This window comes from Paenarthrobacter sp. CCNWLY172, from assembly GCF_037402035.1.
Taxonomy (GTDB): domain Bacteria; phylum Actinomycetota; class Actinomycetes; order Actinomycetales; family Micrococcaceae; genus Arthrobacter.
Map to the genome: position 1 here is coordinate 1 of NZ_JBBEGB010000007.1, position 115,343 is coordinate 115,343.

Sequence of the window (115,343 nt, forward strand, 5' to 3'; positions counted from 1 at the left end):
CCAGCCATAATTTCAACCAATCAATAAAACAATCGGTATCAACAAACTTGGCACACTATTGAGTTCTCAAACAACAGGTCACAATCCCAGAGCAGTACCACCAGCCTTCGCTGGATCGCTCCGGAGCAACTTTTCAAACTTACACGCTGCCTGCCTCCGGGTCAAATCGGCGAACTTGACTTGATTTTCCTTGCGGTTTCTTGTCAGCTTCACCGTCCTCCACTGGGGAGCAGCGCGGGTACTAACTATACCCCTACTTCCCCGTGATGGCAAAACCCGGCAACGACACGGTCGCTTAGGCTGGCAAAATCCTCGGAAACAAAGGGAAGAGGGCCCGGAATCCTGGATCCGGGCCCTCTCCGCCTGAAGAGCTACTGCCCTACGGGGTGATTACGAACGCCCGGGCTGCCCGGCCGGCGCGAACCAGGAGGCGCCGAGCGGAGGAAGAGTAACGGTCAGCGCGGCGGGCTGGCCATCGGTTCCGGGTGACGAGGCTTTCAGGGAACCTGCATTCACCACTCCGGAACCGCCGTACGTTTCCGAGTCGGTGTTCAGGACTTCGGTCCATTCCCCCGCTGCAGGCACACCCAGGATGTAGTCCTTATGCGGACCGCCGGAGAAGTTCACAGCGCAGACCAACGGTTTGCCATCCTGGTCCCAGCGAATGAAGGACAAGACGTTGTGGTCGGCATCCCCGCCGTTGATCCACTGGAACCCGCCGGCATCGTTGTCCCGCTGGTAAAGGGCGGGCGTCGAGGTGTAGAGCTCGTTGAGATCCTTGATCAGGAGTTGCAGTCCGCGGTGCGCCGGAATGTCCGCGAGGAACCAGTCCAGTCCATACTGCTCGGACCATTCGGCTTCCTGGCCGAACTCGGTGCCCATGAAGATGAGTTGCTTGCCCGGATGCGCCCACTGGTAGGCGAAGAAGGCGCGGAGGTTGGCCAGCTGCTGCCAGCGGTCACCGGGCATCTTCCGGAGCATTGAGCCCTTGCCGTGAACTACTTCGTCGTGGCTGATGGGCAGCAGGAAGTTCTCGGTGAAGGCGTAAACCAGGGAGAACGTAATGGTGCCGTGATGCCACTTGCGGTTGATGGGGTCTTCGGAGATGTACTTGAGCGAGTCATGCATCCAGCCCATGTTCCATTTAAGCCCGAAGCCCAGTCCGCCGTGGTTGGTGGGGGCCGTGACGCCGGGGAAGGCGGTGGATTCCTCGGCGATGATGATGGCCCCGGGATGGGACTTGTAGACGGTGGCGTTGACTTCCTGCATGAAGGAAATGGCTTCGAGGTTCTCGCGGCCGCCGAACTTGTTGGGCTTCCACTGCCCTTCTTCGCGGGAGTAGTCCAGGTAGATCATCGAGGCAACAGCGTCCACCCGGAGGCCATCGATGTGGAATTCTTCCAGCCAGTACAGCGCATTGGACACCAGGAAGTTGCGGACCTCGCTGCGCCCGAAATCGAAGATCAGGGTTCCCCAGTCCGGGTGTTCACCCAACGCGGGGTCGGAGTGCTCGTATAGCGGCTGACCGTCGAACTGCGCCAACGCCCAGGAGTCCTTGGGGAAGTGCGCAGGTACCCAGTCGAGGAGGACGCCGATGCCGGCCTGGTGAAGTGAATCCACCAGGAAACGGAACTCGTCCGGGTGGCCAAAGCGGGAAGTCGGCGCAAAGTAGGACGTCACCTGGTAGCCCCATGAACCACCGAAGGGGTGCTCGGCCACTGGCATGAACTCGACGTGGGAGAACCCGAGCCATTTCACATAGTCCACAAGTTCCTTGGCAAGTTCCTTGTAGCCAAGACCCAATCGCCAGGAGCCCAGGTGAACTTCGTAAACGCTCATGGGCGAGTTATGCGGATCTTTCGCGGCGCGGGCTGTCATCCACTCCGCATCCTTGAAGCGGTAGCTGGTGTCCACAACGCGCGACGCCGTCAATGGCGGGACCTCTGTACCGAACGCCAACGGGTCGGCTTTTTCTATCCAGTGGCCGGACTTGGTCAGGATCTCGTATTTGTAGCACGCCCCTGCTACAACCCCCGGAATGAAGAGTTCCCAGACTCCGGAGGAACCCAGGGAACGCATGCCATGCTGACGGCCATCCCAGCCGTTGAAGTCGCCCTTGACGCGAACTGCCTGGGCGTTCGGGGCCCACACTGCGAACGAGACACCGTCCACCTCGCTGAGCGCGGAACGGTAGTGCTGCACGTGGGCGCCGAGCACATCCCAAAGGCGCTCATGGCGGCCTTCACCGATCAAGTGCAGGTCCACTTCACCGACGGTAGGCAGGTAGTGGTACGGGTCATCGATGGTGACGGGTTCGACGTCGTACACCACTTCCAAACGGTAGTCCGGCACGTGGCCCGCCTGCAGCGGTTCCAGGACGGCGGCCCACACGCCATGGGCTTCATGCTCCATGTCGGTCCGGCCGCTTTCGGTCACCACCGCCACGGACTTTGCGAGGTGCTTCACCGTACGGACGGTGACGTGGCCGTGGTCGTCCAAGTGTGCGCCCAGGACCGAGTGCGGCGCGTGATAGGCGCCGGCTGCCACGCGTTCCAAGGTCTCGGAGTCCACGTGCAAGGGAACTCGGGGCCGTTCGGTGCGTGCAGAGCCAGTCATGTCATTACCTTCCGCTGTAGCTGCCGCATGCTTGCCGCGGCTTGTGTTGTCGAGGATTCGTCGTGATGCGTTGACCGGAATCGACAGCCAGTCGGGCCGGTTCCGCAACTCGTACACCACCTCGTATAAGGCCTTGTCCAGCCACAATGCCACAAAGAGCGGCGAGCGGCGGTCTATGGTTCCGGGGGTGACGTCGCTGTAGCCCTCAAGGAACGCTGCAGCGCAGTCATCCACCCAGGTTTCAGGCACGTTGGCATGGGAATTTTCGCGCGTAGCAGCACCCGCCGCATAGTCGAAGGAGCGCAGCATGCCCGTGACATCACGCAGGGGAAGATCCGGACTGTTGCGCTCGTCAATGGTCCGCAGGGGCTCGCCTTCGAAGTCGAGGATGGCCCACCGCCCTGGCCGTCCGTCGTCGCCGGACACCGATTCGTCTGCAGGAACCAACAGGATCTGTCCCAGGTGGAGGTCTCCGTGGACGCGCTGCAGTTGCCCCACATCGCGGGGATCCAGTGCGGCCAGCAGCTGGTCGAGGTTGCCGTCATAGGGCCCGACGGCGGATGCCGCCTCAGCCCACGACTGGCGGACGCGCCGTGCTACAGCTGCGATGATATTGGGCCCCTGTTCCTGCCCGTCCTGGGTACCGAACGTTTCCGCCAGCCTTGCGTGAACCGTGGCGGTCGCGGCCCCGAGCCCGCGGGCCTCGGCAGTGAAATCCTTACCGGCTGCGGCTGCTTCGACGGCCAACCGCCAGGCGTCCAACCCACCAAGCAGAAATTCATGTGCCACGGTCAGTTCTCCGGTAGCCGGCGCGGATCCGTTCGATGCCGGGCCCTCCCACGAGCCGGTGATCCAGCCGAGCGTCGCAGGAACTTCGGCGGTCCCGGCGGCGGTCAGGGCGGCGCCAAGCTCTACTTCGGGATTCTTTCCAGCCGCCAGCACGCGGAAGATCTTCACGATCGCGGCCGAATTGCCGTCGTCGATGATGACCGACGTGTTGGACTGCTCGCCGGACAGGACCCGTACGGAGGTGGGGTTTTCAGGGAGCGCGACGCGGCCACGGGTGAGGTGTCCCCGTGCACCTCCCACGCTGCCTTCGCTCCGCATCAGTTCCAGCCAGGCGGTGACGAAATCGGAATCGTAGACGGCGTCGTACACCAGGCGCAGGCCCGAGTCGTCCGTAAACTCCCCCAACAATGCCGCCGGGGCGTCCACCAGTGGTTGGCTCCGGTAGCTCAACGGAACCTGCACCACGTCAGTCCGGGGACCGCCGTCGGCCGTCCGGTGGGTCACCGCCAGCAGCACCACCTCAAAAGCAGTGTCGCCGTGAGTGCCAGGGAGGCTGACAGCGCCCACCTGCTCCAGCGCAAAGTCGGGGCTCTGGACCGGGAACCAGCGCTTGCCTGGCAGCCAGTGACGGAGAAGTCCTTCAATGGAGGGGTTCAAGTTTGCCTTGCTCATCTCATCCTTTGGAGGTCACCACGGGAATCGCCTGGGTAAAAGGCGACGACGGATTGGAAAAGGCCGAGCGCACCCGCAGCCAGTAGAAGCTGTGGCTGCCCAGCATCACGGTCAGATGACCGTTGTCGCCGACGGCCGGGAATGGCTGGCCGCCGAAAATATCGCGCAGGCCGCGGCCCGCGAATTCGGGGATGTCCAACGTTGCCGACACAGGGTGCTGGGAGAGGTTGAAGACGCACAGAATCGTTTCGGCGTCCTCGCCCTCGGGGTTGCCTGCCGGCAATTCCCGTACATAGGCCAACACCACTTCATGATCGGCTTCAATGTGCCGGAAGCCGCCCAGACCAAACACCGGGTGGTTCTTGCGGACGCTGAGGATCTGGCGGGTCCAGCGCAGCAGCGAACCGGAGTGCGCGGCCTGGGCCTCAACGTTGGCCATGCCGTAGTTGTAAACCAGCGACTGGATGACCGGCAGGTACAGCTTGCCCGGATCTGCTCCGGAGAAACCTGCGTTGCGGTCCGGGTTCCACTGCATCGGCGTGCGGACGGCATCACGGTCATCGAGCCAAATGTTGTCGCCCATCCCGATCTCATCCCCGTAATACAGGAAGGGACTGCCGGGCAGGGAAAGGAGCAGCGCATTGATGAGCTCAATTTCGGACCGGGAGTTGTCCAGCAGCGGCGCGAGCCGGCGGCGGATGCCGATGTTTGCCCTCATCCGGGGATCAGGGGCATACCAGCCCAGCATCGCGGCGCGTTCCTCGGCCGGCACCATCTCCAGGGTGAGCTCATCATGGTTGCGCAGGAAAGTCCCCCACTGGGCGCCCTTGGGAATGTCCGGGGTCTCCCGCAGGGTCTCGATGATGGGTGCGGCCTTCTGGTCCCGCAGTGCGTAGTAGAGCCGCGGCATGATGGGGAAGTGGAACGCCATATGGCATTCGGGTGCTTCCTCGGTGCCGAAGTATTCCACCACTTCATGCGGCGGCTGGTTGGCCTCCGCAATGATCACCCTGCCGGGATAGTTCGCGTCCACCATGCGCCGAAGGTCCTGCAGGAAGGTGTGCGTGGCCGGCAGGTTCTCGCAGTTGGTGCCATCTTCCTCAAACAGGTAGGGAATGGCGTCCGCACGGAACCCGTCAATCCCCTGGTCCAGCCAGAACCGGATCACGTCATAGAGGGCCTCGATGACTTTGGGGTTCTCAAAGTTCAGATCCGGTTGGTGGCTGAAGAAGCGGTGCCAGAAGAACTGCCGGCGGATGGGATCGAACGTCCAGTTGGATTCCTCGGTGTCAACGAAGATGATCCGGGCGTCCTGGTATTTCTCATCCGTATCGCTCCAGACGTAGAAATCGCCGTAGGGACCCGTGGGGTCCTTGCGCGACTCCTGGAACCACGGGTGCTGGTCCGAGGTGTGGTTCAACGGAAGGTCGATAATGACGCGGACGCCCCTGGCATGTGCCTCGGCAACCAACCGCTTGAAATCGCTGATGGTGCCGAACTCATCCAACACGGACGTGTAGTCCGCAATGTCGTAGCCACCATCCCGCAGCGGCGAATGGAAGAACGGTGGCAACCAGAGGCAATCAACGCCCAGCCATTGGAGGTAGTCCAGTTTCTCGATCAGCCCATGGAAATCGCCGGAGCCATCCCCGTTGGCATCCGCAAAGGCCCGCACCAGTACCTCGTAGAAGACTGCCTTGCGGTACCAGTGTGGATCATGCTGGAGACCGGGGGCGTTCAACTCGAAGGTGTTCTTCGGAGTGAAGTACTGGCTGGGGTTCTGCGGAGAAAAACTCACTAAAGCTGCCTCCGGATGCTCAGGATGTGTGCCGGTTCAACATGCGCATCCAGGCGGACGTAGTTGTGCTCGCCCCACTCCCAGCTCTCGCCGCTGATGAGGTCATCCACCCGGAACCGGCCGTCCTCGTTAAGGTCCCGTGGGTCCAGTTGCAGGGCCGCGAGGTCCAGGGAGACCGTGCTTTCGCGGGTGCTGTGCGGATCCACGTTGACCACGATGATCAAGGTGTCCTTGGTGCCATCCGGCAGCGTCTTGTGCTTGGAGTACACGATCGTGGCCTCATCCGTGCTGCTGTGCAGTGTCAGGTTCTGCAGGTCGCCCAGCGCCACGTGCTTCTTGCGGATGGTGTTGAGCCTGGTGATGTAGGGCGCCAGCGTGCGTCCGGATTCGGCGGCGCCCTCCCAGTCCCTCGCCTTGAACTCGTACTTTTCGTTGTCGATGTACTCCTCGGCACCCGGACGGGCCACGTGCTCGTAGAGCTCGAACCCTGCGTAGACACCCCAGAGCGGGCTGGCCGTTGCAGCCAGTGCAGCCCGGATGCGGAAGGCTGCCGGACCGCCATACTGCAGGTACTCGGTGAGGATGTCCGGGGTATTCACAAAGAAGTTCGGGCGGAAGTACGCCGGGCTCACATGGCTGACTTCGTGGAAGTACTCTTCCAGTTCGGTCTTGGTGTTCCGCCACGTGAAGTAGGTGTAGGACTGCTGGAAGCCAGCACGCCCCAAGGCGTGCATCATCGGCGGGCGTGTGAAGGCCTCCGCCAGGAAGACAACCTCGGGGTTCTTCTTGTTGATCTTGCCGATCAGCCATTCCCAGAACCACACAGGCTTGGTGTGCGGGTTGTCCACGCGGAAAATCTTCACGCCGTGGCTGATCCACAACTGCACGATGCGCAGGATTTCCTTGGACAGTCCCGTCGGGTCATTATCAAAGTTCAGCGGATAAATATCCTGGTACTTCTTCGGTGGGTTTTCCGCGTAGGCGATGGAACCGTCCACCCGCGTGGTGAACCACTCGGGGTTGGACGTCACCCACGGGTGGTCCGGGGCTGCCTGCAGGGCAAGGTCCAAGGCAACCTCAAGCCCCAGCTCGTTGGCGCGCGCCACAAAGGCGTCGAAGTCGTCAAAGGTGCCCAGTTCAGGGTGGATGGCGTCATGGCCGCCGTCCTTGGAACCGATGGCCCACGGCGAACCCGGGTCCTGTGGTCCCGGCGTCAAGGTGTTGTTGCGGCCCTTGCGGTGCTGGAAACCGATCGGGTGGATGGGCGGCAGGTAGATGACATCGAAGCCCATCTCCGCCACGGCGTCGAGCCTCCTGGCTGCCGTACGGAAATTACCGGAGGTCCACACACCAGTGGAGTGATCCAGGACAGCGCCCTCTGAGCGGGGGAAGAACTCGTACCAGGAACCACGACCCGCGAGGTCGCGCTCCACCTGCAGCGGGAAACGTTCGGAAACAGTCACCAGTTCACGGATCGGAACACGTCCGACGGCGGCCAGCACCTCAGGGCTGAAACCGGCGCCAAGGCGCTCCTCGGCAGTCTTGGTGGTATCGGCCAGCACGACGGAAGCGGCACGCAAGGTGCGCTTCTCAACAGCGCTGCGTCCGGCGTCGTCGGCTGCTTCCGCGAGGAGGGCAGCGCCCTCGGCGAGCATCAGCTCAACGTCGATGCCTGCGCCCACCTTGACCTCGGCGTTGTGATGCCAGGTGCCGTAACGGTCGTGCCACGCCTCAATAACGAAAGACCATGCCCCGGTGCCGGTGGGCGTGATCAGGCCCTCCCAGCGGTCCAGGCCTTTCCACTGCTCACCCTCGGCAGGGGTCAGGCGGACACGCTGACGTTCCTTGCCCCGGGGATCGAGCAGCACAGCGGACACGCCGAGCTGGTCATGGCCCTCACGGAAGACTGTGGCGCCGACGACGAGGTCCTCGCCCGGCAAGGCCTTCGCCGGGAAACGGCCACCTTCAACCACCGGCTGCACGGCAGTGATGGGGAACCGGCCGAAGCGCAGTCCCTGGGTGATGTCCGTAGTCGTCTTGGATTTCAGAGCGGTGATGGTTCGCGCGGTTTTCGTCACAACCACGACGTTAGCGACAAAAATCACAGAATGCTAAGCACACGACCTATCTACTCGACGCAAGATGACTTTTACCTAAAAGAAACCCAATCCAGTTCCGACTGCCATGTCCGTCCGTTAGTGTGGCGCTCGTGAAGGCTATTCGAAGGTTTACAGTCCGTACCGTCCTCCCCGAGCCCATCCGGCCCCTGGCCCGATTGGCGACCAATCTGCGCTGGTCCTGGCACCGGCCCACACGGGAACTTTTCGGGAGCCTCAACCCGGCTCTTTGGGAGGCGTCGCAGCACGACCCCATTGCCCTTCTGGGGTCCATCAGCCGCGAACAACTGCAGGACCTCGCCAACAACGGCGACGTGGTGGAGCGCGTTCAGGCAGCTGCCTCCGACCTGGACCGGTACCTCAGCGAACCGCGCTGGTACCAGGGCCTCGGCGAAGACGCTCCCGCCTGCATTGCGTACTTCTCCCCCGAATTCGGCATCACTGAGGTCCTTCCGCAGTACTCCGGCGGCCTCGGCATCCTGGCAGGCGACCATCTTAAAGCCGCCTCGGACCTCGGCGTGCCGCTGATCGGCGTCGGGCTCCTCTACCAGGCCGGCTACTTCAAGCAGTCCCTGTCCCGGGACGCCTGGCAGCAGGAAACCTACCCGGTGCTGGACCCCGACGGCCTGCCGCTCACGCTTCTTCGCCACCCCGGCAAGGACGGCATGCCCGGCAAGCCCGTCCACATTTCCCTTCCGTTGCCCAACGGCCGCGAACTCCACGCGCACGTCTGGCGTGCCGACGTCGGACGCGTTCCGCTGCTGCTGCTGGACTCCAACGTTCCCTCCAACGATGAAGCCGCCCGCGGCATCACCGACCGCCTGTACGGCGGCGGGGGCGACCACCGGCTTCAGCAGGAACTCCTCCTGGGTATGGGTGGCGTCAAGGCCCTCCGCGTCTATCAGGAACTCACCGGCACCCCCGCGCCGGAAGTCTTCCACACCAACGAAGGCCACGCAGGGTTCCTGGGCATCGAACGCATCCAGGAAGCCATGTCCGATCCCACCGTGCCCCTCAGCTGGGACGAGGCCCTCGCGGCCGGACGCGCGTCCACCGTCTTCACGACGCATACGCCCGTCCCCGCCGGCATCGACCGCTTCGAGACCGTCCAGATCAAGCACTTCTTCGAAGCCGGACTGGCACCTGCGGTGCCCACGGACCGCATCCTGGAACTCGGCCGTGAAAACTTCGACGGCGGAAACCCTTCCGTTTTCAACATGGCAGTCATGGGCCTGCGCCTGGCGCAGCGTGCCAACGGCGTGGCAAAGCTGCACGGCGTGGTGTCCCGCGAAATGTTCGCAGGCCTGTGGCCGGGATTCGACCACTCCGAGATCCCCATCACCTCCGTCACCAACGGCGTCCACGTCCCCACTTGGGTGGACCCCCGCATCTCCACCCTGGCCCGGAACCAGTTTGGCGCCGAGGCTGAAGCGTTGGGCCGGTGGGACCTTGCCTACAACGTCAGCGACGAAGACGTCTGGGCACTCCGCCGGGAGCTCCGCGCCCAACTCATCGAAGACGTCCGACGCCGGCTCCGGGCCTCCTGGAAGAAGCGCGGCGCCGCCGACGCCGAGCTCGGCTGGACCGACTCCGTGCTGGACCCGGACGTGCTCACCATCGGCTTTGCCCGTCGCGTGCCCACCTACAAGCGACTTACCCTCATGCTGCGCGACCCCGCACGCTTGAAGGCCCTGTTGCTCGATCCGAAACACCCCATCCAGCTGGTCATCGCCGGCAAGTCGCACCCCGCAGACGATGCCGGCAAGAAGATGATCCAGGACCTGGTGCGCTTCACCGACGATCCCGAAGTCCGGCACAGGATCGTCTTCCTGCCCAACTACGACATCGCCATGGCACGGACCCTGTTCCCGGGCTGCGACGTGTGGCTCAACAACCCGCTCCGCCCGTTGGAAGCCTGTGGCACCTCCGGCATGAAGGCAGCCATCAACGGCTCACTCAACCTGTCCGTCCTGGACGGCTGGTGGGACGAAATGTACGACGGCGAAAACGGTTGGGCGATTCCCACAGCCAACAACGGCGCCTCAGCGGATGAACGTGACGACATCGAAGCGTCCGCTCTGTACGAGCTCCTCGAAAACCAGGTAGCTCCGCGCTTCTACGGCACCACCGTTGCCCAAGGCGCTGGAGCTGCGGGACCGTCCGAGTCCAGCCGCGAGACCGTTCCCACTCACTGGGTATCCATGATCAAGCACACCTTGGCAAACCTCGGCCCCGCCGTTTCCGCGGAACGTATGCTCCACGACTACGTCAACAACCTCTACTGCCCGGCCGCTGTTTCCGGGCGCAGGGCTGTTGCCGAATCCTTCAAGGAAGCAAAGGAACTCGCCGCCTGGACCACCAAGGTCCGGAACGCGTGGCCCCAGGTAATGGTGGAGCACGTTGACTCCGTGGGGGTCTCCGAGGAACCCCAGGTAGGCGACAGCCTCCAGGTCAACGCCTACGTGGCCCTCAACAGCCTCACCCCGGATGACGTGTCCGTCGAGGTAGCTTTTGGGCGGGCCGAGGAGTCCGACGAACTCGAGGACATCGTGGTGGCTGAACTGGACTCCGTGGAAGACCTCGGCAACGGACGGCATCTGTTCAACGGCTCCGTGGTCATCAATCGGTCCGGTTCCTTCGGCTACACCGTCCGGGTGTTCCCGAAGCACTCGGCGCTGGCTTCCAAAGCTGAGCTGGGGTTGATCGCGAACGCCTAAGCCTTTGAAAGTGTATGGCCCCGCTTTTCCGTTGTTGCTCAACGACGGAAAAGCGGGCGGCCGCTGGGGGAGGGTACTGTTTTGCATCCACGAAGCTGGTTCGGGGGGAAACTCAGGTGGGATTGCTACGCGCGAATCGCAATAGCGGGATCTTGGCGACTGGCGACCCACGCGGGGTATATGGCGCTCACAATACCGGTGGTCGCACCCAGAAGGACTCCCACCAGCCATAGCTCCGGGGGCAATACGGGCGGCCAGGCCTGGATCCAGGAGACGCAAAGCGTGGTCACAGTTCCGATGATGCCGCCGAGCGAACCTGCTGTCATTCCAACGATGAAGCCCTCAAGGATGAAGGATCGGCAAATTAGCCATCGACTTGAGCCGATCGCTCGTCGAAGGGCTATCTCTGCCGATCGGTTCTGAACGGTCAGGTACATCGAGGAAGCCGCAGTGATGATCGCCAGGAGCATCAGGACCAGCGATAGCAATGCGATGAGCGACCCGAGATCATTTGAGACGTCCTGCCTGATTGACTGAATATCGGCTGTGACGTCTACTTTTGCCTTCCCCGGGTCGCTCGGCGAGTATGCAAGCGGTGCTACTCGGGCAATCGCAGCCGAGAAGCCCTTTTCGGTTCGAACTTGAACTTTTAGGTCTGATCTTGAGACGGCACGCATGATGCTGGCGTTTACGAATACGGAGTCAGCGTACTCAGGAAAGTTTGGGCCAGGTTCGAAGACACCAACAATCGGCACAAGTTGGTCATCGATCCATATGCTCACCCCTGTCGCCGGCCCGGATTTCTTGCTGAACGGTATGTCGAGCGCAATTGCCGCCTTTGTCGAGACTACTGCGAGTGGACCAGCTAGTGGGTCATCGAGGGCACTTCGGATGTTGTGGGGAATTAGCTCGATTCCGAAGTCATTGAAGTAGTTCTTCGAGGAGGAGTGGAGTGACAATGGCGTTTCGGGTTCCAGGTCGGAGGGCTTAACCCGTGTTATGTGTACGTCTGCCGGAACCGCTGAGTACACATAGGATGCGCCGACTACATGAGGAAGACGGGCAATGCGATCTACCCCGGAGCGAAGCCCATCGAAATCGTCTCGAAGCACGGCAGGTCCGTCTTCGATGGAGATGGACAGCCGATCCTGTGAGGCGATAGCCAGCCGATTGTTTATGGCATTCGACGTCGTCGAACTGATACCCAGGGCACCCGTCATCCCCCCGATGGCAATCGCAAATGCAAGAATGAGAAGCATTGTTCGCAGGGTGCGGGCCGAGAGCGCGCTCAGTGCATCGCCCCAGTCATCCATGAGGGAACACACGGTGCGAGAGACCCATGACTGCTGACTGGCTGCACCAAACGGCTCGAGGTCGACCGGAACCCTAGGTTGCGGCATTGGTTGGGACTTCGTTTCGACGTCACTCGTGATTCGACCGTCCCGGATCTCAATTCGGCGATCCGCTTGGTTCGCCACGTCCACATCATGGGTGATGACAATGACGGTGACACCTTCGGAGTTGAGTTTCCGAAGGTATTCAATGACCCGTCTGCTGTTGTTTGAATCAAGATTGCCTGTTGGCTCGTCGGCAAGAATGATCCGCGGGTGTGTCGCAATTGCCCGTGCTATTGCAAGTCGTTGCCGTTCGCCGCCTGATAGGAGCTTGGCTTGGACCTTGCGTTTATGCTCCAGACCTACGAACTCCAGCGCGTCCAAGGCAGCCGACGCCCGCTCGTCCATCGGCACGCCTTGGACCCGTAATCCGATAGCAGCATTGCTGATCACACTATCGTCACCGATGACGTTTGAGGACTGGAAAACGAACCCAATCAGGCGTAATCGCATCGTGTCGAGGCTTCGTTCTGAAGCGGCGTCGACGGCTTGCCCACGAATGGCGAGACGTCCGGAGCTTGCTCTGTCCAACAAGCCCAAGACGTTCAAAAGCGTCGATTTCCCTGAGCCTGAAGGGCCCACAATGGACACGAACTCACCGGACTCAATTGCCAGTGAGACGTCAGATAGAGCGGGGGAATCGGCACCTGGATATGTACGCGATACTCTCTCCAGGCTGATCGCCAATGCGTTATCGGAGCCTGTATATTCTGCTCTGCGCGTGAGAGGCCCCGGTCGTGAAATCGTCACGATATTTGGACCTCGTCACCTTGGCTGAGATCACCAGAGACTGCGGCGAAACCTCCCCCTGACCGAAGAATCGTGATGGCGACGCGCGTTGCGGGGACCTTTGAGTTTCTTCCGTCGCCCGAGCTTCTGAGAACGTAGGTGCCTTCGGCATCCTGTCGGATACCAGATAACGGCACAGCGAGGGCTTCTGCCGCGCTACCTTGGCCAGCCACCGTGACACTCAAATTGGGAGTCAATAAGACCAGATCCGCCTTACTCGTAGGCTCAACCGTCACGGGATGTCCCGCACGTCGGCCATCTCCCGCATCAGTGAATGGACCCAGCCCAGTTATCCGTCCTGTCATTTGCTTTTCCGCGACCCTGACAGTGACATCCTGGCCTGCCTTGAGAGACTCAGCCTGCTGGACCTCGGCGATAAACTCCACGAAGTTATCTTCGGCCTGGAACATGGCGAGAGGACTCTCGGGCGTAACTTTCTGCCCTATGTTCAGCGCGGAGACAACGGTCGCGCTGGCGACGGGGAGGGCTATCAGTTGCCTGTACGGGATCGAGAGCGTGGCGGTTTTAGCGTCGACTGGTGCCGTGGTTTTTGGTGTAGCTCCCGGTTCGACTTGTTGACTTTGCTCGGTAGGCATTCTCCCGCTGCTCAAGGCGAAACCCTCGCTGGCAAAGAAAGAGGATGCAGCATCCATGGTTGCGCTGTCCATGTGACCAGATTCGGAGGAAGGGTACCCCAACTGCAGAAGTGCCCGTTGCAGCGCCAAAACGTCATCTCCCGCATCTCCTCGGGAAAGATTGCGATACAAAGGGAGCGGACCAGGCAGGACGAAATAGGGCTTGCCTGAAACCACACCTGCAAGGTCGCCCCACTTCAACGTGTCCCCCGCCTGAAGCGTCTGGCGCACGACAATCGGTTCCTGACCCTCTAAGTCAATGTGGATAGGCACCGCCGGTCCGGCCTTAACAACTCCTGAGTAGGTAAGACGGTCGTCGACGACACGGTTTTCAACCATGGCATAGACAGGAATCTCAGCCATGGAGTCCTCTGGCCGGATGATCTCTGATTGATCAAAGACGATTCCAGCGAGCAACCCCACCCCCGCGGACATAACTGCGGTGACTGCCAACAGGACGATTAGCCACCGTCGCGAGAGTCGACTCAATCCGACAGCTTCCGCAGCTCTCTGCCGGGGATGCTCATCGATCACTGCGTCTCTTTCAGTAACTTCTCAGCGGCATCTACATAGTTCTGGCTCTTCTTCTTGAGCTCGGTAAGAACTGCCTCATTCTGCTTGATAAGCGGCAGCTGGTAGCTTGCCTGAATATCACCGAGCGTTTGGGTGAGTCGGACTTCCTGGTTGCATTCGGCCTCAATCGTGGCGATTCGGACGCCCTCGGCTGTGTCCGACTTCGACGGGTTTTGCTGATCTGTCCTCGCCTGCAGGTCAAAGGACTGCTGGCTCGACCACTTGGCGTTGGCGGCGTCCCGCCCGGGTGTCAGGCCAGCCGCTGAGATGCATTTGTCCCAGTCGCCCTTGGCATTCTTCCAAGCGTCAGTTTCTGATGCCATACCGAGACTTTTCACAGCGATCTCCGCTGCAGCACCACCATTCATCAGGTCATCAGGTGGAGTGACCTCATCGATCTTGCTCTTTTCACTGGCAACACACTTGTACCTGGCATCCCCCCACGTACCTGCCTCGTCGTGCTTCTGGTTCGATTGAGCGTCTTCTCCAATAAGCCGAAAGCCGTGCTGTCTCACGCGATCAACGTTCCACACGCCGAAGTTCCGGTTCTCTGCCTTCGGATAAGCAGCATTCGGATCATCGATGAAGCCAAATTTCTTCATGCACGTGGTCATGATGACTTCCCTCGCCAGGAGAATCTGAGAGCGATCACGGGCCGAAATCCTATACGCGTCCACTGGGAATACGATCAGAGAGTTCTCGTAATCCAGATTCACTTTTCCCGATGAGTCCGGCGTGATTGAACTGTCCACACCCTCCGAACACGACGAAATAGCCAACGCTACGCCTATGGCAAGCGAGGCCACAAAATACCTTTTCCAGCATGCCCGTCGCTTAAGAGTTCTCCTCGGCACCATCCCGCATCCAATCTCGTTTCTTACGCCTCGACTTAGTAGTAGCCGAGCCTCTTCACAGACAGGAACTTTGACCTGCCGATTCTTTGCTCAGCAGGTCAAAGCATGGTGCTATTCACATTTCGTTATGCGAACGGCCGTGTAGGTTTAGCCCCTGTGGAAGCTGCTGATGTTGTCATTCCACGTACCCAGGAAGGGTACATACCAACCCATGGCGCTATAGTCGTTAGCGCTGCCAAAGCCGGCACCGCCATAGTTGATGTCCTGCCACCAAGTGACGTAGTAGCCGAAGTTCTTTACCGAACTTGCCTTGTTATCAAACGACCCCATCCAGGTCGAGTTGTCGGCTCCGTATGTAGCACCGCCGTAGTTATTGTCTGCATAGAATACTGGCATTCGCCGACTGACTGGCGGCAAAGAGCACCGAGGTAGATAGTGCGATGACAGCAGCTATCCGTGCAAGCTTCTTCATATCGTGATCCTCATTTCAGCTGGTGCGGAATGAGGTCAGCAATTAATCCTGCGCGTTCCCCAATACGCATTGACGTAGACCCTAAAGGCCCCTCAAAATGTATCGCTCGACACATTTAACGTCAAACTATGGTAATAACCGGAGAAAGCACAGAAATGTTTAAAATCTTGCGTCACGATTGGGTGGCACGCACCACTTAAGCGTCTCGGCGGGCATCACGAACGCAGGGAATCAATGCTGAGCCACATCTCAGCTCTCCGTCAGAGCACGCAAGCCGCTGTTTGTGCAGTGGCCAGCAACCTTGGCGCGACTAATTCTCGAAAACGGCGATGACTGCGAGGTCGCGGCCAGCGTAGCGCTCGGCGTCCTGGAGGACTTCGCAGACCACACCGAAGGATCGGTCTGTGCGGTAGGCGGCCGGGACCTGCCAGATCATGGTGACGGGGCCGCCGTCGTCCTCTGAGAGGGCGTCGGCGTAGTCGTGCAGGGAGTCGTTCAGGGCGTCCAGGTTCACGCCGTAGTACTCAGGGAAGTCCAGGACCTGGGCGAAGACTTCCAGGACCGCCTGCTTGGTGGTTGCCGGGGGGACCATCACGGTCCTGCGGCCGGCGTCGGAAATCTGTTCCTGCAGTTCTTCCAGGGTCCAGGTGTCTGCGGAATATATCTTCATGGGCTCCTACTTGCCTTCGACGATGAACTTGAACGACTTGTAATGGTCCGGGGTGTAGTACTTGGCTGAGTCCTTGCCCACGACGATTCTGCGGGCGCCCCGGTCCGATTCTCCTGGCGTGGTCACCGTGTATTCCTTGTAGAAGCCGCTGGTCTTCTTGGGGAGGAGGCCTTCAAAGTTACCGAAGCTGACACCGTCGCGGTCGTAGGGATAAGGGCCGCCCTTGGCGATCAGCGCCAGCGTTTGACGGGCTTCCTTGGGCAACTGGGAGGCATTGATGGCGGGCAGCGTTGAGGGGTTTGCCACCGCTGCGGCCGACGTCGACACGGAGCCAGGTTCCGGCGTCGTGCTTGGCGCTGTGGGTGTGGCCGTGAGCGAGCCACCGCCCACCATGGCGACCACCAACACGACGACGGCGATCACCAACCCCGCGAACGCCACCAGTTTGCTGCGGCTGCGGTTCATGCGAAGAGCTCCTGAAGGGTGAGTGCCTACGTGCGGTAGATGTTGATGGTGTTGGCTTGCAGGATATCCCGCTCGCCTGAGGCCACCAACGCGCCCTTCCGCCGTTCATGCAGCACCGACGTTGTGAAGCGGAGCTCAAACATGCGCTTGCCGATGCCCGTTTCACTCAGGATCTCCGGCAGCACCATCTTCACATCCTGGTTGCTTCCGTTCACTACGATCAAGCCACGGATTTCGCTGTCCTCGTGCCCCATCAGGAGCTGGACGGAGCGCACATTGGGATCGTTCCAACGTGCGGGAGTCATCCGCTGACCTTTGTCGTCGAACCATTGCAGGCTGGAATTGTTCGCGTTGCCGGGGAAACTCTCAGGCTGGTGGCGCAGGAACCAGCGGCGGAGCCGGACAAGCTCACGCGTAGTCCGGAACATGGCGTTGGCTTCCTGGGTGCGGCTCCAATCCAGCCATGCCGTGGGGTTGTCCTGGCAGTAGGCGTTGTTGTTGCCCTGCTGGGTCCGGCCGATTTCGTCGCCTGCCGTGATCATGGGGACGCCGAAGGACAACAGCAGGGTTGCCATCAGGTTGCGGACGGACAGGGCGCGGGCGGCCACAATGGCCTCGTTCTCGCTCCGGCCCTCAACACCGTGGTTGTAGCTGCGGTTATCGCCGTGGCCGTCGCGGTTCTGCTCACCGTTGGCCTCGTTGTGCTTCCGGTCGTAGCTCACCAGGTCCTTCAACGTGAAGCCGTCGTGGGCCGTGATGAAGTTGACCGATGCAAGCCGCGTGCGTCCGGAAGATGCGAAGAGGTTCGCGGAACCGGCCATGAGTTCAGCCAACGATGCCACGGAACCGCCCTGGCCGCCTGCTTCGATGGCGGCACGGTCGGACAGCCAGAAGCTGCGGACGCCGTCACGGAAATGGTCGTTCCAATCCGACCAACCGTGGGGGAAACGGCCTGTTTGCCAGCCGCCGTAACCGACGTCCCACGGCTCGGCAATGAGCTTGACCTCGGACAGTACCGGGTCCTCCGCGATGGCCTGCAGGAAGGGATGCTGGGGGTCGAAGGTGTTGCCCGCGTCCCGGCACAAGGTCACGGCAAGGTCAAAGCGGAAGCCGTCCACGTGGAAGTCGTTCACCCAATACCGCAGGGAATCCAGGGCCAGGTCCACCACCACGGGATCGCTGAAGTCCAAGGTGTTTCCACAGCCGGTGGTGTCCAGGTAGCGCCCATGGGCATCGTGCCGGTAGTAGCGCTTCTCTGCCAGTCCACGGAAGCTCAGGGGCGGTCCATCCGGACCAGCTTCGGCGGTGTGGTTGTACACCACGTCCAGGATGACCTCGATGCCCGCCGCATGCAGCAACTTGATCATGCCCTTGAGCTCGTCCTGTACCGCGTGGGGACCGGCCTTGCGCGCCGCCTCTGTGGCATAGTCCGAATGCGGTGCAAAGAAGGCGGCCGTGTTGTAGCCCCAGTAGTTGGTCATGCCCAGGTCCTGGAGGTGGGACTCATCCAGATGGAAGTGGATGGGCAGGAGCTGGACGGCCGTGATGCCGAGCTCGGTAAGGTGCTGGATCATCACCGGATGTGCCATCCCGGCGTAGGTACCTCTTAGGTGTTCCGGTATCTCCGGGTGCAGCATCGTCTGTCCACGGACATGCGCTTCGTAGATGACGGAGGTTCGCAAAGGAATGCGGGGCGGACGGTCCTCGCCCCAGTCAAAACCTGTTTCCACGTGCACACTGGTGAGGAACTCGCCCCGCTGGTCCACAGCGCGGCCGTAGGGGTCAAGCAACAGGCGATGTTCGCCGTCGTCGTCCAGGTCCACAGCCGGCAGGGACAAGGGGAAGCCGCGCTCGGAAGGGGCCTCGCGGAAACCGTAACGGGTGCCCGGAGGCATCCCACTGACCAGCCCGAAATGCACTCCATCCTCAAGGTTGGGAAGGATGTGGGCGCGCCACGGCTCTCCGGGAGCCTGGAAGGCGATCTCCACCTGTTTCAGGTCGGGCGCGAAAACTGCCACGTTCACCTGGTGGTCCTGCGTCATTTCGGCATCGTCAAGGCCGGGCTGGGGCGTGCTCAGTCCGAGGGGCCGTGGCCGCGAGGCGTCGACGGCGGCTGCTGTGTCAAAAATAGGCATAACCATTGCTTGCAAGTTTAGTTCCACGCCAAGTATGTGCCGCGCCGGCCGCGCATGTGACGACGTTCCACGTCGCGATTTGATTACTTGCCTGCTGATGGCCGGATTACTTGGGCCGCTCACGTGCTGGAACGCTGTTCCGACGCCACCTGCGCGGCGGGGAGACGACGCGAATAAGTCGCATGGACCAGCTGTTGTCCCACCCGCTTGGCATACTGGGACGGAGACAACAGGAGGTTCTATCGTGCGCGTGGCACTCGCCCAAGTCATCACCGGCCGGGATCTGGCCGACAATCTGCGGCTCCTGGAGGAGTACGCCCGTCTGGCGAAAGGCGGCGGCGCCGAACTTGTGGTCTTCCCCGAAGCCATGATGCGCGCGTTCGGGAATTCTCTGCTGGATGTCGCTGAACCCCTGGATGGGCCGTGGGCCGGGCGGGTGCGCGCCCTCGCCGACGAACTGCAGATAGTGATCGTGGCCGGCATGTTCACCCCCGGCACTCCTTCGGATTCAGGAGCGCGTCGCGTGCGGAACACGCTGCTGGCCACCGGGCCTGGCGTCGAGGCTAGCTACGACAAGATCCATCTCTTTGACGCGTTCGGCTTCGCCGAGTCGGACACCGTTGAGGCAGGTACAGACCCCGTAACGTTCGACGCCGGCGGCCTCACCTTTGGTTTAGCCACCTGCTACGACATCCGGTTCCCTGCCTTGTTCACGGCCAACGCTGATCGTGGCGCGGTGGTGAACATCGTCTCGGCGTCCTGGGGAGCCGGGCCGGGCAAAGCCGAGCAGTGGCAACTTCTTGCCCGCGCCCGCGCCGTGGACACCACCACGTTCGTGCTCGCGTGCGGCCAAGGAGATCCCGCCACGCAGGGCGTTGAGCCCAAAGGTGCCGCGCCCACGGGGGTGGGGTACTCCGCCGTCGTATCCCCGTTCGGCCAGGTCCTGGAATCCCTCGACGGCGAACCCGGCCTGATCTTCCACGACCTGGATCCCGCCGTGGTGCAGGAAGCCCGCCAAAAACTCCCGGTGCTGGCCAACCGCCGCGACTTCTGACTCCCCCACCGATCCTCTCTCACATCCCGAGCCCTTCCGGCCGATCCTCTCTCACATCCCTAGCCCTTCCGCCCGATCCTCTCTCACATCCCTAGGGCTCGGAGTGAAGGAAAGCACGCTGGGGTACTGGGACCAGCACCGACAGTAAGTGGCCCGAAGAGTTCAGAGCGTTCGACTCAAGCCCGAGGGACGTGAGAGAGCGTGCCGCTCAAGCCCGAGGGACGTGAGAGAACGTGCCGCTCAAGCCCGAGGGACGTGAGAGAGGGTTGTAGCCGCCTACGGCACTCCAGGCACACAAAAGGCGCCGCAGGGGCCATCCGGAAGCATGCGTCCAAGCGGGGAACGATCGAGCATGCGGAGGATGGCGCTTGCGGCGCCTCAGCGAGGACTACTTAGCTGCGCGCTGCCTCGACACTTCGTACAGCGAGATGCCTACGGCCATGGAAGCGTTGAGCGACTCCATGGCGGAGTCGATCGGGATGGAGACGATCTGGTCGCAGTTTTCGCGGACGAGCCGGCTGAGGCCCTTGCCTTCGGAGCCGACCACGATGCAGACGGGCTCGGTGGCAACGGTGAGGTCAGGCAGGGAGACATCGCCATCGCCGTCCAGGCCCAGGACGTAGATGCCCATGTTCTTGAACTGCTTGAGCGCATTGTTGAGGTTCGACGCGCGGGCCACAGGTACGCGGACAGCGGCACCGGCGCTGGTCTTCCACGCGGACGCGGTGACGCCTACGGAGCGACGCTCGGGAACGATCACGCCGTGGCCGCTGAACGCGGACACGGAGCGGATGATTGCACCGAGGTTACGGGGGTCGGTGATGCCGTCCAGGGCAACGAAGATGGGGGCGTTGGAGATGTGCCCCTTCTTCCACTTGGCCAGGGTTGTCTCTGCGAGGTCATAGGCGTCCTCGTACTCGTACGGCGGGATCTGCAGGACGAGGCCCTGGTGGACAGCGTCCTCGGTCATGCGGTCCAGCTCAACCTTGCCGGTTTCGAGCAAGGGGATGCCACGCTCAGCTGCGAGTTTGAGGGATTCCTTGACGCGGTCGTCCATCTCGATGCGGATGGCGACGTGCAGTGCCTTGGCCGGGATGCCGGCGCGGAGGGCTTCGACCACCGAGTTACGGCCGGTGACCAGCTCTTCGGTTGCACGTCCCTTAGGGCCGGAGCGTGCACCGGCGCCACCGGGACGGGTGCCGGATCCGCGCTTGGCAGCTGAGCGTTCAGCCAGCTGCTTGTTCTTGTATGCCTTGTGGTAGGTGCGTTCCTCCGCCTTGGGCGTGGGACCCTTGCCCTCCAGGGCCTTGCGGCCGTGGCCACCGGTTCCGGTGGTGGGGCCCTTCTTCTGCTTGACCGACCGGCGACCATTGTTGGCCATGAGATTCCATCCTTGATTTTGTGAGTAAGTCTGGAATCAAGTCTACTGACCCGATGCAATTCGGCCGCCGCGCGGGTTCTTCAGTCGCGTTTAAGGCTCCAGGTGGCCCCGTCCGCACCATCTTCGACGACGACGCCGGCGGCGGCCAGGGTGTCGCGGATCGCGTCGGATGCGGCCCAGTCCTTGCTGGCCCTGGCGGTGGCCCGGGCTGCGAGTTGAGCGTCGATCAGCACTTCCAATGCGGCGTGCTCGCGCCCCTGCACGGCTTCCGGACGCTTGACCGCATCCAAGCCAAGAACTTCGGTCATGGAGAGCACGCTGTAGAGGGCAGTCTTGGCGGCATCGAGGTCGCCGGACGCCAACGCGGTATTGCCCGCGCGGACGGTCTCGTGGAGCACACCCAGCGCCTGCGGAACATTCAGGTCGTCGTCCATGGCAGCAATAAAGGCCGCCGGCATGTTGGCCTGCGGTGCCACCTCAGCGGCGGAGCCGCCGCTGAGCCTGGCCGACGCTTTGGCAATGAAACCGTCAATACGCTCGACGGCGGCAGCTGCCTCCTGCAGCGAGGTGGGCCGGTAATCCAGGATGGAGCGATAGTGCGCCTGGCCCAGGTAGTAACGGACCACGCGGGCCGATGCGAGCTCCAGCATTTCGGCCGGGCTCACCGTGTTGCCGATGGACTTGGACATCTTTTCGCCCTCGAAGGTGACCATGCCGTTGTGCATCCAGAAGTTGGCGAATTCATCGCCGGCAGCCTGGGACTGGGCCATCTCGTTCTCGTGGTGCGGGAAACGGAGATCCAGTCCCCCACCGTGGATGTCGAACCGCGGGCCAAGGTATTTGGTGACCATGGCAGAGCATTCGAGGTGCCAGCCGGGACGTCCGGCACCCCACGGGGAGTCCCACTTGGCGGTAACGGGCTCGCCGTCCTTGAAACCCTTCCACAGCGCGAAGTCCCGCGGGTCACGCTTGCCGCGAGGGTCGGCGTCGGGGGCTCCCTGCATGTCATCGATATTCTGCCGCGTCAGCGAGCCGTACTTGCTCCAGGAGCGGACATCGAAGTAGACATCGCCGGAATCGTCCAAGGCAGGGTAGGCATGGCCGCGGTCGATGAGGCGCTGGATGAGCGCGTGCATTTCCGGGATGTGGCCGGTGGCGCGGGGCTCGTAGGTTGGCCGCTGGACTCCCAGGGAGTCGTAGGCGTCCTCGAACTCCTGCTCGTAGCGGTAGGCCAACGCCCACCATTCTTCAGCTTGGCGCGCGCTGGGTTCGGCGTCCCAGTCCGGCCCAAAGGACTGGGCGGACTTGGCAAGGATTTTGTCGTCGATGTCGGTGACGTTCCGCACCACTGTGACGCGGAGGCCACGGAATTCGAGCCAGCGGGTCAGCTGGTCGAAGGCAATGGCCGACCTGACGTGGCCCACGTGCGGCATTCCCTGGACAGTGGCCCCGCAGTAGTAGACGCTGGCCTTGCCGTCTTCGAGGGGAACGAAGTCGCGGACTTCGGCGGAGGCGGTGTCATAGAAGCGCAGGGTCACCGCTCCAGATTAGCCGATGACACGGCATGACCTGCCTACTTGCAGTATTCGCCGATCTTGTTGAACTGGACGGTGAGCTTCTCCTGTTGGTCCTTGGTGGCCGCGCCGAGCGATGAAGCGGCGGCTTCGTCCATGATCGCCGCCATGTCCTTGATCGGGTTGCCGATCTCCGGAGCCAGTTTGTCCGCGATCCCGTGATAGTGCGCAGCGATCTGCTTGGACTGCTGCTGCTGGTTGCCCTCGGGCTTGAAGGTGTCGTTGTTCAGGAACTCGCAGCTGGCCGCCACGTCCATCTTCGGTGTCCCGGCACAACCGCCCAGCAGGAGGACCGCGGCAAGGCCTGCGGACAGCGCCACTGCGGAACGCATGACGTCGGCAGGCAGCTTACGCATGCGGCGCACCTTTCGCGGGACCCGGCTCCGCCGGCGCCACCTCGTGGGCGCTGACCGGGTAAACGAGGGCCGTGGCGACAGCGGAGATTCCCTCGCCGCGGCCGGTGAAGCCCAGGCCATCGCTGGTGGTGGCCGTAACGCTGACGGGAGCACCCGCGGCCTCGCTCAAAACCTGCTGGGATTCTTCCCGTCGGGGGCCGAACTTGGGTCGGTTGGCAACGAACTGCACGGCGACGTTCCCGATCTCGAACCCTGCTGCACGGACGATGCGGGCTGCCTCGCTGAGCAGCGTCACCCCGGAGGCTCCTGCATATTCGGGTCGGTCCGTACCGAAGTGCGTGCCGAGGTCCCCGATCCCGCAAGCGGAGAAGAGCGCATCGGCTGCCGCGTGGGCCACACAATCGCCGTCCGAATGCCCCGAGAGTCCTTGCTCGCCTTCCCAGAAGAGCCCGCCCAACCAGAGCGGTTGGGGATCATCATCGGGGGCGAACGCGTGTACGTCCACACCAATGCCGGTACGGGGCAGGATCATGTCCCGGCTCGACGTCATCAGCCCTCCACCCATCGAATCCCCAGCGGACCTTCCAGGAGGCCTTCAGCGATGATGAGGTCCAGCGGAGTGGTGATCTTAAGGGACTGGCTGGCCCCGCGGACGGAGTGGACCGGAACACCCAGCAGCTCCACCAGCATGGCGTCGTCCGTCACGGTGGCGGCTTGTTTGTCGTCAAAGAGTCCAGCAGCCTCGTGGGCGCGGCGCAGGGTGGCCAGTTCGAAGCCTTGCGGCGTCTGCACGGCCCTGAGGTGTTCGCGCGGCGCCGTTCCCGTGACTACCTCCGGCGCAATGGACGAGTCCGTGCCCGTGGTCTCGGCGACGGTCTTAATGGTGTCCACCACCGGCATGGCCGGAATGACAGCTTTCGCACCGGAGGCCAGGGCATCGGCTACGCGCTCGAAGACGCGCTCCGGGGCCAAGGCGCGGGCTGCATCGTGCACAAGGACGAATTCCGTGCCGTCTTCCAAAGCAGCCAAAGCGGCCCGGACGGAATCAGCACGGGATGATCCGCCGTCGACCACTGAGATTTCCGGGCCACCATCCACCAGGTCAATGGTGAAGTCGGCGATCAACTCGCGGAGTTCGGTGTCGCCCTTGGGCACTGCAATGCAGATCTGGCGCGCGACGTCCGCTGCGACCACCCCACGGAGGGCATGCATCAGGATGGCTTCGCCGCCCAGCGGAACCCGGGCTTTGGGCATGCCGTAGCCGAGGCGCTCACCGGAACCGGCGGCAACCACGATCACGGCCGTAACGGCGCGCTTGGAAGGATTACTCATGGTCACCAGAGTACTTTGTGGCAAAAAGAAACCCGGCGGCGCTTTCGCACCACCGGGGCTCAATTCTTAGGAAGCCAAGACCTCGTCAAGAACGCTTGCAGCCTTCTCTTCGTCTGTCTTCTCAGCCAGGGCCAGTTCTGAAATCAGAATCTGCCGCGCCTTGGCCAGCATCCGCTTCTCGCCTGCGGAAAGGCCGCGATCGTGATCACGACGCCAAAGATCGCGAACGACCTCCGCCACCTTGATGACATCGCCTGAAGCAAGCTTCTCCAGGTTCGCCTTGTAACGACGTGACCAGTTGGTAGGCTCTTCAGTGAACTCGGCGCGGAGAACGTCAAAAACGTGCTCCAAGCCTTCTTTGCCCACTACGTCCCGGACCCCAACAAGGTCAACGTTCTCTGCTGGAACTTCAATGGTCAGATCACCCTGAGCCACCTTGAGCTTGAGATACATCTTCTCTTCGCCCTTGATGGTGCGCATCTTGATTTCCTCAATTTTTGCTGCACCGTGGTGAGGGTAAACTACTGTCTCGCCGACCTCAAAAACCATGTGGACTTTCCCCTTTCCCGCAGATTAGTCTATCACGATTAAGGCATACGACTGGCACCCAGCAGGCCGTTCTACCGCGCCAATACAGGGAAAAAGGCCTTAAACGACTTCCTCCAAGGTCTTGACGTAATCCGGGAAAGATGCTTCGAGCAAGCAACGTGCGACCAAGATCTCCTCCGATGCCCGCGCCATAATGGCCTCCCGAATCCTTATTTTGGCGGGTTTGCCGATAGGCTATGGCTGAAAAGTGTTCCAATGACTCTTGAGGAGTAGGTGTCGTGCGCAATACTGCGATGAACCCTGTCCAGCGCGGCAAGCTGGCAATTGCGGCGGCTGCAATCGGCGTCGGTCTTCTGTCCGTCACCGGCTGCGGATTCGTCAACGCCCAGCAGACTACCCACCAGTACTCGGCATCGGACGGGATCAAAGCTGATCTCGGTCAGTTGCAGTTGCGCAACATCCTGATTGTTGCCTCCGGTGAGAACGAGCCCGGCCGTGTGATCGGCGCCGTCTTCAACCAGTCCAGCACTGATGCGACGCTCACGATCAGCGGCGCGAACGGCGCCCAGACGGAGATCCCGGTCAAGGCCAACTCGGAAACGTTGTTGAACGACACCACGGACGCCGCCATCCTGAGCACCGCAGGCGTGATCCCGGGTGGACTGACTCCGGTCACCATCCGCAGCGGGTCGGATTCCGCCACGATCAACGTTCCGGTGGTGGACGGCACGCTGGCTGAGTACACCAAGTACCTGCCCACCACGCCTACTCCCACGGCAACGCCGACGTCGACGTCGACGTCCACTGAATCCGCAGCAGCCGGCCACTAGCAGGCAGCGCGCTGCAAGACATACAACACAAGGAAGGGTCCCGCCGAGGCGGGACCCTTCCTTTTGTCATTACCGCAGCTATTGCAGCGAAATCTTTACGGCTCGAACTTGTAGCCGAGTCCACGCACCGTCACCAGGTAGCGGGGCGCAGAGGGATCTGGCTCGATCTTGCCGCGGAGGCGTTTCACGTGAACGTCCAGCGTCTTGGTGTCGCCAACATAATCCGAACCCCACACACGATCAATCAACTGGCCGCGCGTCAGCACCCTGCCCGAGTTGCGGAGCAGCATCTCCAACAGTTCGAACTCCTTCAACGGCAGTGATACCTGTTCGCCGTTGACGCTGACCACGTGCCGTTCAATGTCCATGCGGACAGGACCGGCCTGCACGGTGGATGTGATGAGCTCCTCGGGCTCGCCCTGACGGCGCAGGACGGCACGGACACGAGCCACCAGCTCACGGGAGGAGTAGGGCTTGGTGACGTAGTCGTCGGCGCCGAGTTCCAGGCCAACCACCTTGTCGATCTCCGAGTCCTTGGCCGTGAGCATAATGACGGGCACGCTGGAACGCTGGCGCAACTGTCGGCACACCTCCGTTCCCGGAGTTCCTGGCAGTTGCAGGTCCAGGAGGACCAGGTCCGCGCCGTTCCGGTCGAACTCCACCAAGGCATCGCTGCCGTTGTCCACTACCTCGACGTCAAAGCCCTCTTTGCCCAGGAGATAGGACAGAGGGTCGCTGAAGGACTCTTCGTCCTCCACAATCAAAATCCGGCTCAAGCGCTGGCTCCTTGCTCTTGGGCGCCGCTGGCGCCCCCTTGTTGACCCGCGATATGGGGCTGTTGCCCCGCGACAGGGGTTTGTTGAATCGCAGTGTTGGCTTGGTTAACCGCCCGGTGGGGCTCGACGGCGGCAGCAGGCGCCTTAGGTTCCCCGGACGCGTCCGCTGTGCCAGCGGGAGCCGGGAGGGCGCCGTCGTCCTCCTGGCCTTCCATCTCCGGCAGGCGGATAGTGAACGTGGACCCTTGGCCGGGCTGGGACCAGACGGTCACCTCGCCACCGTGGTTGGAGACCACATGCTTGACGATGCTCAGGCCAAGACCGGTGCCGCCTGTATGCCGCGAACGTGCGGCGTCAACGCGGTAGAAGCGTTCAAAAACGCGTTCCTGGTCCTCGGGTGTCAAACCCTCGCCCTGGTCCGTCACTGAGATGGCGACGACGCCTTCCCGGGTTCGGATGCCCACTCCCACCCGGGTGTTTTCGGGTGAGTAGCGGATGGCGTTGTCTATCAGGTTGCGCAGCGCAGTCACCAGCAGGTCGCGGTCGCCGAAGACCAGTGAGTCTGAATGGCCGCCCACGACAATCTGGATGTTCTTGCTCTCCGCCGGCAGCTGCGAGCGGTCCACTGCCTCGGTGATCACGGTGTTGATGTCCACCGCATGCCCTTGCTGGGCGACGTTGGCACCCTGCAGGCGGGAAAGTTCAATGATGTCCTGTACCAGGGCCGCGAGCCGGCCGGACTCCTTGTGCATGCGCTTGGCGAAGCGGCGTACGGCTTCCTCGTCATCCGGCGAGGCTTCCAGAGCTTCAGCCAGGAGGGAGATGGCGCCGACGGGAGTCTTGAGCTCGTGGGACACGTTGGCCACGAAGTCGTTGCGGATCTCTTCGGTGCGGGTGATTTCCGTGCGGTCGTCCGCGAGGAGCACGATGTATTCCTGGCCCAGCATGGCCGCCCGCACCTGCACCACGATGGTTCCCTTGCCCAAAGGACCACGGGGAAGCTCGTACTGCTCCTCCAGGATCACGCCGTCGCGGCGGACTTTCGCAGTCATGTCCAGGAGCTGCTTGTGCACCACTGTGTGCCCGCGGACCAGGCCGTAGGCATACGCAGCGGGACTCGCACGCACCACGCCGTCGATCACGTCCACCACAACAAACGCGCGCCCGACGACGGCTAGCACTTCCGCAGCTCCGTCAGGAAGGCGGGGCTCAGCAACGTCCAGGTCCACAATGCTCCGCTGCCGCTCACTGATCCTGAACGCGAGCATGCCAAAGACGCCCAACGACAGGCCAACGAGGCCGGCGACGACACCTATGAGCAATGGATCCACGGCTCCAGCTTATGCTGTGGAAAGACGGACAAGCATTGATCCGGCGCCAAACGCGGACGGTTCAACTAACGTTCATCTAAAGGTGCCGAACAGTTCACTGGCTCCTGACACAGTTACTGGTTGGACTGCCAATGGTTTTGAAGTCCGGCCCGCATCCAGGGAACCGGATTTCCAAAGAAAGGACGCCTTAGTGCGCAAGGTTTTTCAGGAGGAGCTCACCCAGGTAGGTGACGACCTCATCGAGATCTCCAAGCTGGTTCACGAAGCAATCACGAAGGCCACAACGTCCTTCGAAGGCGCCGACGTGGATCTTGCCCAGGACGTCATCGCGGCGGATGCACGGATCGATTTCCTGCAGAACAGCCTCGACGAGCGTGCCATCGACATCCTTGCCTTGCAGGGCCCTGTGGCCAGCGACCTCCGCATGATCGTGGGTTCGCTGCGCATGAGTGCGTCGCTGGAACGCATGGGTGACCTGGCCCGACACGTAGCCCAGCTGGCGCGTCTCCGCTACCCGGCCACCGTGATCCCTGCTCCGCTGACCCAGACCTTCAAGGCCATGGCGCAGCACGACATCGAGATCACCTCCAAGGTCATCGAGCTCCTTGAAACCCGCGACCTTGAGGTCGCCCGCGACATCCTCAAGATCAACATCGCCGTGGACGACCTCCACCTCAGCGTCTTCAAGGCCATCGCCGCCCCTGAATGGAGCGAGAGCCCGTCCACCACCGTGGACGTTGCCTTGGCCAGCCGCTACTTCGAGCGCTTCGCTGATCACGGTGTATCCGTAGCCCGCAAGGTCACCTACCTGGTGACGGGTGAATGGCAGCCTGAAGGCTTCTAGCCCTTCCTATACCGCAGAAAACAAGGACGGCGGCCGGTCACCTCAGGTGACCGGCCGCCGTCGTGTGGTGCTCAGGCGCTACTTTTTGCCCTGGTTGGCTACCGCGAGGATGGCCTGGGCTGCGGCGTCGGGATCCAGGTAGGTTCCGCCGGGGTTGATGGGCTGGAAGTCCTCATCCAGTTCATAGACCAGCGGGATGCCCGTGGGGATGTTCAGCCCGGCGATGGCGTCGTCGCTGATGCCATCCAGGTGCTTCACGAGGGCACGCAGGGAGTTGCCGTGCGCGGTGACCAGGACGGTCTTGCCGGCTTTGAGGTCTTCCTTGATGTCCGATTCCCAGTAAGGGAGCAGGCGTACCAGGACGTCCTTGAGGCACTCGGTGCGCGGCAATGCGTCACCAAGATCCTTGTAGCGGACGTCGTGTGCCTGGGAGAATTCGCTGTCGTCGGACAGGGGCGGCGGCGGAGTGTCGTAGCTGCGGCGCCATTCCATGAACTGCTCTTCACCGAACTCGGCCAGGGTCTGGGCCTTGTCCTTGCCCTGCAACGCGCCGTAGTGGCGTTCGTTCAGGCGCCAGTCGCGCTTGACCGGGATCCAGCCGCGGTTGGCTTTGTCCAGTGCCATGTTGGCGGTGTTGATGGCACGCTTCAAGAGCGAGGTGTAGAGGACGTCCGGCAGGATGTTGTTCTCCACGAGGAGCTCTCCACCGCGGACTGCTTCTTCGCGGCCTTGATCGTTCAGGTCTACGTCCACCCAGCCGGTGAACAGGTTCTTGGCGTTCCAGTCGCTGTGGCCATGGCGCAGCAGAATCAGCTTGTAAGTCATGGTTTTCATCCTAGCCGAGCGGCTCCATTGCCTGCCCGGCATTACGTCCGCGCGAGATAAAGTGGGGGCCGTGGTGCAAAAAGCGGAACGGGTGGGTTCTCCCCGCAGTCGGGGCGGCAACCTGTCAGGCAAACCGATCGGCAACATCACCCGCGGCACCACGAATCCCAACCGCATGCGCCGCCTGGACCGTTGGCTTGCCGGGCCTCAGGCGTGGCGGCTTCGCGCCGCCGTCGAGCCCCTGGTGGTGGACCTGGGGTATGGCGCTTCGCCGACCACCGCCGTCGAGCTTTTTGAACGCCTGCAGTCCGTACGGCCTGATGTCCGCGTCTGCGGGATCGAGATTGAACCGGAACGCGTCAGGACCGCCAAAGCATTGGAGCGGCCCGGGCTGAGCTTCCACGTTGGGGGCTTCGAGGTTCCCGTACCCGGAAATCCGGTGCTGGTCCGCGCCTTCAATGTGCTGCGCCAATACGAGGAGGCCGACGTTGCCCGAATTTGGCGGCTGGTGCAGTCGCGGCTGGCGCCGGGAGGCCTGTTCATTGACGGCACATGTGATGAGATCGGCCGCCGGGTGACATGGGTGGCCCTGGATTCCGAGCGCCCGTTGAGCCTCAGTTTTTCAGTACGTTTCGGCAGTTTCGAACTGCCGTCCGAAATCGCTGAGCGGCTGCCAAAAGCCCTTATTCACAGGAACGTTCCCGGCGAACCGGTTCACGCGTTCCTGCAGGCGATGGACAAGGCGTGGCTGGAGGCGGCACCTCTGGCGTCGTTCGGAAACCGGCAGCGGTGGACAGGCATGTGCCGTTCACTGCGCGACGCCGGATGGCCGCTTCAGGACGGGCCGGCTAGGTGGCGCCTCGGTGAAGTGACCGTGGCGTGGGACGCTGTGGCGCCCCAGTAGCGCTTTCCGGAAGTGCTTACCAGGGACCGTAAGGGCCAACGTTGCGGTTGCCGCCGCTGCCGGCCTCGCGCAGGGCGGGGCGGACATCGGCAAGGTACACGCAGGCCGCGGTGACTGCAGCGATGCCGAAGAGGCCCAAGCCGCTTCCGCCGGTGAAGACCGTCAGTGCCCCGATGGCGAAAGCAATGCCGGTTAGCGCAGTCCAGAACGTCTTGGTCCGCTTGGAAGCGGCCACGAAGAGCGTCGGGCGGTGGCGCAGGCAGTCAGCGAAGGCCCACACTTCCAAGGCAAGGGCTACCAGGCCAAGGATGAAGTACACCGCATTGGTGACAATCGCGATCAAGAATTTTCCGTCCACGCCCTTTAGCCTAGCCGTCCAGCGACTTCAGCGCTTGCTCAAGGTCGGACCAGAGGTCCTCCGCGTTCTCGATTCCAACGCTCAACCGGACCAGGTTCTCCGGAACGCTCAGCGGCTCAGCGGTGTGCCGGCGCCGGCGCTCAATCAGTGACTCGACGCCACCCAGCGACGTTGCGGGCAGCCAGAGCTGCAGCGCCCGGACCAGTTCGTCCGCAGCGTCAGCACCGCTGCGCTGTTCGTCTCCGGCAATCTGGATGCACAGGATGGAGCCGAAGCCCTTCATCTGCACCTTGGCGCGCTCGTGTCCGGGATCTGTGGGAAGGCCCGGATAGCGGATCGCTTCAACCCGCGGGTGGCTGCTGAGGCGTTCGGCGAGGGTTGCAGCCGTTGCCTGCGAGCGTTCAATCCGCAGGGCGAGGGTGCGGAGGCCGCGCAGAGCCAGCCAGGCTTCGAACGGCCCGGCGATGCCACCATGGATGATGCGGTGGTGCAGAAGCGTGGCGCGCAGCTCCGGATTGGATGTCACCAGGGCGCCAAGGACCACATCAGAATGTCCGGCCAGGTACTTGGTCACCGAGTGAAGCACGACGTCGGATCCCAGGCTGAGCGGTTGCTGCACCAACGGCGTCGAGAAAGTGTTGTCCGTGACCACGATTGCGCCCACTGCGTGCGCGGCATCGGCCAGTGCACGGATATCGGCGATGCCTAGCATGGGGTTGGTGGGGCTCTCCAGCCAGAGGAGATCGGCTTTCTTGCCGTTCTCCGGGCTGATGAGGGCCTTCACGGCATCCGTGTCCGTGATGTCCACAGTGCGCAGCTCCAGGAAACCCTTCTCTGCCAGCTCCGTGGCCATCACCAAGGACCCCGCGTAGCTGTGGGACGGCATGACAACCACGCCGCCTGCAGGTACCAGCGATAGTGCGGAACTGACGGCCGCGAGGCCGGAGGCGTACAGCAGGCCCGGGAGGGTGGCACCTTCCAACTTGGCGAGTGCATCCTCGAACGGGTCCCACGTGGGGTTGGCATACCGTCCGTAGCCGCGGTCCCCGTCGCTTAATGAACCTGTGCCGAAATAGGTGGAGGACAGGACGATAGGCGGATTCACCGGCTCATCGTGGGCCCGTTCGGGGCGGCCTGCAGCAACGACAACGGTTTCCGGAGACAAATCGGCGGCATGCTGATCGGAAAGGCTCATGGTTTCAGCGTAGCCGCGGGCGAGGCTGCGGATGAAAGGCGTTACGCGTCTTGATGTCAGTGAAGCTCGGTAGGCTAGACGCGTGAGTATTCAGAGCCCAGGTCTTTTTATCGCCTTCGAAGGCGGGGATGGAGCGGGCAAGTCCACGCAGGCCGCCCGGCTCTCTGACGCCCTTCAGTCGCGGGGATTTTCCGTGCTGCACACACGGGAACCCGGCGGCACCCCCATTGGCGAGAAATTGCGTTCCCTGGTCCTGGACCATGGGCACGGAACCATCGATGCCCGTACGGAAGCGCTCATGTTTGCTGCGGCCCGCGCCGCCCATGCGAGCCAGGTGATCCGCCCTGCATTGGCTGAGGGAACGGTAGTCATCACTGACCGCTACATCGACTCGTCAGTGGCCTATCAGGGTGCTGGACGCGGTTTGGGTGCCGAGGGAGTCTTGACGCTCAACCAGTGGGCCACTGATGGCTTGCGCCCGGACCTGACCGTACTGCTCGACGTCGACCCCTCCGATGGCCGCCGGCGGCGGACTGCCGGGGACGCCGCGGAGGACAGGCTGGAGTCCGAGCCTGATGCCTTCCACGCCGCCATCCGCCATGCTTTCCTGGAACTCGCCGAGGCCACACCGTCGGGCTACTTGGTCCTGCCGGCCAATTCCGACATTGACACCCTCGCCGCCCAGATCCTTGAACGGGTGGAATCTTTGCTGGGTGACCGCGTTCCGGGCGACCGTCCGTGAGTGTTTGGGACGACCTCCAAGGGCAGGCACCCGTCGTAGCGCAATTGAAGCAGGCGGCGCAGGGTGAAACCGGCCTCACCCATGCGTGGCTGTTCACCGGTCCGCCGGGATCCGGACGTTCCAATGCAGCCAAGGCCTTCGCGGCAGCGCTGAATTGCGAGCAGGACGACGTCGCCCTTCGCGGTTGCGGTGAATGCGCGGCCTGTCACACGATTCTCGGCGAGACACACTCTGATGTGACATTTGTGCGGACCGAGAAAGTCACCATCACCATTGACGAGGCCCGTGCACTGGTATCCAAAGCGGGTGACAGGCCGGCGACTGGCCGGTGGCGGATCATCGTGGTGGAGGACGCAGACCGCATGGCCGAGCGGACCACCAACGTGCTGTTGAAGGCCATCGAGGAACCCACGCCCCGCACCATCTGGATGTTGTGTGCCCCCTCCCCCGCCGACGTCCTGGTCACCATCCGTTCCCGGTGCCGTCCGGTAAGCCTTCGACTTCCGCCGGCATCCGACGTCGCCGATCTCCTGGTAAGGCGCGACGGCGTCGAACGGCAACTCGCTGACCGCGCCGCACGCGCTGCGCAAAGCCATATCGGTATTGCCCGGCGGCTGGCACGCGACGCCGATGCCAGGCAACGCCGCTTGGATACGGTAAAGATTCCCCTTGGCCTTCGCGGCGTCACTGCTGCGGTGATGATGGCCGAGAAGCTGGTGAAAATCGCCACCGAAGAGGCCAACAGCTCCAATGACGAGCGCGATGCGGCGGAGAAAATCGCCCTGTTGGCAAGCCTCGGCGCCCCAGAGTCCGGCACGTTGCCGCCCTCCATGCGCAGCCAGGTCAGACAACTTGAGGACGACCAGAAAAGGCGGGCCAAGCGGTCCATCACCGACTCCCTGGACCGTACCCTGACAGATCTGCTGTCCTTCTACAGGGACGTGTTGATCATCCAGTTGGGGAACGCTGTGGAACTGGTCAACGTTGAGCTCAAGAGCGAACTGGAAGACTACGCCGGCAGTTCAACCCCGGAAACCACCCTGGCCCGGATGGACGCCATCAACAAAGCCCGTGTCCGAATCACCACCACCAACGTGGCTCCCCTGTTGGCGGTCGAGTCCATGGCCACGAGCCTCATCCAGCAATAGGAGAACCCATGACGTCCGCACCCCACCGGCCCGCCGGTGCCCCTTCAAGGGACCGGTCCGCCCAGCGTGGGGCCCGTCGCGGCTTCGTGGCTGTTGGTGTTGCCGTAGCTGCCGCACTGGTGCTGAGCGCCTGCACTGTGCCGTTCCTGCCGGCACCCACGGCCAAGCCGTCCACCAGCACCGTGGATCCCTCAATAGCGGCCTCGGCCCCCAAGGGCCTGGAGAAGTTCTACTCGCAGCCGGTGGAGTGGAGTTCCTGCGAAAATGGCTTCCAGTGCGGCGAAGTCCAGGTGCCCAAGGACTACGCAAACCCAGGGGCCGGCGACATCACGCTCTCCGTCATCAAGTTGCCCAGCACCGGCAACAAGCAGGGATCAATCCTGGTCAACCCCGGTGGCCCCGGCGGCTCCGGGGTGGATTACATCAAGGATGCAGGCAACACCAACTTCACCGAAAAACTGAAGAACAACTTCGATCTGGTGGGCTTTGATCCCCGCGGCGTGAAACGCTCAGCTCCCGTCAAGTGCATGACCGACGCCGAACGTGATGCTGCCCGCGAAAAGGTGTTCCGGAAGAACACCGACGAAGGACTGGAAGCCGCACTGGCCTTCAACAAAGCCTTCGCTGAACAGTGCTTGGAGCAGACCGGGGATGTCCTGGGACAGATTGATACCGTCAGCGCGGCCAAGGACCTGGATGTCCTTCGCGCCGTGGTCAACGACGCCAAGCTCAACTACTTGGGCTTCTCCTACGGCACCTTCCTTGGATCCACTTATGCTGCACTTTTCCCGGACAACGTGGGCCGCCTGGTCCTGGACGGCGCCGTGGATCCGTCCATCAGCAACGAGGAACTGACCGCCGGACAAGCACGGGCCTTCGAACGGGCGATCCGCACCTACGTAGCCAGCTGCCAGGGCCAGAACCAGTGTCCCCTCAGCGGATCCGTAGATAACGGCGTCCAGGAGATCAGGGACCTCATCAACGCCGTGGACCAGAATCCCCAGACCGCCAAGGACGGCCGTTTGGTGACCAGCAATGACTTCGTCAACGGACTGATCCTGCCGCTGTACAACGACCAAAGCTGGCCCGCCCTGACCCAGGCTCTGGAGAGCGCCTTCTCCGGGGACGTGTCCCAGATGATGCGGCTTGCCGATCTTGGGGCCGACCGTGAGGCCAACGGCACCTACAGCTCCAACTCCGCCTTCGCGTTCCAGGCCATCAACTGCCTGGACTACCCCATGGTCACTGACACCGTGGGTATGCGGGCCGAGGAAGCCCGCCTGATCCAGGATTCCCCCACCTTCGGTTCCTTCTTTGCCTACGGCGGAGTCAACTGCAAGGACTGGCCGTACAAGAACACCCGCACGCCTGCACCTGTTGAATACAACGGGTCCGCTCCCATCGTGGTGGTGGGCACCACCGGCGACCCCGCCACTCCCCTGGAGTGGTCCCAGTCGCTGCGCAAGCAGTTGGAAAACGCCTCACTGGTCACTTGGGAAGGTGAGGGGCACACCGCCTACGGCCGCTCGAACTCCTGCGTCAGCACCGCCGTCGACGAGTACTTTGTTGATGGCAAGCTGCCGCAGGACGGCCTGAAGTGCTAGAGGTGCCTGGCTTCGCGTTTTTCCACCAAGAGCGGTAGTTGCTTAATGGAATCCACCACGACGGTGGCGCCGGCTGCTCGCAGCGTCGCTTCGGAGTGCGAGCCCGTCAGCACCCCGGCGATGAGGGACGCGCCCGAGCGGATGCCTGAGAGCATGTCCGAGCTCGTATCGCCGACCACCGCTACCTCGCGCACGTCGTCAAGGTCCAGGGCGAGCACGGCAGTCAGGATCATGTCCGGGTAAGGCCGGCCACGTCCGGCATCGGCAGGACACAGGCTGAGGTCGGCCAGGCCCATCCATCCCAAAGATTCCAGCACCATGTTCTGCGTGTGCCGGCCAAAGCCCGTGGCCAGGCACACCTGCATGCCGGACTCACGCATCCACAGGATGGCGTCCTCCGCGCCCGGAATGGCGCGGACGCCGCCGTCGTCGATCATTTCGTCGTACGCCTTCTCAAAGACCTTGTTGGCACTGGCAGCCACCTCTGCGTCGTCGAAAAGGTGGCTGAACACGGTCATTTTCGAAAAGCCCATGGTGTCCCGGGCATAGCCCAACATGCTCTCGAATCTGCTGCTGCCGGGTTCGATGCCGTGCTCGGCCAGCGCCCGGGACATGGCCAATTCCGTGCGGCCATCATCGGTGATGGTGGTGCCCACCATGTCCACCACCGCCAGCCTCAGCCGGTTGGATGTGTGGCTGGCGTCCCTGGTCAATGCGTCCCCGGTCATTGAGCGGCTCCTTTGGCTTGTCTGTGTGGCGGGTGTACCTCGCCACAGTTGATTCCCCAGCTTCCGGCGGCAGGGAAACGCCTGCCTGAACCCGGCCCGACGCTGGGGTGAACATCCCTGCAACGGCCGCCACCGCTCTCGTTTTGACCCGGATGCGGTGCCTCTACTACAGTTATGTCTTGCGTGATCGCCCGGGAAACCGGTGATTGGCGCGGTGCTTCCTTAGCTCAGTCGGTAGAGCGTTTCACTCGTAATGAAAAGGTCATCAGTTCGATTCTGATAGGAAGCTCAGAGAAAAACCCCGCTGGTTCGTTGAACCAGCGGGGTTTTTGTTTGTTAATTCCGGGACTGAGCCGCCCAGCTTAATGGTGGGAATATCGAACATTTCCCCAAATTCTCGAAATGTTTGAGAGCGCCGGTGCCGTCCAGGTCCTGCCGCCCGGGGAAGCCCCCGCTCGGGAAGGCGCTGCAGAGCCCATGACCGAAGAAGAGGTCATCAGCGTGGTCGAATCCCAAAGGATCTTCAATTTCCCCCATGGGCACCCTCCTAGGACGCTCCAGGCCGTTCGGATCCCTGGAGTGTCTGGAACCCGGAACGTGGGTCGCGGGAGTCAGCTGCCCAGCCGGGACATCAGCACGGCGACGGCGGCCGATACTCCCCCGGCCAGAGAACCTTCCAGCTCGGGTGCGAAGAACGGCGAATGGTTGACGGGCACTGGACCTTCAATCCCCGAGGCGGGCGTGCCACCGAACATCCAGAACACCGACGGCACTCCGATCGCGGCACCCAGGTGCCCGAAGTCCTCGCTGCCCATCATCGGCGGTGTGATGTCCACTGCCTCAACCCCCAACGCCAGCCGCAGTGCCTCGATGACGGCAGGGACGGCGTCGGGATCGTTGAAGCACTGCGGGAAGCGGTACATCTCCTCGATGTCCGGTGCAGGCGCCCCCGAGGCAGCGGCCTCGGCCTCGATGATGCGGCGAACGGCAGCGAGGACCTGGCCGCGGACGTCGTCGTCGAAGGTTCGGATGTTGAGCGTGAACTCGGCCGAGGCCGGGATGATGTTCTCCTTAAGTCCCGCGTGGAAGGTCCCCACAGTGACGACGGCGGACTTCCGCGGATCCAGCTCACGGGACACTATCCCCTGGAGCCGCGTGACCATATGGGCGGCCATGACGATGGGATCGATGGAGTCCTGCGGCTGGGAGCCATGCGACTGCTGGCCGTACACGGTGACCCGCAGCGAATCTGCCATGGCAGCCACCGGGCCGCTGGAAATCGCGACAGTGCCGACAGTCCGGGGTATGACGTGCTGCCCGAAAACCACCTCCGGCCGCGGCGCCTTGTCCCACAGTCCGTCGTCGAGCATGGCGAGCGCGCCGGCGGCAGTTTCCTCGCCAGGCTGGAAAATCAGCACCAGCGTTCCCGACCAAGCCTCCGGATTCCCTGCCAGCACCTCCGCGGCGCCAAGCAGGCTGGCTACATGCGTGTCGTGACCGCAGCCGTGCATAACGGGGACCACTGTGCCGTCCGGGAGGGTTCCGGTATCGGTGCTGGCGTAGTCCAGCCCGGTGGCTTCCTCGATCGGAAGGCCATCCGAGTCGGCACGGAACGCCACCACGGGACCCTCACCGTTCCGCAGGATTCCCACCACGCCCGTCCCGCCGCATCGGAAGTGCTCGAAACCGAGCCCGTCCAACTGTTCCTCAATCAATTCAGCAGTGGCGAACTCCTGCATGGACAGTTCCGGATGTGCGTGGAGGTGCCGGTACAGGGAGTGAAGCTTGGCGGTTTGTTGGGCGTCGAGCTGGAGGGCTGTGGCGGTGTGGGTCATGGGCCTGTCTTCCTGGTGATTGTGGGGACGGGGTGCTGGAGAGTGCTATTCGATGTGGATCGGCTTCGCTTCGGTGATGGTGGTCCTACCCCGGAAGAACCATGCGAGCAGGATGGTGCCCAGCACGGCGATAGCGGTTGACACCATGGCGAGCGACGGCGCCAGGGGCAGCACAACAAACACGACGACGGCCGAGACGACCAGCGCAAACACTGTGGTGCGGGGCTGCTTCATGGACACGATGGCCTGCACGAGCACTGCGCCAAGAACGGCGGGCAGCACGTACAGGCGGGTCACCAGCAGCACCGACGGCGGGATGACGCTGATCAGCCAGCTCCCCAGGAGTCCCACGAAGATCGCAAGCGAGATCAGGTGGACTGCCGCGGCACCGCAGATGGCGACCACGGCGGCCAGCTCGGCGCGCTTGCTGCCCGGCTTGGCACCGATATTGGTTTGCGCGATCAAAGCGGCCGGCAGGAGCTTGTTGGAGATATTGCCGATCATGAAGGCCTGGTACATCGCGGCAGGCCCGAGGATCGGGTAGTACGTGAGTGGCTCAACGATCCAGATGATGCCGAAGGTTGCGGCCACCGCAGCAAAGGCGATCCAAAGCTGTGCGGGGCCTATGTCCAGGCCACTGGCGAAGACAAGAAACAGTGGACCAGCTACCGAGACCAGCAGTCCGAAGATCATGGTGATCTGACCCCAACGGGACGTGGTGCGGCCGAACTCAGCCATGGCGGAGGTGCTGGTGGTGATGGGAGCGGAAGTAGTGGAAGACATACGGGGTGTTCCTTTCGTGCTCAAAGACAGGGGCTGGACGTGTGGATCAGGCGCCGACGGCGAGGTAGGCAGCGCCCAGTCCGATGACGATGGAGAAGCCGAGCCCCCACTCGCGCAGCCAGCTCTTGCCGAGCTTCCTGGCCAGCAGCAGACACAACCCCATGACTGCGGCGGAGATAAGGAAGGACACAACGTGAACGCCGGACTTGGGGAGTTCGGTGAAGCCCAGGCAGGAGAAGGCTCCCATCAGGGCAGCCGCTGGGACGATGGCCATGGCCGCAGGGTTCACGGAGCGGATCTTGGCATCACCTTTGCGAAGCAGCGGTGTCAGGATCAGCGTGGCGAGCATCCACATGGCACCGCCGATACTCATGGCGAAGAACGCGACGGCGAAGACACTCTGCGTGTAGCTGGCGTCGCCGAGCTTCGCGCCCATGGAGCCAGCGGCGATGCCGGCCGCAGAGACGTCGTACGCAGCAGAGCCGATCAAACCAATCCTGGAAAGCACAGCCGGGGCGCCGAAGAGGCCCAGCAGGGCGATGGCAACGAGTGATACGGTCAGGGATGGTCCGATGGCGGAGACCGCACCGGAACGGAACGAAGTCTTGATGTCCTGCGGACTCATCTCTACGGATGGCGCTGCGCGTTGGGCAGCCTTCATGAAGATGACGGACTGGATGATGATCACGCCGAAGACACCGGCCACGCAGATCCACAGGACAGGATTGTTGGCGATAGCCATGATGTCGGTCGAATCGGTGGGTGTGAACGGTTGCAGTGCCAGGGGTTGGTGCATGGGAACCTCCGGGTGTGAGCCCCCAGTCCGCGGCCGGACGACGCTGTGCGGCCCGTGGCGTTGTGGGGCAAATCCATACCCATTAACCAGATCGGCCATGGGGTTACCAACACCATTTACTATGAGCCGGATCACACACAATAGCTGACGGAATCAGCCGGAATGTTGGCTGAATCCGTCACGGCTTGCTTTCTTCGGGTTCCGGCTTCCGCGGTCAGGTGTGACCGGGCACACTTCAAGCAGTAGACATCCAGCAAAGGAGCACCATGCCTGACACCATCGGCGAGCTGTCCGCCGTCGAACTTTCCGCAGCGATCCGGGAGAAGAAGATCTCTGCGCGCGAAGCCCTTGCCGACCATCTGGAGCGCATCGCGGACGTGAACCCCGTGATCAACGCAGTGGTGACTCTCGACGCCGAAGGGGCCCAAGCCCTGGCGCACCGCGCGGACCAACTGACGGCTTCGGGGGCAGACCTTCCGCCACTGCACGGCGTGCCCATGACCCACAAAGACACGAACAATACCGCCGGGATGCGCACCACTCAGGGCTCGCTTGCCTTGCGCGACTTTGTGCCCGACGCCGATGACCTCATCATTGCCCGGCTGAAGGCGGCCGGGGTTGTCAGCACCGGGAAGTCGAACGTTCCCGAGTTTGGCGCCGGATCCCACACGTTCAACGACCTTTTCGGAACCACCACCAACCCGTACGCACCCACCCTCAGCGCCGGCGGCAGCAGCGGCGGGGTGGCCGCCGTCGTCGCTTCCCGCGTCCAGAGCATCGGCGACGGCAGCGACATGGGCGGCTCGCTCCGCATCCCGGCCTCCTTTTGCAATGTGGTGGGTTTCAGGCCATCGACGGCGGTGATCCCCATGCCGTCCGACGTCAACGCCTACGGGTGGCTGGGCCGAACCGGACCCATGGCACGCAGCGTGGAGGACATTGCCTTGTTCATGTCCGTGACGGCCGGCAAGGACCCTCGAGTGCCCCATCCGGAAGGCCTTGATCCGGAGGTTTTCCGAGCTGGGCTCAAGGCCGATATGCGCGGGGTCCGGATTGGCTGGTCACGGGACTTTGGCATTGGGGTGCCGGTGGACCCTGAAATCCTGGAGCATCTCGAACGGCAACTCGCGGTCTTCGAAGGCCTCGGCGCGATCGTGGAAGAAGCCACCCCCGATTTCAGCGAAGCCGACCTTGTGTTCGGCAACACCCGCGCCATGGACTTCGCCGCAGGACTGGGTCCCATCCTGGAGCGCTCTGGTGACGTTATCAAACCGGAAGTGCACTGGAACGTCCACAAAGGTTTCGACCTCACCGCCCGCGACCTGATCGAGACAGCCGCAGCCCGCACTCGCCTGGAACGCAGCGTCCAGTCATTTTTTGGGCGCTACGACCTCTTTGCCAGCCCCTGCGCCCAGGTCCTTCCCTTCGACGCCGCACTGCGGTACCCCCAGGACATCGCGGGTGTTCCTTCACAGACCTACCTCGACTGGATGCGCTCAGCCTGCCTGTTGTCCGCCACAGGGCTGCCCGTGCTCAGCGTCCCGGCAGGCTTCAGCTCCGCAGGGCTCCCCATCGGCTTGCAGCTCGCCGGCAACCACTACACGGACATGCAGTTGCTCCGCTACGGCCGTGCCTTCGAACAGCAGACCGGCTACGCCGCGATCGCTCCTGTTTTTTCTACGGCAGGCGAGGCCATCACTACCGTGCGCGCATAACCCGCCCACCACGCTTTCGGGCGTCCAGCAGGATGGACACGTCCACAGTGACAGCATGCTGCGCCCACTCCGAGTCCGTGATGAAGCGGTAGAGGTCTGCCATGTCCTCCACCGTGACATCGGCCATAATCTGGTAATTACCGGCGATCGCCGCCGCATAACGGACAGTAGGCAGCTCCGCCAGGCTCTTGCCAACCTGTTCAACGTGCTGCGGAGAAGCCCGGATCCAGAGCAGTGCCTCGACATACAAGCCAAAGGATGCCGGCTCAACGATGGCGCGCAAGTGAACCTGGTTATTGGCAAGCAGCCACTCAGTGCGGCGGCGTGCTGTTGCTTCAGAAACACCCACCCGGCGGCCCAACGCTTCAAAACTCATCCGGCCATCGGCACAGAGGGCAGCCACGAGCTCGTGGTCCTGCCTGCTCAAATCCTGCCGCGGCACCAGGATGCCGGAGTCCGGGGTGAGACTGGAGCGGAGCGCCTCCGCCTTGTCACTGGTGAGGATCTCCGGCCGCCACCCCCGGATGGTGCGGAAGTAACGCAACACGGGGTAGCTGGTGGAATCGCGCAGACCGATGGTGGCGGGCAACTCGTCAGAGAGGACATCGGCCATGCGTGCAGGCTCGGTGAGGATCTCTGCCACGCAGTCTCCGGTACCCGTGGTGGTGTAGACAAAGGTGGTATCCGGCCTCTGCCCCAGTGCGTGGGCCGCGGCCCGCACAGTGCCGGGCATGCATCTCATCTCCACCAACACCACGGACGGCCGGGGCCGGATGCCCACTACAGCGACAGCTCCGGACTCCACAAGCTGTGAACCCCGGCGCGCGACAGTTCGTTCTGCTTCCCCAAGGACCGCCGCCATCTTCCGCCAGGGGCACCGCGGATCCAGTTGGAGCGCGGCAACGATCTGCCGCTCCAATGCGTCAAAAACCTCCATGCAAGCTCCGTCCTCCGTCCGCTGGGGTTGCTCAATTCCACCACGGACTGAGGTGCGTTACGTCACGACGGCGAATGCCGGCGTCGTGCCTTAACGGCAGGTGCCCCGCCCCCAAGGAGGGGACGGGGCACCAGGGTCAGGCTTAGGACTTAAGCGAAGTCGGAGACTGCCGGGTCCGGTCCGATGCGGCCTTCGGCACCGCGGTCGAGGCCGTTGATGGCCTCGATGTCGGTGGCATCCAGCGTGACGTTGAGCGCCGCGAAGTTTTCTTGGATGCGGGACTCGGTGACGGACTTGGGAATGACCACATTGCCGATGGCCAGGTGCCAGGCGATGACCACCTGGGCGGGCGTGGCATCGTGCTTGGCGGCGATTTCAGCAACTGTGGCGCTTTGAAGGAGCTCGCCACCCTGGCCCAGTGGGGACCAAGCCTGGGTCAGGATGCCCTTGGAAGCGTTGAATTCGCGAAGGTCAGCCTGGTTGAAGAAGGGGTGCAGTTCCACCTGGTTGATGGCCGGAACAACGCCGGTTTCATCGATGATGTGCTGCAGGCCTTCCTTGGTGAAGTTGGATACACCGATGGACTTGACGCGGCCACGCTTCTTGAGCTCGATGAGCGCCTTCCAGGTGTCAACGTACTTTTCCTGCTTGGGCTGCTGCCAGTGAATCAGGTAGAGATCCAGGGTCTCCAGGCCGAGTCGGTCCATGGACTCCTCGAAGGCTGCGAGCGTGGAGTCGTAGCCCTGGTCTGCGTTCCACAGCTTGGTGGTGATGAAGATTTCGTCGGCGGAGAGGCCGGAGGAGGCGATGGCCCGGCCGACACCTGCCTCATTGCCGTAGATCTTGGCGGTATCGATGTGGCGGAAGCCGGCTTCAAAAGCCTGGCGCACCACCTTTTCGGCTACATCGTCTTCAACTTGCCACACCCCGTAGCCGAGCTGGGGGATGGTGTTGCCGTCGTTGAAAGTAAGTGTTGGTGACGAAGTCATGATTGCCATACTGCCAGCACGAACCTGTGAAAAGCCCGGAATGTTACGGAGATCAGCTATGCGCTTAACTTCTTGTGAAGGAGGAATAAAGGCGCACGCTTGTAGTTGCTCACGCCTTGCATCTTTCTCCCGGCCCTTCAGGCTCCGAGCTGGCGCTCTGCATCGGCAACCTGCTCAAAGACGGCTTCCGAGCGCCGCCTCACGGAGAGTGCACCCACAGGAACCGGGCCAACGGCCAACCTCAACATCGCGGCCGCCTCCGCGGTGGTGGCCAGGGAATTTCCAGCCTTGGACAACGCACGGTGCACCCCTGCCAGGGCCCCGGGAACATCCAGGCCGTCGCTTGGGGAGCGTCTTTGCGCCTCGACGCAAATGGTCCTCACGCGCGGAGACAACTCGGCAAGCTCATTGGCGATCTGCACAAGCTCGTTGTACAGCTGCTCATCATCAACGCCCTCAAGAACTTGGTGGTACCGGTCCAGGCCGCGGTGGAAACGGTCGTGGGCGCGTCGCCACAACCCCTTGCCGAGCTCCAGATCGTCCTTCCGTCCTTGGCGGACGGCCCCAAAGAAACCCACGAGCGAACTCAGAGGTACTGACCCGGACCGTGGTCGGGGTCTTCCGGCCGGCCGTGCGAAGCAGCACCGGGAGCCCCCGGCGCTGCGGCACGCTGCGGCTGGCCATTTTCGCCAATGACGATGCCCGGCGCGATGACAGTTCCCGGCGGGAGCTGGCGAAGTTGCATCTGCGCGGCGGCATGTTCCTTGGCGGCCTGCTGTGCGGCGATGGCGGCCTGGATACCGTGGAACAAGCCTTCCAACCACCCCACCAGCTGTGCCTGGGCGATGCGAAGTTCCGCATCGGAGGGCGCCTTTTCGTCGGGAAAAGGCAAGCTGATGCGTTCCAGCTCCTCGATGAGTTCAGGTGCGAGACCGTCCTCGAGTTCCTTGATGGAGCGCTCATGGATTTCGGCGAGGCGCCCACGTGCAGCGTCGTCCAGGGGCGCGGCTTTAACTTCCTCCAAAAGTTGGCGGATCATGGTGCCGATCCGCATCACCTTTGCCGGTTCGTCAACAAGTTCGTGAAGATTGCCGCCCTTGGGCTTGGCATCCTTTCCGGACTCTCCCCCGCCGGGTTGCTGTCCGTTGGGCCTGTTGTGGCCCTCTTCCAGCATGGTTCCCTCCACGGGGGTGTCGTCCGAAGCCTCATCCGTGGGCTGAATGTCGTTCAGATCGCTCATTCGTTCATACTCTCATGGGGTTCACGCGAACCCCCGTCCAGTTCCTCGATTCCGACTTCGTTCGTAGCGAAACTTGGTTCTCCGTCAGCAGCAGCGGCCCTGGGGATTGCTGTCCTGCCGGTCCATCCGGTCCCGCCAAAACTCACGCTCCGTCATGGCGGGACCGGAATGGCCGCTGGCATTGAAGTGTTCCAGGTACTTGCGGTAGGCGTCTGCACCCATGAGCGAACCCATGTAGGTGGCGAACCCGCGAAGCCCTTTGGCCACCGCATTCATCAGTGATGCCCGGCCTTCTGCGTGCGCTTCTCCGCAGGCAGGGCATTCCACTCCGCCAGCAGGGCCTTCTCCGCTGAGGTGGGGATCAGTCCGGCCGGGGCATACACCTTGGATGGCAGGGCCGGGTCCTCATGGTCTTGTCCGCCGCCTGCACGGATTGCCCTGATGGTCGCCAACAGGGCGGCGACAATCACGATGATGCTCAACGTCACGAAGATGACCGAAAGGACGCCCTGGATCATGGTGTTACGGACCACCGCTTCCATGGCTGCAACGGTCTTTGCCGTGCCGAACTCCGTCTTGCCGTCCGCCAAGGCCTTGGAGAAGGCCTGGTTGTTGGCGAAGTAGCCCACTGCCGGAACCGGCGAGAAGATCTTGTGGAAGCTGGCAGTAATTGTCACTACTGCCGCAAAGGCCAGAGGTACCGCCACGATCCACAGCCACTTGAAGACGCCCCGCTTGGCAGTGATGGCCAGGCACACCGCCAGCGCGATGGCCGCAAGGAGTTGGTTGGCGATGCCGAACAACGGGAAGAGCGTATTGATCCCACCCAGGGGGTCGGTAACACCCATCAGGAGCACTGCACCCCATGCACCCACCATGATGGCGGTGCATAGCCAAGCGCCGGGACGCCAGGAGGCTTCCTTGAACTTGGGAACAAAGTTGCCAATGGAATCCTGCAGCATGAACCGGGCAACACGCGTGCCGGCGTCAACTGCGGTCAGGATGAACAGCGCCTCAAACATGATGGCGAAGTGGTACCAGAAGGCCATCATGCCGGGTCCACCGATGAACTGCTGCATGATGTGCGCCAAGCCTACGGCCAGTGTGGGTGCCCCACCGGACCGGGAGACGATGCTCTCCTCGCCCACGTCCTTGGCCGTCTGGGCCAGCACGTCCGGGGTGATGTTCACGTTGGCCAGGCCAAGGCTGTTCACCCACTGCGCTGCGGATTCCACCGTGCCTCCGGTGAGGGCAAGGGGTGCGTTCATGGCGAAGTAGATGCCGCGGTCGATCGAAATCGCAGCTACCAGAGCCATGATGGCCACAAAGGACTCCATGAGCATGCCGCCATAGCCGATGAAGCGCGTCTGGCGTTCCTTCTCGATCAGCTTGGGAGTGGTGCCGGAGGAAATAAGGGCGTGGAATCCTGACAGGGCGCCACAGGCGATGGTGACAAAGAGGAAGGGGAACAGCGCCCCGGAGAAAACGGGTCCGTTCTCACGGCTGGCGAACTCGCTGAACGCGGGGACTGTGATTTCCGGACGAACCACAATGATGGCCAAAGCCAGCATCACGATCACGCCGATCTTCATGAAGGTGGAGAGGTAGTCGCGAGGGGCCAGGAGCAGCCACACCGGCAGGATGGCAGCAATGAAGCCGTAGATGATGATGCCCCAGGCAATGGTGACCTTGTCGAGGTGGAAGAAGGCTGCACCCCATTCGGTTCCGGCCACTGCGCCGCCGCCGATGATGGCCGCCATCAGTAAAACGAAGCCGATGATGGACACTTCCATCACCTTTCCTGGCCGGATGAAGCGCAGGTAAACGCCCATGAACAGTGCGATGGGGATGGTCATCCCCACAGAGAAGACACCCCACGGACTCTCGCCCAGGGCGTTGACCACGACGAGCGCAAGGATGGCCACAATGATGATCATGATGAGCAGGGTGGCCACGAGGGCCGCCGTGCCGCCAATGACGCCAAGTTCTTCACGTGCCATCTGGCCGAGGGAACGGCCACCGCGGCGCATGGAGAAGAACATGACCAGGTAGTCCTGCACGGCACCGGCAAGAACGACACCGATGATGATCCAGATGGTGCCTGGCAGATAGCCCATCTGGGCTGCGATGACAGGTCCCACCAGCGGCCCCGCGCCGGCAATGGCGGCGAAGTGGTGGCCGAACAGCACATTCCGGTCGGTGCGGACATAGTCCTTGCCATCAGCCTTGTACTCGGCAGGAGTGGCGCGGCGATCATCCGGCTTGAGCAAGTAGCGCTCAATAACCTTGGAATAGAACCGGTAGCCAATCAGATAGGTGCATACCGCAGCGAAAACGAACCAGATGGCGTTCACGGTTTCGCCGCGTACCAGCGCCAGCATGAACCATGCCACCGCTCCCAGCAGCGAGATCGCCACCCACAGCCCGATCTTTGCCGGGGTCCATCTACGCTCTTCTGCCTCACGGACTGAGTCATCCACGGCCGGGGAAGGCAGCGTAGGATCCAATCCTTCCGTGAGTCCGGCCTTGTCAGAAACCTTGCCCATATCTCCTCCTTGAGAACTGCTGCAGTGATGGGTGCTGCCGTTGGTGGCGATCTTCGCGGTGGGGGCCGCATCGCCGGGTGCCTTCCAGCACAGTAACAACCGTCACAGACAAGTAAAGGGGGAACGCGCCAACGTGGAACAACGCGGCGGTGAACGGTCACAGCCTTGCGGCGGATGACCATGCTCCCGCACCGGAGGAGACTAGGTGGCTCCCCCGTTGGCCTGCGCCTGCACCATGCGCGCTTCACACAGGTCCAACCAGCGCACTTCGGCTTCGGCTTGGAAAATCAGGGAATCGAGTACCAGCAGCCCCGCGGTGTCCACGGAACGTTGGTTGGCGGACACTGCCTTCCTCGCCAGCGTGTGCTCCTGCAACGCCCTGACGGACACCTCACGCTGGGATTGGATCACCGCGGAGGTATCCACACCGGGCAGCGTCACGGCAAGGGCAAGCTTGATGGCGATCTCGTTCCGCGGCGGGGCGCCACGGTCCACGGCGCCGCCAAACCACGCCTCGACTTCCTCGGCACCGGCGTCAGTGATGCTGTAGATGACGTGGCCACCGCCGTCGTCGCCGTCTTTACTGACCAGGCCATCGCGCTCAAGGCGGTCCAGGGTGGTGTAAACCTGTCCGATGTTCAACGGCCAGGCGGCACCGGTCCGGTCCTCGAATTCGACGCGCAGTTCGTAGCCGTACCGGGGCTGGTCCTGAAGCAGGGCCAGCAGACTGTGCCGGATGGACATATGGCTCCTCGCAGCGGTTGGACGGAACGATCAGAGGAGCAGCAGGACCTTGCCCACGTGCTCGCCCGAGTCGAAATACTGATGGGCTTCCCGGACATGTTCCAGTGGGAAGGATTTGGCCACGAGCGGCCTGATCCTGCCGTCGGTGAGCATCGGCCATACGGACTCGCGGACCGCGGACATGATGATGCCTTTTTCGGCCACGGACCGCGGCCGAAGCGCCGTACCAATCACGGCAGCCCGTTTGCTGAGGAGTTGGCCGAGGTTGATCTCGGCGGTGGTCCCGCCCTGCAGGCCAATGACGATCAGGCGGCCGTACTCGGCGAGCGCGTCGACGTTCTGCTGGAGGTACTTGGCACCCACGACGTCGAGGATCACGTCCGCGCCTTTGCCCCCGTTTTGCGCCTTGAGGCTTTCAGCGAAGTCCTCTTCGGTGTAGTTGATGGCGATGTCGGCGCCCAGGAAGGCCTTGGCGGTTCCCACCTTCTCGTCGGTTCCGGCAGTGGTCGCTACCGTTGCACCGCAGGCCTTGGCCAACTGGATGGCCATGGTGCCGATGCCGCCGGTGGCGCCATGGATGAGTACTGTCTCCCCGGGCTGCATCTGCGCTGTCATGATGAGGTTGGAATAGACGGTGGCAGCAACTTCAGGCAGGGCCGCGGCGGTAATGAGGTCCACACCTTCGGGAATCCGCAAAACCTGCTCCGCAGGTACGGCCACCTGCTGGGCGTAGCCTCCGCCGGAGAGCAGCGCAACAACTTTATCCCCCACGGAGAACGCCTTGGTGACGCCGGGACCAAAGGCTGCGATGCGTCCGGAGACTTCAAGCCCGGGAATGTCGGATGCGCCTGGCGGTGGCGGGTAGAAGCCGCGCCGCTGCTGGACGTCCGCACGGTTCAGTCCGGCAGCCACGACGTCGATCAGGACCTCCCCGGCGCCTGGCACCGGTGCGGGGACCTCGCGGATTTCGAGGACTTCGGGCCCGCCTGGCTCTGAGATGTAGACGGCTTTCATGACGAACTCCCGGTTTCTTGCTGGTCCTCAAACCCCCGGGGAAGGGGCTGGAGGACGTGATGTTTTGGAACAGCCAACTCCCTATGAAACACTACTAGGCGAGGAAGGTTGTCCGAGCGGCCTAAGGAGCTGGTCTTGAAAACCAGTGTGCGGTAACCCCGTACCAAGGGTTCAAATCCCTTACCTTCCGCCAATGAGATGCCCCGGGTTCCAGGACCCGGGGCATTTTTGTTTGTTTGATTGTTGTTCCGCAGGGCCGCCAAGCGCGCAACTGAGAACTGACACCCGTTAGATCATTGAAACTGTCAGACCCCCCGCATAGTGTTCTTTCTGTCTCCACACCACTGACATATGCCGTAGCTTTGGCCGCGGAATAACAACAGGAGCCTGACCCATGCCTAAGCCTGACATCACTCCCGGCGCACCCTGCTGGATTGATCTGATGACGTCCGATACTGAGAAAGCGAAGACGTTCTACAGCGCGCTTTTCGGCTGGACGTATGAGACCGGGGATGAGGAAAAGTACGGCGGCTACATCACGGCGCTGAAGGACGGCCGGATGGTGGCGGGCATCATGGCGAAGCAGGCTGACATGGGTGCCATGCCGGATGTCTGGTCCACTTACCTTCGTACCGATGACATCAAGGCAACCACCGAGGCAGCAGCCACCCATGGGGGTCAGGTGTATTTGGAACCCATGGAAGTTCCCGAGCAGGGCACCATGGCCATGTACGGTGACGCCTCAGGCGCGTCCATCGGAGCTTGGGAATTCCGGGAAATGACGGGCTACGAGCTGGCGGCTGAGGCCGGCGCTCCTGCGTGGCACGAACTCCTTTCCAAGGATTACGAGGCAGCGGTCACCTTCTACCAGGAAGTCTTTGGCTGGGACACGGACGTCATGAGCGATACTCCGGAGTTCCGGTACACCACCCTCGGCGCCGGAGACGACGCCAAGGCGGGCATCATGGATGCCTCCGGTTTCCTTCCGGAACAGGTCCCCTCCATGTGGAGCGTGTACTTCGCAGTGGAGGACACGGACGCCACAGTGGAGCAAGCAACAGCCTTGGGCGCCACCATCACACAACCTGCAGAGGACACACCGTTTGGTCGTTTGGCGACGCTGCAGGACCCCACGGGAGCTGTCTTCAAAGTAATCCAGGACCTGGGCCAAACGGCCTAGGGTTTCACTGCACCGGGTCTGCCCGGCGCCCTCCACCGAGGGCAGCCGGCCGGATCCACTCATTGCCGGCGTTGGGGGATCAGCCGGCGTGGGTCCTTGTCAGGTCCCTCACTGTCGATCGCAGGCCCCTTGCCTGCTGTCCCGCGGGGAATGAGGACCCACATGCACCACTTTTCACGACGATTGAGGACCGCTGCCGTGCTGGGCATGGCATCGATTGCGCTGGCGGGCTGTTCGTTGATCAGCAGCGGCGACGCCAAGCGGGATGAGTCAGGAAAGCCTACGGAATCGTCCAAGGCCGATGCCTTCAAGGTGAAGTTGGGCGACTGCATCGCCAATCCGGACAGCCAGGAAGTTATGGATGTCACCATCATTCCGTGCGATCAGAGCCACGACCTTGAGGCCTACGCGCTGACCAACATGGACGCGTCTGCGTTCCCCGGCGACACTGAGGTGGGCACCCAGGCTGAAGAATACTGCGGTGCCCAGTTCGCAACGTTTGTTGGCCTGCCGTTCGAGGAATCTGCGCTGGATGTGACCTTCCTCCACCCCACCAGCGACTCCTGGAAAAACGGTGACCGGGAGATCGTCTGCCTGATCGGTGGCGAGGCCGGAGCCGCCACCTCCGGCACCCTTAAGGGTGCCGCCAGGTAACGCACGAGTGCCAAGGGAACCCAGCGGCCACCCCCGGTCCACCTCCCATTCATTCCATCGTGTTCTGCTATGCCCGAGCAATAGGTTTACCCCGGAGTAACTTCCGAAACAACGCCCACTTCACAAGATTGTGGGCGTCGTCCAAAGGGCCCCACAGGGTCCCCTAATGAAAGTTAGAGCGGATGCACCAACAACAGTGGAAAGTACTGGCAGGAACGGTCTTGTCAGTGGGGTTGCTCGCCGCCCCGCTGACGGCCGCTCCGGCCATGGCGGCGGATGATCCGTCCGCCCCTGCCGGCTCATCGGCGGTAGTCATCAACGAGGCTTACCTCAGCGGTGGCAGTGCCGGCGCCGCGTTCAAGAACAAGTTCGTTGAGCTCTACAACTCCTCGGATTCCCCGGTCAGCCTGGCAGGCTGGTCGTTGCAGTACCGTTCAGGCACAGCCACCGCCGCACCCACGGGGATCACCCCCCTGACCGGCACCATCCCTGCCAAGGGCTACTTCCTGGTCCAGGGAGCCACCAACAGCGGAGCCTCCACCGCCCCGGCCCTTCCCACGGCCGATGTCCAAGCCACCGGGACGCTGAACCCCAGCGGAACCACAGGAACACTGGTCCTGGCCAAGCAGTCCACCGCTGTGTCCCCGCTCCCGGCTGGATCAGTGACCGGCAACGCCGCCATTGCCGACCTCCTGGGCTATGGCACCTCCAACACGTTCGAAACCGCCGCGGCCACTGCGCCCACCGGCAACTCGGACGTCAAGAGCCTGAACCGCACCAACGGGGCGGACACGGACTCCAACGCCACGGACTTCAGCCTGAACGCCACCATTACCCCCACGGCCTCCAACGGCGGTGGAACCCCTCCCACGGATCCGGAGCCGGAGCCCGGTGTCAAGGCCATTGCCGAGATCCAGGGAACGGGTACGGCGAGCCCCCTGGTCGGCAGCACCGTGACCACGCGCGGCAAGGTCACCGCCCTCTACGCCACCGGCGGGTTCAACGGCTACTACGTCCAGACCCCCGGAACCGGCGGCGATACTGCCGGGGCGGCCAGGACGGCGTCGGACGCTTTGTTCGTCTACTCACCCACGACCACGGGAACCGTCCAGCAGGGCGACTACCTGGAACTAACAGGCGTCGTCAGCGAATTCGCCAACCAGACCCAGCTCACGGTTGAAGCTGCAGGGTTGAAGAAGCTCGCTGAGGCGGCCCCCGAGGTCAAGTCCACGCCGTTTGCCTTGCCGGCGAATGAGGCCGCGAGGGAAAGCCTCGAAGGCATGCTCGTAGCCCCCCAGGGCGATTTCACGGTCACGGATAACTACTCCCTGAACCAGTACGGCGAAATCGGCCTCGCGGCCGGGACCTCGCCCTTGGTGCAGCCCACGGCCGTGGCCGCTTACGGCTCGCCGGAGTACGCTGCCGTGGTGGCGGACAACGCGCTGCGGGGCATCAAGCTCGACGACGGTGCGTCCACCAACTTCCTCAAGGACGCCACCACCAAGGCCCAGCAACTGCCGTACCTGACAACCTCGGATCCCGTTCGTGTGGGTTCGCCCGCACAGTTCCGGACCGACGTCATCCTTGGCTACGGCAACAACTCCTGGAAGTTCCAGCCGCTCACCGCACTCAACGCGGCCAATGCTGGTTCGGTCCAACCGGCCAGCTTCACCGCCACCCGGCCGGAAGGTCCTGCCGATGTGGGAGGCAGCCTCAAGCTCGCTTCCTTCAACGTGCTCAACTACTTCCCCACCACCGGTGACCAGCTGGCCGGCTGCGTCTTCTATACCGACCGCGAGGGCAACCCCATCACGGTCAAGGAAGGCTGCAACGCCCGCGGTGCTGCCAACGCGGAGAACTTCGAGCGCCAGCAGGCCAAGATCGTAGCGGCCATCACCAAGTCCGGCGCCGACGTCGTATCCCTCGAGGAAATCGAGAACTCCGCGCAGTTCGGCAAGGAGCGCGACTATGCGTTGTCCAAGCTGGTGGAGGCCCTCAACGTCAAAACACCTGGCGTGTGGGACTACGTGCGGACGCCCGCCAACGCTCCCCCGCTGAGCGATGAAGACATGATCCGCACCGCGTTCATCTACAAAAAGGCCGTGGCGGAGCCCGTGGGCGAGTCCATCATCCACAACGACACCGTGGCTTTCGCCAGCGCACGCAAGCCGCTGGCCCAGGTCTTCAAACCGGTTGGCGGTGCCGATGACAAGAAGTTCATCGCGATCGTGAACCACTTCAAGTCCAAGGGCTCGGCCGCTACCCCGGACGATACCGACAAGGGCCAGGGTGCCTCGAACATTGCCCGCACCAAGCAGGCTGAATCGCTGCTCGCTTTCTCGAAGGATCTTCAGGCGTCCAAGGGCACGGACAAGGTCTTCCTGATCGGTGACTTCAACGCCTATGCCAAGGAAGATCCCATCAACGTCCTCACGGGCGCCGGCTATGCCGATCTTGAGGTGGGCACCGGCAAGCACTCATACCTGTTCGGGGGCATGGTGGGTTCCCTGGACCACATCCTGGCTTCACCTGCCGCAGCCAAGGCCGTCACGGGAACCGACATCTGGAACATCAATTCCGTGGAGTCCGTCGCACTGGAGTACAGCAGGTATAACAACAATGTGACCAACTACTATGCCGCGGACGAGTTCCGGGCCAGCGACCACGATCCTGTGGTGGTGGGCCTGGACCTGACTGCGGAGGCACCCGCAAGCGTTGACCTGCAGTTCCTGGGGATCAACGACTTCCACGGCCGCATCGACACCAACACCGTGCTCTTTGCCGGAACGGTGGAGAAGCTCCGCGCGGCAGCTGCCCCCGGGGCTACGGCCTTCATCTCGGCCGGCGACAACATCGGCGCCTCCCTCTTCGCTTCTTCAGTGGCGAAGGACCAGCCCACCATCGACGTCCTGAACACCTTGGAGCTGCAGGCTTCCGCTGTGGGCAACCACGAGTTCGACGGCGGCTGGCAGGACCTGCGCGACCGCGTCGTCGCAGGAGGTACCAACGCAAAGTTCGCGTACCTCGGTGCGAACGTCTACCAAAAGGGCACCACCACGCCGGTCTTGCCGGAGTACAAGGTGCTGGATATGAACGGCATGCGGGTGGCCGTCATCGGCACTGTCACCCAGGAAGTTCCTTCACTGGTGACTCCCGCCGGAATCTCGGACCTCGAATTCGGGGATCCTGTGGAGGCCATCAACCGGGTGGCCGCGAAGATCAAGGCCGACGATCTAGCCGACCTCATCATCGTGGAAAGCCACGACGGCGCCGCGTCCGGCACTCCTGAGGGCGCCACGCTGGAGCAGGAAGTCGCCGCGGGCGGACCCTTCGCCAAGCTGGTCAACGAAACCACTCCCGACGTCGCTGCCATCTTCACCGGACATACCCACAAGGAATACGCCTGGGACGCACCGGTACTGGACGCCAACGGCCAGCCGACCGGCAAAACCCGTCCCATCGTGCAGACCGGCAACTACGGCGAGAACGTGGGCAGCGTGACGCTCACTGTGGACACCGCCAGCAAGTCCGTGACGGCGTACAAGGCCGCAATCGTGGATCGGACCACCGAGACCGCCGAAAGCCTGGTTGCTGCGTACCCGAGGGTGGCCGCAGTGAAGACCATCGTGGACAAGGCGCTGGCCCAAGCTGCTGAAATCGGCAACCAGCCCGTTGGTGCAGTGACCGCCGATATCACCACCGCCTTCACCCCGGATCCTGCCGGAGGCGCCCCCAAGCGGGACGACCGCGCGAATGAATCCACGCTGGGCAACTTGGTGGCAGACTCCCTGGTGGATACGCTCAAGGCACCCGAACTGGGTGCGGCGGAGATCGGCGTCGTGAACCCCGGAGGCCTGCGTAACGAGCTCTACTACGCCCCGGATGGCACCATCACCTACGCAGAGGCCAACGCGGTCCTGCCGTTCGTGAACAACCTGTGGACCACGTCCCTGACAGGTGCCCAGTTCAAGACGCTCCTGGAGCAGCAGTGGCAGACCAACGCTGACGGAACCGTGCCCAGCCGCCCCTACCAGCAGCTTGGCCTGTCCAAGAACATCAACTACACCTACGACGCCGCCCGTCCCGCAGGCGACCGCGTCACCGGCATCTGGGTGAACGGCGCCGTCATCGATCCCGCGAAGCAGTACAGGATCGGCACGTTCAGCTTCCTGGCCACCGGTGGTGACAACTTCCGGGTCTTCAAGGAAGGCAGCAACACCAAGGACACCGGACTGGTGGACCGGGATGCCTGGATCAAATACCTGCAGGAGCACAAGCCGGTGTCGCCGGACTTTGCCCGTCGTTCCGTCGCTGTGGTGAACTCCACCGCAGCCGGGGTCAAGGCCGGCGAACCCATCGCACTGGCTGTCTCAAAGCTGAACCTGACATCGATCGGCAGCCCCGCCAATGCCACCCTCAATGCCGTCTTTGTTGACAGCAAGGGTGCAGCGGTGACGCTCGGATCCGTACCGGTAACAGCAGGTGCAGCCACGGTGGACCTCAAGGTTCCCGCCTCGGCAGCGGCCGGCACTGGCACGTTGGTGCTCACCGCCGTCGAAAGCGGAACCGTGGTGAAGACGCTCGTGACGGTTGCTGAGAGCGGCCCGAACCCGCCGCAATGCACCGCGCCCACCAAGCCGTCCAAGTGGTACGACATTGTGGGGTGGCTGCGGTACGCGTTCGCCTGGTTGGAGTACCAGAGGTGCCTGCGGGGCTAGCAAACCCGTAACGCCATAAGGCAGGGCCCTCACGAACTTACCCTTCGTGAGGGCCCTGCCTTTGTGCTGAACGCTAAGACTTAGTGCCGAACGCTACGCCGATCCGTAGCCGTGCGTGGCTCAGCGGGCCAGAATACTGCGGGCAATCTCGTCGGCATCCCTGAGGGTCCGCTGTCCGCTGGCGTAGGCCGGTCCGGTCCGGGGCCGGGCTTCCGCAGCGATGGCCGTGCCCCACTGCACCGCGGAGAGCTGAAGACCCAAGACGTACAGGTTCCTTGTGACGGATCCATTCGCCGCCAGGGGCCTGTATGGATGCGGTTCAACGTCCAATCCCGTGGTCTGCACAGGAGCGCCTTCGCCGCCCATCATGATCTTGGTGCGCACCAGGCCATCAGCCATCAGCTGCTCCAGCAGCGGGGAGACGTTCATTCCCACCCTGTTGGCCGGCGACATCGCCTCGATCAAGGTAGGTGCTTCGGCCGGCGCATCGTGCACCCACGGCGAAACCGCCCGGAACACCTTGGCTGCCCGGTCCACGCTGAACTTCGGGTCGGGGCCCACGAAACTCACGACGCCGGCACGCGCCAAAGCGGCCAGCTGCTCCGAGCGCAGTGCAGGGGCTCCGCTGGCCAGCCCTTCGACGAAGGACTCGAACCAGCCGCGCAACCCTGAGAGCCACGATTCGTCCGTGATGCCGCCATCTGCCACAACCGATTTGAGGATGGCCCGGCCGGTGTGGAGCGCACCGATGGCCATCTTGACGGGGTCCGCCTCCCCGAGGGCCGATCGTCGCGCGTCATCATCCAGGTAGGCCGTGATGGCTGCGTCCAGCTCACGTCGAGAGGCAAAGGTGCGTCCTGCCAGTGGAGCGGCCAGTCCGCGGAGGTTCAACCGGCGGGAAGACACAACATGCTTTTCCACGAGGTCGCCCACGCTGTTTTCCCAGTGCGTGGTGGTGTGCGCGTGCGGTTGGAGCGCATCCTCAAGATCAGCCAGGAACTGCGCAGGGTCCTTGATTGCCGTCGGCTGGGAGCGGGCCAGCGTTGAGTAGTAGGCCCACAAGGCGTCGCGGTGCAGGAGTGGCCAAAGATCATGGTCAAAACCAGGTTGGATTCCCGCGGCACGGAACCGGTCCACTGCGTCTTCGGTCAGGTACCGCATGGTGATGCTGCCCGGATAGTAGGCATCCAGGCCGGCCTTGGCCCGGTACGGCGTGCCACGGCGGGAGGCGGCGATGATTTTCGGTTCGCGCCCCGATGCCCTGTACTCCAATACCCCGGCTCCCGGCGCACCGGCGTCAACAAACTTGCCCCCGCGCCCCTCCGTCAGCTGGCCCATGACGTCAAAGAAGTTCAATCCCATGCCCCGGACCAGCACGGGCTCGTTATCCGGCACGGATTGCCAGTCCACGTCGGCCGGCGGTGCGGGCGGAAAATACAGCAGGCCCTGTTCGTCAGCGGCGCGCTTGAATGAGCGCTGTTCCGGATTCAGCCGGGACTCAATGTGCCCCAGGGCGAGGACCACGGAGCCGACGGTGAGGGTGAGGCCATTGGCGAGTTCGACGTCGAACCCGTCCCCCGCGCTGTTCGCCGTGCTGTTCACAAAAGGGCGTGCCGCCACGGCGGTGGTCTCATGGAAGGTGACCTCGACGCCGTCGGGAAGCCGTTCCAGCAATCCCGCCAAGGTTTGGCGCAGGTACCTGCCGTACAGCGCGCGGCTGGGGAAATTGTTCGACTCGAGGGTGGCCAACTCGGCCTTCTCAGCATCGTTCAGTCCCGCACCATCACGACGCCGGGCCTCACGCCACTGGTCGAAGGAACCACCTGCCAGCGGCGGGGCCAGCATCGGGTCTTCGGGGATGAGTGTCGGATAGAAAGACTGGGTGTTCATCAGATACAAGCGCGACTGCTCGGGCTGCCACACGTGGCCCGATCCGGCCGGAAAAGGATCCACCACATCAAGATGCAGGGTGGTTCCCGGAGGGCTACCGGCAGCCCAATTCGCAAGCAACCGCTCAAGGACGCTGGTGCCCCGAGGGCCGGCCCCAATAAGGGCAACACGGATGGTTTGCGATTTAGCCACGCTCAAGCCTAACTTCCTGTGACTTGCTTACGGTCGAACAGTGTTGCTTGGATGGGGCGATGACCACCACAGAAGCTGATCAGACGCCACTTCCCGAGAATGACACCGCCACCACCTCCGGGCCCCGCCATGCTGCGGACGTGGCGGCTGAGCCCACGGATGAAAACGTCTGGCTCGAGGACATCCACGGCGAGGAACAGCTGGCGTGGGTCCGCGAACAAAACGCCCGCACCGAGGAATTGCTCGAGGATGCTGAATATGCAGCTGTTGAAGCCGGCATCCTTGAGGTCCTCGACTCAACAGACCGCATCGCCATGGTCTCCAAGCGGGGCGACTACTACTACAACTTCTGGAAGGACCAGGAACACCCCAAAGGCCTCTGGCGCCGCACCACCTGGGAAAGCTACCTCACCGACGAGCCCGAGTGGGACGTCCTGCTGGACGTCGATGCCCTTGCCGCCGCCGAAGGTGTGGAGTGGGTCTTCCACGGCGCCGGTTTCCTCCGGCCGGCCGATGGCGACGAGTACCGCCTGGCCATGGTCTCACTCTCCCCCGACGGAGGCGACGCGGACCGCCACCGCGAGTTCGACGTCGAATCCCGCACCTTCGTGGAGGGCGGCTTTGACATCCCCACTGCCAAGGGAAACGTCAGCTGGCTCGATGCCGACACCCTGCTGGTGTCCAGCACTGCGGAGGGACTGCCTGCGACGACGTCTTCCTATGCGAGGACCGGCGTGAAGCTGAGGCGCGGACAGACGCTGGCCCAGGCCGAGCGCCTCTTTGAGATTCCCGAGGACCACATGCTGGCCATGGTGGCCCACGATTCGACCCCGGGCTACGAGCGGACCTTCGCCGTGGACTACATCGACTTCTACAACCGGAGCACCTGGCTGCTGCGCGAGGACTCGTGGGTGGCAATCGACGTTCCCACCGACGTCAACATCAGCGCCCACCGCGACTGGCTGCTGTTCCGTCCGCAGAAAGACTGGGAGGTTGAGGGCTCCGTGTACCCGGCGGGAGCTCTGCTGGCGGCCGATTTCGACTCCTACCTGGCGGGGTCCCGTTCGCTGCTGGTCCTGTTTACGCCGGATGCCCAAACCTCGCTGCAGTCCTGGAGCTGGACCAAGGATTACCTGCTGCTGAACCTCCTGCGCGACGTCTCCTCGGAAATCCGGGTGCTGGACCCTTCCACGATTGACTCCGCGGGTGCATGGGCATCCACCCTCCTGGATGCCTGCCCGCCGCTGCACGATGTCAATGCCTATGCCGTGGACGACGAAGACCTGGGCGCAGCCGGCAACGACTTCTGGCTGGTGGCCACCGGCTTCACCACTCCCACCACTCTCACCCGGGGAGCGCTGACACGCGGCGATGACGGGCAGTCCAGCGGCGTGGTGAGCCGGCATGCCGAAGTGAAGCGGTCGCCGTCGTTCTTCAACGAAGCCGGGTACGAGGTCCAACAGTACTTTGCTGTCTCTGCCGATGGAACGAAGGTTCCCTACTTCCAGGTGGCGTCCAAGGATCTGGTACTTGATGGCCAGAACCCCACGCAGCTTTCCGGCTACGGCGGGTTCGAGATCTCGCGGACCCCGGCCTACAGCGGATCCATCGGCCGGGCATGGCTTGAGCGGCGAACTGTGGGCGTTGCCTCCGAGGACGGCACCGGCACGCACTCGCGCGGCGGCGTGTACGTTGTGGCCAACATCCGGGGCGGTGGCGAATACGGGCCCTCATGGCACCGCGCTGCCCTCCAGGAAAACCGCCACCGCGCCTACGAGGACTTCGCTGCGGTGGCCCGGGACCTGATCTCCCGCGGCGTTACCAGCCGTCCGCGTCTGGGCTGCGTCGGAGGCTCCAACGGCGGGCTTCTGGTGGGAAACATGCTGACCCAGTACCCCGAACTGTTCGGTGCCGTGTCCTGCGGCGTGCCGCTTCTGGACATGCGCCGGTACACCAAGCTCTCGGCCGGGTACTCGTGGATTGCCGAATACGGGGACCCCGATGTCCCCGCGCAGTGGGAGTTCATCCGCACCTTCTCGCCGTACCACCTCCTTCATGACGGCGTGGATTACCCCGAGACGTTCATCTGGACTGCCACTTCGGATGACCGGGTGGGACCCGTCCAAGCCCGCAAGATGGCTGCACGCATGCAGGCCATGGGCATCCCGAATGTGTGGTTCCACGAAGCCCTCGAAGGGGGCCATGCCGGTGCCTCGGACAACAGGCAGGCTGCGGCGTTGCAGGCGCGGAGCAACCACTTCTTGTGGCGTTCGCTGGCCGGAAGCAACTAGCCGCTCCGTCAGGTCCGATTCGCTGGTTCGCTGCCTGCCAGGCCGTTCGCACGGCCCGTCCCGCCGCGAACCAGCGAAATGGGCAGGAGAATGGCCGCGTTTTGCGCTCGACGGCACGTTCTGCGTATCCTTGGTGGGCTAGCAATAGCAAAGGGAGACGTGCCAGAGCGGCCGAATGGGCTTCACTGCTAATGAAGTGTGGGGCACAACTCCACCGGGGGTTCAAATCCCCCCGTCTCCGCGAACAGGTCCCGGTTTTCAAACCGGGACCTTTTGCGTTTAACCCCGCTTTGAACCGCCGCTGACTTCAGCCCCCGCATGGCGGTGGAGGGTGAGGCTGTCCACAGTGCTGATCAGCATCAGAACTGCCATGGCCACGAAGGCCCCCTTATAGGCCGCCACTTGATCCGGACCGAACACCTCGGTGGCCTCGAACAGGCGCAGGAACAAAGCACCCACGGCGATCCCGGCCGCTGCCGCCAACTGAACCAGCGTTGCCGATATGGCGTTGGCCGAGGGCAACTGCCCCGGGACGATGTCTGCGTACTGCACCGAGGCGTAGGCGGAGAAACCGATGGAACGGAAGGCGCCGCTGAACAGCAGCAGGGCGAAAATGAGCGGTTCGGGTGTTTGGGCGTCAAGGAAAGCGCATATGGCAAACGTCACGGCCGACGCGAAGGAGGCAAAAACGAGCACCGCTTTGAATCCGAAACGCCGGATCAACGGCGTTGTAGCCGGTTTGATCCCAATGTTGCCTACGAACACCGCTGCCACCATGACACCGGCCTTCAGGGGATCCCAGCCAAACCCGTCCTGGAACATCAGGGGCAGCAGGAAAGGGACCGAGCTGATGGTCAACCGGTAGATGAAACCCCCGGTGGATGTTGCCCTGAAAGTCCGGGTACCGAAGACGCTGAGGTTGAACAGGGGAACTTTCGCTTTGCTCATCCACCAGACCGCGCCGGCCAGCGACAGTACTCCGGCAAAGACAACTCCGGCGGCCAGGACATTTGATGCGTGCCCACCCAGGGTCTCCAAGCCCACCACCAACGCGCCTACACCCAGCGTGGTCAGCAACAGGCCGAACCAGTCCAGTCGGCGCTTCCCGTCGAATTGTGTCCGCGGCACCAGCCTGAGGGCCGCAATGAAGGCAGCCAGCCCCAGTGGGACGTTGATGATGAAGATCCAGTGCCATGACAGGAAGGTGGTCAGGGCGCCGCCAACCATCGGAGCCAGCACGGGAGCAAGCAGGCCAGGCCACACGAGGTAGGCGGTGGCCCGGAGAAGTTCGGATTTGGGAGTGCCCCGCAGCACCACCAGGGTCCCCACGGGAACCATCATGGCTCCGCCCATGCCCTGGGCCACCCGGCTGAGCGTGAGCATGGTCAGGTCGGTGCTGATCGCGCAGAACAGGGAGGCAAGAGTGAACACCGAGATTGCGAGACAGAAAATCCTGCGCGCGCCGAAACGCTCCGCCAGCCAACTGCTCAACGGGATGCCCATGGCGACCGTTACCAGATACGCCGTCATGGTGATGTTGATGTCGGCCGGTGCTACCCGGAAATCGGAGGCAATGCTGGGAATGGCCGTGGTGAGGATGGTCCCGTCCAGGAACTCCATGAAAAACGTCGCAGCCACCAGCAGCGCCAGGCGCGGCCGCCACGTCGTCTGGTCGGCGGCATCGACGTCGGTGTTGCTCGGGTTTGCGCTCATGGCTCCGGTCCGGGTTCTGGCGTGTGCCTGCCACGGTGAGCAGGCTGTTTGCTCGATCCTATAGATGCAGCGTGGGAGCGATCACAACATGACGTAGTTCCAGCGGAGAGGGACCGATGGGCTACCCAGCTTGGGCGGCACTACCCGGCTCTCGCCGGACTACCCAGCTTGGGCCAGCGCGAGCGGCAGCACCGCGCCCACTCCGGCTTGGCGCAACGCCCTGGCCGAGACCGTCATGGTCCATCGGCTGTCAATGAGGTCATCGACCAACAGCACGGGTTGGCCACCGAGGCCCGCCAAAGCCTGGGCGAGATCGGGACCGACCACCAGCCTGTCCCACACCCCTGCCAGCCGGTACGCACTGTTCCCTCCACGTGCGCCGGTGGGCCCGCCGTGCTGGGGTTGCAGTTGTCCGAGGTAGGGCATTTGCCCTATGCCCGCGATTCCTTGAGCCAAGGTCCCGACCAACTGCGGCTTGCTCCGTGAGGGGACACTGACCACGGCTGCCGGACGGCCGACTCCGCTCCAGGGAGTCCCACCCTCAGCACCTGACCATTCGCGCAGGACCTGGACACATGCCTGCAGCATGGCTGGATCCACCGCCCGGTCCGGCGCCCCGGCAGCGAACAGTTCGCGGAGCGACCCACCCCAGCCAAGGTCGGTGAGCCTGGCAAGAATCCGTCCCTCGGACACACTCTCATCGGGCTTGATCTTTCCCTTGACCGCAACACCGAGACGGTCCATTCCACTGGGCCATTGAAGGCGTGGTTCCACGGCTATTCCGGCCCGGCGCAGAGTCTGTCCTGCGGCATCGGCGGCGGAGGCTGCCACGTCCACGGGAAACCATCGGCCGGCGCAGTTGTCACAGCGCCCACACGCGGCCGCGGTTTCGTCGTCCAGCACCGAGGTGATGTATTCCATGCGGCACCCGGCGGTGTCCTGGTAGATCACCATGGAATCCTGCTCGTCCACGCGTGCCTCGGCAATACGTGAGTAACGATCGGCGTCGTAGTTCCACGGGACCCCGGTGGAGCGCCAGCCCCCACCGACGCGTTCCACGGCTCCATCGACCGCCAGGACTTTGAGGAGGAGTTCCAGCGGTGTTCGGCGAAGATCCACCCTGGCTTCCAGAGCCACCGTGGACAGCGCCGAACCGGCTTCGCCGAGGACAGTGAGGACAGCGTTCGCTTTCTCGGCCGACGGCATGGAGGCCGTGGCAAAGTACTGCCAGATTTCACGGTCCTCGGAGCCTGGAAGCAACAGGACATCTGCGTTGGCCGCTCCACGTCCTGCACGGCCAACTTGTTGGTAGTAAGCCACAGGCGAGGACGGCGCGCCGAGGTGGATGACAAAGCCCAGGTCCGGCTTGTCGAATCCCATTCCCAAGGCGGACGTGGCCACGAGAGCCTTTACCTGGTTGTCCTTAAGGAGTTGTTCTGCGCGCTCCCTGTCGGCAGGGTCTGTGCGTCCGGTATATGAGAGAACATTGTGTCCGGCTTCAGCCAGAAGCCTGGCAGTATCCTCAGCCGCCGAGACCGTGAGCGTATAAATGATGCCACTGCCAGGCATATCCGCCAGATGCGTCAGCAACCAGCCCAAGCGGTCCCGGGAATCGGGCAGTGTCAGGACGCCCAGGCGCAGCGATTCACGGCCCAGGGCGCCACGGATGGTCAGTACGCCATCACCGAGTTGCTCCTCGATGTCATGGACCACCCTGGAATTGGCGGTGGCCGTGGTGGCCAGGACGGGAACCGACGCCGGCAGTTGTGCAATGAGGTCCGCAATCCGGCGGTAATCCGGACGGAAGTCATGTCCCCAGTCCGAAATACAGTGAGCCTCATCAATGACCAAAAGGCCGGTACGGCGGATGAGTTCCGGGAGCTGGTTCTCCCGGAAGGAGGGGTTGGTCAGCCGTTCAGGAGAGACCAGGAGGACATCCACCTCATCAGCGGCCAATTGGGCCAGGACGGTGTCCCATTCCAGGGCATTGGCGGAGTTGATGGCCACAGCCCGGACTCCTGCCCGTGCGGCAGCGGCAACCTGGTCCCGCATGAGCGCCAGCAACGGCGAAACAATCAGAGTGGGGCCCGCACCCCGCCTGCGCAGCAGCAGCGAGGCAACGAAGTAGACAGCCGATTTTCCCCAACCGGTACGCTGAACCACCAAGGCCCGGCGTCCGGCATCAACCAACGCTTCGATGGCCTCGTACTGGCCGTCATGGAACTGGGCTTCCGGGTGCCCCACCAACTCCCGCAGACATTCCAAAGCCTGGTGCTGGGTAGGTGATTGCACGGAAACGGCAGCGTTCTGGGAGTTGTTGGCCATCACCCCAGTATTCCAGCCGACCCTGACAGCCATAACCTGCAGGTCCTGCTATGTGGACAACGATTATCCACAAGCCAGGTTCCGCATTCCAGCCCGTTTGCGTTGCCACAGTAGGATTGAGCGCGTGACTAGCGAGCAGAACAAGACATTCGACCTCTCGGCATCCTTTAAGGCGTATGACGTCCGTGGGATCGTTGGTGAGTCCATCACGGCGGAAATCGTCGAGGCCGTGGGTGCTGCCTTTATCGACGTCCTGGGCCTCGAAGGCGAGACCGTCCTGGTCGGAGGGGACATGCGTCCGTCCTCTCCGGAGTTCAGCCAGGCCTTCGCCAACGGCGCAGCAACGCGCGGAGCGAACGTCCTTCTGTTGGACCTGATCTCCACCGATGAGCTCTACTACGCTTGCGGTGCGTTGAACGCTGCCGGTGCCACGTTCACGGCCAGCCACAACCCGGCAGAATACAACGGCATCAAAATGGCCAAAGCCGGCGCCCAGCCCATCTCCTCGGAGTCCGGCCTGAAGGAAATCCAGGCCTTGGCAGAGCAGTACCTGAACTCCGGGACCATCCCGGCTGCGGGTACCCGCGGCGAGATCGGCGTGCGTGATGTGCTGAAGGACTACTCGGAATACCTGCGCCAGCTCGTGGACCTTTCCGGCTCCCGTCCGCTGAAGATCGTGGTCGACGCCGGTAATGGCATGGCGGGGCTGACCACCCCGGCAGTCCTTGGCGACAAACTGCTCCCGGCACTGCCGTTTGAGATTGTCCCGCTGTACTTTGAACTGGATGGTTCTTTCCCCAACCACCCGGCCAACCCCCTGGAGCCGGAGAACCTGCGCGACCTGCAGGCCGCCGTCGTCAAGCACGGCGCGGACATCGGTCTGGCATTCGACGGCGACGCTGACCGCTGCTTCGTGATCGACGAGAAGGGCGAGTCTGTCTCGCCGTCTGCAATCACCGGCATGGTGGCCCGGCGCGAAATCGCCCGTGCCCAGGCCGCAGGGGAAGAAACCCCTGTGATCATCCACAACCTCCTCACCTCAAAAGCCGTCCCGGAGCTCGTCGCCAAGGATGGCGGCCGTGCGGTACGGACCCGTGTGGGACACTCCTTCATCAAAGCCGTCATGGCCGAAGAAGGTGCCGTGTTCGGCGGGGAGCACTCCGCTCACTTCTACTTCCGGGACTTCTGGAACGCCGATACCGGCATGCTCGCCGCCATGCACGTCCTGGCTGCTTTGGGCGAGCAGGACGGTCCGTTGTCCGAACTCGGCCGCCAGTACGAGCCCTACGTCTCTTCCGGAGAAATCAACTCCGAGATCGAGGACAAAGCAGCCGCCGTTGAACGCGTCCGCGCCGACTTTGAAACAGAAGACATTGACATCGACCACATGGACGGCAGCACCTTTACGGCCAAGGACGGCAGCTGGTGGTTCAACTTGCGCCCCTCCAACACCGAACCCTTCCTCCGCCTGAACGCCGAAGCGAAGGATCAGCCCACCATGGAAAAGATCCGCGACCGCGTCCTCGCACTGGTCCGGGCCTAGGTTCAGGCATGAACGATCAGCACGCTGCCACAGACGTCCCGGAAGAAACCGACCAGGACCGCGAACTCCGTGAAACCTTGGGCACCGCTTTGGGCACAGCCCAGGAACACATCCAGCAGAACGGCGGATTTTTCCCTTTCGGCATCACGCTGTCCAACGACGGCGAACTGCGGATAGTGATGATTGCTCCCGGTGAGCCGGACGAAAACGGTGACGTCGACGCCGGCCAAATGCTGACCGACGTCCATGATCTGCTGCGACAGGGCCGGGACGATTACCGGGCCGTAGCAGTGGTGAGCGACGTCAGCCTGCCGGACCATGGGTCCGACGGTATCCATGGTGCAGCCGAACACCGGAACGGCGAAGTCCTGGCAGCGATCATTCCGTACACTCCCACGGCGGAGGGCTTTGCCTTCAGCACGATGGAACCCGATACACACGAGCCATCCATCTGGGTGGACTAGACCCTGCCCGTGAGCTGGACCCTACCCGGGAGCTGATGCCATGAAAATCAACGCGTTCGCAGATGTCAGCCTCCGCGCCATCATGGTGTTGGCCGCGGCCCCCGAAGGTTTGCTCCTGACCACCCAGGCAGTGGCGGATGCCGTGGGTACACCGTACAACCATGTCAGCAAGGCCATGGTCCGCCTGCGTGCCCTGGGATATATCGACGTTGAACGAGGACGGCTGGGCGGTTCCCGACTCAATGAATCAGGGCGGCGAGCCACCGTTGGGGAAGTCCTGAGGCATCTGGACAGCCGACAGGATCCAGCGGAGTGTCAGTCCCCCACCAAGAACTGCCCGCTCATCAATGAATGCGCCCTGCGCCACGCGATGAATCGGGCCAGGGAAGCGTTCTACACCGAACTGGATACCGTGGTTATCGCTTCTCTCCCCCACGCCCGCCAGATGAACCCGGTGTTCCAGTCCATCGGGCTGCGGCCGGAGTTCAGGGTACCGGCCACCCAGCCATAAGCGGCCACCCTCCCGGCACTTTGGGTGGGTTGGGCACTCAGTGGGCAATGACGGCAGACGCTGCGAACATCGACTTCCACCCGGATCCACTACGAAGTCTTCGGCCCGGACGTGCGGCCCGCCAACCAAGGCAGGAAAAACCGCCGGTGACATCTGCCGCAAGAACGACGGCGGCCCGCCACCTTTCAATCGAAAGGTGACGGGCCGTCGTCGTTCACTTAAGAACGCCGTTGTTCCTAAGAGGTCTAGCCCAGACGGGTCTTCAGACCGTCCAGCTCGGACTGGAGCGCCGCCGGGAGCGAATCGCCGAAGTTCGCGAACCATTCTTCAATGGATGCCAACTCAGTTGCCCATTCCTCAGGATCGACTCGAACAGCCGACTCAACCTCGGCCGGTGTCATGTCCAGGCCCTCCAGGTCGATGGATTCGCCGGTGGGCACGAAGCCGATCGGCGTTTCCACAGCGTCGGCCTTGCCCTCGAGACGCTCGATGGCCCATTTGAGCACACGGGCGTTGTCTCCGAAGCCAGGCCAGGCGAAGCCGCCTTCGGCCGTGCGACGGAACCAGTTGACCAGGAAGATCTTTGGCAGTCGCTCCGGATTGGCCTTGGCGGACAGGTTCACCCAGTGATTCAGGTAGTCCCCCGCGTCGTAGCCGATGAACGGCAGCATGGCCATGGGGTCGCGGCGGACGACGCCGACGGCACCGGCGGCAGCAGCGGTGGTCTCGGAGGACAGCGTGGAACCCATGAAGATGCCGTTGGACCAGTCGCGGGCCTCGGTGACCAGCGGGATGGTGGTCTTGCGTCGGCCGCCGAACAGGATTGCGGAGAGCTCCACGCCTTCCGGGCTGAAGTATTCCTCGGCCAGCATGTCGATCTGGTCGATCGGCGTGCAGAAGCGGGAGTTCGGGTGCGCTGCCGGGGCGTCGGAGTCCGGAGTCCAGGACTCGCCGCGCCAGTCGGTCAGGTGCGCCGGAGTTTCCTCCGTCATACCTTCCCACCAGACGCCACCGTCGTCGGTCAGTGCCACGTTGGTGAAGATGCTGTTGCCCTTGGCGATGGCGCGCATGGCGTTCGGGTTGGTGCCCCAGCCGGTACCGGGTGCAACGCCGAAAAGGCCGGCTTCGGGGTTGACGGCGCGGAGTTCGCCTTCCTTGCCGAAGCGCATCCACGTGATGTCGTCGCCAAGGGTCTCAACCTTCCAGCCCTTGATGGTGGGGTCGAGCAACGCAAGGTTGGTCTTGCCACAAGCGGACGGGAATGCCGCGGAAACGTAGTAGGTCTTCTGCTCCGGCGAGGTCAGCTTAAGGATGAGCATGTGCTCGGCCAGCCAGCCTTCGTCGCGTGCCATCACCGAAGCGATGCGCAGCGCGTAGCACTTCTTGCCCAGGAGGGCGTTTCCGCCGTAGCCGGAGCCGAAGGACCAGATGGAGCGCTCTTCGGGGAAGTGCACAATCCACTTGTCCGTGTTGCACGGCCAGGCAACGTCAGCCTGGCCGGCTTCCAGCGGTGCACCCAGCGAGTGGAGGGCGGGGACGAAGAAGGCGTCGGTCTGTGTGATGCGGTCCAGGACATCCGTGCCGATGCGGGCCATGATGCGCATGGAGGCAACAACGTAGGCGGAGTCGGTGATCTCGACGCCAAACTTGGGGTCCTCGGCATCCAGGTGGCCCATGACGAACGGAATGACGTACATGGTGCGGCCGCGCATGGAGCCGGCGAACAATCCGCGCAGCTTCTGCTTCATTTCGGCCGGGGCCATCCAGTTGTTGGTGAAGCCTGCGTCGCGCTCGTTCTCGGAGCAGATGAAGGTCTGCTCTTCTACACGGGCAACGTCAGCAGGGTCGGAGAATGCTGCGAAAGAGTTCGGGAACGTCTCCGGGTTCAGCCGCTTCAACGTGCCGGCCTCAACGAGTTCGTCGGTGAGCTTCTTGTTTTCTGCTTCGCTGCCATCAACCCAGTGGATGCGGTCCGGCTGAGTCAGCTCGGCAACTTCCTCAACCCAGGCCAGCAGGCGTGCATGCGTAGTAGGTGCCTTCTCAAGCAGCGGCAGTCGCGCCAGATCGCCCATTGCGGTTCCCTTCCTCGGGTTCAGTGGTGTGTCCTAAACGATAGGGGCCGCGGACCAGACCAATCCGTTGTCAGACATCGGACATCCACACAGCCCAAAAGTAAAAACCGCTAGAAATAAGGGGTTGGGTTAGCCAGGACGGAGATTTAAGTGACTAAGGTCACGTAGACCGGTCTAGTTGCGCAGATTACAGCTTTTCGATTTGGAACTTCACATGAACTTCTGTAAAGTTTATTGAGGTTCGAGGGGGTCAGAGAAACAGACCGCCGAGAATCACACGAAATGCGCCCATAGCTCAGCTGGATAGAGCGTCTGTCTACGGAACAGAAGGTCAGGGGTTCGAATCCCTTTGGGCGCACAAATCAAGACCCGCACCGGTTCGCCGGTGCGGGTCTTTTGTTGTGCCCGGGCCAGCCCCACTGACTTGCATGTGCGGTGACTTGCACGCCGAACGCAAAGGGCCGTCGTCGTACTTTTCAAAAGTACGACGACGGCCCTTTCGTTAAGTACGGGGCGTTTACTCCCCGACTGCCTCGCTGATGCGGCGGCGGATGCCATCGAAGTGTCGGTTGAGCAGCTCGGACGCCAGGACCTTGTCCCCTGCCGCCACAGCTCCGTAAATGTCTCGGTGCATCGCAGCAGTCTTCGCCAGGTCCTCGTTCCCTGGACCGATCTCCACGTGGATCTTCCGGTACACCTTCCAGAACACGCCCATGAGGTTGATCAGGAGCTCGTTGTTGAGGGGTTCGAAGAGGCGACGGTGGAATTCGGCGTCCGCGGCCACGAAGTTTTCGCCGGCAGCGGCCAGCTCTTCCATCTGCTTCACGGCTTCTTCGATGGACGCGAGCTGTTCCTTGGTCATGACATCCATGGACGAGCCGATCAGGCCGGACTCCAACGCCTGGCGCACATCCACCAGCTGCAAGGCCTCCAGCCCCTGATGTCGCAGTGAGAGCCGGCCCCTGAACGTCAGGCCGTCAGCCAGTGCGTCAAAGTTGCTCGGCGCCACGAACATGCCGAAGCCGTGACGGATTTCGATGACACCCAAGGCCTGCAGCACCTTGAGTGACTCTCGGAGCGTGTTGCGGCCCACGCCCAGGGCACCGGACAGCTCGCTCTCGGTCGGCAACGGATCGCCCGCCTCGAGCTCGCGCTCAAGAATCAATTCCATAATGTCCGACTGCAACGCACGCAGCCGGGCCTGTGCACTGAACCGCGCCTGCGGAACCACACCGGAAGTTGTCATGGCTTTCTCCTTGCCGATGCACCGGCCCGCAGACCGGCAAAGGCCGGTTCCGAGGGCAGGTGCGGTGTTAATATTGAGGCGAGCTTAGTGCCCACCCCAGAATGAGTGACTCGCAACATACAATATCGGATGTCCCACCTCCGTCATAGCTATGTACTGGGAAATCGTTGAGATTTCCCCTCAGGACCGGCCGCAGCCGGCAGGCCGCCAGGTGCGCGGCAGCAACCCAAGCGCACATTCTCACTTGACGTTCCGTTGTGACCGCCCTTACAGTTTCCATACGAGCATCGGACGTCCTACATCCGATAACCCACGAAACGCGAATGGTGAGGCACCCTATGAGCAAGACGATCCACAGCCTGCCGCTGGTCAACGACGCCAGCCGCCGGAACTTCCTGAAGCTAAGCGGCGCAGTTGGTGCAGCAGCCGCCTTCACGGCAACACTCTCTGCGTGCGGCGGCGCTGCCAGCACCACCACCGGTACCACCACCAACACTGCCGCGGTCAATAAGGACCTCACCATTGAGGCCGGCATCTCCTACGCGCTGTCCACCGGTTTCGATCCCCTCAGCTCCTCCGGAGCCACGCCGATGGCCGCCAACCTGCACATCTTCGAAGGCCTCATCGAACTGCACCCGGCCACCCGCGAGCCTTACAACGCCCTCGCCGCAGCGGACCCCAAAAAGGTCAACGACACCACCTACCAGGTGACCATTCGCGAGGGCGCGAAATTCCACGACGGCTCCCCCGTCACCACCGAGGACGTCGCTTTCTCCTTCACCCGTGTGATGGATCCGGCCAACAAGTCCTTGTTCTCCCAGTTCATTCCCTTCATCCAGGACGTCAAGCCGCTGGACGCCAAGACGGTGGAGTTCACCCTTAAGTACGCCTTCCCCGGCTTCGGACCCCGCATCTCAGTGGTCAAGATCGTTCCCAAGGCACTCGCTACCGACCTTAAGGCGTTCGACGCCAAGCCAGTCGGCTCCGGACCGTACAAACTCATCTCCGCAGTCAAGGACGACAAGATCGTCTTCGAGGCGTTCGCCGACTACAACGGCCCCAAGCCTGCGCTGGCCAAGGGCATGACCTGGCTGCTGCTCTCCGATGCCGCAGCCCGTGTCACGGCGGTCCAGTCCGGCCGTGTCCAAGCGATCGAAGACGTTCCTTACCTTGACGTCGACGGACTGAAGTCCAAGGTCAAAGTTGAATCCGTCCAATCCTTCGGCTTGCTGTTCCTCATGTTCAACTGCGCCAAGGCCCCGTTCGACAACAAGCTGGTCCGCCAGGCCCTGCACTACGGCATGGACAAAGAATCCATCATCAAGAAAGCGCTGTTCGGCAACGCCAAGGCCGCCACTTCCTACTTCCAGGAAGGCCACCCGGACTACGTCAAGGCCAAGAACGTCTACAGCTTTGATACTTCCAAAGCAGAAGACCTCCTGAAGCAGGCCGGCGTCACCAGCCTCGAATTCGAGCTCCTCACCACGGACACCGCTTGGGTCAAGGACGTTGCACCGCTGATCCTCGAGTCCTGGAACAAGATCCCGGGCGTCAAGGTCACCGTCAAGAGCCTTCAGTCCGGCGCGTTGTACAGCGACCGCGTGGGCAAGGGCGACTTCTCCGTAGTCGCGGCCCCTGGCGATCCCTCGGTCTTCGGCAATGACGCAGACCTTCTCCTGAGCTGGTTCTACTCCGGCGCAACCTGGATGGACAAGCGCGCCTTCTGGACCACCCCGGAACGCGCCAAGCTGCAGGAACTCATGAACAAGGGCTCCCAGGCATCCGGTGACGCGGCCAAGAAGATCGTGGGTGAAATCGTGGACATGGTTTCCGACGAGGTTCCGTTGTACCCGGTCTTCCATCGCCAGCTCCCCAGCGCCTGGGACGAGAAGAAGCTCAACGGCTTCCAGCCTCTGCCCACCACCGGCTTGTCATTTATCGACGTCGGACGAACCAACTAAGCACCCTCCCTGTTGTGAGGCCCGCCCTGCGGCCTGAATCTCCCTTGTAGCCCCGCGGAGCGGGCCCCACAACCAGCACCACCCAACCAACCGGAGAACACATTGGTCACGATATTGCGTTTGCTTGGCCGCAGACTTGCAGCATTGCCATTAATGATCCTGGGCATTACGTTGCTCGTCTTCCTCGTCCTGCAGGCCGCTCCCGGCGACCAGGCCAGTTCGGCCCTCGGCGACGGCGCCAGCGAAGAAGCCAAGCAGCAGTACCGCCAGGACAATGGCCTGAACGATCCCCTGGTCCTGCAGTACTTCCGATTCCTCGGCAAGCTCCTGCAGTTCGACCTCGGCGTCACCACCCCACCGGCAAAGTCGGTGGCGTCCATGATCGGCTCAGCGTTTCCCCTGACGCTGCAGCTGACCTTCCTGGGTGTCCTTATCGCGATTGTGCTCTCGCTCGCGTTCGGCATCCTCGGCGCCCTGTATCGCGACAAGTGGCAGGACCAGTTGGTCCGCGTCTTCTCCATCGCCGCGATCGCCACGCCGTCCTTCTGGCTGGGCATCCTGCTCATCCAGTGGTTCGCGCTCGGCGCCAACCCCATGTTCCCCTCGGGCGGAATCGCGACGCGGGAATCCGGCTTCGGCGGTTGGCTCAACTCCATGGCCCTCCCGGCCTTGGCGCTCGGCATCCCGGTGTCTGCGTCGCTGATCCGCGTGGTCCGTACCTCAATGGTGGAAGAACTGGACCGCGATTACGTCCGCACCGCCATCGGCAACGGGGTCCCTTACCGCGAGGTCGTCTCCAAGAACGTCCTCCGCAACGCGCTCGTCACCCCGGTGACCGTGCTGGGACTTCGCGTCGGCTACTTGCTGGGCGGCGCCGTCGTGATTGAAATGATTTTCGCCCTGCCCGGCATGGGCCAACTGATCCTCAACGGCATCACCAACCTGGACGTCAACCTGGTCCAGGGCGTGGTGCTCACCATCTCGGTCACCTTTGTCTTGGTGAACATAGTGGTGGACCTTCTCTACCTGCTCATCAACCCCCGAATCAGGACGGTATAGCTCATGCGCAGCAAGCTCGCAGAACGGCTAAGTGCCCCGGGCATTCGTTTCAAGGCCCTGCCCTGGGGCTCGCGTATCGCCCTGCTCTTCCTCATCGTGATTGTCCTGGCCGCCATTTTCGCGCCGGTCATCGCCCCGCACGATCCACTGGAGACCTTCATCCCGGCCACCCCGCCCGGCGCCGAGCACTTCTTCGGCACGGACCGCCTGGGCCGCGACATCTTCTCGCGCCTCCTCTTCGGCGCACAGTCCTCGCTGATGATCGGCCTCGGGGCGGTTGCGTTGGCCATCCTTGCCGGAGCGCTCCTTGGTTCCTTCGCCGCGACCTCCAGCAAGTCCGTCAACGAGATCATCATGCGGCTCATGGACATCCTCATGGCGTTCCCGGGTATCGCTCTCGCAGCTGTGTTGCTGGCCGCGTTCGGCAACTCGGTCCCCACCATCATCATTGCCATCGCCATCATCTACACACCGCAGCTTGCCCGCGTAGTCCGCGCCAACGTGCTGGCACAGTACGGCGAAGACTACGTCCGTGCTGAACGCGTGATCGGCGCCGGACGTTTCTACATCCTGGTCAAGCACATCGTCCGCAACACCGCGGCTCCAGTGCTGGTGTTCGCAACGGTCATGGTGGCTGACGCCATCATCCTGGAAGCCTCGCTTTCCTTCCTGGGGGCCGGCGTCCAGGATCCCGCGCCGTCCTGGGGAAATGTGATTTCCTATGGCCGCAACCTGGTCCTCTCCGGCGGTTGGTGGGCTACCACCTTCGCGGGTCTGACCATCCTGCTGACCGTGTTGTCCCTGAACATCCTGGCTGAGGGCCTCACCGACGCCATGGTGAACCCGAAGCTTCGGCGCGCGCCGGTGGTGAAGGACGACGACGGTGCTTCAGCCGCCGTTGCTGTCGACGCTGAGGTAGCAACCTCGGTGGCCCAGCCGTCCGTGGTTGAGCAACACGAGCTCGACGGCGTTCGTGCGGCTTCCAGCGACACCGTCACCTCCGGTGTCGAGACTGCGGCCGTCCTCACCGACGTGAGGCTGGCAGCCGCCAACCCGCACCTCCTCCTGGACCGCGAACTGGAGCTCCTGGCAGCCATCGAGGCGAAGCGCACCGACCGGCTCCCGCAGGTCTCCCCAGGAGCCCGCAATGTCCTCGAAGTGAAGAACCTGTCCATCCGTTTCCCAAGCCGCTTCGGCGACATCGCAATCGTGGACAACGTCTCTTTCACGGTCCGCGAAGGTGAGACCATGGGCTTGGTAGGCGAATCCGGTTGTGGCAAGTCCATCACCTCACTTGCTGTGATGGGGCTCCTGCCCAAGACCGCCCAAGTCACCGGGTCCATCACCTTCGATGGCAAGGAACTCCTGGACTCCACCACCGAACACAGCAACCCCAAGGCGTACGAAGGCCTTCGCGGCGAGCAGATCGCCATGGTCTACCAGGACGCGCTGAGCTCGCTGAACCCGTCCATGAAGATCAAGGACCAGCTGGAACAGCTCACCAAGCGCGGCGGCCGCAAGACTCCCACCGAGCTCTTGGAGATGGTGAAACTGGATCCCGTCCGGACCCTCGCCAGCTACCCGCACGAGCTCTCCGGCGGCCAGCGCCAACGCGTGCTGATCGCCATGGCGTTGTCGCGTTCACCGAAGATCGTTGTAGCCGACGAGCCCACCACCGCCCTTGACGTCACTGTCCAGAAACAGGTGGTGGACCTCCTCAACGAGCTCCGCGAACAGCTCGGCTTCGCGATGGTGTTCGTCAGCCATGACCTCGCCTTGGTTGCTTCCCTGGCGCACCGCATCACGGTGATGTACGCGGGCCAGGTGGTGGAGTCCGCACAGGCCTCCGAGCTCCTGCAGAACCCCAAGCATGAGTACACCCGTGGCCTGCTGGGTGCTGTCCTCTCCATTGAGGCCGACGCCGTCCGTCTCCACCAGATTCCGGGCACGGTGCCGTCACCTCGGGACTTTGCCACGGGAGACCGCTTCGCGGCCCGCTCACTGAGGCCCGACGCCGATCCCCACCAGAAGCTGGTCCTCACCACGGTTTCTTCGGTTGACTCCGTCAACGGCGGTGACGCCGACCACTACTGGGCGAGCCATTTGAAGGAGGACGCGAAATGAGCCAATCAATTCACCAAGAATCAAAACCGGTCATTGAGCTCAAGGAAGTCAAGGTCTATCACCACGCACGGACTGGTGGCCTGTTCCGTCCGAACATCGTCAAAGCGGTGGACGGCGTGGACTTCACCATCAGCCGCGGCGAAACCGTGGGCATCGTTGGTGAGTCCGGCTGCGGCAAGTCCACACTCGCGTCAGTGCTTGTGGGACTTCAACCGCCGACGTCGGGCAAGGTCCTTTTCCACGGAAAGCCGGCCATCAAGCGGAACGCGGCCATGCGCAAGGAATTCGGCCGTTCGGTCTCCGTGGTCTTCCAGGACCCGGCAACGGCACTGAACCCGCGCATGACCATCCTGGACATCCTGACGGATCCCCTGCAGATCCATGGCATCGGCAACGCGTCATCCCGTGCTGCCAAGGTCAAGGAACTGTTGGCGCTGGTGGGCTTGCCGCAATCGGCAGCCGAAGTGACGCCGTCGCAAGTTTCCGGAGGTCAACGCCAGCGCGTGGCGATTGCCCGGGCGCTGGCCTTGGACCCGGACATCATCGTGGCGGACGAGCCGACGTCGGCCCTGGACGTTTCCGTCCGGGCGCAGGTCCTGAACCTGCTGTCCGACCTGAAGAAGCAGCTCAACCTCGGCATGGTGTTCATCTCGCACGACATCCAGACCGTCCGCTACGTCTCGGACCGGATCTGCGTCATGTACTTCGGCAAGATCGTCGAGCAAGGCACAGCCAGCCAGGTCTTCGACAACCCGAGCAACGACTACACCAAGAAGCTGCTGGGTGCCGCGCCGAGCCTGCTCCACATCTAGTTTTTCCTTTCACAAGCTACAAACAACGGAGAATTCTGTGTCCACTCAGTTCCAGGGCGTCATCCCCCCGGTCATCACCCCCCGCCACGCAGACGGCAGCATCGACACCGCGTCGCTGAAGAACGTCACCAAGCACCTGATCGACGGCGGTGTGTCCGGCCTTTTCGTCCTGGGCTCCTCCGGCGAAGTCCCCTACCTGACCAACGACGAGCGTGAGCTGGTGGTCTCCACCATCGCCGACGCCAATGCCGGGGCGGTCCCGCTGATCGTGGGTGCCAACGAGCAGACCACCACCCGCGTCATCGAGGAAGCCCGCAAGGTGGTTGACCTCGGCGCTGACGCGATCGTGGTCACCTCCATGTACTACGCAATCGGCAACGCCGCGGAGACCGAAACGCACTTCCGCAGCATCCACGCGGCCATCGAAAAGCCGATCTTCGCCTACGACGTTCCTGTCCGCACGCACTTCAAGCTGCCCACCGACCTGCTGGTCCGGCTCGGCCGCGACGGCGTCCTTGCCGGCGTCAAGGACTCTTCCGGCGACGACGTCTCCTTCCGCCAACTCCTCCTCGCGGCCAAGGACATCCCCAACTTCGACATCTTCACGGGTCACGAAGTTGTGGTGGACGGCGCTCTCCTCGGCGGCGCGCAGGGTGTTGTTCCGGGCCTCGGCAACGTTGATCCGGCCGGCTACCGCCGCCTGTTCGACGCCGCCCAGGCCGGTGACTGGGCTCTCGCGGCAAGGGAGCAGGACCGCCTGGCCGACGTCTTCGAGATCGTCTACGCCCCCAACGGCCGCGTTTCCGGTGGTGCTGCGGGCCTGGGCGCCTTCAAGACCGCACTGCAGGTAATGGGCGTCATCGAATCCAACACCATGAGCTCGCCGATGCTTTCCTTGGATGACTCCGAGACTGCTCTCATTCGTTCAATCCTGGAGCGGAACGGGCTGGTCTAAGCTTCGATGACCCCTTCCATGAACCACGTGATCGGCGTTGACCTCGGCGGCACCAAAACCGCCGCCGGAGTTGTCACGCCTTCCGGCGACGTGTTGATGTCGGAGATCATTCCTACGTTGAACCGGGCCGGTGGCGAAGCAATTTTGGACGCCACCGCTGCGCTGATCGCGGGCTTGGTGGAGCGCGCTGCCGACGCCGGCATGTCGGTTTCCGGCGTCGGCATCGGCTCCGCCGGTGTGATAGACGCGTCTTCAGGGGTGGTGGTCTCCGCGACCGATGCGATTCATGGTTGGGCCGGGACTGCGCTTGTTTCGGGGCTTGCCGCGCGTCTTTCGCTTCCTGCCCCGGCCGTCCGCGCCGTCAACGACGTCCACGCACACGCGCTCGGAGAAGCTTGGCTTGGCGCCGCCGCCGGATCATCGAGTTCACTCATGGTGGCGTTCGGAACAGGAGTTGGCGGGAGTTTTGTCCTGAACGGCGTTCCTGTAGTGGGTCACCGTTTTGTGGGTGGGCATGTGGGGCATTTCGCTTCTCCCTATGCCTACTCCGACGGTGTTCCACTGCCGTGCGTGTGCGGTGGTTCCGGGCACGTTGAGGCTGTGGCTTCCGGGCCCGCTCTTTTTGAGGCGTTTCTTCGCTGTGGCGGTTCTGCACGGGAGGCATTGGACGCGCGGGGCGTGTTTGCGCTGGCCGCTGCTGAAGCCCACGACGGCGGTGCTGCCGCAGGCTCTGCGGACAGCCGCGCCGCGGCTTTGCGTGCTGTCGACATTGGCGCAGCCGCTGCTGGACAGGCAGTGGGCGGCCTTATCAACATCCTTGATCCTGAAACCGTGGTGATCTCCGGCGGCCTTGCCGATGCCGGTGAACTGTGGTGGAAGCCCATGGAAACGGCACTCCGGGAAGAACTCCTGGCTCCCTTGGCTGCCATCCCTGTCCTCCGGGCAACACTTGGCAACACGGCGGCGATTGTTGGCGCCGCGAAACTCGTCCTACCAGGCCCTAAGTAAAGGGAGATCCCATGATTCTCACCACCGAAGGCCTCGAGGCCCTCCGCTCACAACTGATCGTCTCGTGCCAGGCCTACCCCGGCGAGCCCATGCGCGATCCCCGGACCACCGCCCAGGTGGCGGCCTCGGCTGTCAGCGGAGGCGCTGCGGCGATCCGCGTCCAAGGGTTGGCCGACGTGCAGTTCACGCGCGCCGCCGTCGAGGTTCCTGTCATTGGCCTGTGGAAAGACGGCCACGATGGCGTCTTCATCACACCCACGCTGCGCCACGCCTTGGCGGTAGCGAATGCCGGTGCGCACGTTGTGGCGATTGACGGAACGCGGAGGGCCCGCCCGGATGGGCTTTCCCTGGGCGAAACGGTGGCTGGTCTCCACGCGGAATCACACGCACTGGTCATGGCTGATTGCGGTTCCTTCGACGACGCTGTTGCCGCCGTCGAGGCGGGTGCTGACCTGATCGGCACTACATTGTCCGGCTACACCGGCGAGCGCCCCAAGACTGACGGCCCGGACCTGGAGCTCCTGGAGCAGATCGCGTCCGCCCAACTGGGCAAGCCACTCATCGCAGAGGGCCGCATCCATACCCCTGCGCACGCACGGCAAGCCCTTGACGCCGGGGCGTTCGCCGCGGTGGTGGGCACCGCCATCACGCACCCGGCCACCATCACGGGCTGGTTCAAAGGCGCAATGCACGCGTGATTCGCAGCGTTGCGAGGCCCGCTCCGCACCTCAAAATCCGCGCCGGGCCAGCAAAGCAGGCCTCACAACCCCGGTGACAGCGTCGCCTCTGGCATCTCCTGCGCACGGGAGTACTGGGACCACCCGCCGACGAACAGCCTCCCATGGCCCATACCCACATGCTCCATGGCCAGCAGGTTATGGCAGGCCGTTACTCCAGAGCCGCAGTAGGAGACCACGCCCTCTGCGGACAGAACGCCGGCAAGCTCGAAGTTCGCGCGAACCTGCAGGTCCGGGATCAAGTGTCCCGTGGAGTCGAGGTTCCCGCGGCACGGAACATTCACGGCACCGGGGATGTGTCCGGGACGGGGATCCACGGGATCCTGGAGTCCATGGAAGCGGTCACGGTTCCTCGCATCCACTCTCAGGTACGTGGCAGACGAGGCCTCGGAGATATCCGCCAGTAGTTGCGCTGGCCAGGTCTGGGCCGAAAAGTCCCCCATCCGTGGTGAAGGTGCCTGCGTGGTGAGTTCGCCTTGGTAAGCGGCCATGCCGCCGTTCAGTATCGCTGCGTTGTGTCCTGTCGACCGGAGCATCCACACGAGTCTGGCCGCGATGACTCCGCCGGCGTCGTCGTAGGCGATCACCGTGTCCGAGTCGTTGATCCCTGCACGCCGCATGCCTTCGGCAAACACGTTGGGGTCGGGCAACGGGTTCCTCCCGGCTTCAGGAGACGCCGGCCCGGACAACCATTGGTCAAGGTCCATGAAAACAGCACCAGGAAGATGGCCGCGGTCATAGGCGTCCTTCCCGGAGGATCCGTCCAGATACCAGCGGGAATCGGCAAGAACGACTTTTCCAGCGTTCTCCTTGCACCAGTCCCAATCGACGAAAGGCCTCAAATCTTCTCCCATGCGAAGCAGCCTAGCCACCAATCCCACAATATGAGATGTGCATCTCGAAATATGGACAGTGTGGCCGCCTGGCTGGGCCCTTTTGCGCCCCAAAATCCGGCGCTGGCGCGCAGAGCGGGCCCCACAACGTACAGGTGCCGGTTGTAGGCTTCTCCCATGACTGCCGAGACCTCCCGGGAATTCGATGTAATCGTGATCGGCGCGGGCGCCGTAGGGGAAAACGTGGCGGACCGGGTGGTTCGCGGCGGCCTTACGGCGGTGATTATCGAGAGCGAGTTGGTGGGCGGCGAGTGCTCCTATTGGGCCTGCATCCCTTCCAAGGCACTTCTTCGTCCCGGGAACGTGCTCCACGCTGCCCAGGTGGTGCCCGGCGCGAGCGAGGCTGTTACTGGAGTGGTTGACGCCCAAGCTGCGCTGAAGAACAGGGATTGGTTCACCAACAACTGGCAGGACGGCAGCCAGGTGGAGTGGCTGGACAGCGCGGGCATCGAGCTCATCCGTGGCCGCGGCCGCATCACGGGCCCGCGCGAGGTCCAGGTGGATGGCCTCGACGGTAACAGTTACGCGCTCAAGGCACACCATGCCGTGGTGGTCGCGACCGGCTCCACCCCCACCATCCCGGACATTGAGGGCTTGAAAGATGTCCCGTTCTGGACCACCCGCGGAGCCACGGCAGCGAAGGAAATTCCCAGGCGCTTTACCGTGCTCGGCGGCGGCGTAGCGGGCGTGGAGATGGCGCAGGCATTCGCCCGGCTCGGCTCGGACGTGACCCTGATTGCCCGCGGTCGTTTGTTGAGCAGCTATCCGGAAGAGGCGGCCACCCTGGTGATGGCCGGACTCCGCGCCGACGGCGTCACCGTTCACGTCCACACCGATGTGGAGAGAACACAGAAGAACGACGACGGCACAGTGACAGTCGCGTTCGACGGCAAAACTGTCACCGCTGACAAACTGTTGGTGGCCTCAGGCAGGCACCCCGCACTGGCCAATCTGGGCTTGGAGAATGTTGGCGTCGAGCCCCGGAACGGCAAGCCGCTCCGCGTCACGACCGATGCCAGCGGCCTGGTTGAGGGCCCAGCCAGCGATGGCACCAGCGGACTCTGGCTGTATGCCGCGGGGGATGCCGCGGGCAAGGTCCTTTTGACCCACCAGGGCAAGTACGAGGCCCGTGCTACCGGTGACGCGATCGTGGCAAGGGCCAACGGCAAGCTCCAGGGCACACCGAAACCGTGGAGCCCGTGGGCCCATACTGCCGACGATCATGCCGTGCCGAGCGTGGTGTTCACCGACCCCGAGGTTGCCTCCGTGGGGCCCAGCCTGGAGCAGGCCCTCTTGCAGGGAAGGAACGTCACTGGCGTGGAACTACCCATCAACGTGTCCGGTTCCCAACTGCACTCCCCCGACTACAAGGGCTGGGCCCAGATCGTGGTGGATGAGGATCGGCAGGTGATCATCGGCGCCACCTTCGTGGGCCCAGGCGTTGCAGAACTCCTGCACTCAGCCACCATCGCGATCGTGGGCGAGGTGAAGTTGGACCGCCTCTGGCACGCCGTTCCTTCATATCCGACCATCAGCGAAGTATGGCTGCGGCTCCTGGAAAAGTACGGACTCTAAATCTCTATTTGAACTGACCAGTCAGTTTAGTTAGACTTTCAGCAGACACCATTTCTGCGAAAGGCTTCATTGTGCTGTCCGTACAGCAACTCCAGATCAACGGCCGCCGGGACGATCTCCTGCCGGCAACGTCACTTCAGGTCCGCCGCGGCGAACTTCTGCTCGTTGCCGGAGAGGGCCAGGACCAGCGGACCGCTTTGGCGTTGGCCCTGAGCGGCCGCATGAAGCCCAGCAACGGCGTCCTCAGCTGGGACACCACCACTAAAACCAAGAAGATCCGGCTCGCCAGCGCCTTGGTGGACTCCCCCGGCGTCAACGAACCCGAGCAGCACCTCAGCGTCCGTGACCTCGTCACCGAAGACCTCTCCCTCATCCCCCGCCGCTACCGCGGCGCGTTGCTGAGCAAGCCGTGGCTGAAGGTCAACAGCTTCGAGGACATCGCGGGACTCTGGATCGAACAAATTCCCGCCACCCGCCGGCTCGAACTCCTGACCGCACTCGCCCTCGCAGATCCGGCCACGGACCTCCTCGTGGTGGACTCCCCCGACCGCCACAGCGCAGATCCCGCAGCGTGGTTGCCCAGGCTTCAGGCTTTGGCGTCCGACGCCGGGCGGCCGCTTGCCGTGGTCGCCGTCGTCGGTGCCCTCCCGGAGAACTGGACCGGAGCCGCCGCGGTGATCGGCAACTCCGTGATGCATCCACCCGAACCGGAGGCTGAGGGCCCGCACTCCGAAACCAAGCCAGCGGCCGCCGTCGAGCCTAAAGCCAAACATGCTGCCGAGCCGGTGGCTGAAGAGCCGGAAACACTCGAAACTCCAGCGGCGCCCCAGGTGGCCGTCGACCCCGAATCCGAAAACCTCCAAAGGACTGCAAAGTGACTGTTCTGCGGCTCGCCCGCTCCGAACTCAAGCGCATGACCGGCGGGCTCCTGCCCAAGCTGACCATCCTCGCCCTGACGATGGTCCCGTTGCTGTACGGCGCCGTGTACCTCTATGCGAACTGGGATCCGTACGGCAACCTGAACCAGATCGACGCCGCGCTGGTAGTGGAGGACACGGGAGCAACGTCGTCGGACGGCACCGAACTGCAGGCCGGCCGGAAAGTGGCCGACAGCTTGGTGGAGGGACACGTCTTTAACTGGAAGCCGGTCTCCAGCGCCGAGGATGCAGACGCCGGTGTCCGTACGGGTGAGTACGCCTTCGCGCTGCGCATCCCCAAGGACTTCTCCGCCAACCTGGTCTCGCCCGGCAGCTTCGACGCCGCCAACCAGGCCATGCTGCACGTCACCACCAACGACGCCAACAACTACCTTTTGAGCACCATCGTGGACAAGCTCACCACGGCGGTTCACTCCACAGTGGCCAAGGAGGTGGGTGAGGAAACGGCAAACCAGCTCCTCACAGGCTTCGGAACCATCCATGCCTCCATCGTCAAAGCCGCGGACGGAGCCTCGGAACTGGCCACGGGCGTGACGAAGCTGAGCGACGGCGCCACAACCCTCCATGGCGGCACCACCGAACTGGTGGCCGGCGCCGACCAACTCGTGGCCGGTCAAACCAAACTGCGGGACGGTGCTGTCCAGCTCAACACCGGGGCCAGCCAGCTGAGCTCAGGCCTCACGGAGCTGAAGAACAAGACGGCGACGCTGCCTGCGGACTCCAGGAAACTCGCCGACGGCGCCGCCCAAGTAGCCGCCGGAAACGCCGAGCTGAACGCCAAAGTCCAGGACGTCGTCGGGCAGCTTGAAGCGGCAGACAAAGGCCTTCGGAACCGGGTGGTCGAGTCCAACGCGCGGCTGGTCGCGGCCGGTGTGCTGACGCAGGAGCAGGCCGCCAAGGTTCTGGCGGACTTCGACGCCGCCGCGGCATCGAGCCCCGTGACGGACGCGAAGGCCAAGATTTCCGGCGACGCCGCCAAGATCCAGCAACTCTCGGACGGCTCTGCTGCCGTGAGCGCCGGAGCTGCCAAACTCGCCGGCGCCACGCCAACACTCACCGACGCGATTTCGAAAGCCGCCGCAGGTGCCGGACAGCTGAACACCGGCGCAGCCACACTGGCCGCCGGACAGCAGACCGCTTTGGACGGCGCGGCCAAGCTCGACGACGGTGCCCGCCAACTGGACGACGGCGCAGGCCAGCTAGCCAGCGGCGCAGTGACCGCAGCCGATGGTTCACACACCCTTGCCACCGAGCTCGCCAAGGGGGCGGGAGACATCCCCAACCCGAACGATGAGCAGAAGAGCAGCGTGTCCAAGGTGATTGCTGATCCCGTGGCGGTGGACAACGTCTCGCAGGCGAAGGCAGGCTCTTACGGCGCCGGACTGGCACCCTTCTTCCTGACCCTGGCACTGTGGATCGGCGTGTTTATGTTGGTCCAGGCCATGCGGCCCATCACCCAGCGGGCCCTGGCGTCGAACGCCCCTGCCTGGAAAATCGCCGTCGGAGGCTGGCTGCCGTTCTTCGTGGTCTCGGTGCTGCAGGCCACCATCCTCACTCTCGTGGTGAACCTTGGCCTGGGCTTGAACCCCGCACACCCCATCGGCATGTGGCTGTTCATGCTGGCCGCAGTGATGGCCTTCAGCGCGATCATCCAGGGCATCGTGGCGCTGATGGGGACACCCGGCAAGTTCGTGGTGCTGATCCTGTTGGTCCTGCAGCTGGTGTCCTCGGGAGGAACGTTCCCGTGGCAAACCACCCCCATGCCGCTGCACGTGGTGCACGAGGTCCTGCCCATGGGCTACGTGGTGACCGGCATGCGGCACTTGATCTACGGAGGTGAGCTCAGCATGATCTGGCCCACTGTCCTGGGCCTGCTTGGATACACTTTGCTGGGAATGGCGTTGTCCACGCTCGCCGTCCGCAAGCACAAGGTGTGGACCCTCAAGACGCTGAAGCCGGAGATCGCAGTATGAGCACCACCGAGCCCGTCCCCACCGGTCCTGCAGAGAAGAAACTCCGCCCCGGCCGCACCAACGCCACCAAGCAGCGCCTGTTCGAGGCCTCCATGGAATTGATCGGCGAGCGCGGCGCCGCGGGGGTCACAGTGGACGAGATCGCGGCCGCGGCCGGTGTCTCCAAGGGGACCGTCTATTACAACTTCGGCAGTAAGTCGGACCTGATTGCCCAGCTGCTTCGGCACGGTGTGGACATCATGCTGGTCCGGCTCCAGGACGTTCGCGGCCAGGCCAGCGACCCCTTGGAATCCATGAACAACATGGTGGGCCAGGCCATGGAATTCATGGACGACTACCCCTCCTTCGCCCGCCTGTGGGTCAGTGAAAACTGGCGCACGCCCGGCGAGTGGAGCGCCGTATTCGCCGAACTCCGGGCTGAGCTCCTGGCCGTGATTGGTTCGGCCGTGGAAAGCGTTGCGTCCGGGTACAAGGTCAACGAGTCCATTGCCCGCGGTTCACTGGAGGCAGCGATCTTCGGAGCGATCTTCGTGGTGGGACTGGACCGTCAGACGTACAACCCGGAGCGGACCCGCGAGCAGAGCGTCGACGCCGTGATGACCATCATGCACGGGTACGTCATCAAGTAGCGCTGTCCGAGCGGGCCTCGGAACGGTATTCAACTGCAATGTACGACGGCGTGGCGTGGCCACTTGGTCGGCGATGATTAACCTCATGCGTCACATGGGGAACAGTGGAAAGCTTGCGGTAGTGGCAGCCTTTGTGTCGCTCGGGCTCTTGGTACTGGCGGCCGTGGTCTTGGAAGAGCTGGTGCTGTACCTGTTCCTGGGCGCCGTGCTGGTCTGCTATTTGGCGTCCCTCGTCCAGGTTTTCAACCGCCGCCGCTACTTCGTGGTCCTCCTTGGCGCGGCGGGCACCAGCCTGTTCATTGGTTGCGGCATCGCGTTCCTGAGGATGTGGGGTATCGCCTTCAACCAGGATGCCAACGCCTTGGGCAGTGCCGGGAGCACCCAGGACTCCGACATCTACTTCTACCTGGCTGCCGCGGCCGGGGTCGGGACACTGGCTGTGCTGTTCCTCGGCGCGGTGGTGCCGTCGTTTGGTTCGCGTGCCGCTGCCTCTGCCGAAAGGCCTTCGACGGCGGCAAAGCGCACCCCCGCGCCGCGCAAACCCGCGACGCGCGCAGGGACACCGGCCAAGCGACCGGTTCAATCAGCACCGCGTACTTCCGGCGCAACGAAGACCCCGGCCGTGAAGCGCCCCACACCCCGGACGCCAACGACGCCTGCCAAGCGACCGGCGTCGAGCGCGTCCGCCCAACGCAAGCCGGCCCCCAAGCGCTAACGTCCCCAAGTAGGTAACAGCACATGTCGCAATGGGCACTCATTACGACATGTGCTGTTACTTAGTTGGGAGGGTCAGGAGTCGAAACCCAGCCCGACGGCGTCGAGCGCTTTGAGGATGAGGTTCCGTTTCCCTTGATTGTGGTCGGCCCTGTCCATGGACCAGCGGGTCAGGTTGATGCCCAGGGAGGCCAGCGGCTCGGGAGGGAAGGGAAGCGGCCGTTTCCTAACCATCTCCACCCGGGTGCGCTCGGTGTCGAGGCCGGCCAGCAGGTCCAGGAGGACGTCCGCCGCGAAGGCTGTGGCCCCCACTCCCAGCCCCGTGAAACCAGCCGCGTACGCAACGCGCCCTTTCCGCGCTGTACCGAAGAACGCGCAGAACTGCGTGCTCGAGTCGATGGGACCGGCCCACTTGTGCGTGAACTTCAGTCCCTCCAACTGCGGGAACGTCGTGAAGAAGTGGGAGGCGATCCTCTCCCAGGTCTCCGGCTGGTATTCGTGCCGCTGGTCCACGCGACGGCCCCAGAAGTAGAGAGCATCGTACCCGCCAAAAAGAATCCTGTGGTCCTTGGTGATGCGGTAGTAGTGGAACTGGTTGGCAACATCGCCAATTCCCTGGCGTTTGCTCCACCCGATGGACTCCAGCTGTTCTGCCGTCAGGGGTTCGGTCATGAGCGCATAGTCGTACACCGGAACAGTCATGAGCTGGTTCCGCTTGAGCAGGGACGGAAACACGTTGGTGCCAAGGACCACGTACCCGGCCTCTACGTTGCCTCTTTCCGTGACCACGGTGACGCCGGAATCATGGTCCTTGAGTTCACGCACACGCGTTCCTTCGTGGATCACCACGCCCAACTCCGCTGCCACCCTCGCCAGTTCAAGGCCGAGTTTGTACGGGTGGACCATCGCCACGGAGTCCTTGTGCCAACGTCCCGCCAAGTACGTAGGGGAATTGACCTCTGCCCGGATGGCCTCCTGGTCCAGGAAGACACTGCCGGGGCTGTCGTCCCCCTGGAGCCACGCCACCTGATGGGGTTCGACGGCAACGTTGAGCTCACCGGTCCGCTCCCAGTCGCAGTCCATCCCGTATTTCTCCACGGCTTCCTGCATGCGGTCCAGGTTCTCCATGCCCAGACGGTCCAGGATCTCCAACTCGCCGGGCCAACGGTTCTTGCCGTTCTCGTGGCCGTGGGTGAGGCTCGCCTCGCAGAAGCCGCCATTACGGCCGGACGCCGCCCAGGCAACGTGTTCTGCTTCCAGCAGGATCACCGTCCGGCCAGGGTCACGTTCCTTGGCGCGAAGTGCTGTCCACAGGCCGGTGTATCCGCCGCCGATGATCACGAGGTCGGCGGCAGCATCGCCGTCGAGCTGTGGGTAATGAGTAGCTGAGTCCTTCAGGTCGTCGATCCAGAAGGGCCGATGGGCGGCACCTTCCAGCGCGTGGGATACGACGGCGGTCTGCGGGACATTCCGTTCGAAAACGGTGGTCTTCACGGGAGGTTCTCCTGTTTCAATGGTGATGTTCTTAGCCGGTCAGGCAATGACCGGTTGGACGTCCCACAAGGGCCGGGGACGGGAGGCGATGAGGTTCCGCGTGTACTCATCTCCAGGGTCCTCAAGGATTCGTGCCGTGAGCCCCTGCTCCACGATCCGTCCCTGATGCATCACGATGAGCTCAGAACAGAGGCGTGACACCACGGCCAGGTCGTGGGTGACGAACAGGATGGTCAGTCCAAGCTGGTCACGCAGTTCCTCCACGAGTTCGAGCACCTGGGCCTGGACGGAGACGTCCAACGCACTGGTGGCCTCGTCCAGTACCAACAGGCGGGGTCGTGCGGCAAGGGCCTTGGCCAAGGCGACACGTTGACGCTGTCCGCCAGAGAGGGCCCGGGGCTTGGCGTCGAACCGTTCGGACCCGATCCCCACCCTTGCCAGGAGGTCGCGTGCACTGTCCTTGGCTTCCTTGCGTCCCTGCTTTTGGTGCAGCCGGAAAACATCGGCAACAGCATTGCCAACAGCGATCCGGGGATCCAAGGACAGGTACGGATCCTGGAAAACAATCTGTACTTCCTTGGCCAACACTTTCCTTTCGGATGCCTTCAGGGGCCGGTGTGGCCTGATGACTCCGCGAAGGGTGAGTTCGCCTGCTGTGGCGGTTTCAAGCCCCAGCACCAGCCTGGCGAGCGTGGACTTCCCGGAACCGGACTCGCCCACGATGCCCAAGGACCCGCCCTCAGGCAAGCTGAAATGGGCGTTTTCCAAGGCGCTGATGACTTCTCCGCCGGGCAGGTGGTAGCTCTTGGACAACCCGGTGACCTCCAGCAAAGGAGACCCTGCCGGCTCATGCCCGGGAGGCGCAGCCAAGGCGGAGCCAGACCCCACCTCTATGACAGGAGTCGCCTCCACCAACTGCCGTGTGTAGTCCTGCTGGGGCGTCAGGAAAACAGCCTGGGTTGGTCCGTGTTCCACCACTTCCCCGCGACGGAGAACATAGACGCGCTCACACAGGCCCGCAGCCAGGTTGAGATCATGCGTGATGAACAGCATGCCCATCCCGCGGGACTGTTGTTCTTCGCGCAGGAGCCGCACAATCCCGGCCTGGGTGGTGACATCCAGGGCGGTGGTGGGCTCGTCGCACAGCAACAGGTCCGGCGAGTTCAGGAGGGCCGCAGCAATCATGACGCGCTGGAGCATGCCGCCGGAAAGTTGGTGCGGGTGCTGGTCCATGAGTTCCTTGGCCCGCCGAAGCCCCACTTGCTCCAGTTGTTTCACTGCGCGTTCTATGGCCTCGGCGCGGCTCAGGCCGTCAAACCGCACGAGTGTTTCAGTGAGGAAGTCCCCCACGGTCCGGACCGGGTTGATGCCTGCCCGGGGGTCCTGGAAGATCATCGACGCATGTCCGCGGCGCAGCTCCATGAGCCGCTGCTTGCTGGCCGTCAGGGTGTCGAGGCCCTTCACGGACACGACGCCGGAGGACTGTGCACCACCGGGAAACAACCCCAGCGCGGCACGGGTGGTCAGGGACTTGCCTGAGCCGGACTCCCCCACCAAGGCGACCGCTTCGCCGTCGTTCACGTGCAGGGAAACGCTGTCCAGCAGCGGCGGCCTGCCCGGAAACCCAAGCGTAAAGTTTTCAATCTGCAAGAGCTGGCTCATGAAAGTTTTCCTCCGATGCGGTCTGAGATTTCCTCGCCGATGACGTTGACGGCCACCACCACCAGGACCACCACCACAGCGGGCCAGAAGGCAGGCAGGAGATAGCCGCCCAGCAGGGCGCCGCGGGATTCCTCGATCATGGCGCCCCAGTCGCTGGTGGGCGGTTGGACCCCAAGCCCGATAAAGGAGAGCGCCGCGAGGTCTGCCAGCACATAGCCGAAATTCAGGGTCGATTGAGCGCCAACAGTGGGAATGAGGTTGGGGAGAACCCGTCCCAGCACCACCCAGGGTGTCCGGAAACCGAGCACCCTGTACGCCTGGACGTACGGCCTGCTGCGTTCGGCCACCACCAATGACTGCGCGAGCCGGGCCACGTACGGAACGTACGCAATGGTCATGGCCAGGATGGGCGCCAAGAGCCCCTTACCGAACAGGGCGATGGCAAGCATGGCCATGAGCAGCGCGGGAAAAGCAAAGAGGAGATCGAAAAGGCGGCCCAAAGCCTTGCCCAGCCAGCCCTCCGACCAGCCAGCCACCAGGCCAAGCAGCAATCCGAGGACAGTGGATCCGATCACCACGATGGTGGGCCCCAGCAGCGACGTCCGACCACCGTGCATGAGCCGGCTGAGGAGATCGCGGCCCAAGGCATCCGTACCCAGCAGATGCTGCCCGCTGGGACCGGCCAAAACGTTGTTGAGGTCTACATAGTCCGGGTCGTACGGCGCCAGGACCGGGGCGAACAGGGAAAGAAGTACGACGGCGGCGGCAACGGCAAGCGCGCCCCACGCCATGGGTGACAAGAGGCTGCCGTAACGGCGAAGCCCCGCCTGTGGCAGCTGGATGGCTAACGTCATCGGGACTCCGTTCCGGCCGCGATCCGCGGATCAATGAGGGGTTGGACGAGATCCACCACGGTGTTGACCAGGACGAACGCTGCAACCACCACCATGACGATCGCTTGGACAACACCGAAGTCGAGCCTGTCGATGGACTGCACCAGGAGTTGCCCGATGCCGGAGAGTCCGAAGGTCCGCTCGATGATGGCGCTGGAGACCAGGAGTCCGGCCACGAGCACGCCGCTCACGGTCAGGATGGGCCCCAAGGCGTTGCGCAGCACATGGCGTGCCACCACGGACCCACGGGTGAGTCCACGGCTGGTGGCCACCTCCACGTGTTCGCGGAGCAATTGCTCGTTCATGGAGGACCGCGTCACCCTGGCAACCATTGCGATGTAGGTGATGCCCAACGCGAGCGCCGGGAGGGTGAGATGCCAGATCCGGTCCCATCCGCCGTCGCCGCTTCCAAAGGAGGGGAACCAGCCCAGCCCCACGGAGAAGAGCGCTACCAGGGCAATGGCCGCAACGAACGGAGGAACAGCCCCGGCCGCAGTGAGCGTGATGAGGATGAAGCGGTCGCTGAAACCCTTGTTAAGGCTGGCGACGATCCCGGCAAACAAGCCGAGGACAGTAATGAACACCGCGGCCAAGGCGACGAGTTGCAGGGTGGTGGGCAGCCGGCCGAGCAAGACGTCGGAGACGTCCTGGCGGTAGGTCAGTGAGCGGCCCCAGTCCCCGTGCAGGATGCCGCCGAGCCAGTTCAGGTACTGTTCCCAGGCCGGCTTATCCAAGCCGAACTGCCGGGTGATCTCTTCCAGTGCCTCGGGTTTGGGGCTGCGTCCCCGGAGCAGGAAGCGGGCAGGGTCTCCGGGGACCAGGAAACGGGAGAAGAACACGGCCACGGAGGCAACGAACAACGTCAGCACCAGGGCAAGCAGCTTCTTCACGATGTAGACCGCCGGGCGGACCGCCCTGCGTTTGTCCCGCTTGTGGCTGGGAGCGCCCGGCGTGTTGGCAGCCTGGACTTGTTCTGTAGCGGTCATATCAGCGACCTCCTATCTGGGCTGCCCACGGGTAGTACATGTAATTGATGGACGGGTCCGCACCGGTGATGCGTTTGCCGAGCCACATGGAGGTGACGGTTTCGTAGAGCGGTCCCCAGACCACTTCCTCGCTGGCCAGCTTTGCGGCCTGGCCGGTGAGTTTGCCGCGGGCCTCCGGGTCCTGCACGCTGTAGGCGGAGTTCACCAGGTCATCGAATTCCGCGTTGCTCCAGCCGCCGTAATTGCTGAAGTCGCCGGTCCGCAGCACGCTGTACATTTCCAAGGGCTCGGTGCTGGAGAGGTACCAGGACGTCACCAGCAGGTCCACATTCTTGCGGGCCTCCGGGTCCGAGAACAAGGTGGTGTATTTGTCGTTGGACATGGTCTGGATTTCCGGTTCCAAGCCGATCTCCTTGGCTGCGGACGCGATGGCCCGTGCAGTGATGTCGAACGCGGCATTCAGGGAGGCGGTGGCAAAGACGAACTTGCTGCCTTCGGCCCCGGCTTCCTTCACCAGCTTCTTTGCCTCTTCCAGGTCATAGGGCGTGGAGAGGAGCCCATCAAAGGCCTCATCAGCTGTGGCAGCCGGGACGTCCTTCCACACGCTCCTGGTGGTCAGTGCATCCGTGTTCTTGGCGTAGCCCTGCTCCGCGGCCTTGATCAGTGCGTCCCGGTTGATGGCCATCATGAGTGCCTTGCGCACCCGGACGTCCTGGAAGGTCCCGGCCAGGTTGGTGAAGACCATGCTCTGTACGGAGGTGTCATTACCGAAGTACAGGGACCCGGCGTCCTTGTTGGCTTTGAGGATGTCGATCGCATTGGACGGGATCGCGAAGCCGCCGTCGATTTCGCCCGTTTGGAAGGCGTTGATGCGGGAGGTGGCGTCCGGGAGCATAGTGAACGTGACCTGCTTCGATTTGGGTTTCAGGTCCGGATCCCAGTAGTCGTCGAAGCGTTTGAGGGTGATGCTCTCCCCCGCTTCCCACTGATCGAACTGGAACGGTCCCGTGCAGTTCACTCCCGCTTTTGAGTTGCCGTAGTCCTTGCCTGCTTCCTCAAGGGTTGCTGCGGACTCCACCACACCCGGGGCGCCCACCAGGGAAGAGCTGAACACGTAGTCCGGACGTGTGGTGGTGACCGTGACTTCGTAGTCGCCGGTCTTCTCGATGGACTCCACGTTTTGGTAGGACGACGCCCAGAACGAGCCCACCTCCGGGTCGAGGTGGCGGCTCAGGGAAGCGACGACGTCATCCGCCGTCATCTCGGTGCCGTCGTGGAACTTCACCCCTTGGCGGATGGTGTAAATCCACGTCAGGGGATCAGGATTCTCCACTCCCGTGGCCAGGCCGGGCGAGGTCGAGAGGTCAGCGTTCCATCGGAAGAGCGATTCGCACACGTTGGAAAGGACGGTATTGTCCGGGTAGTCGAAGGCGTAGGCGTAGTCCAGGGAGAACGGCTCCGCGTACATGGCCCAGCTGAAGTTGTCGATCTCCTTGGTGGGCGCTTCTGTGGAGTCGGCCAGGGTGTACTTGGCACCGCCCGCGGAGCCGGTCACGCTGGCGGGCTGCGCGCCGCAGCCGCCCAGGAACAGGCCGAGCACGACGCCGGTGACGGTCACCGCGGTGATTCGCGACGGCGTCGTCCGCTGTTTGCGGCGCATGGTGCCACCCGCTGTTGGCGGCCTCACTGCATCACCGCCGGCTGCTGGCCGCGGGCTGTCTCCGCGACCGGGCTTTGGGCTGCCGCCCGGTCATAGACGCACTCGCCCCCAATCCACGTCTGCGTCACCACTCCCCGGTGCAGTTCCTCCACAGGAAGCTCGAAAAGATTGACGTCCAGGACCGCGAGGTCGGCGAGTTTCCCCGGTTCCACAGTCCCCGTTGCGGCGTCCAGGTGGTTGATCCAAGCAGTGCCGTGGGTGTAGGCGTCCACGATCTGTTTGAGGCTGAGCTTTTGTGATGCCGGGCCGAGCGGGGGGAGGTTTTCTCCCGGGGCTGTGCGGTTCACTGCCACATGGATGGCCGCAATGGGGTCGGCAGTGGAGACCGGCCAATCGCTGCCCGCCACCAATCGGGCGCCCGCAGAAGCCAGCTCACCGAAGGGATAGTGCCTGTCCTCGGCGCCCGGTTCAAGGAACGGGAGCGTCAGGGTGTCCATCTGTTCCTCGTGGCAGGCCCACAGTGCCTGTACGTTGGCGGCCGCATTGAGCTCAGGGAAACGGGGAATGTCCTGGCCGCGGACCACCTGCAAGTGGGCGAGGTGGTGCCGGTGATCGTTGGCGCCGTTGCTGTTCCGGGCTGCCTCCAGCGCGTCCAGGGCATCCGTGACAGCGCGGTCGCCAAGGGCATGGAAGTGAACCTGCATACCCTCGGCATCTATGGCGGTGACAAACTCCTTCAACTGCTCTGGCTCGAAGAACTCGATCCCGCGGTTGTCCGTGTGGTGGCCGTGGTGGTCCAGGTAGACGTGGTGCATGGCGGCCGTGTAGTTCTCGGCCACGCCGTCCACCATGACTTTGACCGTGTTGGCGTTGAGCTGCAGGGGGTCGAATGCTGCGGCCACCGTGTTCCGGCGTTCCACGATTGCTTCCAGCTGGGACATACCGGCGGTCCTGTCCCACCACTGGCATGCCGTGACCCTGACTTTGAGGTCCGCTGCCTTCGCTGCGTCCTGGTAGACCTCCAGGTGATCGGCATGTCCGCCCTCCGGGATGGGGACCCAGGCGTCCTGCCAGGCAGTGATGCCTTGGGCGAGCAGCAATTTCTGGGATGCGAGCAACCCTTGGTACGCCAACTCGTAAGGCACTGCCGGCTTTACCGCGTTGAAGAGGTCCATGGCACCTTCGTGGACGGTGCCTGCCGGTGTGCCGTCCTCTTCGCGTTCCAGCCGACCACCGTCCGGATCAGGTGTGTCCTTGGTGATCCCGGCGGCTTTGAACGCCGCAGTGTTGGCCCAAGCTCCGTGGTGGTCCCTGTTGACGAGGTACACGGGCCGGTCCGGGACCACGGCATCAAGCAACTCCCGGCCAGGGGTGCCCCCGTGGAACAGGTCCATGGACCATCCTGCGCCCACGATCCACGGTTGGTCCGGGTTGTCCGCGGCGTAGCGGGCCACTGTTTCTACAGCTTCTTCTGCGCTGGCCACCTCCGTCAGGTCGCACTGGAGCAGCTCTATCCCTGCGAAGATGGGGTGGATGTGGGCGTCCTGGAATCCGGGAACCACCAGTTGCCCTTCCAGGTCCACACGGCGAGTGTCCGGCGTCGCCGTTGCCTCGAGGTCTTCAGCACCGCCGACGGCGATCACCCTGCCCTCGCCTATTGCCACGCTGGCTTGGACGGGTCCGGCGTCATTGCCGGTGTAAACCCATCCGTTCTCCAACAAAATCTCTGCGTGCACGATCGAGTCCTTTCGTGGGAAATTCAACTCTGCGAGACAGACTATGAGCCGGATCACATTAATGTCAACAGTGTTGACATCAGTGCTGACAAAGACTTTGACTTGTCCTCGAAAGGAGGTGGCCATGGATCATGTAGGTTGATAATCAACCGGGGATCGCATGGAAGGCGGACAACAGATGGTGCAGCCAGCACAGTCAACGGACCGCCGCACGCGCTTGGACCCAGCTACCATCATTGACGCCGTCCTCCGGATTTCCAGCCAGGAACCCAGTGAGCGGCTGACCGTCCGACGACTGGGGCAGGAACTTGAAGTAGACGCCACCGCCGTCTACCGCCACTTCCGGAACCGGGACGCAATCGTCAGGGCAGCGCTGGACAAGTTGTTCATGATGTCCGTGGATCGAACGCTGGCCTCGGCACGCGACCAGGACTGGCGCACCCGGCTGGAGACGTACCTCGATGAACTCCTCCGGGTCTTCATGCAGCACCCCTCCCTGGGCAGCGAGTCCTTCGCCACGGACACTTACGGCCCCGGTGAATTGACGGCAATCGAGTTCGTCCTCCAATGCCTCACCGACGCCGGGCTCGAAGAGGACCGCGTGGTGCACTACTACGCCGCCTTGGAAAGCTACACCCTTGCGCTCGGCGCCGGCATTGCGGTGGAAATCCAGCGGCTCCCGGACTCCGAGGGCCACGATCCCTGGCTCAACCCCAGGGTCTTCACCCGAATTACCGGGCACCCGCTCCTTGAAAAGCACCACGCTGCACTGCAAACCCTCGACTCACTGAAAGCTTTCCAAGCCGGTCTCGCAGCCATCCTGGACAGCGCCGAACGCGAAAGCGCGCAGGCGCCGCAGGCCTGACAGCCTGCCACGCACCCAACCCACCTTCACCGCACGCACGCCGCCACCCGGCGTCGTTCCTTCATCACTGCCCGGACACCGACGCCCGGCAGGGAAAGCACGGCACCCCATGCATCAGTTCATTAACGGAAAACTCCTGTCCGGCACCTCGGGAAACACCCTGGACGTCATCAACCCGGCGACTTCGGAGGTGGTGGAAACCGTCAGCCTCGCCTCGGTGGCGGACCTCGAGGCTGCGGTGGCTGCAGCCCGTTCAGCCTTCCCGGCGTGGTCCCGGACTACCGCAGGAGAACGAGCCGGGATTTTGCAAAAGTTCGCCCGGATCATGGAGGAACGGGCCGCGGAGTTCTCCCGGGTGGAGAGTTCACAGACGGGCAAACCATTGCGGTTGACCCGCGAATTCGACGTCCCCGGCACCATCGACAACATCGACTTCTTCGCAGGAGCCTCACGCCATCTCGAAGGCAAAGCCACAGCTGAGTACTCGCCACAGCACACCTCCTCCATCCGCCGCGAGGCGATTGGCGTGGTGGGGTCCATTGCGCCGTGGAACTACCCTCTGCAGATGGCGGCGTGGAAGATACTGCCCGCGATCGCCGCAGGCAACACCATTGTCCTCAAGCCTGCCGAGATCACACCACTGACATCCCTCATGTTCGCGCAGGCGCTCACGGATGCCGGACTGCCCGACGGCGTGGTGAACGTGGTGGTGGGTGACGGAGCCTCTGTAGGGGCCGCCCTCATGCAGCACCCGGACGTGGACATGGTGTCCTTTACAGGCTCCACCGGCATTGGCCGCACGGTCCTGGAAGCTGCTGCCGTCAACGCCAAGCGAGTGCACCTTGAACTGGGCGGAAAAGCACCTTTTGTGGTGTTCGACGACGCCACCTTGGACGCCGCAGTGCATGGCGCTGTGGCCGGCTCCCTCATCAACACGGGTCAGGACTGCACCGCAGCAACCCGCGCCATTGTGCACCGCAGTGTTTATGACGAGTTCGTGGCAAAGGTCGCCGAGCACTTCGAGGGGATCGTTCTTGGTGCACCCGGGGATCCCGACGCGGACCTTGGCCCGCTGGTCTCCTTCAAGCAACGGGACCACGTGGCGGGGATAGTGGAGCGGGCCCGGGGCTACAGCAAAGTGGTGGCCGGGGGCTACGCTCCCACGGGCAAGGGCCTTGCCGACGGCGCCTTTTACCGCCCCACGTTGGTGGTGGATGCGGCGCCTGACTCGGAGATTGTCAAGGACGAGGTCTTCGGCCCGGTCCTGGTGGTTCTTCCCTTCGACACCGATGACGAAGCGATCCATCTCGCCAACGACACCGTCTACGGACTCGCAGCGTCAGCCTGGACCAACAACCTCCAACGAGCCATGCGCGCCACCCGCGAGATCAAGGCAGGCTGCGTCTGGGTCAACGACCACATCCCGATCATTTCCGAGATGCCCCATGGCGGTTTCAAGCAGTCCGGATTCGGAAAGGACATGTCTGCGTACTCCTTCGAGGAATACACCCAGGTGAAGCACGTGATGGTGGAGCTGGACGGCGTCATCAAGAAGGACTGGCACCGGACGATCTTCACGCTGCGCTGATTCCGCCGTTGCGAGGCCCGCTCTGCATGACTCCGCGGGATTTATAGCCGCAGAGCGGGCCCCGCAATGGTCACTTCGGGCCGGATTTTTCGTCCATTCCCGAGCACTGCCGTGGCCACGCCCAGCAGCAGGATCAGCCCACCCATGATTTCGGTAAGGGTGGGAATTTCATTCAAGACCAGCCACGCCGCCGTCATCCCCACCACCGGGACCAACAGCGTAAAGGGCACGACGTCGGAACTCGGGTACAGCGACAACAACCGGTTCCAGATGCCATACCCGATCAGGGAAGCAAACACCGCCGTGTAAATCGCACTGAGGATGGTCGCCGGTTGCAGGTCCGTGAGCGTTGCCCACACGGTGCCAGGCCCGTCGACTACCAACGACAACCCCGCCAACGGAACAGGGACCACCGCGCCGGACCACACCACCAGTCCCAACCCGGAAGCGGCTTTGGAGTGCCGGGCCACCACGTTGCCAACAGCCCAGGACAACGCCGCGGCCAAAACGATCATGAGGGGAAGGACCGGCGCCACAGCGCTGCGCCCCAGTGCCACCACGCCCAGGCCTGCGATGCCCAGCACCACTCCGGCCATCTGACGCCGGCTGGGCTTCTCCCCCAGGAACTTCGATGCCAGCAGGATGGTCAACAGGACCTGCGCTTGGAGGACCAGCGAGGCCAAGCCCGCCGGCATCCCGAGTGCCATGCCCAGGTACAAGAGGCCGAATTGACCGGCACTCATGAAGAGTCCGACGCCGACTATCGCCTTCCAGCCCACGTCCGGCTTTCGGATGAACAGGATGAACGGAAAAACGACGAGAAGGAAGCGCATCGCCACGAAGAGCAGCGGAGGGACTTCCCTGGCGTTCGTGTGCAGGCCGAGGTCAATGGCGACGAAGTTGATACCCCATAAGACGGCGACCAAGACGGCAAGGGCAGAGTGGCGAAGGTTCACAAGTACACTCTGTCTCTCTTTAGCGTGAAGCACCAGCGTTGAATTCTGTACCTAACCGCGTAGATTTGCTTCATGATCGATATCTCAGCCCTGAGGGCGCTTGTAGCCGTGGAACAGCATGGCTCGGTAGTGGCAGCATCCGACGTCATGGGGTTCAGCCCCTCCGCGGTGTCACAGCAGATCAAAAAACTGGAAAAACAGACCGGTGTTGTGGTCCTGGAGCGCAATGGCCGCGGCGTGCTCCTCACCGAGCGTGGGCTGGCATTGGCCGGCTATGGCCGCCGGATCATGGGTGAACTCGAGGAGCTTCAGGCAACGCTGCTCGCTGATCCCGCCAAGCCGTCGGGCCTGCTGAGATTGGTGGCCTTCTCCACCGCATGCCGGGGGTTGGTGGGACCCATGCTCGGGCGCATGGCGGCCACCCACCCCGCCGTGAAGATTACGGTGCTGGCTGAAGACCCGCGCGAAGCCGTGCAGCGGGTGGCATCCGGCGAGGCGGAACTGGCAGTGGTCCACAACTGGAACTCCGTACCCCTGGTGATCCCGGAGAACCTGGTCCACGAGGATCTCTGCGTTGACCAAGCCGATGTCCTTGTTAACAGCACCCACCCTCTCGCGTCCCGCACCGCCGTCGAGCGTGAAGACTTGCTGAACGAGACCTGGATCAGCACCCCGGCGGGGGCTATCTGCAACGAGGCCCTGCTGCAGATCTTCGCCGGGCTGGGGCGGGTTCCCGACATCCGCGTTTACGATCCGGACTTTTCCACGCACATCGCCATGGTGGAGCAAGGGGTAGCCGTGGCGCTGGTACCACGCCTGGGAAGGCCACTGCTCCCACCGGGAGTCGTTGCCATCCCCGTCATGAATCCCGTCCAGCAACGTTCAGTTGGGGTTGTGTACAGGAAAACGATGACCGCCAGCCCCACCATTCGCCAGGCCGTTCACATACTGCGCGAGGTTTCGGGTGGGTTGCCCCTGCCCTAAGGCTAAGCGGGTGCGATCAACGTCACACAGGGGAACATTCGACGCTTGGCTCTCTGTTAGCTTAGGCTAACCTTACCCAGCCTTCCGCGCCGTCCGGAGCGCGATCGTCAAAACTTTTTGAAGGGGCCCAACTGTGGAAGCAATCCTCTTTCCAACGGACATGAACCACCATCACACCTATGGCCTGGTGAGTTACATCATGATCGACGACGGACTGTATCCGAGTGCCCACAACCGGCGCGATCCCTACGCACTGCCGGCGTTCGATATCCGCGGGCAATGGGTGTACCCCAGCCGTTACAACGAATACATGGCACCGCAATTGCCGGTATACATGTTCGACGGCGAGTATCTGATCGCAACAGGGCACGGAGACGAAGCGGCGGGCCTGCCCGTTTTCGAGATTCGTTGCATGTGCATGCCGCAGTTAGCCCACGGAGACCCAAGTAACTCGCAATAGCAGATTATGCGCGGGGCACAGTGAAGTGCGTCAGCCGCGCGTCCTGCCCGTCCAGCTCAGCCCAGGACTTCTCCGTCTCCAGTACCGTCAACGCACTCGTTGGGTATCGGGTAGCGGCATCCATGTACGCGTCGTGGTCCGAATCACGCGAAGCCAAGTGCATGGCCAGATCCTGGACGCCGGGCATGTGTGAGATGACCATCAGCGTGGTCACCGTGTCAGGAACATGATTGATGACCGTCAACATGCGGTTCGCGGAGGCGGCGTACAGGCCGTCCTCGAGTTTAGGGGTCGGCGCTTTGTCACCCAGCTCATCGCAGACCCAGGTGCAGGTCTGGCGGGTCCTCAGCGCGGACGAGCACAGGATGAAATCCGGCACCACGCCCTGCTTGAGCAACCATTTGCCCGCGAGCGGCGCTTCCCGATGCCCACGCTCTTCGAGGGGACGCTCATGATCAGGCACACCCATGGGCCAATCAGCCTTGGCATGCCGCATGATCACGAGGCGCTTGATGTGGTGGTCGCTCATGAACCAACCCTATCCGCTGCAGACTCCCTCCCCCGGGCCTTCCTGACCTTCTTTGGGAGATCAACAGCCCGTGGTCAACCTGGTGCGGTTGCTCAAGGGCTGTTGGCAGATCAAAGTGGGTCAGGACCCCACGCACGCCGGTCCGTGGGCTTGCGAGGTGAGGGCGGCCGTGGGGAGGAACGAGCGCCGGCGCAGAGGGATGTTGCCGCCTTTCGGCTGCGGTGCTACTTAGATCGAGTATTCCGGAGCGGCCCAGACAATAACTTCGGGGTGCTCGTAGAAGCGGTAGCCCTGGCCGCGGACCGTGCGGACGGTGTTGGCGAGGCGGCCAAGCTTGGAGCGGAGGCGGCGGATGTGGACGTCGATGGTGCGCTCGTTGGGCACCTCTTCGGCGTTGCGCCACAGACCCTCAAGGAGTTCGTCGCGACCCACGGTGCGAGTGCCGTTCTCGACGAGGTAGTTGAGGAGCTCGAATTCCTTGAATGTCAGGTTCAGTGACTCGCCGTCGAGGTGCACTTCGCGGCGGGCGAGGTCGATCAGCACGCCGGAGGGGCGCGATTCCTGCTGGGGCGTCGGACGGGCAGCTTCGGTGCGCTGGCGTGCGGCGACGGTGGGGTCCCCGAACGTGGAACGCACGACGTCGAGTGCGGACCCGGGTGCCCCGGCTGGGGCGACTGCGACGGCAGCGTAGCTCTCAGCGCCGGTCACGAGGGACTGCGCATAGGCCCGGATTTCCTGGGCCAGCTTGGCAATGGAGGTGCCGGCTGCCGCTGCTGTTTCCTCGTCAATGCCCATGTAGAGCACAAAGCCGCGGGCCACATTGTCGTTGGCAACGGGGCGGAGCCTGTCGGACTGGGCAATCACCGGAGTGGGCGCAGTCATGGGTGCCGGCTCGGCGGTAGGTACGGCGCGCAACTGGCCATAGGAGTTGGGGTTGTAACCCTGCGGAACGTAACCGGGAGCCTGCTGGCCTGCGCCCTGCTGGGCGGGGGCGTAGCCGGGGCGGTTGCCAAAGCCGGGGCGGAGCCCCGCGTTCGACGCGGCCTTGTTGGCGTTACGGACGGAGATGTGGACGTATCCAGATGCAACTGACATGGAGTGCTTACCTCAAAAGTGAATAGCCGTCATCGCGGCTTCGAATGCTGGTTGTCCCCGCAATGAGTTTGGGGAGGGGCGCCCAACGCTGGGCTAGGGGGCGAATGCCTGAAACTTCTTGGGGTGGAAAGTTAGGCTTGCATTCGACAACAGCGGTCATCATGGCCAGCGGGTGTGCTGGACCAGGTTGCTGCGGCTGCAGGTGCTGTTGAGTTCTTGTTCACATTGGAAGTGTGCAACGTAACAATGGCAACACGCAAGTAACAAAGCGCCGAACCGTCCACATTTTGAGACGCAGAGGTCTATTGTGTCGCAAATCACAATTCAGTTCTGGCCTAAAATGAACGTCTCTCAATTCTGCCGCGACTGCCTTTTTTGGTGCCCTGCCGAATTTCCTTCGCTTCAGGGGGCATTTGGCGCATCTGCCTCCACGCGAACCCTGCCTCCGCGGAATCTCACGATCTGAAACAACTGTTGTCCAATCGCGGAAACGAAAATCCCCGCATTTTCGACCCCGTGTCCCCGCAAAACGCCTCACTCTCGGACGTGAGAGAGCGTCGGCCGGAAACAAACGGGACGTGAGAGAGCGTCGGCCGGAAACAAACGGGACGTGAGAGAGCGTCGGCCGGAAACCAACGGGACGTGAGAGAGCGTCGGCCGGGGCCGGACACGTGTCACCGCACTTCCACGTCGCTAGTGTTGACTTCACAGCGTTCTCACAGGACCGGCAAAGCGCGGGCTAACCAGCAGATCGGAGAGTTGTCCCATGGCCTCCTCGCACTCCATGACCAACAACCTTCCCCAACTCTCCCACCCGGACGGCTCCCCTATCCGTGCCCTGGTGGTGGATGACGAGCCCAGCCTCGCTGAGCTCATGAGCATGGGGCTTCGAATGGCCGGGTGGTCAGTTGCTGTTGCCGGCGACGGCCCTGGGGCCGTGAAGCTTTCCAAAGAATTCCGGCCCGATGTCCTCGTACTGGACGTCATGCTTCCCGGATTCGACGGTGTGGAAGTCCTCAACCGCATCCGTGCGTTTGCCCCGGAAGTTCCCGCGCTTTTCCTCACAGCCAAGGACGCCGTGCAGGACCGCATCGTCGGGCTGGCTGCCGGCGGCGACGACTATGTCACCAAACCCTTCAGCATGGAGGAAGTCCTCCTGCGACTGCACCGCCTGGTCCAGCGTTCCGGCGTGGCCGCCATGGACACTGCCGAACTGGTGGTGGGTGACCTTACCCTGAACGTGGACACCCGTGAAGTCACCCGGGCCGGCGAGGACATTCCGCTTACCGCCACCCAGTTTGAGCTTTTGCGCTACCTCATGGAGAACCCTAAACGAGTGGTCAGCAAAGCACAGATCCTGGACCGTGTGTGGGACTACGACTTCGGTGGACAAGCCAACATCGTGGAGCTCTACATTTCCTACCTGCGCAAGAAGATCGAAGCAAACCACCCTCCGATGATCCACACCATCCGCGGCGCCGGCTATGTCATCAAGCCTGCGGACTAGGCGTTGAGCACCCTTTCAGGAGTGGCCAAAAAGTCACACCGCAGTTGGCTCAGCCCCTCCGCGTGGCACCTGCGTACCCGACTGGTCCTGGTCGCCATGGCCTTGCTGGTCGCCATTTGCGCTGCCGTGGGAGTGGTCAGCTACGCCTCCATGGACATGGTGTTCAACAAGCAGCTCGACCGGCAGTTGGAGCAGGCGTCAAGCCGCGCGACCAGCTTCGGCAGGCCGCCGTCGAACTTTCCGTCCTCCCCCTCCGGAAGGCCGGACCCGCTGGAAGCGCGCGGCCAGGCCGCTGGAACGCTGAACGCACGGATCGATGGAACAACCGTGATCAATCCAGGCGTTATTGAGGCCTCCGGCAAGCGGGCCGAACTCACGGCGGACGACAAACAGATTCTGCTGTCGTTGCCCCGGGACAACCGGCCTGTGGACCGATCGCTCTCCTATGGGGATTACCGGCTCGTGGCCGTCGAAACTGCCGGCGACGTGATCGTGACGGGACTGCCTCTCGCGGACAAGCAAAGCGCCGAGGCCTCGCTGGTGTGGACCATGGTTCTGGTGTCGCTCGGCGGACTGGCTGTGATCGGCCTCGCGGGAACGGTAATCATCCGGCGGACCATGCGTCCATTGGAGCAGCTCTCCGAGGTAGCCACCAAAGTTTCCCGCCTCCCTCTCGACGCCGGTGAGGTGGCACTTGCGGTGCGGGTCCCGCCGTCGGCCGCCCATCCCGGAACCGAAGTCGGCAGCGTTGGCCATGCCCTCAACCAGATGCTGAACAACGTCTCCAGTGCTTTGGAAGCCCGCCAGGAAAGCGAAACCAAGGTGCGCCAGTTCGTCGCGGACGCGTCGCACGAACTTCGAACGCCGCTTACGGCCATCCGCGGTTACACCGAACTGTTGAGCATGACCGAGAACTTCACCGATGACGGCCGAAAGTCGCTGGCACGCGTCCGGAGCCAGTCCGAACGGATGACCACCCTGGTGGAGGATCTGCTGCTGCTTGCCAGGCTGGACGAAGGCCAGGCGCTTAAGATCACGGACGTGGACCTCACCCAGTTGGTGATTGAAACTGTCAGCGACGAGAAAATCATGGCACCGGACCAGATTTGGCAACTCCAACTCCCGGATGAACCCGTCACGGTCCGCGGCGACGTTACGCAACTGCACCAGGTCCTGGCCAATCTTCTCTCCAACGCCCGTAAACACACCGATGCCGGCACCACGGTGGTCACGAGCGTGATGCTCTCCGCCGACGGCAGCCCAGTGGTGACCGTAACGGACAACGGGCCCGGCATTCCAGAGGATTTCCAGGGCCGGATCTTCTCCCGTTTTGCCCGCGCCGACGCTGCGAGATCGGGGTCCGAGGGCACGTCGGGGCTGGGTCTGTCGATCGTTGAATCCATCGTGGAAGCTCACGGCGGCAGCGTGCACGTGGCGTCCCGTCCAGGGCGCACGGAATTCACCCTTCGATTCCCTGCCGTCGCCACCGAACAGAAGTTACGAACCCAGCAAGGCGACTCACCGTCGTCGTGATCTCTGTTACCTAAATGTGACTTCTACGAATTCCTCCTGTACCGTCGAAAGGGTGGGTCGCCCCAACTGGCCCACATCCGGGATGCGCCGAGCTCTGCCACTTCCCGGAGTCCGTACTTACTCCGAGGCAGAGACGGGGGACCCAGAGTCTCCGGGACCAGGCATTTATGCCGGACCCTTGGGGTGAAGCCGCAGCGTGATGCGCGGCCGGATGACCTCATCCGAACCCGACAGCTAACTCCGCAGGCGCTGAGAGGTAATCACACATGTCTGAATTTAATGATCAGACGCGCCCTTCCGCGCGTCACCGCGATGAGCACAACGCACCGTTGACCAAGTCGCAGGCTGTCCTCAAGAACGCTGCCCGCCAGGGCAAGTCCGGCCACCGCATGTCGGTTGTTGCCGGTGTTGTAGCTGCTGCGCTGGGCGTTGCATCGCTCGGTACTGCTGCCAACGCCGCCCTGACCCTTCCCGAGGTAAGCCGCGTTGCAGAGACCCAGGCGAATGCCCAGGTCAGCAACAACAAGACAGCTGAAATCTCCGCTTCCTTGGATGCAGCCGCTGCAAAGGGCGCCGCTGACAGGGCAGCCGTGGACAAAGCCGCAGCCGAAAAGGCCGCAGCCGAGAAGGCCGCGGCGGACCAGGCCGCCGCTGAAAAGGCCGCCGCCGAGAAGGCCGCTGCCGACCAGGCCGCCGCTGAAAAGGCCGCCGCTGATGCTGCAGCCAAGCAGGCCGCCGACGCCGCTGCTGCCGCCGCCGCTGCCGAAGCTGCAGCTGCTGCTGCCGCCCCCAAGGCCGTGGACGATCCCGCCGCTGCCAAAGCCTACGCTGCCAGCATCCTTGGCAACTACGGCTGGAGCGCCAGCGAAATGACTGCCCTGAACACCCTGTGGGAGAAGGAATCCAACTGGAGGACGACCGCCACCAACGCTTCCAGCGGTGCTTACGGCATTGTCCAGTCGCTGCCGGCTAGCAAGATGGCAACCGCGGGCGCTGATTGGCAGACCAACTACCAGACCCAAATCAAGTGGGGCTTGAACTACATCAAGGAACGCTACGGATCCCCGTCGGCCGCCCTGGGCTTCCACTTGGCCAACAACTGGTACTAAGCCAGACTGCTTGATTACCGCGCCGGTTGCCGCCGCCCGCACCAGTACAGACTGGAGCGGATGGCGGGAACCGGCGCGGTTTTCGCGTTACACAGACTCCGGTTCGGCTTCCAACGCGCTGCGCACCGCCGCGATGGACGCAGCAACATCCCCTGCATCCGTGGTCCAGTTACTCACCGAAATCCTGAGGATTTCACGGCCACGCCAGGAGGACCCGGACATCCACACCGCGCCCTCGGCCATCAGCCGTTGCGTGACACGGTGTGTGCGGTCATCACTGCCGAAGCTCACCGATACCTGCGTGAACACGACGTCGTTGAGCACCTCGACGCCCGGGATCGCGGCGAGCCCCTCGGCCAACGCGCGGGCGTTTGCAGCGAGCCGCTCCACCATGGAGATCACCCCGTTACGGCCCAGTTGCCTCAGCGCCGCCCACACAGGGATGCCCCGGGCACGGCGGGACATCTCAGGCACTTTCTCGAAAGGATCTCCCGGGCCGGCATCCGTAGCAATGAGGTAACTTGTGTGAACACTGAAAGCACGCCTCAAGGCTTCCGGCCTCGCAACGATGGCCAAGCCGCAGTCGTAAGGAACATTCAGCGTCTTGTGGGCATCCGTGGCCCAGGAATCTGCTTCCTCTACTCCCGCCAGCCGGGCCCGCAGCGTCGGGCTAACGGCGGCCCATAAACCAAAAGCACCATCCACGTGCACCCATGCGCCGCGATCGTGGGCCACCGCAATGGCTTCCTCCATGGGATCAAAGGCGCCGGAATGCAGGTTGCCCGCTTGCAGACAGACCAGTGACAGTCCTGGTTGCTGGTCCATGGCCTCGGCAAGTGCGTCGGGGAGAATCCGTCCTTCCTCGTCGGCATCTACGGGCACGCAGGCACCCAATCCGAGATACCGCAAAGCCAGGTCCACTGCGGCGTGCCGCTCCCTGCCCGCAAAGGTGGTGATGCGTGGGGCGCCTGTCAGCCCCAGCGCCTCAAGGTCCCAACCCGCCTCGTCCATCAGATATTGGCGGCCCGCTGCCAACCCCACGAAGTTGGCGGTGGTGGCGCCGGTGGTGAATCCGACGTCGGCACTCGAAGGAAGGTGGAGAAGGTCCAGCAACCACGCGGCGGCAGATTCCTCGATGGCAGCAGCCGCCGGCGTAGCGAACCGAAGCCCCGTGTTCTGGTCCCACGCCGAAACGAGCCAATCCGCAGCCATGGCAGCGGGAAGGGTTCCGCCCATGACCCACCCAAAGAACCGTCCGGACTGGATCGCCATCAAGCCGGGCTCAGCCAGAGCGGCGAGCTCATCAACTACCTCCGCAGCATCGGTGGCCTCGTCCGGCAGCCGCGACGTCATGCTGTTGGCTACCTGATCGGCATCGGAGGACGGGCGGACAGGACGTGTTGGGACCGACGCAAGCCAGTCACCGGCATGGACCATGGCCCGCTCCAGTGCAGCACCGTACGCCTCCGGCATCGCAGACATGCCCACAGCCTACGCCCGGTTTATCGCTTGGAACAGTCCTAACCCGGCGGTACTAAAGGGTCAGCGTGAGGAGGTGCCCGCCGTCGTCGTCCTTTACCGAAATGACCGTCACGTCCGAGTAGTCCGGGATGCGCCACATGCCATCTTCAAGATGACCGGCGTCGCCTACTACCACGGTCCGCATCCCGGCTGCGCGCGCCGCAGCGATACCGGCTGGCGCATCTTCGAAGACCACGACGTCGGCCGGGTCGACTCCCAGCAGGGTGGCCGCCTTGAGGTAGCCCTCCGGGTGCGGCTTGCCGAGGGTTACGGCCTCCGAGGTAACGGTGGTGGTTGGCATGGAAAGCCCGGCAGCCTTCATGCGGATGCCCGCGAGGATATGGTCGGCTGACGTGACCAGGGCGATCGCTTCATCCGGCAAGGCACTCAACAGCGCTTCGGCGCCCGGCAGTGCAATCACGCCGTCTGTCCGCGTGCGCTCCATGGCGTCCAACTCAGCAGTCAGAGCCACGACGTCGGCACCCGCCGGAGCATAACGGCGCACCGTATCGCCGGAACGGACACCGTGGGAGGTCCGGAGAATCTCCTCGATGTCCAAGCCGTAGCGGCCAGCGAACTCAGACCACACCTGCTCCACGATGGCCGTGGAATCGACGAGTGTGCCGTCCATGTCGAAGAGGACGGCGCGGACGGTCAGCACGGGTGCGGCAGGATGGCTCATGGTTCCATCCTGCCGCACGCTCATGGGGTAGTGCTGAAGTATGACTTAGCCATTCGGCCGCTGCGGAAGGTACTGCACCGCCCACTGATTGCCGTCAGGGTCAGCGAAGTACACAAAGTGACCCCAGTCCTGGACGTCGACATCGCTGACCTCCACCCCGTTGGCCTTGAGGTGCTCATGGGCCTTGTTGATGTCCGCCACCACCACTTGCAGGTTGGGAGCCGAACCCGGAGGCGCGTCGGTGAGACCTTCACCGATGGCGATGGAACACGCCGAACCCGGCGGCGTCAGTTGCACGAAGCGGATGCCGTCCGTGGGACGCTCATCGAAATCGGCGTTGAAACCAACCTTGTTGACGTAGAAGTCCTTCGCGCGATCGACGTCGGAGACAGGGACAAATACCAGTTCAAGTTTCCAGTCCATGCGCCACAGGCTAACGGGGCACGGCGGAAACCGGTAGGGGTCTACCTTTAGCCGGCCACGCCGTAGAGGCGGTCGCCGGCGTCACCCAAACCGGGCACGATGTACGACTTCTCGTTGAGCTTCTCGTCAATCGATGCGAGGACAACCTTCACATTGGCGTCCGCGAGTTCCTCTTCCAGCTTCGCCAGGCCTTCAGGGGCAGCCAGGAGGCAGATGCACGTGACGTCAGAGGCGCCGCGCTTGAAGAGGAACTTGATGGCCTCGCGCAGGGTGCCGCCGGTAGCAAGCATGGGGTCCAGGACAAAGATCTGGCGTCCGGTGAGGTCCTCGGGGAGGCGCTCGGCGTAGGTGATGATGTCCAGGGTTTCTTCGTCGCGGGCCATGCCCAGGAAGCCCACCTCGGCGGTGGGGACCAGCTTGGTCATGCCCTCGAGCATGCCCAGGCCTGCGCGCAGGATGGGGACCACCAGCGGCGTGGGCTTGGTGAAAGCCGTGCCGATGGTCTTGGTGACAGGGGTCTCGATCTCCACTGGCTGCGTCTTGACCTCGCGGGTGGCTTCGTAGGCCAGGAGGGTGACGAGTTCTTCAGTGAGTTGCCGGAAGACCGGTGAAGGGGTGTTCTTATCCCGCAGAACGGTGAGCTTGTGGGCGACCAGCGGGTGGTCCACGACGAGTGTGCGCATCCCCCAAAACTATCATTGAGACATGAGCGCCACCGAGCCGTATCACGCAGACCACATGGCCTGGATGGGCCTTGCCCTGGACGAGGCCCGGTTGGCGCTGAAAACGGACGACGTACCGATCGGCGCCGTGGTGTTGGGGCCCGACGGCGGCGTGCTGGGTTCCGGACGCAACGAACGGGAAGCGCATGGGGACCCGACCGCCCACGCGGAGGTGGTCGCCATCCGTCAAGCGGCTGCTTCGCTGCGCCAGCGCGCGGCGGAGGCGGGCTCGGACGGTGACGGTTGGCGGCTTGAGGACTGCACGCTGGTGGTCACGTTGGAGCCATGTGCCATGTGCGCCGGGGCTATTGTCCTGGCCCGGATTCCGCGCGTCGTGTTTGGCGCGTGGGACGAGAAGGCGGGAGCGGTGGGATCCGTGTTCGATATTCTCCGCGAGCGTCGTCTCAATCATTGGGTGGAGGTCTACGCCGGTGTGCGGGAGGAAGAATGCGCGGCCCTGCTGAAGGAGTTCTTCGCCTCTCATCGCGTGCCCGGCGGGAGTAACTACCCGGCCTGATCCTCTTCTTTGCAGGAGTAGAAATGCCAGTCTCTTTCAACCACACCATCGTCTACGCAACGGATAAGCACGCCTCAGCCGACTTTCTGGCGCGCATCTTCGGCCTTCCGAAGCCGCAACCCATGTGGTCCTTCGTCACGGTGTTGTTGGACAATGGCGTCACGTTGGACTTCCTGGAGGCGTCCGGGGAGATAGCGCCCCAGCACTACGCCTTCCTGGTCAGCGAAGAGGAGTTTGACCAAATCTTCCTCCGGATCACTGCCGAACACATTCCTTATTGGGCCGACCCTTCCCGTGCTCGTGCACAACAGATCAACCACAACGACGGCGGCCGCGGCATCTACTTTTCCGATCCGGACGGGCACTTCCTTGAGGCGATTACCCGCCCGTACGGATCGGGCTGAGCTGGCCGTTTTGCCCGCGCGGCCGACAGGTGAGCTTAGACTGACACATGCTCGAAAAGTCGTGGGGAGCTTTTTGTCTTGCTGCTGTGGTGGTCGCAGGAACTATGACGGCATGCGGACAACAGGCATGCGATTCGATGCTTCGGCGCACTGACGTGAGTATCGATTTTTCCCGGCTTGGCGCGCCGTGGGAAACCTTGGAGTACACCGTCAACTGTCCGGGGCAGGAATCGTGCGTCTACACACCGGGCAGCAACACCAAGCGCTACGCCGCTGTGGCCGACAACCCGCTCTGGATCGTCGGCGGGACCAAGACCTTGGAAGTGACGGTGTACCTCACGGGTTCCTCCACACCACTGGCAAAGTCGACGGCCGACCTGAAGTGGGATCCCCCGTTCGATCCCTCCGCCTGCTCGACTAGTGCTACAGCAAACTTTGTGGTTTAGTCCCCAGCGCGCTGAGGACAGTGGCTGCCGTGGTGTCCCAGCCTTGTAGATGCTGGCGGGCTTGGAGGGCGTTGTTGCGCCAGCGCTGCTGCAGGGCGGGGTCGGTGAGCCAGTTCCTGAGAGTCCTTGTCAGGTTGTGGGGGTCGCTGAGGTCCAGCGCCGCACCCGCTCCGGTGCCGCCCAAGGCTTCGACTGCACCGGTCCCCTGCCGGACAATCACCGGGACGCCATGGGCCAACGATTCCGTGACCACCATGCCGAAGGATTCTGATCGGGAAAGAAGGACGCTGAGGTCAGCTTTGTGCCACTCCTCATCGAAGGCGTTGCCGGTCAGCTCGCCGGTAACGCTGATGCGGTTGTGGAGCCCGTAATGCTCGACGGCGGCCCTCACCTCAGCTGCGTACATCGGGTCTGCGTCCTCCGAGCCTATGAGGGCGACCGTCCACGGCAGATCCGTTATCTGGCTGAGGGCCTCTACCAAGAGTGTTTGGCTCTTGTTGGGCAGCAGTGCGGCCACGGCTACGATGTGCCGTGGCTGCGACCCCTTGGCGGGGTCTGCTTTGTCGGCCCCGGGCGTGGCGATGACTATATCCTGCGTCCCGTGCTTCGTCTCAAGCTCATCAGCGGCGTGGGCACTCGGGCAGATGATCCCCGTCGCGGCAGCCAGCGCCTTGGCCTCAAGGTCATGGTGATCCGCCAACGCCATATGGGACAGGATCCACACACTGGTTCCTTTACCCACGGCGCCTGCGATCTCGTCCGGCGACCCACTCGCTACCAGCCCATCGGCAATCACCGTTGCGCCGCCGTCGAGCGCTTCCGCGAATCGCTGCCGGTCCGCTGGGCTGCCAACCGGCCAGTCGCCGTCGACCACTACCGTCTCGATGTCCGCGCCCAAGGCGGTCAGGTGCTCCGCGAGTTTGGCGTTGTATTTGTTCCCCCCGGAGCCGTGGCGAACGTTCCCCGGGACCAGGAAGCGCACGTGCATCTACTTGGCCGGGAGCTCCAGCGAGTAGCCGGCCCAAGCATCGGGGTTTTCGCGGAGGACGACGTCGATGCCACTGAGCGCCGGGCCGTCTTCTGTGTCCTGGATCCGGGTGGCCATGGCGTCGGCGATGTGCTTGGCCAGTGCCTCGGTGGTGGAGAGCTTTCCCTTGAACGCCGGGTGCTCGTCGAGGTTCTTGTAGTTCAGGTCCGCCAGGATTTCCTCCAGGATGCCGCCCGCGGCGCCAATGTCCAGAACGATCGCGTCGTCGTTGAGGTCCGGACGCCGGAAGCTGACTTCGGCAACGAACGTAGCCCCGTGGAGGCCCTGCGCTGGGCCGAACGCTTCGCGGGGAAGGCTGTGGGCGATCATGAAGTGGCGTCGGACGGTCAGGCTGAACATGTACTAATCCTCCGGGGTGGGATAGGCGACCACGTGGCAGAAACCGCCGGGCCGTTCGAACAATTTAACGAGTGTGGTGGGCAGGTTCTGGAACTGGCATTCGCTGCTCAGGAACGTGTCGAACAGCGGGTCTTTGAGCTGGTTCACCGCTTCCTGCAGGCGCAGGGCGTTGGTTCGCCGGTGCCTTCTTGGAAGGGCAACGGCGCCGACCTGGCTGGAGCGGATGTTCAGCCTGCGCGCGTGGAAGTCCTCGCCGAGTGGGAGGGTGACTTCCTTGTCCGCGAACCAGGAGAGTTCGATGACGTCGGAGTCGTCGCCGGCCAGTTGCAGGCTCAGCTTGAGTCCGTCGTTGGACGCGGAGCAGTGGAAGACGATGTCGTTATCGTTTTTGGCGTCTTCAGGCTCGGCGAATTCGATGCTGAGCTTTTCGGCGAGGTTGCGCTTCTCCGGGTCCGCATCCACCAGCTGCAGGCGACCGAGCGGGTACTTCCGCAGGAGCGTCGTCAAAACGCCGCCCACAAGGCCACCACCGACGACGGCGACACGGTCACCCAGCCTCGGTCCGGCTTCCCAGAGGGCATTGATGGCGACTTCCACGATGCCCGTGAGCACCGCGCGACGGGCAGGGACATCCTCGGGGATGGCCGTGAGCTGGCTTGTGGGAACGATGTAGAAGTCCTGATGGGGATGAAGGCTGAAGACGGTTTTTCCTACCCACTCTTCCGGTCCTTGCTCTACCGTCCCCACACTCAAATAGCCGTACTTCACCGGGCCTGGGAAGTCACCTTCCTGGTGCGGGGCCTGCATCAGGTCAGCAACGCGTTCCGGGACCCGACCTTCGTGGACCACACGCTCCGTGCCTCGGCTGACACCTGAGTACAGGGTCCTGACGAGGGCTTCTCCTTCTTGCCTTGCTGGCAGGTCTTCCGGGCGCAGCTCACCATCGCCCGTCTCAGTGACCCAGTAGGCGTGGGCTTCGTGCTCTTGTTTCCGTTCGTGTTCCTGAGAAATCGTCATGATGCTTACGAATCTATCGGTGCGGAGCTGTGGACGGAAGTTGGCGTGGATTGAAGGGTGCGCCACCTGCTTATTGGGCAGGGTCCAGAGGGGCTCGTTTTGGGGAACCGGGCCAATCTCGGGTAGCCTATTTCAGTTGGTGACGTGTCCGAGCGGCCGAAGGTGCAACACTCGAAATGTTGTTTGGTGTAAAAGCCAACGTGGGTTCAAATCCCACCGTCACCGCCAATGAGAAAGGCCCTGCTTCCCTTTGTTTATAAGGGAGGCGGGGCCTTTTGCTGTGTTCGGGCTAGCCGTCTGCCCACATTCTGCCCACACCCGACTGTGAAACTGCGTGATCTAGAGCGTCTGAAACTGAGTCTAGGTTGAAGGGATATGCCATGAGCAGGGAAGACGAAATTGTGTATTTGCGCCTCAAGATCGGCCAGTACACGTACGAGGTCACCAACCAAGATCGCAACCTTAATGAGTGGATGATCCGCAGAGTCTGGGATGAGGGTTCGGAAGAGATCGGCGTACTTGTAAAGGATGATGGACCGGATCCGAGTTACTTCACGAAGCCGCTTAATCGACCGGTCGATGGAACTATCATGTGGCACACCATGGAGGATGCAGTCAGGTTTGCTGCGAGGGGCTTCCGGTAGGACGCGCTTGTCCCCTTGACTTGGCCTGACTTGAGCATGGAACGGATCTGCACCTGACTGGTTGCGAGTTCCTCCGCGACCTGCTCAATCGTCAGGAACCGGCGCTTATTCATTTCATCGGGCATTCATCCATTCTAAAGTCCTGCAGCTGTGGAGTCCTTGGGCCGGCTACATGGGTTATGCTAATCGTTGGATTTATTGTTCGCTTTATGGGGGACGGGCATGAGTTTTAACTTTGGTGACGGCGCGGACGTCGGGATTGTCTTTAATGATGGCGCTGCCGACGCTGTGATCAGTGCTGCTGATTCAGCGGATCAGGTTCTGCGTGGCGAGGGTGGGTTCCTGGACGGGACCATGGATCATGCTGTGGAGGACTTCAAAGGCGGATACGCGCAGCTATTCACCCAGGCTTGTGCCATCAGGGCTGATGACCGCGCCAGGCTTGCCGGGGTTCTCGCAGCGTTGGCGGAGGACGTCCGGCAAGCAAAGCTCAAAGCGCAGGAGGAGAAGTCTCGGCTAAAGAAACTCACCGCCTGGCGGCAACGCGCCGATATCCGTGAACAACACTTTCAGACTTTCCAGAGCGTGGCGAGCGATCCGATGCCCATGGAATGGCCGGTCGCTGCACCGACGATTTCAGCGGTGTTCTCGGCGAGGGACCGGGCCCGGTTCGCCGGCGGAGCGGGGGGCGCAACCAGCTCGGCTGATCCTGGAAAGCTGCGGGAATTTGTAGCCCAGTCCCGCGCCTCCTCGAACATCCTGGACGCGGAGCTGGGGAGAGTCCGGAGCGCGTGGAGCGGATTCACCGCATCGTGTTCCTGGGTGAACATGGGCATTGTCACAGTTGTGTCCGGTTTCGAGCAGCTTCTGATGCAGAACGCCGCTGACGCGGCTTGGCTTGAGCAGATCGCCGCGGCATTCGAAACAGCCGGCAGCGGTTCCATGGTTGACACCATGCTCAACAGCGCCCTCATACAGTACGCGCCAGCCGGGCAAGTCGGTTTGAATGACGTCGGGGCCCTGAACGCCGATCAATTGAAAGCCTGGCTCGCCGCCCCAGACCGTCGCCGGCAGAACAATTAAACCCGGTGCTAGTCAGAAGCTCCTGATCGAAGCCCTCCCCGGGGTTATCGGGAACCTGAACGGAGTCACCGCCACTGCCCGGAATGAAGCCAACCGGATACGTCTCTTTACCGAGCAGGAGCGCATCAACGCCGAACTCGCCAGGACGCCGGAGTCCTTGTTCACCAGCACAGGGCGGTCCATTCAAAACCCGCACTGGATACAGCTGCAAACGCAGCAGAAAGCCCTTGACGGTATCGGTCAAGCCCTCGTCAACGCGGGAGCCTCAGGCGAAGCTGCCCTGCTCGGTTTCGACCTCACCCACGGCCCACCGAAGGCACAGGTCTCTGCGGGCAACCCCGATACGGCCGACAACGTTACCTACGCAGTGTCCGGCATGCTCATCACACCGCAAAGCGGCTTCAACGACTGGGCAACAAACGCCGCGAACCTCCAGAAGCGACAAAGCCGAAACGACCCGGGCAAGTCCTTTGCGGTGGTGGCATGGATCAACTACGAGCCTCCCACTGTTCCGACCGTGAACAGCGGCGATGCCGCCCGGGCCGGTGCCGACCGGTTCGTCGCAGACCTTCAGGGGTTCAACGCCGTCAGAGAGGGTTTGGGCAACAGGACCCCGGAAACCCTGAACGTACTGGCCCATTCCTACGGCACCACCGTGACGTCCAACGCTCTTGCTGCTGCGGATTTGCGCGTCGCCTCCTTCACGATGCTCGGCTCCGCCGGCATAGAAAAAGAGATCCGAAACACCGGAGACCTCCACGTCCCAGCCGGCCAGGTCTACGCCACCCACGCCGCAGGCGATGGACTGGCCCAAATGGGCCGCTTCCTGCGCCAGGATCCGCGCCTGGAATCCTTCGGCGCGAAAGTGTTCTCCTCAGAAGAGGCCACGATCGACGGGACCCAATATCACGGCACCACAGAACACAACACACTGGTACATGAAAATGGCGGCAACGGCTACGGGTATCTAAACAAGGACACCGCCGCTCTGTACGAGGCGGCCCTGACAACAACCGGCAACGGAGACCGTATCCTGCCAGGCGCACGACCAGTATCGCCACCGGCCGGATTTGCGGGCCGGTGAACAACTCAGGAAGAGTGAACCGCATGCCCCATGAACCCAAGAACCGTCTAAAGGCGCGCCGCATAATTGTCGCGTTGTTTTGCGCGAGCATTGCACTGAGTGCCTGCACGCCCCCTACCCCGGAGAACACCATGACCGGCTCAAGCAATCCCAGCGACCCCGCAACCGTCAAAGCCCAGGTCGAAGAACTTAAACAGGCCCTCGCGGACCTCCACGCCTTCAAAACGGAAACCCAAAAAGCTATCGGACCCCAGAAGTGGAAGGACGAAGGTCTCCGAAACATGAGCTGCAGCACCAGCGACGGCAAAGACGGCGTGAACTACAGCGTCCTGAGCCAAACTATGGAGCCCCTCGATTTGGAAGCGTCTGTGGAGCTGGTCAAGGCGTTCTGGGAATCCAAGGGTTTCACTACGCAAACCGAACCACGGGATCCAGGGCTCATCGACCTCAACGCTGCCGGGAACGACGGACACCGAATCTCCTTCACCGCAAATGTAAAAGGCTCCAGTCTGGAGATGGACAGCGTCTGCGTTGCCGGGGACCAAACCGCAATCTACAAAGAGCTGTATCCCGAAAATTTCGGCCTCCCTGCCAACCCCAGCACCTCGTCGACCGCAAAGTAGAGCTGTTACAGCACGTTTCTCTCTGATCAGAGCCGATTCCGCGGTGCAGGTTCTCCGTTCCAAAAAGGCCGGTTTTCCGGGTGATGCCGTGAAGTATGCCGGTACGGAGGCGAGAACTTCGTCAAAACAACTGTAGTCTTAGCCCGAGAAATTCGTCTTGGGACTCACTACCGGTAAATATGAGATAAGCCTCGGCGGAAATACTCGGTGTGTTCCCGACCCGGAAAGAAATTCCGCTGGAAGATCGGCTGCACGGAAAGCTGACGGTCTGGCCAGGTGGGCCTCCTGGGTGTAATACCTTCGGAGTTGCCCGTCGCTTCGGGCCGCTATCGATTAGCGCGTGTACGGCTTCCAAGCGTCAAGAACGGTGATGAGCGGCCTGATTTCCCCGTTGGCCTGGGTAATTGCGGCATCGCAGGCTTCGCTTCGTTTGTCTTCGCAGGCGATCGGTGCAGGATTCTTGGCCCAGGACATCCAAGCTGGTAAGCGTCCGGGCGACCAGGCTTTGCAACTCAGCAGGCGGGGTAGGAAGCCTTCGGACCTGAACAGCCGCTTGCTTCGCAGTCAACGCCACCGTGCTCACGGAGTACCCGCAGGTAGTCCGCTTGGCGAAATCAATGGCGGTGTCCCCTATCGACGCCAAGGCGCAGGCAACAATGTTGTCTTCGTACTCACGCCAGGCCTCTTCACGTTCGGTGATGATGCTCGCGAACTGTTCGGCGGACGCCGT

98 protein-coding genes, 5 tRNA genes and 1 riboswitch (1 of these 104 running past the window's edge) are annotated in these 115,343 nt (G+C 63.0%); of the genes, 47 read left to right on the forward strand and 56 right to left on the reverse strand.

Annotated elements, in window-relative coordinates; translation table 11 throughout:
• Window positions 1–390 precede the first annotated feature (390 nt).
• The 3 genes from WBN73_RS12205 to WBN73_RS12215 are packed head-to-tail and all read right to left on the reverse strand — an operon-like array spanning window position 391 to window position 7,959.
• Window positions 391–4,077, reverse strand: coding sequence for a 1,4-alpha-glucan branching enzyme (locus WBN73_RS12205; protein WP_337340374.1), 3,687 nt, complete (start codon window positions 4,075–4,077; stop codon window positions 391–393).
• Window position 4,078: 1 nt separating this feature from the next.
• Window positions 4,079–5,875, reverse strand: coding sequence for a maltose alpha-D-glucosyltransferase (gene treS, locus WBN73_RS12210; RefSeq protein WP_207596393.1), 1,797 nt, complete (start codon window positions 5,873–5,875; stop codon window positions 4,079–4,081).
• Complete coding sequence (locus WBN73_RS12215; RefSeq protein ID WP_337340510.1) at window positions 5,875–7,959, reverse strand: alpha-1,4-glucan--maltose-1-phosphate maltosyltransferase; 2,085 nt, start codon at window positions 7,957–7,959, stop codon at window positions 5,875–5,877. Before WBN73_RS12215 ends, treS begins: the two co-directional genes overlap by 1 nt.
• Before the next feature lie 125 nt (window positions 7,960–8,084).
• On the opposite strand from WBN73_RS12215, the gene glgP reads away from it, so the two are divergent.
• Window positions 8,085–10,709 (forward strand): alpha-glucan family phosphorylase, encoded by a 2,625-nt coding sequence (glgP, locus tag WBN73_RS12220; RefSeq protein ID WP_207596392.1) that lies wholly within the window; start codon window positions 8,085–8,087, stop codon window positions 10,707–10,709.
• A 125-nt stretch (window positions 10,710–10,834) separates the two neighbouring features.
• On the opposite strand, the gene WBN73_RS12225 is transcribed toward glgP, so the two are convergent.
• From WBN73_RS12225 to glgX, 7 genes are all read right to left on the reverse strand, one after another.
• Complete coding sequence (locus WBN73_RS12225; RefSeq protein WP_207596391.1) at window positions 10,835–12,790, reverse strand: ATP-binding cassette domain-containing protein; 1,956 nt, start codon at window positions 12,788–12,790, stop codon at window positions 10,835–10,837.
• Between the two features lie 59 nt (window positions 12,791–12,849).
• Window positions 12,850–13,890, reverse strand: coding sequence for a hypothetical protein (locus WBN73_RS12230; protein ID WP_207596384.1), 1,041 nt, complete (start codon window positions 13,888–13,890; stop codon window positions 12,850–12,852).
• A 167-nt stretch (window positions 13,891–14,057) separates the two neighbouring features.
• Window positions 14,058–14,906 (reverse strand): hypothetical protein, encoded by an 849-nt coding sequence (locus tag WBN73_RS12235; RefSeq protein WP_337340376.1) that lies wholly within the window; start codon window positions 14,904–14,906, stop codon window positions 14,058–14,060.
• 195 nt (window positions 14,907–15,101) lie between these two features.
• Window positions 15,102–15,284: a hypothetical protein gene (locus WBN73_RS12240; protein WP_337340377.1), complete on the reverse strand. Its 183-nt coding sequence runs from the start codon at window positions 15,282–15,284 to the stop codon at window positions 15,102–15,104.
• A gap of 452 nt (window positions 15,285–15,736) precedes the next feature.
• Window positions 15,737–16,096, reverse strand: coding sequence for a barstar family protein (locus WBN73_RS12245; RefSeq protein WP_207596380.1), 360 nt, complete (start codon window positions 16,094–16,096; stop codon window positions 15,737–15,739).
• Window positions 16,097–16,102: 6 nt separating this feature from the next.
• Window positions 16,103–16,561: a ribonuclease domain-containing protein gene (locus WBN73_RS12250; protein WP_337340378.1), complete on the reverse strand. Its 459-nt coding sequence runs from the start codon at window positions 16,559–16,561 to the stop codon at window positions 16,103–16,105.
• Window positions 16,562–16,587: 26 nt separating this feature from the next.
• Window positions 16,588–18,702 (reverse strand): glycogen debranching protein GlgX, encoded by a 2,115-nt coding sequence (glgX, locus tag WBN73_RS12255; protein ID WP_280626923.1) that lies wholly within the window; start codon window positions 18,700–18,702, stop codon window positions 16,588–16,590.
• A 238-nt stretch (window positions 18,703–18,940) separates the two neighbouring features.
• Between glgX and WBN73_RS12260 the strand changes: the two genes are divergently transcribed.
• Window positions 18,941–19,750 (forward strand): carbon-nitrogen hydrolase family protein, encoded by an 810-nt coding sequence (locus WBN73_RS12260; RefSeq protein ID WP_207596375.1) that lies wholly within the window; start codon window positions 18,941–18,943, stop codon window positions 19,748–19,750.
• 388 nt (window positions 19,751–20,138) lie between these two features.
• Here the strand turns inward: WBN73_RS12260 and rlmB are convergent, their stop codons facing one another.
• From rlmB to WBN73_RS12290, 6 genes are all read right to left on the reverse strand, one after another.
• Window positions 20,139–21,131 carry a 23S rRNA (guanosine(2251)-2'-O)-methyltransferase RlmB gene (rlmB, locus tag WBN73_RS12265; RefSeq protein WP_142936564.1) on the reverse strand — a complete coding sequence of 331 codons (993 nt, stop codon included), beginning with the start codon at window positions 21,129–21,131 and terminating at the stop codon, window positions 20,139–20,141.
• 80 nt (window positions 21,132–21,211) lie between these two features.
• Window positions 21,212–22,669, reverse strand: coding sequence for a cysteine--tRNA ligase (gene cysS, locus WBN73_RS12270; RefSeq protein ID WP_337340379.1), 1,458 nt, complete (start codon window positions 22,667–22,669; stop codon window positions 21,212–21,214).
• Between the two features lie 35 nt (window positions 22,670–22,704).
• Window positions 22,705–23,061, reverse strand: a complete 357-nt coding sequence (locus WBN73_RS12275) for a hypothetical protein (protein ID WP_207596373.1) — start codon at window positions 23,059–23,061, stop codon at window positions 22,705–22,707.
• Complete coding sequence (gene ispF / locus WBN73_RS12280; protein WP_369746631.1) at window positions 23,054–23,593, reverse strand: 2-C-methyl-D-erythritol 2,4-cyclodiphosphate synthase; 540 nt, start codon at window positions 23,591–23,593, stop codon at window positions 23,054–23,056. Before ispF ends, WBN73_RS12275 begins: the two co-directional genes overlap by 8 nt.
• A 17-nt stretch (window positions 23,594–23,610) precedes the next feature.
• Entirely contained in the window at window positions 23,611–24,393 is a 783-nt protein-coding gene (ispD, locus tag WBN73_RS12285; protein ID WP_337340381.1) for a 2-C-methyl-D-erythritol 4-phosphate cytidylyltransferase, read from the reverse strand.
• Between the two features lie 66 nt (window positions 24,394–24,459).
• Window positions 24,460–24,942, reverse strand: coding sequence for a CarD family transcriptional regulator (locus tag WBN73_RS12290; RefSeq protein WP_011690592.1), 483 nt, complete (start codon window positions 24,940–24,942; stop codon window positions 24,460–24,462).
• A gap of 293 nt (window positions 24,943–25,235) precedes the next feature.
• On the opposite strand from WBN73_RS12290, the gene WBN73_RS12295 reads away from it, so the two are divergent.
• Window positions 25,236–25,772: a hypothetical protein gene (locus WBN73_RS12295; protein WP_207597477.1), complete on the forward strand. Its 537-nt coding sequence runs from the start codon at window positions 25,236–25,238 to the stop codon at window positions 25,770–25,772.
• Between the two features lie 95 nt (window positions 25,773–25,867).
• On the opposite strand, the gene WBN73_RS12300 is transcribed toward WBN73_RS12295, so the two are convergent.
• Window positions 25,868–26,548 (reverse strand): response regulator transcription factor, encoded by a 681-nt coding sequence (locus WBN73_RS12300; RefSeq protein WP_337340382.1) that lies wholly within the window; start codon window positions 26,546–26,548, stop codon window positions 25,868–25,870.
• Window positions 26,545–27,870: a sensor histidine kinase gene (locus WBN73_RS12305; RefSeq protein ID WP_242703611.1), complete on the reverse strand. Its 1,326-nt coding sequence runs from the start codon at window positions 27,868–27,870 to the stop codon at window positions 26,545–26,547. Before WBN73_RS12305 ends, WBN73_RS12300 begins: the two co-directional genes overlap by 4 nt.
• 199 nt (window positions 27,871–28,069) lie before the next feature.
• Here WBN73_RS12305 and phoU point away from each other — a divergent pair, with 199 nt between their 5' ends.
• Window positions 28,070–28,723 carry a phosphate signaling complex protein PhoU gene (phoU, locus tag WBN73_RS12310; RefSeq protein ID WP_207596369.1) on the forward strand — a complete coding sequence of 218 codons (654 nt, stop codon included), beginning with the start codon at window positions 28,070–28,072 and terminating at the stop codon, window positions 28,721–28,723.
• 78 nt (window positions 28,724–28,801) lie between these two features.
• Here the strand turns inward: phoU and WBN73_RS12315 are convergent, their stop codons facing one another.
• Window positions 28,802–29,548, reverse strand: a complete 747-nt coding sequence (locus WBN73_RS12315) for a phosphoglyceromutase (RefSeq protein WP_207596368.1) — start codon at window positions 29,546–29,548, stop codon at window positions 28,802–28,804.
• 70 nt (window positions 29,549–29,618) lie between these two features.
• Here WBN73_RS12315 and WBN73_RS12320 point away from each other — a divergent pair, with 70 nt between their 5' ends.
• Window positions 29,619–30,452 (forward strand): class I SAM-dependent methyltransferase, encoded by an 834-nt coding sequence (locus tag WBN73_RS12320; protein WP_337340383.1) that lies wholly within the window; start codon window positions 29,619–29,621, stop codon window positions 30,450–30,452.
• 16 nt (window positions 30,453–30,468) lie between these two features.
• Here the strand turns inward: WBN73_RS12320 and WBN73_RS12325 are convergent, their stop codons facing one another.
• Both WBN73_RS12325 and WBN73_RS12330 read right to left on the reverse strand, forming a co-directional pair.
• Window positions 30,469–30,810: a DUF2516 family protein gene (locus WBN73_RS12325; protein WP_089593784.1), complete on the reverse strand. Its 342-nt coding sequence runs from the start codon at window positions 30,808–30,810 to the stop codon at window positions 30,469–30,471.
• Window positions 30,811–30,820: 10 nt separating this feature from the next.
• The gene (locus WBN73_RS12330) at window positions 30,821–32,005 is read right to left on the reverse strand and encodes a trans-sulfuration enzyme family protein (protein ID WP_337340384.1); all 1,185 of its coding nucleotides are present in this window, start codon (window positions 32,003–32,005) and stop codon (window positions 30,821–30,823) included.
• 82 nt (window positions 32,006–32,087) lie between these two features.
• Between WBN73_RS12330 and tmk the strand changes: the two genes are divergently transcribed.
• The 3 genes from tmk to WBN73_RS12345 are packed head-to-tail and all read left to right on the forward strand — an operon-like array spanning window position 32,088 to window position 35,499.
• Entirely contained in the window at window positions 32,088–32,747 is a 660-nt protein-coding gene (tmk, locus tag WBN73_RS12335; protein WP_337340385.1) for a dTMP kinase, read from the forward strand.
• Window positions 32,744–33,895, forward strand: a complete 1,152-nt coding sequence (locus tag WBN73_RS12340; RefSeq protein WP_337340386.1) for a DNA polymerase III subunit delta' — start codon at window positions 32,744–32,746, stop codon at window positions 33,893–33,895. The genes tmk and WBN73_RS12340 overlap by 4 nt, the downstream gene beginning before the upstream one ends.
• A gap of 8 nt (window positions 33,896–33,903) precedes the next feature.
• Window positions 33,904–35,499 (forward strand): alpha/beta hydrolase, encoded by a 1,596-nt coding sequence (locus WBN73_RS12345; protein WP_337340387.1) that lies wholly within the window; start codon window positions 33,904–33,906, stop codon window positions 35,497–35,499.
• Here the strand turns inward: WBN73_RS12345 and WBN73_RS12350 are convergent.
• The gene (locus WBN73_RS12350; RefSeq protein ID WP_207596359.1) at window positions 35,496–36,227 is read right to left on the reverse strand and encodes an HAD family hydrolase; all 732 of its coding nucleotides are present in this window, start codon (window positions 36,225–36,227) and stop codon (window positions 35,496–35,498) included. The two genes, WBN73_RS12345 and WBN73_RS12350, sit on opposite strands and share 4 nt — an antisense overlap.
• A 216-nt stretch (window positions 36,228–36,443) precedes the next feature.
• Between WBN73_RS12350 and WBN73_RS12355 the strand changes: the two genes are divergently transcribed.
• Window positions 36,444–36,516 (forward strand) — tRNA-Thr (locus tag WBN73_RS12355).
• Between the two features lie 322 nt (window positions 36,517–36,838).
• On the opposite strand, the gene WBN73_RS12360 is transcribed toward WBN73_RS12355, so the two are convergent.
• Genes WBN73_RS12360 through WBN73_RS12370 form a run of 3 tightly spaced genes read right to left on the reverse strand, consistent with a single transcriptional unit; the run spans window position 36,839 to window position 39,641 of the window.
• On the reverse strand, window positions 36,839–38,062 hold the full coding sequence (locus WBN73_RS12360; protein ID WP_337340388.1) for an amidohydrolase: 1,224 nt from the start codon (window positions 38,060–38,062) through the stop codon (window positions 36,839–36,841).
• A 45-nt stretch (window positions 38,063–38,107) separates the two neighbouring features.
• Entirely contained in the window at window positions 38,108–38,845 is a 738-nt protein-coding gene (locus tag WBN73_RS12365; protein WP_207596355.1) for a hypothetical protein, read from the reverse strand.
• Window positions 38,846–38,891: 46 nt separating this feature from the next.
• Window positions 38,892–39,641 carry a DUF5058 family protein gene (locus tag WBN73_RS12370; RefSeq protein WP_337340389.1) on the reverse strand — a complete coding sequence of 250 codons (750 nt, stop codon included), beginning with the start codon at window positions 39,639–39,641 and terminating at the stop codon, window positions 38,892–38,894.
• A 266-nt stretch (window positions 39,642–39,907) separates the two neighbouring features.
• On the opposite strand from WBN73_RS12370, the gene WBN73_RS12375 reads away from it, so the two are divergent.
• A complete protein-coding gene (locus WBN73_RS12375) occupies window positions 39,908–41,356 on the forward strand; it encodes an amidase family protein (RefSeq protein WP_337340390.1) in 1,449 nt (482 codons plus the stop codon).
• Here WBN73_RS12375 and WBN73_RS12380 read toward each other — a convergent pair.
• From WBN73_RS12380 to WBN73_RS12415, 8 genes are all read right to left on the reverse strand, one after another.
• Window positions 41,340–42,293 carry an Lrp/AsnC family transcriptional regulator gene (locus WBN73_RS12380; protein WP_207596352.1) on the reverse strand — a complete coding sequence of 318 codons (954 nt, stop codon included), beginning with the start codon at window positions 42,291–42,293 and terminating at the stop codon, window positions 41,340–41,342. The two genes, WBN73_RS12375 and WBN73_RS12380, sit on opposite strands and share 17 nt — an antisense overlap.
• Before the next feature lie 149 nt (window positions 42,294–42,442).
• On the reverse strand, window positions 42,443–43,282 hold the full coding sequence (locus WBN73_RS12385; protein ID WP_207596351.1) for an aldo/keto reductase: 840 nt from the start codon (window positions 43,280–43,282) through the stop codon (window positions 42,443–42,445).
• A 137-nt stretch (window positions 43,283–43,419) separates the two neighbouring features.
• Entirely contained in the window at window positions 43,420–43,860 is a 441-nt protein-coding gene (locus WBN73_RS12390) for a hypothetical protein (RefSeq protein WP_280626821.1), read from the reverse strand.
• Window positions 43,861–43,868: 8 nt separating this feature from the next.
• On the reverse strand, window positions 43,869–44,522 hold the full coding sequence (locus tag WBN73_RS12395; protein ID WP_207596349.1) for a bacterial proteasome activator family protein: 654 nt from the start codon (window positions 44,520–44,522) through the stop codon (window positions 43,869–43,871).
• Window positions 44,523–44,606: 84 nt separating this feature from the next.
• Complete coding sequence (locus WBN73_RS12400; protein WP_337340391.1) at window positions 44,607–44,798, reverse strand: YbdD/YjiX family protein; 192 nt, start codon at window positions 44,796–44,798, stop codon at window positions 44,607–44,609.
• Window positions 44,798–47,068, reverse strand: coding sequence for a carbon starvation CstA family protein (locus WBN73_RS12405; protein ID WP_207596347.1), 2,271 nt, complete (start codon window positions 47,066–47,068; stop codon window positions 44,798–44,800). Before WBN73_RS12405 ends, WBN73_RS12400 begins: the two co-directional genes overlap by 1 nt.
• Window positions 47,069–47,269: 201 nt before the next feature.
• A complete protein-coding gene (locus tag WBN73_RS12410; protein WP_207596346.1) occupies window positions 47,270–47,812 on the reverse strand; it encodes a PadR family transcriptional regulator in 543 nt (180 codons plus the stop codon).
• A gap of 30 nt (window positions 47,813–47,842) precedes the next feature.
• On the reverse strand, window positions 47,843–48,826 hold the full coding sequence (locus WBN73_RS12415) for an NAD(P)H-quinone oxidoreductase (RefSeq protein WP_207596345.1): 984 nt from the start codon (window positions 48,824–48,826) through the stop codon (window positions 47,843–47,845).
• Between the two features lie 102 nt (window positions 48,827–48,928).
• Between WBN73_RS12415 and WBN73_RS12420 the strand changes: the two genes are divergently transcribed.
• From WBN73_RS12420 to WBN73_RS12435, 4 genes are all read left to right on the forward strand, one after another.
• Window positions 48,929–49,019: transfer RNA gene (locus WBN73_RS12420), tRNA-Ser, on the forward strand.
• Between the two features lie 201 nt (window positions 49,020–49,220).
• The gene (locus WBN73_RS12425; protein ID WP_337340392.1) at window positions 49,221–50,006 is read left to right on the forward strand and encodes a VOC family protein; all 786 of its coding nucleotides are present in this window, start codon (window positions 49,221–49,223) and stop codon (window positions 50,004–50,006) included.
• 162 nt (window positions 50,007–50,168) lie between these two features.
• The gene (locus tag WBN73_RS12430) at window positions 50,169–50,660 is read left to right on the forward strand and encodes a septum formation family protein (protein ID WP_337340393.1); all 492 of its coding nucleotides are present in this window, start codon (window positions 50,169–50,171) and stop codon (window positions 50,658–50,660) included.
• Between the two features lie 182 nt (window positions 50,661–50,842).
• Window positions 50,843–55,378 (forward strand): ExeM/NucH family extracellular endonuclease, encoded by a 4,536-nt coding sequence (locus WBN73_RS12435; RefSeq protein WP_337340394.1) that lies wholly within the window; start codon window positions 50,843–50,845, stop codon window positions 55,376–55,378.
• A 120-nt stretch (window positions 55,379–55,498) separates the two neighbouring features.
• On the opposite strand, the gene WBN73_RS12440 is transcribed toward WBN73_RS12435, so the two are convergent.
• Window positions 55,499–57,460, reverse strand: a complete 1,962-nt coding sequence (locus tag WBN73_RS12440; RefSeq protein ID WP_337340395.1) for an FAD/NAD(P)-binding protein — start codon at window positions 57,458–57,460, stop codon at window positions 55,499–55,501.
• Between the two features lie 59 nt (window positions 57,461–57,519).
• Between WBN73_RS12440 and WBN73_RS12445 the strand changes: the two genes are divergently transcribed.
• Window positions 57,520–59,751: a prolyl oligopeptidase family serine peptidase gene (locus WBN73_RS12445; RefSeq protein ID WP_337340396.1), complete on the forward strand. Its 2,232-nt coding sequence runs from the start codon at window positions 57,520–57,522 to the stop codon at window positions 59,749–59,751.
• Between the two features lie 153 nt (window positions 59,752–59,904).
• Window positions 59,905–59,992 (forward strand) — tRNA-Ser (locus WBN73_RS12450).
• Between the two features lie 38 nt (window positions 59,993–60,030).
• Here the strand turns inward: WBN73_RS12450 and WBN73_RS12455 are convergent.
• On the reverse strand, window positions 60,031–61,464 hold the full coding sequence (locus WBN73_RS12455; protein WP_337340397.1) for an MFS transporter: 1,434 nt from the start codon (window positions 61,462–61,464) through the stop codon (window positions 60,031–60,033).
• Between the two features lie 159 nt (window positions 61,465–61,623).
• Complete coding sequence (locus WBN73_RS12460; RefSeq protein WP_337340398.1) at window positions 61,624–63,789, reverse strand: RecQ family ATP-dependent DNA helicase; 2,166 nt, start codon at window positions 63,787–63,789, stop codon at window positions 61,624–61,626.
• Window positions 63,790–63,913: 124 nt separating this feature from the next.
• Here WBN73_RS12460 and WBN73_RS12465 point away from each other — a divergent pair, with 124 nt between their 5' ends.
• From WBN73_RS12465 to WBN73_RS12475, 3 genes are read left to right on the forward strand one after another with little or no spacing between them, the layout of a single operon-like run.
• Window positions 63,914–65,332: a phosphomannomutase/phosphoglucomutase gene (locus WBN73_RS12465; RefSeq protein WP_207596331.1), complete on the forward strand. Its 1,419-nt coding sequence runs from the start codon at window positions 63,914–63,916 to the stop codon at window positions 65,330–65,332.
• 8 nt (window positions 65,333–65,340) lie between these two features.
• Window positions 65,341–65,796, forward strand: coding sequence for a hypothetical protein (locus tag WBN73_RS12470; protein WP_337340399.1), 456 nt, complete (start codon window positions 65,341–65,343; stop codon window positions 65,794–65,796).
• Between the two features lie 40 nt (window positions 65,797–65,836).
• Window positions 65,837–66,307: an RrF2 family transcriptional regulator gene (locus WBN73_RS12475; protein WP_280626797.1), complete on the forward strand. Its 471-nt coding sequence runs from the start codon at window positions 65,837–65,839 to the stop codon at window positions 66,305–66,307.
• A gap of 245 nt (window positions 66,308–66,552) precedes the next feature.
• Here the strand turns inward: WBN73_RS12475 and WBN73_RS12480 are convergent, their stop codons facing one another.
• A complete protein-coding gene (locus WBN73_RS12480; RefSeq protein ID WP_337340400.1) occupies window positions 66,553–68,379 on the reverse strand; it encodes a phosphoenolpyruvate carboxykinase (GTP) in 1,827 nt (608 codons plus the stop codon).
• A gap of 284 nt (window positions 68,380–68,663) precedes the next feature.
• Here WBN73_RS12480 and WBN73_RS12485 point away from each other — a divergent pair.
• A tRNA-Arg gene (locus WBN73_RS12485) sits at window positions 68,664–68,737 on the forward strand.
• Between the two features lie 159 nt (window positions 68,738–68,896).
• Here the strand turns inward: WBN73_RS12485 and WBN73_RS12490 are convergent.
• Complete coding sequence (locus tag WBN73_RS12490) at window positions 68,897–69,625, reverse strand: FadR/GntR family transcriptional regulator (RefSeq protein ID WP_089593757.1); 729 nt, start codon at window positions 69,623–69,625, stop codon at window positions 68,897–68,899.
• 338 nt (window positions 69,626–69,963) lie between these two features.
• On the opposite strand from WBN73_RS12490, the gene WBN73_RS12495 reads away from it, so the two are divergent.
• From WBN73_RS12495 to WBN73_RS12525, 7 genes are all read left to right on the forward strand, one after another.
• Window positions 69,964–71,586, forward strand: coding sequence for an ABC transporter substrate-binding protein (locus WBN73_RS12495; RefSeq protein ID WP_443193260.1), 1,623 nt, complete (start codon window positions 69,964–69,966; stop codon window positions 71,584–71,586).
• 102 nt (window positions 71,587–71,688) lie between these two features.
• The gene (locus WBN73_RS12500; RefSeq protein WP_337340402.1) at window positions 71,689–72,645 is read left to right on the forward strand and encodes an ABC transporter permease; all 957 of its coding nucleotides are present in this window, start codon (window positions 71,689–71,691) and stop codon (window positions 72,643–72,645) included.
• Window positions 72,646–72,648: 3 nt separating this feature from the next.
• Complete coding sequence (locus WBN73_RS12505; protein WP_280626784.1) at window positions 72,649–74,769, forward strand: dipeptide/oligopeptide/nickel ABC transporter permease/ATP-binding protein; 2,121 nt, start codon at window positions 72,649–72,651, stop codon at window positions 74,767–74,769.
• On the forward strand, window positions 74,766–75,581 hold the full coding sequence (locus WBN73_RS12510) for an ABC transporter ATP-binding protein (RefSeq protein ID WP_337340403.1): 816 nt from the start codon (window positions 74,766–74,768) through the stop codon (window positions 75,579–75,581). The genes WBN73_RS12505 and WBN73_RS12510 overlap by 4 nt, the downstream gene beginning before the upstream one ends.
• 37 nt (window positions 75,582–75,618) lie before the next feature.
• The gene (locus WBN73_RS12515; RefSeq protein ID WP_337340404.1) at window positions 75,619–76,536 is read left to right on the forward strand and encodes a dihydrodipicolinate synthase family protein; all 918 of its coding nucleotides are present in this window, start codon (window positions 75,619–75,621) and stop codon (window positions 76,534–76,536) included.
• A gap of 18 nt (window positions 76,537–76,554) precedes the next feature.
• Entirely contained in the window at window positions 76,555–77,544 is a 990-nt protein-coding gene (locus WBN73_RS12520) for an ROK family protein (protein ID WP_337340511.1), read from the forward strand.
• Between the two features lie 11 nt (window positions 77,545–77,555).
• A complete protein-coding gene (locus WBN73_RS12525) occupies window positions 77,556–78,242 on the forward strand; it encodes an N-acetylmannosamine-6-phosphate 2-epimerase (RefSeq protein ID WP_207596318.1) in 687 nt (228 codons plus the stop codon).
• A 62-nt stretch (window positions 78,243–78,304) separates the two neighbouring features.
• On the opposite strand, the gene WBN73_RS12530 is transcribed toward WBN73_RS12525, so the two are convergent.
• Entirely contained in the window at window positions 78,305–79,135 is an 831-nt protein-coding gene (locus WBN73_RS12530) for a sulfurtransferase (RefSeq protein WP_337340405.1), read from the reverse strand.
• A gap of 156 nt (window positions 79,136–79,291) precedes the next feature.
• Between WBN73_RS12530 and WBN73_RS12535 the strand changes: the two genes are divergently transcribed.
• The 5 genes from WBN73_RS12535 to WBN73_RS12555 all read left to right on the forward strand — a co-directional run bounded on the left by WBN73_RS12535 (window position 79,292) and on the right by WBN73_RS12555 (window position 85,004).
• Window positions 79,292–80,749 (forward strand): dihydrolipoyl dehydrogenase family protein, encoded by a 1,458-nt coding sequence (locus tag WBN73_RS12535; RefSeq protein ID WP_337340406.1) that lies wholly within the window; start codon window positions 79,292–79,294, stop codon window positions 80,747–80,749.
• Between the two features lie 71 nt (window positions 80,750–80,820).
• Complete coding sequence (locus WBN73_RS12540; protein ID WP_280626771.1) at window positions 80,821–81,627, forward strand: ABC transporter ATP-binding protein; 807 nt, start codon at window positions 80,821–80,823, stop codon at window positions 81,625–81,627.
• Window positions 81,624–83,660 carry a YhgE/Pip domain-containing protein gene (locus WBN73_RS12545; RefSeq protein ID WP_337340407.1) on the forward strand — a complete coding sequence of 679 codons (2,037 nt, stop codon included), beginning with the start codon at window positions 81,624–81,626 and terminating at the stop codon, window positions 83,658–83,660. The genes WBN73_RS12540 and WBN73_RS12545 overlap by 4 nt, the downstream gene beginning before the upstream one ends.
• On the forward strand, window positions 83,657–84,289 hold the full coding sequence (locus WBN73_RS12550; protein ID WP_207596309.1) for a TetR/AcrR family transcriptional regulator: 633 nt from the start codon (window positions 83,657–83,659) through the stop codon (window positions 84,287–84,289). Before WBN73_RS12545 ends, WBN73_RS12550 begins: the two co-directional genes overlap by 4 nt.
• 94 nt (window positions 84,290–84,383) lie before the next feature.
• Window positions 84,384–85,004, forward strand: coding sequence for a hypothetical protein (locus WBN73_RS12555; protein ID WP_337340408.1), 621 nt, complete (start codon window positions 84,384–84,386; stop codon window positions 85,002–85,004).
• A gap of 74 nt (window positions 85,005–85,078) precedes the next feature.
• Here WBN73_RS12555 and WBN73_RS12560 read toward each other — a convergent pair whose 3' ends face one another.
• The 6 genes from WBN73_RS12560 to WBN73_RS12585 are packed head-to-tail and all read right to left on the reverse strand — an operon-like array spanning window position 85,079 to window position 93,434.
• Window positions 85,079–86,497 carry an NAD(P)/FAD-dependent oxidoreductase gene (locus tag WBN73_RS12560; protein ID WP_280626766.1) on the reverse strand — a complete coding sequence of 473 codons (1,419 nt, stop codon included), beginning with the start codon at window positions 86,495–86,497 and terminating at the stop codon, window positions 85,079–85,081.
• Window positions 86,498–86,536: 39 nt separating this feature from the next.
• On the reverse strand, window positions 86,537–88,159 hold the full coding sequence (nikE, locus tag WBN73_RS12565) for an ABC transporter ATP-binding protein (RefSeq protein ID WP_280626764.1): 1,623 nt from the start codon (window positions 88,157–88,159) through the stop codon (window positions 86,537–86,539).
• Window positions 88,156–89,013 carry an ABC transporter permease gene (locus tag WBN73_RS12570; protein ID WP_337340409.1) on the reverse strand — a complete coding sequence of 286 codons (858 nt, stop codon included), beginning with the start codon at window positions 89,011–89,013 and terminating at the stop codon, window positions 88,156–88,158. Before WBN73_RS12570 ends, nikE begins: the two co-directional genes overlap by 4 nt.
• On the reverse strand, window positions 89,010–90,038 hold the full coding sequence (locus WBN73_RS12575) for an ABC transporter permease (protein ID WP_337340410.1): 1,029 nt from the start codon (window positions 90,036–90,038) through the stop codon (window positions 89,010–89,012). Before WBN73_RS12575 ends, WBN73_RS12570 begins: the two co-directional genes overlap by 4 nt.
• A 1-nt stretch (window position 90,039) precedes the next feature.
• On the reverse strand, window positions 90,040–91,698 hold the full coding sequence (locus WBN73_RS12580; protein WP_337340411.1) for an ABC transporter substrate-binding protein: 1,659 nt from the start codon (window positions 91,696–91,698) through the stop codon (window positions 90,040–90,042).
• A 23-nt stretch (window positions 91,699–91,721) separates the two neighbouring features.
• Window positions 91,722–93,434: an amidohydrolase gene (locus WBN73_RS12585; RefSeq protein ID WP_337340412.1), complete on the reverse strand. Its 1,713-nt coding sequence runs from the start codon at window positions 93,432–93,434 to the stop codon at window positions 91,722–91,724.
• Between the two features lie 178 nt (window positions 93,435–93,612).
• On the opposite strand from WBN73_RS12585, the gene WBN73_RS12590 reads away from it, so the two are divergent.
• Window positions 93,613–94,299 (forward strand): TetR/AcrR family transcriptional regulator, encoded by a 687-nt coding sequence (locus WBN73_RS12590; RefSeq protein WP_242703528.1) that lies wholly within the window; start codon window positions 93,613–93,615, stop codon window positions 94,297–94,299.
• Between the two features lie 109 nt (window positions 94,300–94,408).
• Complete coding sequence (locus WBN73_RS12595; RefSeq protein WP_337340413.1) at window positions 94,409–95,887, forward strand: gamma-aminobutyraldehyde dehydrogenase; 1,479 nt, start codon at window positions 94,409–94,411, stop codon at window positions 95,885–95,887.
• A gap of 41 nt (window positions 95,888–95,928) precedes the next feature.
• On the opposite strand, the gene WBN73_RS12600 is transcribed toward WBN73_RS12595, so the two are convergent.
• The gene (locus WBN73_RS12600) at window positions 95,929–96,843 is read right to left on the reverse strand and encodes an EamA family transporter (RefSeq protein WP_337340414.1); all 915 of its coding nucleotides are present in this window, start codon (window positions 96,841–96,843) and stop codon (window positions 95,929–95,931) included.
• A 72-nt stretch (window positions 96,844–96,915) separates the two neighbouring features.
• Between WBN73_RS12600 and WBN73_RS12605 the strand changes: the two genes are divergently transcribed.
• Together WBN73_RS12605 and WBN73_RS12610 are read left to right on the forward strand one after the other, a co-directional pair.
• Entirely contained in the window at window positions 96,916–97,827 is a 912-nt protein-coding gene (locus WBN73_RS12605) for a LysR family transcriptional regulator (protein WP_337340415.1), read from the forward strand.
• A 133-nt stretch (window positions 97,828–97,960) separates the two neighbouring features.
• Window positions 97,961–98,287: a hypothetical protein gene (locus WBN73_RS12610; protein WP_242703527.1), complete on the forward strand. Its 327-nt coding sequence runs from the start codon at window positions 97,961–97,963 to the stop codon at window positions 98,285–98,287.
• 4 nt (window positions 98,288–98,291) lie between these two features.
• Here WBN73_RS12610 and WBN73_RS12615 read toward each other — a convergent pair whose 3' ends face one another.
• Window positions 98,292–98,816 (reverse strand): SixA phosphatase family protein, encoded by a 525-nt coding sequence (locus WBN73_RS12615; RefSeq protein ID WP_089593735.1) that lies wholly within the window; start codon window positions 98,814–98,816, stop codon window positions 98,292–98,294.
• Between the two features lie 228 nt (window positions 98,817–99,044).
• Window positions 99,045–99,911: a winged helix-turn-helix domain-containing protein gene (locus WBN73_RS12620; protein ID WP_207596294.1), complete on the reverse strand. Its 867-nt coding sequence runs from the start codon at window positions 99,909–99,911 to the stop codon at window positions 99,045–99,047.
• A 766-nt stretch (window positions 99,912–100,677) separates the two neighbouring features.
• Between WBN73_RS12620 and WBN73_RS12625 the strand changes: the two genes are divergently transcribed.
• The 3 genes from WBN73_RS12625 (at window position 100,678) to WBN73_RS12635 (ending at window position 104,060) form a co-directional block, all read left to right on the forward strand.
• Complete coding sequence (locus tag WBN73_RS12625) at window positions 100,678–101,418, forward strand: response regulator transcription factor (protein WP_207596293.1); 741 nt, start codon at window positions 100,678–100,680, stop codon at window positions 101,416–101,418.
• Between the two features lie 3 nt (window positions 101,419–101,421).
• Window positions 101,422–102,951, forward strand: coding sequence for a sensor histidine kinase (locus WBN73_RS12630; protein ID WP_280626744.1), 1,530 nt, complete (start codon window positions 101,422–101,424; stop codon window positions 102,949–102,951).
• A 99-nt stretch (window positions 102,952–103,050) separates the two neighbouring features.
• A riboswitch (cyclic di-AMP (ydaO/yuaA leader) is annotated at window positions 103,051–103,212 on the forward strand.
• A 5-nt stretch (window positions 103,213–103,217) separates the two neighbouring features.
• Complete coding sequence (locus WBN73_RS12635; protein WP_280626743.1) at window positions 103,218–104,060, forward strand: hypothetical protein; 843 nt, start codon at window positions 103,218–103,220, stop codon at window positions 104,058–104,060.
• An 87-nt stretch (window positions 104,061–104,147) separates the two neighbouring features.
• On the opposite strand, the gene WBN73_RS12640 is transcribed toward WBN73_RS12635, so the two are convergent.
• From WBN73_RS12640 to upp, 4 genes are read right to left on the reverse strand one after another with little or no spacing between them, the layout of a single operon-like run.
• Window positions 104,148–105,542: a pyridoxal phosphate-dependent decarboxylase family protein gene (locus WBN73_RS12640; protein WP_207596290.1), complete on the reverse strand. Its 1,395-nt coding sequence runs from the start codon at window positions 105,540–105,542 to the stop codon at window positions 104,148–104,150.
• A gap of 52 nt (window positions 105,543–105,594) precedes the next feature.
• On the reverse strand, window positions 105,595–106,263 hold the full coding sequence (locus tag WBN73_RS12645) for an HAD-IA family hydrolase (RefSeq protein WP_207596289.1): 669 nt from the start codon (window positions 106,261–106,263) through the stop codon (window positions 105,595–105,597).
• A gap of 45 nt (window positions 106,264–106,308) precedes the next feature.
• On the reverse strand, window positions 106,309–106,686 hold the full coding sequence (locus WBN73_RS12650) for a glyoxalase superfamily protein (protein ID WP_231343300.1): 378 nt from the start codon (window positions 106,684–106,686) through the stop codon (window positions 106,309–106,311).
• Window positions 106,687–106,733: 47 nt separating this feature from the next.
• Window positions 106,734–107,369: a uracil phosphoribosyltransferase gene (gene upp, locus WBN73_RS12655; protein ID WP_090825061.1), complete on the reverse strand. Its 636-nt coding sequence runs from the start codon at window positions 107,367–107,369 to the stop codon at window positions 106,734–106,736.
• A 22-nt stretch (window positions 107,370–107,391) separates the two neighbouring features.
• Between upp and WBN73_RS12660 the strand changes: the two genes are divergently transcribed.
• The 3 genes from WBN73_RS12660 to WBN73_RS12670 all read left to right on the forward strand — a co-directional run bounded on the left by WBN73_RS12660 (window position 107,392) and on the right by WBN73_RS12670 (window position 108,775).
• Window positions 107,392–107,925 carry a nucleoside deaminase gene (locus tag WBN73_RS12660; RefSeq protein WP_280626734.1) on the forward strand — a complete coding sequence of 178 codons (534 nt, stop codon included), beginning with the start codon at window positions 107,392–107,394 and terminating at the stop codon, window positions 107,923–107,925.
• Window positions 107,926–107,948: 23 nt separating this feature from the next.
• Entirely contained in the window at window positions 107,949–108,329 is a 381-nt protein-coding gene (locus WBN73_RS12665) for a VOC family protein (RefSeq protein ID WP_207596287.1), read from the forward strand.
• A gap of 155 nt (window positions 108,330–108,484) precedes the next feature.
• Window positions 108,485–108,775, forward strand: a complete 291-nt coding sequence (locus WBN73_RS12670; RefSeq protein ID WP_337340416.1) for a hypothetical protein — start codon at window positions 108,485–108,487, stop codon at window positions 108,773–108,775.
• On the opposite strand, the gene WBN73_RS12675 is transcribed toward WBN73_RS12670, so the two are convergent.
• The 3 genes from WBN73_RS12675 to WBN73_RS12685 are packed head-to-tail and all read right to left on the reverse strand — an operon-like array spanning window position 108,753 to window position 111,179.
• Window positions 108,753–109,763, reverse strand: coding sequence for a glycosyltransferase family 4 protein (locus WBN73_RS12675; RefSeq protein WP_337340417.1), 1,011 nt, complete (start codon window positions 109,761–109,763; stop codon window positions 108,753–108,755). The genes WBN73_RS12670 and WBN73_RS12675 overlap by 23 nt on opposite strands.
• Entirely contained in the window at window positions 109,764–110,162 is a 399-nt protein-coding gene (locus tag WBN73_RS12680) for a 6-pyruvoyl trahydropterin synthase family protein (protein WP_337340418.1), read from the reverse strand.
• 3 nt (window positions 110,163–110,165) lie between these two features.
• Window positions 110,166–111,179: a zinc-dependent alcohol dehydrogenase gene (locus tag WBN73_RS12685; RefSeq protein ID WP_280626727.1), complete on the reverse strand. Its 1,014-nt coding sequence runs from the start codon at window positions 111,177–111,179 to the stop codon at window positions 110,166–110,168.
• A gap of 138 nt (window positions 111,180–111,317) precedes the next feature.
• On the opposite strand from WBN73_RS12685, the gene WBN73_RS12690 reads away from it, so the two are divergent.
• From WBN73_RS12690 to WBN73_RS12710, 5 genes are all read left to right on the forward strand, one after another.
• Window positions 111,318–111,407 (forward strand) — tRNA-Ser (locus tag WBN73_RS12690).
• Window positions 111,408–111,559: 152 nt separating this feature from the next.
• Window positions 111,560–111,823: a hypothetical protein gene (locus WBN73_RS12695; protein ID WP_207596284.1), complete on the forward strand. Its 264-nt coding sequence runs from the start codon at window positions 111,560–111,562 to the stop codon at window positions 111,821–111,823.
• 222 nt (window positions 111,824–112,045) lie between these two features.
• Window positions 112,046–112,906, forward strand: coding sequence for a hypothetical protein (locus WBN73_RS12700; RefSeq protein ID WP_337340419.1), 861 nt, complete (start codon window positions 112,046–112,048; stop codon window positions 112,904–112,906).
• A 157-nt stretch (window positions 112,907–113,063) separates the two neighbouring features.
• Window positions 113,064–113,990, forward strand: a complete 927-nt coding sequence (locus WBN73_RS12705) for an alpha/beta hydrolase (RefSeq protein WP_337340420.1) — start codon at window positions 113,064–113,066, stop codon at window positions 113,988–113,990.
• 23 nt (window positions 113,991–114,013) lie between these two features.
• A complete protein-coding gene (locus tag WBN73_RS12710) occupies window positions 114,014–114,613 on the forward strand; it encodes a hypothetical protein (protein ID WP_207596282.1) in 600 nt (199 codons plus the stop codon).
• A gap of 358 nt (window positions 114,614–114,971) precedes the next feature.
• On the opposite strand, the gene WBN73_RS12715 is transcribed toward WBN73_RS12710, so the two are convergent.
• Window positions 114,972–115,343 carry the 3' portion of a hypothetical protein gene (locus tag WBN73_RS12715; protein ID WP_280626723.1) on the reverse strand. The gene runs 156 nt beyond the window's last position, so only the last 372 of its 528 coding nucleotides appear in the window; the start codon falls outside the window, past its right edge; the stop codon is at window positions 114,972–114,974.

Bases quoted from the DNA above. Each gene is read 5' to 3' on its own strand.
- WBN73_RS12205 (WP_337340374.1), bottom strand. From the start codon at position 4,077: ATGAGCAAGGCAAACTTGAACCCCTCCATTGAAGGACTTCTCCGTCAC.
- WBN73_RS12230 (WP_207596384.1), bottom strand. From the start codon at position 13,890: ATGGCTGAGATTCCTGTCTATGCCATGGTTGAAAACCGTGTCGTCGAC.
- WBN73_RS12240 (WP_337340377.1), bottom strand. From the start codon at position 15,284: ATGGGGTCGTTTGATAACAAGGCAAGTTCGGTAAAGAACTTCGGCTAC.
- WBN73_RS12245 (WP_207596380.1), bottom strand. From the start codon at position 16,096: ATGAAGATATATTCCGCAGACACCTGGACCCTGGAAGAACTGCAGGAA.
- WBN73_RS12250 (WP_337340378.1), bottom strand. From the start codon at position 16,561: ATGAACCGCAGCCGCAGCAAACTGGTGGCGTTCGCGGGGTTGGTGATC.
- glgX (WP_280626923.1), bottom strand. From the start codon at position 18,702: ATGGTTATGCCTATTTTTGACACAGCAGCCGCCGTCGACGCCTCGCGG.
- rlmB (WP_142936564.1), bottom strand. From the start codon at position 21,131: ATGGCCAACAATGGTCGCCGGTCGGTCAAGCAGAAGAAGGGCCCCACC.
- WBN73_RS12275 (WP_207596373.1), bottom strand. From the start codon at position 23,061: ATGCGTAAGCTGCCTGCCGACGTCATGCGTTCCGCAGTGGCGCTGTCC.
- ispF (WP_369746631.1), bottom strand. From the start codon at position 23,593: ATGATCCTGCCCCGTACCGGCATTGGTGTGGACGTACACGCGTTCGCC.
- ispD (WP_337340381.1), bottom strand. From the start codon at position 24,393: ATGAGTAATCCTTCCAAGCGCGCCGTTACGGCCGTGATCGTGGTTGCC.
- WBN73_RS12290 (WP_011690592.1), bottom strand. From the start codon at position 24,942: ATGGTTTTTGAGGTCGGCGAGACAGTAGTTTACCCTCACCACGGTGCA.
- WBN73_RS12295 (WP_207597477.1), top strand. From the start codon at position 25,236: ATGAACCCTGTCCAGCGCGGCAAGCTGGCAATTGCGGCGGCTGCAATC.
- WBN73_RS12315 (WP_207596368.1), bottom strand. From the start codon at position 29,548: ATGACTTACAAGCTGATTCTGCTGCGCCATGGCCACAGCGACTGGAAC.
- WBN73_RS12330 (WP_337340384.1), bottom strand. From the start codon at position 32,005: ATGAGCCTTTCCGATCAGCATGCCGCCGATTTGTCTCCGGAAACCGTT.
- WBN73_RS12345 (WP_337340387.1), top strand. From the start codon at position 33,904: ATGACGTCCGCACCCCACCGGCCCGCCGGTGCCCCTTCAAGGGACCGG.
- WBN73_RS12350 (WP_207596359.1), bottom strand. From the start codon at position 36,227: ATGACCGGGGACGCATTGACCAGGGACGCCAGCCACACATCCAACCGG.
- WBN73_RS12360 (WP_337340388.1), bottom strand. From the start codon at position 38,062: ATGACCCACACCGCCACAGCCCTCCAGCTCGACGCCCAACAAACCGCC.
- WBN73_RS12365 (WP_207596355.1), bottom strand. From the start codon at position 38,845: ATGTCTTCCACTACTTCCGCTCCCATCACCACCAGCACCTCCGCCATG.
- WBN73_RS12370 (WP_337340389.1), bottom strand. From the start codon at position 39,641: ATGCACCAACCCCTGGCACTGCAACCGTTCACACCCACCGATTCGACC.
- WBN73_RS12375 (WP_337340390.1), top strand. From the start codon at position 39,908: ATGCCTGACACCATCGGCGAGCTGTCCGCCGTCGAACTTTCCGCAGCG.
- WBN73_RS12380 (WP_207596352.1), bottom strand. From the start codon at position 42,293: ATGGAGGTTTTTGACGCATTGGAGCGGCAGATCGTTGCCGCGCTCCAA.
- WBN73_RS12385 (WP_207596351.1), bottom strand. From the start codon at position 43,282: ATGACTTCGTCACCAACACTTACTTTCAACGACGGCAACACCATCCCC.
- WBN73_RS12395 (WP_207596349.1), bottom strand. From the start codon at position 44,522: ATGAGCGATCTGAACGACATTCAGCCCACGGATGAGGCTTCGGACGAC.
- WBN73_RS12400 (WP_337340391.1), bottom strand. From the start codon at position 44,798: ATGAATGCGGTGGCCAAAGGGCTTCGCGGGTTCGCCACCTACATGGGT.
- WBN73_RS12405 (WP_207596347.1), bottom strand. From the start codon at position 47,068: ATGGGCAAGGTTTCTGACAAGGCCGGACTCACGGAAGGATTGGATCCT.
- WBN73_RS12410 (WP_207596346.1), bottom strand. From the start codon at position 47,812: ATGTCCATCCGGCACAGTCTGCTGGCCCTGCTTCAGGACCAGCCCCGG.
- WBN73_RS12415 (WP_207596345.1), bottom strand. From the start codon at position 48,826: ATGAAAGCCGTCTACATCTCAGAGCCAGGCGGGCCCGAAGTCCTCGAA.
- WBN73_RS12425 (WP_337340392.1), top strand. From the start codon at position 49,221: ATGCCTAAGCCTGACATCACTCCCGGCGCACCCTGCTGGATTGATCTG.
- WBN73_RS12430 (WP_337340393.1), top strand. From the start codon at position 50,169: ATGCACCACTTTTCACGACGATTGAGGACCGCTGCCGTGCTGGGCATG.
- WBN73_RS12435 (WP_337340394.1), top strand. From the start codon at position 50,843: ATGCACCAACAACAGTGGAAAGTACTGGCAGGAACGGTCTTGTCAGTG.
- WBN73_RS12445 (WP_337340396.1), top strand. From the start codon at position 57,520: ATGACCACCACAGAAGCTGATCAGACGCCACTTCCCGAGAATGACACC.
- WBN73_RS12455 (WP_337340397.1), bottom strand. From the start codon at position 61,464: ATGAGCGCAAACCCGAGCAACACCGACGTCGATGCCGCCGACCAGACG.
- WBN73_RS12460 (WP_337340398.1), bottom strand. From the start codon at position 63,789: ATGGCCAACAACTCCCAGAACGCTGCCGTTTCCGTGCAATCACCTACC.
- WBN73_RS12470 (WP_337340399.1), top strand. From the start codon at position 65,341: ATGAACGATCAGCACGCTGCCACAGACGTCCCGGAAGAAACCGACCAG.
- WBN73_RS12475 (WP_280626797.1), top strand. From the start codon at position 65,837: ATGAAAATCAACGCGTTCGCAGATGTCAGCCTCCGCGCCATCATGGTG.
- WBN73_RS12480 (WP_337340400.1), bottom strand. From the start codon at position 68,379: ATGGGCGATCTGGCGCGACTGCCGCTGCTTGAGAAGGCACCTACTACG.
- WBN73_RS12490 (WP_089593757.1), bottom strand. From the start codon at position 69,625: ATGACAACTTCCGGTGTGGTTCCGCAGGCGCGGTTCAGTGCACAGGCC.
- WBN73_RS12495 (WP_443193260.1), top strand. From the start codon at position 69,964: ATGAGCAAGACGATCCACAGCCTGCCGCTGGTCAACGACGCCAGCCGC.
- WBN73_RS12505 (WP_280626784.1), top strand. From the start codon at position 72,649: ATGCGCAGCAAGCTCGCAGAACGGCTAAGTGCCCCGGGCATTCGTTTC.
- WBN73_RS12510 (WP_337340403.1), top strand. From the start codon at position 74,766: ATGAGCCAATCAATTCACCAAGAATCAAAACCGGTCATTGAGCTCAAG.
- WBN73_RS12520 (WP_337340511.1), top strand. From the start codon at position 76,555: ATGAACCACGTGATCGGCGTTGACCTCGGCGGCACCAAAACCGCCGCC.
- WBN73_RS12525 (WP_207596318.1), top strand. From the start codon at position 77,556: ATGATTCTCACCACCGAAGGCCTCGAGGCCCTCCGCTCACAACTGATC.
- WBN73_RS12530 (WP_337340405.1), bottom strand. From the start codon at position 79,135: ATGGGAGAAGATTTGAGGCCTTTCGTCGATTGGGACTGGTGCAAGGAG.
- WBN73_RS12535 (WP_337340406.1), top strand. From the start codon at position 79,292: ATGACTGCCGAGACCTCCCGGGAATTCGATGTAATCGTGATCGGCGCG.
- WBN73_RS12550 (WP_207596309.1), top strand. From the start codon at position 83,657: ATGAGCACCACCGAGCCCGTCCCCACCGGTCCTGCAGAGAAGAAACTC.
- WBN73_RS12555 (WP_337340408.1), top strand. From the start codon at position 84,384: ATGGGGAACAGTGGAAAGCTTGCGGTAGTGGCAGCCTTTGTGTCGCTC.
- nikE (WP_280626764.1), bottom strand. From the start codon at position 88,159: ATGAGCCAGCTCTTGCAGATTGAAAACTTTACGCTTGGGTTTCCGGGC.
- WBN73_RS12570 (WP_337340409.1), bottom strand. From the start codon at position 89,013: ATGACGTTAGCCATCCAGCTGCCACAGGCGGGGCTTCGCCGTTACGGC.
- WBN73_RS12575 (WP_337340410.1), bottom strand. From the start codon at position 90,038: ATGACCGCTACAGAACAAGTCCAGGCTGCCAACACGCCGGGCGCTCCC.
- WBN73_RS12580 (WP_337340411.1), bottom strand. From the start codon at position 91,698: ATGCGCCGCAAACAGCGGACGACGCCGTCGCGAATCACCGCGGTGACC.
- WBN73_RS12590 (WP_242703528.1), top strand. From the start codon at position 93,613: ATGGTGCAGCCAGCACAGTCAACGGACCGCCGCACGCGCTTGGACCCA.
- WBN73_RS12595 (WP_337340413.1), top strand. From the start codon at position 94,409: ATGCATCAGTTCATTAACGGAAAACTCCTGTCCGGCACCTCGGGAAAC.
- WBN73_RS12605 (WP_337340415.1), top strand. From the start codon at position 96,916: ATGATCGATATCTCAGCCCTGAGGGCGCTTGTAGCCGTGGAACAGCAT.
- WBN73_RS12615 (WP_089593735.1), bottom strand. From the start codon at position 98,816: ATGAGCGACCACCACATCAAGCGCCTCGTGATCATGCGGCATGCCAAG.
- WBN73_RS12620 (WP_207596294.1), bottom strand. From the start codon at position 99,911: ATGTCAGTTGCATCTGGATACGTCCACATCTCCGTCCGTAACGCCAAC.
- WBN73_RS12625 (WP_207596293.1), top strand. From the start codon at position 100,678: ATGGCCTCCTCGCACTCCATGACCAACAACCTTCCCCAACTCTCCCAC.
- WBN73_RS12635 (WP_280626743.1), top strand. From the start codon at position 103,218: ATGTCTGAATTTAATGATCAGACGCGCCCTTCCGCGCGTCACCGCGAT.
- WBN73_RS12640 (WP_207596290.1), bottom strand. From the start codon at position 105,542: ATGTCTGCGATGCCGGAGGCGTACGGTGCTGCACTGGAGCGGGCCATG.
- WBN73_RS12645 (WP_207596289.1), bottom strand. From the start codon at position 106,263: ATGAGCCATCCTGCCGCACCCGTGCTGACCGTCCGCGCCGTCCTCTTC.
- WBN73_RS12650 (WP_231343300.1), bottom strand. From the start codon at position 106,686: ATGGACTGGAAACTTGAACTGGTATTTGTCCCTGTCTCCGACGTCGAT.
- upp (WP_090825061.1), bottom strand. From the start codon at position 107,369: ATGCGCACACTCGTCGTGGACCACCCGCTGGTCGCCCACAAGCTCACC.
- WBN73_RS12660 (WP_280626734.1), top strand. From the start codon at position 107,392: ATGAGCGCCACCGAGCCGTATCACGCAGACCACATGGCCTGGATGGGC.
- WBN73_RS12665 (WP_207596287.1), top strand. From the start codon at position 107,949: ATGCCAGTCTCTTTCAACCACACCATCGTCTACGCAACGGATAAGCAC.
- WBN73_RS12675 (WP_337340417.1), bottom strand. From the start codon at position 109,763: ATGCACGTGCGCTTCCTGGTCCCGGGGAACGTTCGCCACGGCTCCGGG.
- WBN73_RS12680 (WP_337340418.1), bottom strand. From the start codon at position 110,162: ATGTTCAGCCTGACCGTCCGACGCCACTTCATGATCGCCCACAGCCTT.
- WBN73_RS12685 (WP_280626727.1), bottom strand. From the start codon at position 111,179: ATGACGATTTCTCAGGAACACGAACGGAAACAAGAGCACGAAGCCCAC.
- WBN73_RS12695 (WP_207596284.1), top strand. From the start codon at position 111,560: ATGAGCAGGGAAGACGAAATTGTGTATTTGCGCCTCAAGATCGGCCAG.
- WBN73_RS12700 (WP_337340419.1), top strand. From the start codon at position 112,046: ATGAGTTTTAACTTTGGTGACGGCGCGGACGTCGGGATTGTCTTTAAT.
- WBN73_RS12710 (WP_207596282.1), top strand. From the start codon at position 114,014: ATGCCCCATGAACCCAAGAACCGTCTAAAGGCGCGCCGCATAATTGTC.